The following is a 111518-nucleotide window of genomic DNA, read 5'->3' as shown; positions in this document are numbered from 1 at the left end:
GCATTACAAGGGTTTTCGCCGCGCAACAACTCGCTATTGTCGGCCCGGCGCCACGCCAGCCCGCGCGCAGGACCGATAAGGAGCCGCCATGTCCCCCGCCCCCACCCAACCGGATTTCGACGAGCTGATCGAGCGGCGCGGCACGGTCTGCAACAAGTGGGACGACATGGGCAAGGTGTTCGGGCTGACCGCGCCCGACGCGCTGGCGATGTGGGTGGCGGACATGGATTTCCGCGCCCCCGCCCCGGTGCGCGCCGCGCTCGAGCAGATCGTGGCGTCGGGCGTCTATGGCTACCCGGGCGAGAACCGCGCCTATCTCGACGCGATCCGCTGGTGGATGGAGACGCGGCACGGCTGGGCGGTCGCGCCCGAGGCGATCCTGTCGGTGCACGGGCTGGTCAACGGCACGGCGCTCGCGGTCGATGCTTATACCGCGCCGGGGGATGCGGTGGTGCTGATGACGCCGGTCTATCACGCCTTCGCGCGGGTGGTGAAAGCCGCCGGGCGCCGCGTGACCGAGCTGCCGCTGGCGCAGGTGGACGGGCAGTACGCGCTCGACTGGGCCGGGTGGGAGGGGCGGCTCACCGGGGCCGAGCGGATGCTGATCCTGTGCTCGCCGCACAACCCCGGCGGGCGGGTCTGGTCGGCGGACGAGCTGCGCGAGATCGCCGCCTTCTGCCGCGCGCGTGACCTGATCCTCGTCTCGGACGAGATCCACCATGACCTCGTGCTGCCGGGCAGCCCGCGCCACACGGTGACGGCGCTGGCCGCGCCCGAGATCGCCGACCGGCTGGTGACGCTGACCGCCGCGACCAAGGGCTTCAACCTCGCCGGCGCGCATCTGGGCAATGCGATCATCCCCGATGCGGGGCTCAGGGCGCGCTATGCGGCGCGGATGGGGGCGCTGGGGATCTCGCCGGGGCTGTTCGGGCCGCCGATGGTGGCGGCGGCCTATTCGCCCGAGGGGGCGGCGTGGATCGACGCGCTGGTGGCCTATCTGGCCGAGAACGCGCGGGTGTTCGACGCGGGCATCGCCGCGATTCCCGGCGCGCGGTCGATGAAGCTGCAGGCGACGTATCTGTCGTGGGTGGATTTCTCGGGCACCGGGATCGACGCCGAGGGGCTGCGCGCCCGGGTCGAGGGCGGGGCGCGGATCGCCGCCAACCACGGCGAGAGCTTCGGGACCGGGGGCGCGCAGCACCTGCGGTTCAACATCGCCACGCCCCGGGCGCGGGTGGCCGAGGCGGTGGCGCGGCTGCAGCAGGCCTTCGCCGACCTGCAATGAGGCTGCTCGCGCTGCTGCTGTTCCTCGCCGCCGGGTTGGTGGCCTGGGGCGCGTGGGGTCCGGGGTGGCGCCTGCCGCTGCCGCTGCCCCCGACGCTGCCGGTGCCGGTGCCGCCGCCCACGGTCCCGGTGCCGCCGCTGCCGAAGCCGCCGCGGATCGAATTGCCCCAACCCGCGCCGCACATCACCAGCCCCGTCGAGCGCATCCTGATCGAGAAATCCGCCCGCCGGATGACGATCTTCCAGGCGGACGGCAACCCGCGGGTGATGCGCATCGCGCTGGGCTTCGCGCCCGAGGGCGACAAGGCCCGGCAGGGCGACGGCAAGACCCCCGAGGGGGTGTTCCGCATCGACCGGCTGAACCCCAAGAGCCAGTTCCACCTGTCGCTCGGCCTCGACTATCCCCGCCCCGCCGACCGGGCGCGGGCGCGGGCGGCGGGCGTGAACCCCGGCGGCGACATCATGATCCACGGTCAGCCGAACCAGGTCCCCGAGGGCTATCGCGTCAAGGGCGACTGGACGGCGGGTTGCATCGCCGTGACCAACCCCGAGGTCGCCGAGATCTTCGCCCACACGAAGATCGGCACCGAGGTCGAGATCCGCCCCTGAGCGGGCGCCGGGCGGCACGGCCTATGGGTATTTCGGCCAGAAAGAAGCCGGTCGCGCGCTGAAGCCTCAAGCGGCTTCTTTCTGGTGAAAATACCCGCCCGGCTGCCTCCCCTCACGTCCCGCGGGGCTTGGCGCGCAGGGTGGGATAGGCGGCGGTGGGGTCTTCGGGCCAGGGGTGGCGGGGGTAGCGGCCGCGCATCTCCTTCCTGACCTCGGCGTATCCGCCGGCCCAGAAGCCGGGCAGGTCGGTCGTCACCGCGATGGGCTTGGCGCCCGGCGACATGAGCTCGATCCTGAGCGGGCGGCGGCCGGCGGTGGGGTGGCGGGTGACCCCGAACAGCTCTTGCAGGCGGGCCGAGATGGTCGGCGTCTCGGCGTCGTAGTCGATGGGGATGCGGCGCCCGAGCGGGGTGGTGAAGGCGGCAGGCGCCGCCTCGTCCAGCCGGCGCTGGCCGTCCCAGCCGATCCGCGCCTTGAGCGGCTCGGTCAGGTCGAGCGCGCGCAGCGCCGCCGCCGTCCTCGCCCCGCCGAGATGGGGAAGAAGCCAGTCGGGGTCGGCGAGCAGGGCGGAGTCGCTGACGTCAGGCATCCCCTCGACCAGCGCGATCCGCGCCCGCAGCCGCGCCGCCGCCGGGGTCCACGGCAGGCCGAGGTCGCGCAGCCCGTCCAGCGCCGCCCGCGCCACCGCGCGCGGGTCGGGGTCGTCGAGCGGCGCGTCCGACAGCACCAGCGCCCCCAGCCGATCCTGCCGCCGGGCGAGCACCCGACCCTCGCGCCGCGACCAGGCGACGTGCGCGACCGTCTCGATCCGGTCGCCCATGAGCGCGCGCAGCCCGTCCTCGTCGAAGGCCGCGCCGACCCGCACCCGCGCCTCGCGCGCGTCACCGTCGAGGTCGGTCGCCACGATCAGCCGCTCGGCGCCCAGCGGGTCGCCCTCGGCCAGCACCGCGCCCTTGCCACCCGACAGGACGAAGCGCGGCGCCTCGCCCTTGCGGCGCAGGCCGATGCGGTCGGGATAGGCGAGCGCGGCCATCGCGCCTGGCGACATCGGCGGACCGTCCGGGACCATCCGGCGGAGGCGCCGGCCCTCAAGGCGGATGCGCTCGACCGTGGCGCGGTCGGCGGGCCACGGGTGGCGGTCGGCGTAGCCGCGCGGGTCGGCCAGCGCCGCCAGCCGCAGCCCCAGGTCGGCGGGCGCGCCGCGCAGCGGGTCGCGCTCGGCCAGCAGCGCCGCGAGGGGCGCCGCCCCCCGCCCCGCGGTCAGCAGCATATGCGCCAGCCGCGGGTGCAGCGGCAGCGCCGCCATCGCCCGCCCGTGCGCGGTGATCCGACCGGCGGCGTCGAGCGCGCCGAGGCCTGCGAGCAGCGCCCGCGCCTCGGCCAGCCCGGCCTCGGGCGGAGGGGTCAGGAAGGCAAGGCCCTCGCCCCCACCCCAGACGGCGAGTTCCAGCGCCAGCCCGGCGAGGTCGGCGGTCAGCATCTCGGGCGGGGCGAAGCCGGGCAGCGCGCCCTCTTCCGCCCGCGCCCACATCCGGTAGCAGACGCCCGGCGCCACACGGCCCGCCCGGCCGCGGCGCTGGTCGGCCTCGGCGCGGCTGACGCGCTCGGTCACGAGGCGAGACATCCCCGAGCCGGGATCGAAGCGCGCCCGCCGCGCCCGACCGGCGTCCACCACCACGGTCACGCCGGGGATGGTCAGCGAGGTCTCGGCGATCGCCGTCGCCAGCACGATCCGCCGCCGCGCGCCCGGCGCGGCCAGCGCCGCCCGCTGCGCCTCGGCCGGCAGCGCGCCGTAGAGCGGCAGCACCTCGGCACTCGTGTCGAGCAGGGCGGTCACGCGCCGGATCTCGCCCTCGCCGGGCAGGAAGGCGAGGATGGTGCCGCTGTCGGTCTCGGCTTCGGCCTGGGCGATGAGCCGCGCGGCCTCGGGGACCAGCCGGGCGCCCGCGGGCAGGGGGCGGGGCAGCCAGCGCGTCTCGACCGGGAAGGCCTGCCCGTCCGAGCGCACCACCGGCGCGTCGTCCAGCAGCGCCGCCACCGGCTCGGCCGCCAGCGTCGCCGACATGACCAGCAGCGCGAGGTTGGGGCGCAGCGCGCCCCGCGCCTCCCACACGAGGGCGAGGCCGAGGTCGGCGTTGAGGCTGCGCTCGTGGAACTCGTCAAAGATCACCGCGCCGATGCCGTCGAGCGACGGGTCGGACTGGATCATGCGGGTGAGGATGCCCTCGGTCACGACCTCGATGCGGGCGCCCGGCACCGCCTCGCCGCGGATGCGGTAGCCGACGCGGGCGCCCACCGCCTCGCCCAGCGTGGTGGCCATGCGCTCGGCGCTCGCGCGGGCGGCAAGGCGGCGGGGTTCGAGCATGACGATCCGGCCGGGGATCAGGTCCATGAGCGCGAGCGGCACGCGGGTCGTCTTGCCCGCGCCCGGCGGGGCGACGAGGACCGCGCGGCCGTGGTCCGCCAGCGCGGCGCGCAAGGCCGGCAGGGCGTCGTCGATGGGCAGGGGTTCGGGCATCGCACCAGCGCGTCGGGGACAGGGGACCGGCGCCGGTGATGGCGCGAAAATGTGGCAATGTCACCCGCCCGGCGGCCGTCGTGTCGCATATGTCGAATATGTCTTGACGGTGCGGCCCCCGCCCCGCCAGAACCCTGCAAAACGAGGCGGTTGCAGGCGCGACGGGGGGCAGGAATGGTGTTTCGGGTGATCTCGCTGACGGGCGGCAACGACACGCTGGCGGTGGGACCGGCCACCTCGGGGGTGATCCATGCGCTCGGCGGCGACGACCGCCTGACGCTGCACGGCCGCAGCGCGGCCACGCTGCAGCTGGTGATGGACCAGCCCGGCGGGATGCCCACGCTGCCCCGGTGGGAGCCGCTGCCCGGCCACACCCTGTCCGCCGGGCTGACCCAGGTCTGGGGCGGGGCCGGGGCGGACGTCCTGACCCTCACCGGGCGCGGGATCGAGGCGACGGTCGCCGACGACGCCACGGGCGACCGGATCAACGCGCGCTGGCTGACGCAGGGGGTGCTGCTGGTCGGCCGTCAGGACCTGGTCGTCGGGCCGAACGATGCGACCGCCCAGATCGTGGTGCTGGGCGTCGGGCCCACCGACGGGTTCGAGTTCCAGGGCGGGATCGCCAACGACGTGGTGCGGGTCGAGCATCGCACGCAGGTCTTCGGCTGGAACGGCGACGACGTGCTGGCGGTCGGCGACCGGTCGCTGGTGAACGGCGGCAACGGCGACGACCGCCTGTTCGCCGGGGCCACGAGCCGCGCGGTCGGCGGGGCGGGCAACGACCGGATCACCGGCACCGGCGTCGGGGTCACGGCCCTTGGCGGGGCGGGGGATGACACCATCGGCTCGACCCTGCGGATCGTCGCGGCGGGGGGCGCGGGGCGCGACACGCTGCACTCGGCGGCCGCGGGCTCGGTCCTCGACGGGGGTGACGGCGACGACCTGCTGCGCGGCACCTATCTGCGCGAGAATGCCCTGTCGGGCGCCGACCGGTTCGAACTGCATTACTCGGGGCACCGGACGGTGCTGAAGGGCGGGGCGGGCAACGACACGATCCGCATGGACGCCGACGACAGCGCCTGGGGCGGCACCGGGGCCGACCGGTTCATCGCCTTCGAGCGGGCCGGCGACGCGGCCACGATCGGCGATTTCGCGGCGGGCGCCGACACGCTGCTGCTGAAGCTGCCCGAGGACGAGGCCGCCGCCGATTTCCGCGACCTGACGGTGGAGGAGCGGAACGGCCACACCATCCTGCGGCTGGACGGGCAGGTGGTGATGCGACTTCTCGGCGCGACCGATCTTGCGGTGCGGCTGCAGCACGAGGACGGCGACTCGGTGCGCTATACCGACCTCGACGGCACGCCGGTGACGGGCGGGCAGGGGGACGTCACCATCGACGTGTTCGAGACGATCTGACCCGACGCGCCGCCCCGGATGGCGGGCCCGAGTGAACCCGCCCCGGCCTCTGGTCGTTCGACCCCCGCGACCCTATCTGTAAGGCCGCGCAAGGGATTGGGTTTCGCATGGGTCTGTCAGACACGCTGCTCAGGGGCATCGGCCTCGGCGATCCGGTGCTCAGGATCGGCGTCACCGGGCTGAGCCGGGCGGGCAAGACGGTGTTCATCACCTCGCTGGTGGCGAACCTGCTGGACCGGGGGCGGATGCCCGCGCTGCGCGCCGCCGCGGACGGCTCGATCCGGGCTGCGTGGTTGCAGCCGCAGCCCGACGACACCGTGCCGCGCTTCGAGTTCGAGCGGCACCTGTCGGCGCTGACCGGCCCCGACCCGCACTGGCCCGAGGGCACCCGCCACGTCAGCGAGCTGCGCCTGTCGCTGAGGGTCCAGCCGCGCGGGCTGCTGGGCGGGTTCCGGCGCGAGCAGACCCTGCATCTCGACATCGTGGATTATCCCGGCGAGTGGCTTCTGGACCTGCGGCTGATGGAGCGCAGCTTCGCCGAATGGTCGGCCGAGGTGCTGGACCGGATGCCGGGGCGGCCGGGGGCCGAGGCCTATCTCGCCGCGCTCGAGGGCATCGACCCGGCCGCGCGGTTCGACGAGCCGACCGCGCAGCGGCTGGCCGCGGCCTATACGGCGCATCTGGCGGCGGCGCGGGCAGCCGGCTTCTCGGACTGCACGCCGGGGCGGTTCCTGCTGCCGGGCGAGATGGAGGGCTCGCCCGCGCTGACCTTCGCGCCGCTGCCGCCGGTCGAGGGCCGCTCGCCCCTCGCGCGCGAGTTCGAGCGGCGGTTCGACGCCTACAAGAAAAGCGTGGTGCGGCCGTTCTTCCGCGACCACTTCGCCCGCATCGACCGGCAGGTGGTGCTGGTCGACGTGCTGGGCGCGGTCCACGCCGGGCCGCGCGCGGTCGAGGACATGCGCCGGGCGATGGCCGACATCCTGTCGGCCTTCCGGCCCGGTCGGGCGGGCTGGCTGGCGCAGCTGCTGGGGACGCGGCGGGTCGAGCGCATTCTCTTCGCCGCGACCAAGGCCGACCACCTGCACCACACCCAGCACGCCCGGCTGACGGCGATCCTGACCGCGATGCTGCGCGAGGCGCGCGACCGGGCCGACTTCCAGGGCGCGCGCACCGAGGCGCTGGCCATCGCCGCGCTCAGGACCACGACCGAAGAGACGATCCGCCAGGACGGGACCGAGCTGCCCGCCGTGCGCGGGACGCTGATGGACGGGCGCGAGGCGGCCTTCTATCCCGGCGAGTTGCCCGACAACCCCGCGGCGCTCTTGGCCCCCGCGGCCGAGGGCGCGGCGCGGTGGCTCGACGGCGACTATGCGGCGATGGACTTCGCCCCGGCTCCGAACACGATGCGCCCGGGCGACGGGCCGCCGCACATCCGCATGGACCGCGCGGCCGAGTTCCTGATCGGGGACCGGATATGAGCGGGTGCGGCCCGCGGGGCGTCCTTCCGGCCCAGAACCCCTTTCGACCGCAGGTGACGCGCCGTGGCTGACAGTCCGAAACCTCCGCGCCGCGGCCCGGTGCTCGTGGAATACGGCCCCGCCGCCACCCCGGCCGAGCCGGTGGCGCCCGACGCCGCGCCGCGCGCGGCGGCCCCGCAGCCCGAGCCGGCCCGCCGTCCCGAGGGCCGTCCCGAGGGCAGCCCCGAGGCCCGGCCCCGCCCCGAGGCCCCGCGCAGCGACGGGCGCGAGGCGCGGGCGCCGCGGGGCGGGACGCGCCCGCCCTCGCCCGCCGATGCGGCGCCGATCGACGACGGGCTGCCGCAGGCCCTGCCCCGCCCGCGGACGATGGAGATGGTGACGCGGATCGCCGGCGCCCGGCCGTCGCGGGTCACCCGCTTCTTCATCAACTCGGGCGTGGCGCTTCTGACCTTCATCCTGTCGATGGCGGCGCTGCGGTTCTTCGACAACCTCATGGCCACCTATCCGCTGCTCGGATGGGTGGGGATCGCGCTCTTCGCGCTGTTCACGGTCGCCGCGCTGGCGATGGCGGTGCGGGAATGCGCGGCCTGGGCGCGGTTCGGAAAGATCGACGAGATCCACCGCGCGTCGGGGGCGGCGCTTGCCAAGGGCGACCTGACCGCGGCGCGGGCGGTGGTGGACCAGCTCGACACGCTCTATGCCCGCCGGCCCGAGATGGCCTGGGGGCGCCAGAGCCTCGCCGAGCGGCGGGGCGATGCGTTCGACGCCCACACCCTGCTGTCGCTGGCCGAGGCCGAGCTGCTCGCCCCCCTCGACCAGCAGGCCCGGCGCGAGATCGAGGCGGCCTCGCGCACCGTGGCGGCGGCGACGGCGCTGATTCCGCTGGCGCTCGCCGATGTGCTCGCGGCGCTGGCGGCGAACCTGCGGATGATCCGGCGGATGGCCGAGATCTACGGCGGGCGCGCAGGCGCGGTCGGCGGCTGGCGGCTGGCGCGGACGGTGATCACCCATCTCGTCGCCACCGGCGCGGTGGCGGCGGGCGACGACCTGATCCACACGGTGGCAGGCGGCGGCGTGCTCGCCAAGGTCAGCCGGCGCTTCGGCGAGGGGGTGGTGAACGGGGCGCTGACCGCCCGCGTCGGCATCGCCGCGATGGAGGTCTGCCGGCCGCTGCCCTTCATCCAGGCGCGCCGGCCCTCGGTCGGGAACCTCGTCGGGCGCGGGTTGAAGGGGCTGTTCGGCAATGACTGAGGCCGCGCCCGCGGCCCGGTCGCGCCGGGGGATCTGAACCGGAACGACGCCGTGGCGCGCGGCGCCCGGTTCGGATGCCGGGGGCTTCCGCCGGGCGCAGCAAGGGACTAGCGTGGCGCGCATGAGATGGAACCTGCCCAACCTGCTGACGCTGATGCGTCTGGTCGCCGCCCCCGGCGTGCCGCTGATGTTCCTGTATTTCAGCCGGCCCTTCGCGGATTTTGCGGCGCTCACGCTCTTCGTGCTGGCGGCGGTGACGGACTGGATCGACGGGCACCTCGCCCGGCAGTGGCAGCAGGAAAGCCGCTTCGGCGCGGCGATGGACCCGATCGCCGACAAGGCGATGGTGGTGATCGCGCTGGTGGTGATCACCGGCTATTCGGGCATGAACCCGTGGCTGATCCTGCCTGCCGCGGTGATCCTGTTCCGCGAGGTCTTCGTCTCGGGCCTGCGCGAGTTCCTGGGCGCCGACGCCGGCAAGCTGAAGGTCACGAAGCTCGCCAAGTGGAAGACCACGGCGCAGATGGTGGCAATCGCGATGATGTTCCTCGGCACCGGGCTCGACTATTACGAAAAGGGCCATGCCCCGCTGGTGGGTGAGGGGCGGCTGCCCTGGTCGGACGACTGGTCGGACCTCGCCACCCAGGCCGGGCTGCTGCTCATGTGGGTCGCGGCGCTGCTGACCGCGATCACCGGCTGGGATTATTTCCAGAAGGCGCGGCCGTGGCTCAGGGACGTGCGATGACCACGCTCGACGTCCTCTATTTCGCCTGGCTGCGCGAGCGGATCGGCGCGCCGCGCGAGCGGGTGGAGACCGCCGCCGCGACGGTCGGCGACCTCGCCGCCGAGCTGGCGGCGCGGGACGACCGCCATGCCGCGGCGCTCTCGGACCTGCGGGCGGTGCGGGTGGCGGTGGACCAGCAGCTCGCCGCGATGGACACGCCGCTGGCAGGCGCGCGCGAGGTGGCGTTCTTCCCGCCCATGACCGGGGGCTGAGCCATGCGCGTCCTCGTCCAGCCCGAGCCGTTCGACGCCGCCGCGCTGCTCGACGGATTCGGGGCGGGCGCGGGGGCGGTCGTGACCTTCACCGGGCTGGTGCGGGGGGACGGCGGGCTCACGGCGCTGGACATCGAGCATTACCCGGGGATGACCGAGCGGGCCCTGCGCGACCATGCGCAGGCGGCGGTGGAGCGCTTTGGGCTGACCGACGTGCTGGTGGTGCACCGCTACGGGCACCTGCAGGTGGGGGCGCCGATCATGATGGTGGCGACCGCCGCCCCACACCGCCGCGCGGCCTTCGATGCGGCGGATTTCCTGATGGACTGGCTCAAGTCCCGCGCGCCGTTCTGGAAGCGCGAGATCACCGCCGCGGGCCCCGGCGACTGGGTCGCCGCCGCGGACCATGACGAGGCGGCGCTGGACCGCTGGCGCTGACGCCTCAGCCCGGCGGGCGCAGGCCCAGCGCGCGGCCGAGGCGCGAGTGCGCCAGCTCGCCGATCAGGCCGCGCCGGAACAAGAGCACGCAGACCATGAACACCACCCCGGTGATGATCGTCACCGGGAAGTCCGTGGTCGCCAGCCGCTGCTGCAGCGCGATCACGATCCCCGCCCCGACGATGGGCCCGAGCATCGTGCCGATGCCGCCGATCAGCGTCATCAGGATTACCTCGCCCGACATCTGCCAGGCCACGTCGGTCAGCGTGGCGAACTGAAGCACCAGCGCCTTGAGCCCGCCGGCGAGCCCCGCCAGCGCCGCCGACATGACGAACGCCCCCAGCTTGTAGTGCGCCACCGAGTAGCCGAGCGAGATCGCCCGCTGCTCGTTCTCGCGGATGGCCTTGAGGATCATCCCGAAGGGCGAGTGCACGAAGCGCCAGATGATCACGAGGCCGAGCAGGAACACCACGAGGACGAAGAAATACATCGTCAGCGGCTGGTTGAGGTCGATCATCCCGAACAGATGCCCGCGCGGGACGGACTGGATGCCGTCCTCGCCATGGGTGAAGGGCATCTGCAGGCAGGCGAAGAAGAACATCTGCGCCAGCGCGAGGGTGATCATGGCGAAGTAGATACCCTGCCGGCGGATGGCGATGGCGCCCATCAGCAGCCCCAGCCCCGCGGCGCCGGCGACGCCCAGCAGCAGCGCGAACTCGGGCGGCCAGCCCCAGACCTTGGCGGCGTGGGCGGTGAAATAGGCCGCCCCGCCGAAGAAGGCGGCGTGGCCGAAGGACAGAAGCCCGGTGTAGCCGAGCAGCAGGTTGAACGCCGCGGCGAAGAGGCCGAAGCACAGCAGCGTCATCAGGAACACGGGATAGACGAAGAACGGCGCGGCGATCAGCAGCGCCAGCCCGATGATCAGCAGCAGCGCCTGGGTGCCGGCGCCCATCTCGCGGGCGGGCGCCTCGGTGGCGGGGATGTCGGAGCCTCGGGCCATCTCAGGCCTCCTTGCCGAAGAGGCCCGCGGGCCGAAGGATCAGGACGATCGCCATGATGACGAAGATCACGATGTTGGACGCCTCGGGGTAGAAGACCTTGGTCAGCCCCTCGGCGATGCCGAGCAGATAGCCGGTGAGGATGGCGCCCATGATCGAGCCCATGCCGCCGACCACGACGACCGCGAAGACGACGATGATGATGTTCGACCCCATCAGCGGCGAGACCTGATAGATCGGCGCGGCGAGCACGCCCGCCAGCGCCGCGAGCCCCGCGCCCAGCGCATAGGTCAGGGTCAGCAGCATCGGCACGTTGATCCCGAAGGACTGGACCAGCACCGGGTTCTCGGTCGCCGCCCGCAGCGTCGCGCCGAGGCGCGTCTTTTCGATCAGCGCCCAGACCGCAAGGCAGGCGATGAGCGAGGCGACGATCACCCAGCCGCGGTAAATCGGCAGCACCATGAACCCGAGGTTGACCGCGCCGGTCAGCGCCGGCGGCGCCGAATAGGGCTGCCCCGAGGCGCCGAAGTAGTAGCGCATCGTCCCCTCGAGCGCGAGCGCGAGGCCGAAGGTGAAGAGCAGCCCGTAGAGCGGGTCGAGGCTGTAGAGCCGCGAGAGCATGGTGCGTTCCAGAAGCGCGCCGAAGCCGCCGACGACCAGCGGCGCCACCACCAGCGCCGCCCAGTAGGGGATGCCGAGCCACTTGAGCCCCAGCAGCGCCACGAAGGCGCCGAGCATGTACTGCGCGCCGTGGGCGAAGTTGATGACCCGCAAGAGGCCGAAGATCACCGCGAGGCCGAGCGAGAGCAGCGCGTAGAACGAGCCGTTGATCAGCCCGACGAGAAGCTGCCCGAGGAACGCCTGGATGGGGATTCCGAAGATCATCGTCATGTCACACCCCCAGCGTTTCGTGCAGGCTATCCATGCGGGCGTCGAGTTCGCCGACCGGGAAGCCGTGGGTGATCACCCCGTGGTCCATGACGTAGAACCGGTCCGCGACGCGCGAGGCGAAGCGGAAGTTCTGCTCGACCAGCACGACGGTCATGCCGCGCTTCTTCAGTTCGCGCAGCACCGCGCCGATGGCGTCGATGATGACCGGGGCCAGCCCCTCGGTCGGCTCGTCGAGCAACAGGCAGCGCGCCCCGGTGCGCAGGATGCGCGCCATGGCGAGCATCTGCTGCTCGCCCCCCGAGAGCTTGGTGCCGGGCGAGTTGCGCCGTTCGCGCAGGTTCGGGAACAGCGCGTAGATCTCGTTCAGCGTCATGCCGCCGGGGGCCACGACCGGGGGCAGCATCAGGTTCTCGTCCACCGAGAGGGTGGCGAAGATGCCGCGTTCTTCGGGGACGAAGCCCAGCCCGGCGCGGGCGACGCGGTGCAGCGGCATCGCCAGCAGGTCCTGCCCGGCGAAGGTGGCGCGGCCGGTGCGCTTCTTCACGATCCCCATGATCGCGCGCAGCGTCGTGGTCTTGCCCATGCCGTTGCGGCCGAGGATGCAGACCGTCTCGCCCTCGTTCACGGTCAGGTCCACGCCGTGCAGGATGTGGCTTTCGCCGTACCAGGCGTTCAGCCTCTCGACCTCGAGCAGCGCGCTCATGCTTCGGACCCCATGTAGGCGGTGCGGACGCGGGGATCGGCGGCGACGGCGGCATAGTCGCCCTCGGCCAGGATCTCGCCGCGTTGCAGGACGGTGACGTGGTCGCAGATGTCCTCGACCACCTTGAGGTTGTGTTCGACCATCAGCACGGCGCGCGACCGGGCGACCTCGCGGATGATCGCGGCGACGGTGGCCACGTCCTCGTGCCCCATGCCGGCCATCGGCTCGTCGAGCAGCAGCACCTCGGGGTCGAGGGCGAGCGTCGTGGCGATCTCGAGCACGCGCTTGCGGCCGTAGCTCAGGTCCGCGGCGCGGACGTCGCGCCAGGGGGTCAGGCCCAGCTCGTCGATCAGCACCTCGGCGCGGCCGTTCAGCACGTCGAGCGCGGCGAGCGGGCGCCAGAACTGGGTGTGCAGCTCGGCCGGGCGTTGCAGCGCCACGCGGACGTTTTCCAGCACCGTCAGGTGCGGGAACACCGCCGAGATCTGGAACGACCGCACCAGCCCCATCCGCGCCACCGCGTCGGGGCGCATCCGGGTGATGTCGGTCCCCATCAGCGTGATCGTCCCGCGGGTGGGTTGCAGGAACTTGGTCAGCAGGTTGAAGACGGTGGTCTTGCCCGCCCCGTTCGGCCCGATCAGGGCATGGATGCGGGCGTGCTCGACGTCGAGGTTCACGTCGTTGACGGCGGTGAAGCCCGCGAAGTCCTTGCCCAGACCGCGGGCGGACAGGACCACCCGCGGCTCGGCATGTTCGGCCAGTGCAACACTCATGCGCGTCACTTCACCAGCGGGCAGCCGGATTCGGCCGCCGGCAGATAGGCGACGTCCCCCGGCGTGGTCGAGATGATCTTGGCCAGATCCCATTCGCCGGTGCTTTCGGCGGGGGTCTTGACCTGCATCAGATAGACGTCCGACACCATCCGGCCGTTGGCCTGCACCTTGCCGTTCTCGGCAAAGGCGTCCTGCACCGGCATCTCGTGCAGCTTGGCGGCCACCGCCTCGGTCTCGTCGGTGCCGGCGGCCTCGACCGCCTTGAGATACTGGCGCGCGGCCGAATAGGTCGCGGCCTGCACCATCGAGGGCTTGGCGCCGGTGCGGGCCTCGTATTTCGCCGCGAACTCGCGGCTCGCGTCGTTGCGGTCCCAATAGTAGCTCTCGGTGAAATAGAGCCCCTGCGCCGCCTCGAGCCCGAGCCCGTGCACGTCGGTGATCATCAGCAGAAGACCGGCGAGGTTCTGGCCGCCGGCGGTGATCCCGAACTCTGCCGCCTGCTTGATCTGGTTCTGGGTGTCCATACCGGCGCTGGCGAGGCCCACGACCTTGGCCCCCGACGCCTGCGCCTGCAGCAGGAAGGCCGAGTAGTCCGTGGCCCCGATCGGGAAGCGCACGGTGCCCAGCACCTTGCCGCCCTTGGCATCGACCGTCTTGGTGGTGTTTTCCTCCAGCGAATAGCCGAAGGCGTAGTCGGCGGTCAGGAAGAACCAGCTGTCGCCGCCCGCCTCGACCAGCGCCCCGCCGGTCGAGACGGCGAGCGCGTGGGTGTCATAGGCCCAGTGGAAGCCGTAGGGCGAACACGCCTTGCCGGTCAGCTCGGTCGTGCCGCCGCCGGTGATCATGGTGATCTTCTTCTTCTCGACGCTGATCGCCTGCACCGCGAGCGCCACCGAGCTGGTGGTCAGGTCCATGATCGCGTCGACCTGGTCGCGGTCATACCACTGGCGGGCGATGTTCGACCCGATGTCGGCCTTGTTCTGGTGGTCGGCGCCGACGACCTCGATCGGCGTGTCGCCGATCTTGCCGCCGAACTCCTCGGCGGCCATCTTCGCGGCCTCGAGCGAGCCGGTGCCGCCCAGCGCGGAATAGACGCCGGTCTGGTCGTTCAGCACCCCGATCTTGATCTTGCCGTCGCTCATCTCGGCGTGCGCGGGCAGGGCCAGCAGCGCGGCCGTGGCGGCGGTCATCATCAGGCAGGCGGTGTTCGGAAAACGGGTCATGGCGCATCCTCCCCAGGTGCGGCGGTCATGTCGGGACGGTGGGCGAAGGCGCGCGGACGCGCCCCCGCCGCAAGGGCCGTGTGCGGCGCCTTACTTGACCAGCGGGCAGCCCGACTTGGCCGGGTCAAGGAACGCCTGGTCGCCCGGGATCGTGGCGAGGACCGTGTAGTAGTCCCACGGCTCCTTCACCTCGTCGGGCTTCTTGACCTGCATCAGGTAGACGTCGTGGATCATCCGCCCGTTCGCCGCGACCTTGCCCTCGGGGGCAAAGGCGTCGCTGACCGGCAGCTCGTGCAGCTTGGCCGCCACCGCGTCGGCGTCATCCGAGCCCGCGGCCTCGATGGCCTTGAGGTAGCTGCGCACGGCCGAATAGACGCCGGCCTGGTTCATGTTCGGCATCTTGCCGGTCCGCTCCATGAACTTGCGGCCGAACTCGCGGCTGGCGTCGTCGCGGTTCCAGTAGAAGCCCTCGGTCAGGGTCAGCCCCTGCGCGGCCTCAAGCCCGAGGCCGTGGACCTCGGCGATGGTCAGCAGCAGCGCGGCGAGCTGCTGGCCGCCCTGGGTGATGCCGAACTCGGCGGCCTGCTTGATGGCGTTCTGGGTGTCGAGCCCGGCGTTGGCGAGACCGATGACCTTGGCCCCCGACGATTGAGCCTGCAGCAGGAAGGACGAGAAATCCGTGGTGCCGAGCGGGTGGCGCACCGAACCCGTGACCGTGCCGCCCTTTTCCTTGACGATCGCCGCGGTGTTGTCCTCGAGCGAGTAGCCGAAGGCATAGTCGGCGGTCAGGAAATACCAGCTGTCGCCGCCGTGATCGACCATCGCCCCGCCGGTCCCGACGGCGAGCGCGTGGGTGTCATAGGCCCAGTGGAACCCGTAGGGGGTGCAGGCCTTGCCGGTCAGGTCGGTGGTCGCCGCGCCGGTGTTGATGGTGATGCGCTTCTTTTCCGCCGAGAGCGCCTGCACGGCGAGGCCGACCGAGGACGAGGTCAGCTCCATGATCGAATCGACCTGCTCGGTGTCGTACCACTGGCGGGCGATGTTGCTGGCAATGTCGGCCTTGTTCTGGTGGTCGGCCGAGACGACCTCGATCGGCGCGTCCAGGACCTTGCCGCCGAATTCCTCGACCGCCATCTTCGCCGCCTCGACCGACCCGAGCCCGCCGAAATCGGCGTAGACGCCGGACTGGTCGTTGAGGATCCCGATCTTCACCTTGCCGTCCGAGATCTCGGCCACGGCGGGTGCGGCGATCAGCGCCACGGCGGCGGCCGCTGCGGCATAGGTCTTGCTCATGTCTGTCTCTCTCCCTGTCGATCCGACGCGCATTGGCGGCGCGCCCGTGGCCGCGTGGCCACTTTCTCCCACCCGCACCGTGGCGAAAGTGACGCGACGTTGCAACCCGTGTTGCGCGCGGCGCGGGGCGGTGAATGGCGGCGAGAATCGCGCTCCCGGCAGGGGTGCGGGGGATGGCGGGCGACCGGGGCGCCGGGCGTGCGGCACCGGGTCGCGGGGGCGTTCGGCACCGCCCGTCGCGGGTGGCGATTGTTGCGAGGGCGCGGGCGGCGTGGCACGGATCGGGCATGACGCTGACCGCCCGCATCGTCGCGCTGGTTCTGGCCGTGCAGCTCGCGCTGACCGGGGCCGCCGCCGTGGCGCTGGCGCTGGGGGCCCGCGCCTCGGTCGCAGCCGAGGTCGCGGCGTCGAGCCATTCGGCCCGCAGCCTCGTCCTCGCCGCGCTCGCCACGCTCAGCGGCACGGTGCCGGGCGAGCGCCTGCCCGCCGCGCTGGCCGAGCGGCTGGTCGAGCCGCGGCACGCCCGCATCACCGTCTATGAGGGGCTGAGCGGGCGCAGCCTGTCGCCCGGAACGGCGACGCCGCGCCCCGACCTGCCGCCGCGCTGGTTCGTGCGGCTGCTCTCGCCGCCCGGGCAGGCGACCGAGTTGCCCATCGTGCAGGACCGGCTGCGCCACGGGATGGTGATGATCGCCCCCGACCCCACGGTCGGGCTCGCGGCGCTGTGGCGCGACGCCCGGACGCTGGCGCTGCTGACCGCCGTCGCGGCGCTGGCGCAGGTGCTGGCGACGGCGATGATCCTGCGCGCGGGGCTCGCGCCGCTGGCGCGGCTGCGCGAGGTGGTGAACCGGCTCGGCCGCGGCGATCTGGCGGCGCGGGCGGGGGCGGTGACGACGCCCGACCTCGCCCCGCTGGCCGCCGACGTGGACCGGCTGGGCGCCGCGCTGGGGGCGGCCGAGGCCGAGCGCGCCCGCCTCTCCCGGCAGGTGGTCGGCCGCGGCGACCAGGAGCGCAAGGCGATCGCCCGCGACCTGCACGACGAATACGGGCCCTGCCTCTTCGCGCTGAGGGTCGAGGCGCAGGCGATCCGCGACCGCGCCACCGACCCGGCGCTGCGCGAGCACGTCGACAACATCCTGTCCATCGCCGCCGAGATCCGCCGGGTGAACACCGCGCTGCTCGCCGGCCTCCGCCCCATGGCGCTGGGGCAGCTGCCCTTCGCGGCCGTGCTGGCCGACCTGATGGCCGAGGCGCGGGCGCGTGATGCGGGGGTCGCGTGGGCCATCGACCTGCCCGACACCCTGCCCGAGCCGGACGAGGCGACCGCGCTGACCATCTATCGCATCCTGCAGGAGGCAAGCACCAACAGCCTGCGCCATGCCGGCGCCACCCGCATCGCGGCCAGCGTTCGCCACGCGCCCGGCCGGGGCTGGACGGTGCGGCTGTCGGACGACGGCCGCGGCCGCGGCGGGGCGACGGACGGCAACGGCATCAGCGGGATGCGCGAGCGCGTGGCGCTGCTCGGCGGCAGTTTTGACGTGCAGGACGGGCCGCGAGGTGTCACAGTCACCGCGACCCTGCCCGAGGCCGCCGCATGACCCTGCCCCGCCCGCGTTCCGGCCGTGCCGCGCCCCTGTCCGGGCCGTTCACCGCGCCCGGAACGCGGGCGGTCCGGTCGCTGCGCCCGCCCGATCCGGCCCGGCCCGCCCCGTGCCGTCGGCCGCCCTTCGGCCCGGCACCGATCCGTCCGCCCCTGCACCCAGTTGCCTGAGCCCCGATGACCGATGCAGACCGCGCCCCGACGGCGCCCGACCCCTCCCCCGACCCCGCGGCCCCGCGCGTCGCGCTCGTGGTCGACGACCATCCGATCACCCATCTCGGCTGCGGGCGGCTGCTCGCAGAGCTGGGCTATGGCCGCGTCCTCAAGGCCATGACCGGGGCCGAGGCGCTGGCTGCGCTCGAGGCCGAGCAACCCGCGGTCGTGGTGCTCGACATCGCCCTGCCCGACGCGCCGGGACTGACGCTGATCGCCCCGATCCGCGAGCGCGCGCCCGAGGCGATGGTGCTGGTCTTCTCGATGAACGATCAGCCCGGCTTCGCCGCCCGCGCGCTGGCCGAGGGGGCGCAGGGGTTCCTGTCCAAGAACGCCGCGCCCGAAGAGTTCGCCACCGCGATCCGCGCGCTCGAGGCCGGGGAATATTACCTCTCGCCCGCCGTGGCGCTGGCGCTGGCGACGCGGCAGGCGGGCGCCGGGCGGCGGGCCGAGCTGACCGAGCGCGAAGAGCAAGTGCTGGCGCTGATCGGCGCCGGCCGGTCCCTGCAGCAGATCGCCGACGAGATCGGGATCAGCTACAAGACCGTGGCCAACACGTCCTCGACGCTCAAGCGCAAGCTGAACGTGACCGGGATGCCGGGGCTGGTGCGCGAGGCGCTCGAGCGCGAGGGGCTGGGCTAGCGGTCCGTTGGATCACTCCAACGTAAGTCAGGCTATGGAACCGGGGTCCACTGCACGTCGTCGATCCGCGCCGCCCCGGTCGCCAGCATCACCAGCCGGTCGAAGCCCAGCGCGATGCCGCTCGCGTCCGGCATCTGCGCCAGGGCGGCGAGGAAATCCTCGTCCAGCGGGTAGCGCTCGCCATAGACGCGGGCGCGCTCGTCCATCTCGGCGGTGAAGCGGCGGCGCTGCTCGGCGGGGTCGGTCAGCTCGCCGAAGCCGTTGGCGAGCTCGACCCCGCAGGCGTAAAGCTCGAACCGCTCGGCCACGCGCGGGTCGTCGGCGGCGCGGCGGGCGAGCGCCGCCTCGGGGGCCGGGTAGCGGTCGAGGATCGTGGCGCGGCCGTGGCCGAGATGCGGCTCGACGCGCGCCACGAGGATGCGCGACAGGATGTCGGACCAGCCGTCGTCGGCGGCCACCCGCAGCCCCGCCGCCTCGGCCTGCGCGGCCAGCCCGTCGCGGTCGGTGGAGCCGTCGGCGCGGATCGTGGCGAGCAGGTCGATGCCGGCGTGGCGGGCGAAGGCATCCGCGACCGACAGCCGCTCGGGCGTGGCGAAGGGGTCGCATTCCACATGGCGGAACCTGAGCCGCGCCACCCCCGCCGCCTCGGCGGCCAGCCGCAAGAGCGCGGCGCAGTCGTCCATGAGCGCCGTGTAGTCCTCGCCCGCGCGGTACCATTCGAGCATGGTGAACTCGGGCGAATGCAGCGCCCCGCGCTCGCGGTTGCGCCAGACATGGGCAAAGGCCGCGATGCGGGTCTCGCCCGCGGCGAGCAGCTTCTTCAGCGCGAACTCGGGCGAGGTGTGCAGATACATTGTCCGGGGGGTGCCGTCGTTGCCGATCGCCTCGGTGGCGAAGCCGTGCAGATGCGCCTCGTTCCCCGGCGAGCGCGCGAGCGCGGCGGGATCGACCTCGGTGAAGTCCTGCGCCGCCAGCCAGCCGCGGATCGCGGCTTGGATGCGGTTGCGCGCCACCAGCAGCGGGCGGCGGTCGGCGTGGCGGGTGGCGTCCCACCACGGGGTGTCGGGGGTCGTCTGGGCGGGCAACGGGCGGCCTCTGGCGATTTGGCGCGGGATAAGCTAGAGAGCGCGGCGATATTTCCCGCATCCCCCGAACGCAAGAAAGATCGTCCGTGAAAGTCATCGCCTCCTCGCTGCGCAAGGGCAACGTCGTCGAACTGGACGGCAAGCTCTATGTCGTGCTGACCGCCCAGAACTTCCACCCCGGCAAGGGCACGCCCGTGACGCAGGTGGACATGCGCCGCATCGCCGACGGGGTGAAGGTCTCCGAGCGCTGGCGCACCACCGAGCAGGTCGAGCGCGCCCACGTGGACGAGCGCGGCTATGACTTTCTCTACGAGGACGGCGAGGGGTTCCACTTCATGGAGCCCGAGACCTACGAGCAGGTCGTGGCCCCCGCCGACATGGTCGGCGAGCAGAAGGCCTATCTGCAGGAAGGGATGCGGGTGTTCCTGCAGGTCTATGACGGCGCCCCCATCGCCATGGAGCTGCCGCAGAAGATCACCGTCGAGGTCACCGAGACCGAGCCGGTGGTGAAGGGGCAGACGGCGTCCTCGTCCTACAAGCCCGCGACCTGCGACAACGGGCTGCGGGTGATGGTGCCGCCGCATATCGGCGTGGGCACCCGGATCGTGATCAACACCGAAGACAACTCGTACGTCGAGCGCGCCAAGGACTGATTGGCGAACCCTGCTGGGAAAAAAGGGGGGGCTTTGCCCCCCGCGCGCGGGGCGCGCTCCCCCCAGGATATTTGGGTCCAGCCCGAGGCGGTCAGACGACGGTGATGCCGGTGCCGTCCTCGACCCGGCCGACGATGGCGGCGAGCGGGTAGCCTGCGGCATGGATGCCGGCGAGGGTGGCCTCGGCGGCGTCAGAGGCGACGGCGACCAGCAGTCCGCCCGAGGTCTGCGGGTCGGTCAGCAGGTGGCGCTGCCAGTCGGGCAGGCCCTCGGGCAGCGTGACCTCGGCGCCGTAGGCGGCCCAGTTCCGATGCGAGGCGCCGGTGACGAAGCCCGCCTCGGCCAGCTCCTCGGCGCGGGTGAGGACGGGCAGGCGGGCGCGCTCGATCACCACGCGGGCGTTCGAGCCGCGCGCGACCTCGAGCCCGTGGCCGAGGATGCCGAAGCCGGTCACGTCGGTGATGGCGTGGACGGCCGGGTCGTCGGCGAGATCGGCGCCGACCTTGTTCAGCAGCGTGGTCGAGGCGATCATCTCGGCAATCCCGGCCTCGTCCAGCGCGGATTTCTTGATTGCCGCCGAGTAGATGCCGACCCCCAGCCCCTTGGTCAGGATCAGCACGTCGCCGGGCTTGGCGTCGGCGTTGCGGCGCAGCCGTGCAGGGTGGACGAGGCCGATCACGGCGAGGCCGTAGATCGGCTCGGGCGAGTCGATGGAGTGGCCGCCGGCGACCGGGATGCCGGCCTCGGCGCAGATCGCGCGGCCGCCCTCGAGGATCTCGCGGATCATGGCGGCGGGCAGCTTGTCGATGGGCATCCCGAGGATCGCCAGCGCCATGATCGGCCGCCCGCCCATGGCGTAGATGTCCGAGATGGCGTTGGTCGCGGCGATGCGGCCGAAGGCGTGCGGGTCATCCACCATCGGCATGAAGAAATCCGTGGTGGCGATCACCGCGAGGTCGTCCGACACCTGCCACACCGCCGCGTCGTCCGCCGTTTCGGTCCCGACCAGAAGCTGCGGGAAGGCCTGCGCCGCCGCCTGGCCCGCCAGCAGTTCGCGCAGCACCGCGGGCGCCAGCTTGCAGCCGCAGCCGCCCCCGTGGGACAGTTGCGACAGGCGGATCGGGTCGGTGGTCATGGCGGTCCCCTTGGCTTGCATGGGCTTGGGCGTGGGCGTGGCACGGGGGTAGCACCCCGCCCGGCGAAGCGGAAGCGTGTCGCCCCGCCACGGCTGGTGACGGGCGGTGACGGGCGGTGACAGCGCCCCCGCCGCCCTGCTAGGCAGGGGCGGAGGAGCAACCGGACGGGGCGCGGGGCGTGGAGGCGAGCGGCACAGGCATGGTCGGCAGGGGGGCGGCGGGGGCCCCGCGGCTCAACGTGGCGTTCGTGCTCGCCCGGCGCTTCACGCTCGCGGCCTATGCCAATTTCGTCGATGTGCTGCGGCTGGCCGCCGACGAGGGCGACCGCTCGCGGCCGATCCTGTGCCGCTGGGCGGTGCTCGGCACGCCCGGCACCGCGATCCGCGCCAGTTGCGGCACGCGGATCGAGCCGGACACCGCGCCCGAGAACCCCGCGCAGTACGATTACGTCGTGGTGATCGGCGGGCTGATCGGCGCGCCGCAGCCGCTCGACCCCGCGCTCGGCGCCTTCGTGCGGCGGGCGGCGGCGGCGGGGGTGCCGCTGGCCGGGGTGTGCACGGGGGTCTTCATCCTCGCCCGCGCCGGGCTGATGGCGGGCCGGGATGCCTGCGTGAGCTGGTTTCACCACGACGAGTTTCAGGCCGAGTTCGGGGCCGCGGGAGCTGGCCCTGCAGCTGGTCTCGCCGCACCGCGTCCGGTGAGCGACCGGACGCTGGTGGTGGACGGGGACCGGCTGTCGTGCTCGGGCGGGGTCAGCGCGGCGCAGCTGGCCGCGCTGCTCGTCGATCGGCACATCGGCCGGGCCGCGGCGCGCAAGGCGCTGGCCATCATGATGATCGACACGCCCGGCGGACCGGGGGCCCCGGCCTTCGGCGACCAGCCGCAGCCGGGAATGCCGCTCGAGCTGTCCACCGCCGATCCGTTGGTGCGGCGGGCGCTGATGATCCTGCAGCAGCGGCTGGACAGCCCGCCCACGGTGGCGGCGCTGGCGGCGCATCTGGGCGTCGGGCGGCGCCGGCTCGAACGGCATTTCGCCGCCGCGCTGGGGCTGTCGCCCGCGGCGGCGGCGATGCGGCTGCGGCTGGCGCAGGCGCGGATGCTGATCGCGCGCGGCGACGCACCGCTGGCCCGGGTCGCCGACGCCACCGGCTTCTGCGACGCGAGCCACCTGATCCGGGTGTTCCGCGACGCCGAGGGCCAGACCCCCGACCGCTGGCGCCGCCAGCCCCGTGCCGAGGTGCCCCGATGACCGACCGCGATCCCTCCCCGCCCGGCCACCACGGCGCGCGGCTGTCGTTCCAGGGCCGGATGGCCTATGGCGACTACCTCTCGCTCGACCCGATCCTGTCGGCGCAGCACCCGCTGTCGGGCGCCCACGACGAGATGCTGTTCATCATCCAGCACCAGACCAGCGAGCTGTGGATGAAGCTCGCCCTGCACGAGCTGGGTGCCGCGCGCGAGGCGATCGCGGCCGGGCGGCTGCACGAAAGCTTCAAGATGCTGGCCCGCGTGGCCCGGATCATGGAGCAGCTCAATTCGGCCTGGGACGTGCTCAGGACCATGACCCCCAGCGAATACCAGCAGTTCCGGCCGATGCTGGGGGAAAGCTCGGGCTTCCAGAGCTGGCAGTACCGGATGATCGAGTTCGTCGCCGGCAACCGCAACCCGGCGCTGATCGGCCCGCACGCGCACCGGCCCGAGCTGGCGGCAGCGCTGCGCGACGAGCTGGCGCGGCCCTCGCTTTATGCCGTCGTGCTGGGCTGGCTGGCCGAGGCCGGGTTCGACGTGGCCCCGGCCGCGGATGTGGCGGCCCCCACCCGTCCCGACCCGGCCGCCCGCGCCGCCTGGGGGGCGGTCTACGCCGACCCGCAGCGGTACTGGAGCCTCTACGAGCTGGCCGAGAAGCTGGTCGATTTCGAGGACTACTTCCGCCGCTGGCGCTTCAACCACCTGACCACGGTCGAGCGGATCATCGGCTTCAAGCGCGGCACCGGGGGGACGGCGGGGGTGGATTACCTGCGCCGGATGCTGGACGTGGTGCTGTTTCCCGACCTGTGGGACCTGCGCAGCGCGCTGTGATCACATCCCTCGCGCAAGGGGCCTCGATGCTTGACGCAAGGCCCCCGCCGGCCGCATCATGGGCGGACCTATCTTGGTGGACAGGCAAAAAGGAGGATCGGATGAACATCGACCTCTCACGCCGCAGCTTTCTGAGGCTGGCGGGTGCGGGTGTCGCGGCAACGTCGCTGGGGGCGATGGGGTTCGGAACGGCCGAGGCGGCTGAGTTGGCGCATGTGCGCGACTTCAAGCTGGCGGCGATGACCGAAACCCGCAACACCTGCCCCTACTGCTCGGTGGCCTGCGGCATCATCGTCTATGCCGCCCCCGGCGAGGACGGCAAGCGCCGCGTCATGCACATCGAGGGTGACGCCGACCACCCGGTCAACCGCGGAACGCTGTGCCCCAAGGGTGCGGCGCTCAAGGACTTCGTCAACGCCGAGACCCGGCTGACGCAGCCGATGATCCGCAAGCCCGGCGCCACCGCGTTCGAGCCGATCTCGTGGGACGACGCGCTCGACCGCATCGCCCGCGCGATGAAGGACGACCGCGACGCCAACCTGCTGCAGACCAACGAGGCGGGCGTGCCCGTCAACCGCTGGACGACGACGGGTTTCCTCGCGGCCTCGGCCACCACCAACGAAACCGCCTGGCTGACCTACAAGGTCGTCCGGTCGATGGGAATTGTAGGCTTCGACAATCAGGCGCGCGTCTGACACGGCCCCACGGTGTCCAGTTTGGGCCCGACATTTGGCCGTGGAGCGATGACGAACTCCTGGACCGACATCAAGAACACCGACCTGGTGATCGTGATGGGCGGCAACGCCGCCGAAGCCCACCCCTGCGGGTTCAAGTGGGTCACTGAAGCCAAGCACCATCGCGGTGCCAAGCTGATCGTCGTGGACCCGAGGTTCACGCGGACGGCGGCCGTCAGCGACTATTACGCGCCGATCCGGCCGGGGACCGACATCGCCTTCCTGATGGGGCTGATCCGCTGGATGATCGCCAACGACAAGGTCCAGTGGGACTATGTCCGGGCGTTCACCAACGCGGCCTTCATCGTCAAGGACGAGTTCGGCTGGCAGGATGGCCTGTTCACGGGCTACGACGAGCAGAAGCGCGACTACGACAAGTCGAGCTGGGATTACGTCGTGGGCGACGACGGCTTTGCCGTCACCGATCCCACGCTGCAGAACCCGCGCTGCGTCTGGAACCTGCTCAAGGCCCATGTCGAGGTCTACACCCCCGAGATGGTCGAGCGGATCTGCGGCACCCCGCAGGACCGTTTCCTGAAGATTGCCGAGATGATCGGGGAATGCTCGTCTCCCACCAGGACGATGACCTCGATGTACGCGCTGGGCTGGACGCAGCACTCGAAGGGCGCCCAGAACATCCGCGGCATGGCGATGTTGCAGCTGATCCTCGGCAACATCGGCGTGCCCGGCGGCGGCATGAACGCGCTGCGCGGACACTCGAACATCCAGGGGCTGACCGACCTCGGGCTGATGTCGAACCTGATCCCGGGCTACCTGAACATCCCGACCGAGAAGGAGCCCGACTGGGCCACCTATCTCAAGTCGCGGGCGTTCAAGCCGTTGCAGCCGGGCCAGACCAGCTATTGGCAGAACTATCCCAAGTTCATGGTTTCGTTCATGAAATCCATGTGGGGTGACGCGGCGACCGTGGACAACGACTGGGCCTTCCACTACCTGCCCAAGCTCGACGTCCCGGCCTACGACATGCTGCGGATGTTCGAGCTGATGGACCAGGGCCGGGTCAACATCTACTTCTGCCAGGGGTTCAACCCGCTGATGGCGCTGTCCAACCGCGGCAAGAACACCAACGCCTTGAGCAAGCTCAAGATGCTGGTCGTGATGGACCCGCTCGAGACCGAGACCGCGCGGTTCTGGGAAAACCACGGCGCCTACAACGACGTGGACAGCGCCGCGATCCAGACCGAGGTGATCCAGCTGCCGACCTCGTGCTTTGCCGAGGACGAGGGCGCGCTGGTGAACTCGGGCCGCTGGCTGCAGTGGCACTGGGCGGCGGCGGACATGCCGGGCGATGCGCGGCTGGACACCTGGATCATGGCGCAGATCCACCTGCGGGTGAAGGCGCTCTATCAGGCCGAGGGCGGGGTCTTCCCCGACCCGATCCTGAACCTGACCTGGGACTATGCCGACCAGAACGAGCCGAAGCCCGACGAGCTCGCCCGCGAGCTGAACGGCCGCGCGCTCGGCGACGTGACCGACCCCAAGGACGCGACCAAGGTGCTGACCGCGGCCGGCAAGCAGGTGAAAAGCTTCGCCGAACTGCGCGACGACGGGTCCACCGCCTGCGGCTGCTGGATCTATTCCGGCTGCTTCAACGAGGACGGCAACAACATGGCCCGCCGCGACAACGCCGACCCCTCGGGGATGGGCGTGCACGCGAAATGGGCGTGGAGCTGGCCGGTCAACCGCCGGACGCTCTACAACCGCGCCTCGGCGGACCTCAACGGCCAGCCGTGGGACCCGACCCGGCCCATCATCCAGTGGACCGGCGAGAAATGGGAAGGCAACGACGTCCCCGACATCGCCCCCACGGCGAAGCCGGGCGAGGTCATGCCGTTCATCATGAACCCCGAAGGGGTGTCGCGGCTCTTCAGCCGCGGGATGATGCGCGACGGGCCCTTCCCGACCCACATGGAGCCGTTCGAGAGCCCGGTCCAGAACGTGTTCAACGCCCGGATGCGCGGCAACCCGGTGGCCCGGGTGTTCGCCTCGGACGTGGCGCATCTGGGCAACTCGGCCGAGTTCCCGTTCGTCGCCACCAGCTACCGGCTGACCGAGCATTTCCACTACTGGACCAAGCACAACAAGGTGAATGCCGCGTTGCAGCCCGAGTTCTTCGTGGAGATCAGCGAGCAGCTGGCCGCCGAGAAGGGCATCGAGAAGGGCGGCTGGGTGCGGGTGTGGTCCAAGCGGGGCGAGGTCCGCGCCAAGGCCCTCGTCACCAAGCGGATCAAGCCGCTGATCTGTGACGGCAAGCCCGTCCATGTCGTCGGCATCCCGCTGCACTGGGGCTTCGTCGGCGCGGCGAAGAAGGGCTGGGGGCCGAACAGCCTGACGCCCTTCGTCGGCGACGCCAACATCGAGACGCCGGAATACAAGGCGTTCCTCGTCAACATCGAACCCAGCGTGGGGGAGGCCGTGTCATGACCACTCCGACCGACACCACGATGACTACCACTCCGGCGACGGCAACCGGGGCGGCACCCGGGGCGGAACCCGTGACGGCTCCTGCCGCCACGGCCGCCCCGGCGGCGGCGGCACCTGCGGCACCTGCGGCGGCGGCCCCCTCGGGCAACGCCACCACGGGGCCAGCGGTCACGACCGCGACGACCCCGATCCCGACCCACAACTCGCCCCCCAACATGGCGATGATGAACCCGCCGGTGCAGCCGGGCACCGCGGTGCTGGGCCAGGCGGCGGTGGTGCGGTCCTCGGCCGGCGGGCCGGTGGCCGAGAACCCGACGCCGCTCGACGCGGTGGCAAAGCTCATCGACATCTCGAAGTGCATCGGCTGCAAGGCCTGCCAGTCGGCCTGCGCCGAGTGGAACGACACGCACCCCGAGATCGGCGTGAACGTGGGGGTCTATGAGAACCCCCACGACCTCACCGCCGAGATGTGGACGCTGATGCGCTTTGCGGAATACGACAACCCGGACACCGGCAACTTCGAGTGGCTGATCCGCAAGGACGGCTGCATGCACTGCGAAGACCCGGGCTGCCTCAAGGCGTGCCCGGCGCCGGGCGCGATCGTCAAGTATTCCAACGGGATCGTCGACTTCATCAGCGACAACTGCATCGGCTGCGGCTACTGCATCTCGGGCTGTCCGTTCGACATCCCGCGGCTCAACGCCAACCATGTGGTCAAGAAGTGCACCCTCTGCTCGGACCGGGTGGCGGTGGGGCAAGGTCCGGCCTGCGCCAAGGCCTGCCCGACGCAGGCGATCACCTTCGGCGCGAAGGAGGACATGAAGACCCTCGCCGCCGAGCGGATCAAGGATCTGCGCGGGCGCGGCTATGCCGATGCGGGGCTCTATGACCCGCAGGGCGTGGGCGGGACGCACGTGATGTATGTCCTGCAGCACGCCGACCGGCCGCATATCTACAACGACCTGCCGGACGATCCGTCGATCTCGGGCGTGGTCTCGACGTGGAAGGGCAACGCCAAGCCCGTGGGTCTGGCGGCGGTCGGCCTGGCCGCCGTGGGTGCTGCGGCGATGGCAGTGTTCCACCGCGGCAACCGCGTCACGGTCGAGGATGAGCGCGAGGCCCAGCAGATGGTGCGCGAAGAGATCGGGACGGCGCCCGCGCCGACCGTGGACGACAGGGGTCAGGTGTGATGGCAGGACGCGAGTTTTCGGAATCCACCGACAAGATCCTGAGCCTGCGCCCGGTCGAGGTCCGCCGCTACGTGACCTTCACCCGGATCAACCACTGGTTCACGGCGATCTGCTTCATCTTGCTGATGCTGTCGGGCTTTGCGCTGTTCAGCCCGGCGCTCTACGGGCTGACCGGGCTCTTCGGCGGCGGGCAGACGACGCGCTGGCTGCATCCCTTCATCGGGATCGCGCTGTCGGTCAGCTTCCTCGGGATGTTCGTGCAGCTCGTGCACCTGAACATCCTGCGGCGCGAGGACCTCGTCTGGACCTCGCAGATCGGCGACGTGATCGCGGGGCACGAAGAGCGCCTGCCGGAACTCGGCAAGTACAACTTCGGGCAGAAGACCGTGTTCTGGGGGATGTTCTGGCTGATCCTCGCGCTGCTGATCTCGGGGATCATGATGTGGGTGCAGTACTTCCCCACCCTCGTCTCGATCGAGACGCGGCGGATCGCCATCCTCGTCCATTCGATCTCGGCGGTGCTGATCGTGCTGGTGTTCATCCTGCACGTCTTTGCCGCGGTGTGGACGCAGGGCACGATCCGCGCGATGACCCGCGGCACCGTCACCGGCGGCTGGTCGTGGCGCCATCACCGCAAATGGCTGCGGGAACTGGCTAGACGCCAGACCTCGAAACCGGCAGAGTAACCCTTCGCCCGTGGCCGGTCCGGCCCGACGGAGGAACGATGACCGATCCGATCCAGCCCAGACCCGACATGATCGGCGGCGTCCCGACGCCGCCGCTTGCCATTCTGCCGAAGCTGCCCGCGCTCTTCACCCGCCGCGCCGAGCGGCTGGCGTTTCTGGCCGAAGGCTCCAACCTCGGGCCGTATCTCAGCTTCCTTGCCGCGCTGGCGCAGGTGCAGGCGCGGCTCGCCGAGGCGCTGCCGCCGCTTCCCCCGCTCGACCCCGACCGCGTGGCGCAGGCCCGCGCGGCCCGGATGCCACCCGTCGATCGGCAGGCCGAGTCCGATGACGAGGCCCTCGGCGGCACGCTCGACGCGCTGATCGCGGCGGCGCGCGAGATCGAGATGCCGGCGCCCGCGCGGCTGGCGCTCGACGCGCTGGCCGCCGCCGAGCCCGAGGACCGCGCCTGGCTGATCGGCAACGTGATGGCCGACGACATCCCCGCCGACAGCGCCGCCCCGCATCTCTTCGTCGCGGCGGCGGTGCAGACCCACCTCGCCCGCCGTGCGGCCGGGCTGGACGCCGCGGCGCTGGTGCCGATCCGCACGGGCGTCTGCCCGGTCTGCGGCGGGCGGGCCTGCGCCTCGGTCGTGACCGGAATCATGGGCGCCGAGGGCGCGCGCTACGCCGCCTGCGCCGGCTGCCAGACGCTGTGGAACGAGGTGCGGGTCAAGTGCCTGTGCTGCGGCGAGAACGGCAAGATCGGCTTCCAGGCGGTCAGCGACGGCTCGGGCACCGCCGATGCCGACGGGACCGGCGCGCAGATCAAGGCCGAGACCTGCGGCGACTGCGGCCAGTGGGTCAAGCAGATGGCGCAGAACCGCAACCCCTCGCTCGACCCGGTGGCCGACGACGTGGCCTCGCTGGGCCTCGACGCGCTGATGCGCGACAGCGAATGGCGGCGCGGCGGCTTCAACCCCTTCCTCATCGGATACTGACCCGGTGGAGGCGTTCCGCGCCCTGCCCTCGGTGGACCGGCTGCTCGGCGCCCCCGCCGGCGCGGCGCTGGTCGCCGCCCACGGCCGCCAGGCCGCGACCGAGGCGCTGCGCGTGGCGCTGGACGCCGCCCGCGCGGCCGTGCGGGCGGGCGGCGCGGCTCCCGACGCCGAGGCGATCACGGCCGAGGCCCGCGCCGCGCTCGATGCCGCCGCGCGCACCGCGCTGCGCCCGGTGCTGAACCTGACCGGCACGGTACTGCACACCAATCTGGGCCGGGCGCTGCTGGCCGAGGCCGCCGTCGCCGCCGCGACCGACGCCATGCGCGCGCCGCTGGCGCTGGAATACGACCTCACCACCGGCGCCCGCGGCGAGCGCGACGACCACATCGCGCCGCTGATCTGCGCCCTGACCGGGGCCGAGGCCGCCACGGTCGTCAACAACAACGCCGCCGCGGTGCTCATCGCCCTCAACACCCTGGCCGAGGGGCGCGCGGCCATCGTTTCGCGCGGGGAGCTGGTCGAGATCGGCGGCGCCTTCCGCATCCCCGACATCATGGCGCGCGCGGGCGTGCGACTGGTCGAGGTCGGCACCACCAACCGCACCCACCCCCGCGACTACCGCGCCGCCGTGGGGGCGGACACCGCGCTGATGCTCAAGGTCCATCCGTCGAACTACCGCATCGAGGGTTTCACCCGCAGCGTCGCCGCCCCCGAACTCGCCGCCATCGCCGCCGAGGCGGGGGTGCCGCTGATGAACGACCTCGGCTCGGGGACGCTGGTCGACATGACCCGCTGGGGCCTGCCCGCCGAGCCCACGGTGCGGGCGGCGGTGGCCGAAGGGGCGGACCTCGTGACCTTCTCGGGTGACAAGCTTCTGGGCGGCCCGCAGGCCGGGTTCATCGTCGGGCGCGCCGACCTGATCGCGCGGATCAACCGCAATCCGCTCAAGCGCGCCCTGCGGCTGGACAAGATCCGCCTCGCGGCGATCGAGGCGACGCTGCGCCTCTATCTCGACCCCGACCGGCTGGCCGAACGCCTGCCGACCCTGCGGCTGCTCACCCGGCGTGAGGCCGAGATCCGCGCCCAGGCCGAGCGGCTGGCACCCGCAGTGGCGCGGCTGCTGCCCGGCCACGTGGTCACGGTCGAACCCTGCGCGAGCCAGATCGGCTCGGGCGCCCTGCCGGTCGAGACCCTGCCCTCGGCGGCGCTGGCGATCCGGGCCGAGGACGGCGCCGGCGACGCGCCCGAGCGGCTGGCCGCACGACTGCGCGCCGGGGACCGCCCGGTGATCGGGCGCATCCGCGAGGGCGCGCTGATCCTCGACCTGCGCTGCCTTTCGGATGACGGCGCGCTGCTGGCCGCGCTGGCATGATCGTCGGGACGGCCGGGCATATCGACCACGGCAAGACGGCGCTGGTCCGCGCGCTGACCGGCGTCGACGCCGACCGGCTGGCCGAGGAAAAATCGCGCGGCATCACCATCGAGCTGGGGTTTGCCTATGCCGACCTCGGCGGCGGCGGGATCACCGGCTTCGTCGACGTGCCGGGGCACGAGCGGCTGGTCCACACCATGCTCGCCGGGGCGGGGGGCATCGACCTCGCGTTGCTGGTGGTGGCGGCCGACGACGGGGTGATGCCGCAGACACGCGAGCATCTGGCGATCCTCGATCTTCTGGGCGTGCACCGCGGCATCGTGGCGCTGAGCAAGGCCGACCTTGCCGATGCCGACCGGCGGGCGGCGGTGACGGACGAGATCGCGGCGCTGCTCGCCGGCACGGGGTTGGCGGGCGCGCCGGTGATCCCGGTCTCGGCGGTCACGGGCGAGGGGGTGGCGGCGCTGACGGCGGCGCTCGCCGCGGCCGAGGCCGCCACCACGGCGCGCCGCACCGACGCGCGGTTCCGGCTGAGCGTGGACCGCAGCTTCACGCTCAAGGGCACCGGGACGGTGGTCACGGGGACGGTCGCCGCGGGGCGGGTGGCGGTGGGGGATACGGTGGTGCTCTCGCCCTCGGGGCGGGCAGCGCGGGTGCGGGGCATCCACGCCCAGAACCGCCCGGCGGCCGAGGGGCGCGCGGGCCAGCGCTGCGCGCTGAACCTCGCGGGCGACGGCGTCGCCCCCGACGCCATCCCGCGCGGCGAGGTGGTGGGCGACCCGGCCCTGCACGCGCCGACGGACCGCATCGACGCGCGGCTGCGGGTGCTGGGGTCCGAGCCGAAGCCGGTGGGCACGTGGTTCCCGGCCCGCCTGCACGCCGACGCGGTCGAGGTCGGCGCGCGGGTGGTGCCGCTGGGCGATCCGCTGAACCCCGGCGCGGCGGGGCTGGTGCAGCTCGTGCTCGACCGCCCCATCGCGGCGGTGGTGGGCGAGGCTTACGTGCTGCGCGACGTCTCGGCCCGGCGGACCATCGGCGGGGGGCAGTTCCTCGACCTGCGCGCCCCCGCCCGGCGGCGGCGGACGCCCGAGCGCCGCGCGCTGCTTGAGGCCGCGGCGCACCCCGACCCCGCCGCGGCGCTGGCGGGGATGCTGGCGGTGGCGCCCCATGTGGTCGATCTGGACGCCTTCATCCGCGACCGCGGGCTGGGAGAGGCCGCCGCCGCGCAGCTGGCCCAAGGCGTGGCCGTGCTGGACGGCCCGCCGCGGCTGGCATTGGCTCCGGCCACGCTGGCGCAGCTCTCCGAAGCGGCCGAGACGGCGCTGGCCGCGTTCCACGACGAGACGCCCGAGATGCAGGGCCTCGGGCGCGAGCGGCTGCGGCTGGCGCTGACCCCGCGGCTGCCGAAGCCGGGCTTCGCGGCCTTCATCGCCGGGCGCATCGCGGCGGGCGCGATGGTGGCCGAGGGCAGCTTTCTGCGCCTGCCCGGCCATGTCGCGCGGATGTCGCCCGAGGACGAGGCGCTGCTGGCCCGCGCCCTGCCCGAACTGGGCGGCGAGGCCCGCTTCCGCCCCCCGCGGGTGCGCGACATGGCCACGGCGTGGGACGTGCCCGAGGCCGACCTGCGCCGCGCCCTCAAGTCGGCCGCGCGGCAGGGGCGGGTGGACCAGATCCGCCACGACCATTTCTTCCTGCGCACCACCACTGCCGAGATGGTGGCGATCATCGCCGAGGTTCAGGCCGCCGCGCCCGACGGCTGGGTCACGGCGGCCGCGTTCCGCGACCGGGTCCAGAACGGGCGCAAGGTGGCCATCGAGATCCTCGACTTCTATGATCGGCAGGGCGTCACCTTGCGCCGCGGCGATTTGCGGCGCATCAATCCCCATCGCGCCGACCTGTTCGGCTAGGCCCCGCGCGGGCCGCGACTGGAGGAGAATCGTCCCCGGTGGGGCGGCCGGACTTCAAATCCGGTTGGGGCAGCGCGCCTGTCCCGGGTGGGTTCGACTCCCATTCTCCTCCGCCAGCCCCCCTTCCCCGAAACGACGACGCCCCGCCGGTGAGGGCGGGGCGCTGGAGGGTCCTGCGGGCGGCTCAGCCGTTCAGGTCGAGCCCGCGGGCGGTGGGCGGCTGCCAGGTCTTGGACTCGGGCACGGCGCCCGCGGTGTTCGTCCCGATCTGCGAGCCGCCGGTGCCGCCGGTCCAGCCGGTCGAGCCGGCGTTGCCCGGGGCGGTGCCGTCGGCGGCGCCCTGCGCGGGCGCGGTCGCCGCGGTCGCCACGCCCGAGGCGGCGGCGCCGGCGGTCGCGTCCTGCTGCTCGGCCCCGGCGGTCGCCTGATCCGACGGCGGCTGGATGGCCGCCGCGGCGGACGAGCCGGCGGCGACCTGCTGGCCGTCGGGCGTGGTCACGGCGGGGGTGTCAGGCGCGACGCCCGCGGGCGCGGTGGCCGTGGCGGTTGCGGTGCCGTCGGTGGCCGAAGCCTGCGGGCCGGGCTGTTCCGAGGCCGTCGCCGCGGCAGGCTGGGCCGCGTCGGGGACCGGGGCGGCCAGCGCCTCTTGCGTGGTGGCGGGGGTCGGGGTCTGGACGGGCTCGGTCGGGACGCCCTCGGCAGTCATGCCGGGGGCGGTCGCACCGGTCACCTCGGGCGGCGGTGCGACGGAGCCTGCGCCCGCGTCGGCCTGCGCCGCGGCCACCGCCGGCGGCGGGGCAAGGTCGGCGTTCAGGCTATCCGAGGCGGCCGGAGCCGGGGTCTCGGCCGCGGCCACGGGCGCCACAGGCGCAGGCGCCGGGGCGGTCGCCGTCACGGCAGGGGGTTTCGGGATCTCCTGCGTCGCCGTGACCGCCGGGGGCGGGGCGAGGTCCGCGGGCGGCGCGGTGATCGGCACGCTGTAGGTCGAGACGCTCTGCGCCAGCGCCGGCGCCCCGGCCAGCAGCAGGGCGAGCAGCGGATAGGTCAGTCTGGTCATCGCACGCTCCCTCGTCGGCGGCGCCGCGGCGGGCGCCCCTCGTCCCACGTTATCCTGCGCCGCCCGGCGCGTCACCTGTTCATCCGCGCGCCGCGTCGGCGGTCACTGCGGCGGCAGGCCCGCGGCCAGTGCCCGGCCCAGCGCGAACAGCCGCTGTTCCAGGATCACCGGCGTCTCGCAGACATAGGTCAGGCTCTGCTGGCGGTCGGTGAACACCCGCTGGTCCCAGTCGAGCGCCTTCTCCTCGGCGTCGATGGCGTCGAAATCGGGCTTGTCCGCGGCCTCGAGCGTGGCCATCCGCGCGCGGCGCGCCTGCACCTGCGCGGCCAGCGCCACCTGCTTGTGGCCATAGCGCGAGATGCCGTCCATCAGCAGGCTGCGCTGCCGGTCGATGCGCTCGAACAGCGCCTGCATCAGCGCGGTGCGCGCCGCGGGGTCGCGGCCCTCGGCGAAGGCGGCAATCTCGGCCTCGGCGTCCACGACGGGCAGGCGGCGCTGCGCGAGCCGGTCGGCCAGCGCGGCGATTTCGGTTGAGGCGGCCAGCGCCGCGGTCCCCGCGTCGGGCTGCGGCCCGGTCCAGACCTGCCCCAGCGACAGATGCGGCTGGCGCGGCTGGATGCAGGGCCAGTCGGGCGTCGCCTGCGCGGCCATCGCCGCAACGGGCGCCAACGCCACGAGAGCCGCCATGAAACTGCGTCGCATCATCCCCCTCCCTTCCGGCGGGGGCCGGGGCCGCGGGCCGGGTCGTACATCGCCACCGCGCCCAGAAAGAACACCGCAAGGCAGCCCGCCACGACCCCAAGGGACAGCCAGTTGACCTCAAGGTAAAGCGCAAACCGGATCAGCTCCACCGCATGGGTGAAGGGGTTGATGGCGCAGATGTCGTGCAGCAGCGTCGAGGATTCGCGCATCCGCCACAGCGGGTAAAGCGCGGTCGAAGCGAAGAACATCGGGAAGATGACGAAGTTCATCACCCCGGCGAAGTTCTCGAGCTGGCGGATGGCTGACGAGAGGAACAGCCCCAGCGCCCCGAGCATCAGCCCCGACAGCACCAGCGCCGGCAGCACGGCCAGATAGCCGAGGACCGGCGGGCGCACGTCCCAGAGCCAGGCGATGGCGAGGAAGGCGTAGACCTGCAGGATCGAGACCATCACCCCCGCCACGAGCTTGGACCCCAGCAGGAACCAGCGCGGCCAGGGGCTGACCAGCAGGGTCCGCATCGCCCCGGTCTCGCGGTCGTAGACCATCGAGAGCGACGACTGCATCCCGTTGAAGAGCTGGATCATCGCGCAGAGGCCGGGGGTGACGTAGACCTCGTAGAGGACATAGGTCTGGTAGGGCGGGGTGATCGACAGCCCGAGGACCGAGCGGAAGCCGGCGGCGAAGATGAAGAGCCAGACCAGCGGCCGGACCAGCGCCGCGAGGAACCGGCCGCGCTGGTTGACGAAGCGCAGCGCCTCGCGCCGGGCGATGCCGAGAAAGACGGTGGCCGTGCCGCTCATGACACGCCCCCGGCCGCGACGCCTGTCAGCGTCAGGAAGGCGCGGGTCAGGTCGCCATCCGGCGCGGCCTCGGCGGCGGTGCCGTCGAAGAGCACCCGGCCCCGGTGCAGGATCACCAGCCGGTCGGCGGGCGCGATCTCGTCCAGGATATGCGTGGCCCAGAGCGCCGAGACCCCGCGCTCGGCGATCAGCCGGCGGGTCAGCGCCAGCACCTCGGCCCGGGACTTGACATCGAGACCCACGGTCGGCTCGTCCAGCAGCAGAAGCTCGGGGCGGTGCATCAGCGCGCGGGCGAGCTCGGCCCGGCGCACCTGCCCGCCCGAGAGCGCGTTCACGCGGTCGTCGACGCGGCCGGCGAGATCGACCTGCGCCAGCACCTCGCCCAGCCGCGCCCGCGCCGCCGCGCGGCCGATTCCGTGCAGGGCGGCGTGATACATCAGGTTCTGCCGCACCGTCAGGTCGGCGTCGAGCGCGCGGCTCTGGAACACCACCCCCAGCCGCGCCAGCGCCGCCCCGGGGTTGCGGCGCAGGTCATGGCCCGCGACCCGGATCGTGCCGCTGCGGTTGGCGTAAAGCCGGGTGACGAGGTTGAAGAGCGTGGTCTTGCCCGCCCCGTTCACCCCCAGAAGCGCCGTCATCCCGCCCCGCGGCACGGTCAGGGACACGTCGTCCAGCGCCGTGACCGCGCCGAAGGCGTGGCTGACGCCGGTGACCTGAAGGGCCGGGGGGGCGGTCTGCGGCATCAGCGGATGGTGAACACGGCCTGCTGGCTTTCGCCGCGCGCGCCGGGGACCGACAGGACATAGCGCCCCGGCACGATCGCCACGAAGGTCAGCCGCGCGGTGCCGGCCGCGTCGAACTCGAGCGAGTGGACCCCCATCGGGCGGACCTCGATGTCGTTGACCACGACCTCGTCCACCCACACGGCGCGGAAGAAATCCCCGCCCGAGAGCGCCAGCTCCTGACTGCCGTCGGCGGTGATCTCGATCCGGTAATAGCCGCCGGATTGCAGGGTGTATTCGCCCTGCGCCAGCGGCTTCCCGGCGGCGAGCGTGAGGGGCGGCAGGTCCTCGCGGTTGGCGCGCGACAGGATGCTCGAGGGGCCGTAGTCGTGGTGCTGCGGGGCCGCCGCCGCTGGCGCGGGCGCAGCGGGCGCGGCGTCGTCGTCATCCTCGGCGTCATCGGCCGGCGCCGGGGTGGTTGCCGGCGCGGTCGCCGCCGGTTGGCCTTCCGGGGCGGTCGTCTGCGCGGCCGCGGGGGTCAGGAGCACCGCGGCGAGAAGGGCGGCGAGGGTGAGGCGGGTCATCGGCTGGTCCTTTCCGGGGGTCATTCGGGCGCCACGACGACGCCCCAGGGCTGCTGGCCGACCTGGATCGACTTCAACGCCCTGCCCGAGGCCACGTCGATCACCGTCACGTCGTTCGAGTTGCCGTTGGTGGTGTAAAGCCGGCTCTGGTCCGCGTTGAAGGCCAGCTGCCAGACCCGCTGGCCGACGAGGATGTAGTCGGTGACCTCAAGGCTTTCGCCGTCGATCACCGCCACGCGGTTGGCGGGGCCGAGCGCCACGAACACCTTGCTGCCGTCGCGGGTGGCGCGGATGCCGACCGGCTGGATCGCCTCAGGCAGGACGCCGGGGATCTGGAACCCGATGGTCTTGACCACGGTCTGCGTCGCCGGGTCGATCACGCTGACCGTGCCGCCGATCTCGGCCGAGACGAACAGCGTCTTGCCGTCGGCGGTGAACTCGGCAAACCGCGGGCGCTGGTCCACCAGCACGTTGGCGGTGATCTGGTAGGTCTCGGTGTCGATGAAATGCGCCATGTTGGTGGTTTCCGAGGTGTTGATGACGGTCTTGCCGTCCGGGCTGACGCCCATCCCCTCGGGTTCCACGCCGACCGGGATCTCGGCCAGCATCTGATGCGTCTTGGTTTCCACCACGGTCACGAGGTTGTCGTCCTCGTTGGCGATGTACAGCCGCCCGCCGTCCGGGCTGAGCACGAACAGCTCGGGGTCGGGGCCGCTGGGCAGGGTGTGGGTCTCCTGCATCGTCTGGGGGTCGAAGACCCGCACGAGGTCGTCGTCCGAGGCACAGACGTAAAGCTCGCGCCCGTCGGGCGAGAGGGTGATGCCGCGCGGGCGGTTGCCGACCGGATAGTGGCCCACGACCTCGAGCGTCTCGTCGTCCAGCACGGTGACGTCGTTGCCCTTTTCGTTGGTCACATAGACCCGGGCGGCCAGCGCCGGGTTGGCCGTGGCGAGCAGGATCAGCGTCAGGGCGATGCGCATGGCGGACCTCAGAACTTGCATTGGGTTTCGGGGCGGTCGATGCCCAGCGTGTCGAGCGCGGTGACCTGGTGCAGATAGGCGTCCTGCGGGCTGACGCTGGCCATCAACAGGCCGGTGGTCAGCAGGATCGGCTGGCGCAGCTGGTGGTCCCAGTCGCGCACGGTCAGCTTCTGCCCCTTGAAGCCCGCGACCTGAAACTCGGGCGAGAGGATGAAGGCCTTGAGCGCGGCGGGATCGGTGGTGCGCGCCCGCGTCGCCGCCTCGCCCACCATGCGGACGGCGAGCCAGGCCTGGTAATCCTCCTCGCGCATCGGGCGGTGGGCCAGCGCCTCGAAGCGGTTCTGGAACTGGGTCGCGCCCCATGCCTCCATCGCCGGGTGCCAGCTGCGCGGGACGAGACCGGCCGAGCCCGCCACGGGGCGCGCGTCCCAGGTCTGATAGGGCAGGTAGCCTGCAAAGATCCCGGCCGCGTCGGCGGCGATCAGAATGTCGTGGTCGGGCGCGCGCTGGGTGAAGACCGGCATCTGCGCCTGCACCTGCACGTGGCCCGAGTCGGTGCGGCGGGCGCCGCCGGTGTCCTGGAACACCCGTTCCTCGACGATCTTCGCGCCGAACTTGGTCGCGGCGCGGGTCCAGGCGGCGGCCAGCGCGGTATCCTCGGGGTGGCTGCCGGCGACGAGGAACCAGCGTGGCCAGCGCTTCCACATCAGGAACTGCGCCAGCGCGTCGGTCAGCATCGCGTCCGAGGGCGCGACATGGATCACGTTGGCGCGGCAGTCGGCCCCGCGCAGCGCGTCGCCGCGGGCGCGGGCGTTCAGGATCAGCGCCCGGTCCCCGGCGTGGTCGGCCAGCGCCAGCGTGGTCGCGTCGTCGGCGAGCGTCACCACGAACTGCACCCCCGCCCCGATCAGCGCATCCAGCTCGGCCGCGGCGGTTTCGGGCGTGGCGGTCGCCTCGGTGGTGTCGAAATCCTGGCCCATGAAGCGGCCGGTGGTGTCGTTGTCCTCGGTCCCGAGCCGCGCGCCGACGAGCCCGAGGTCGGCGGGCGGCAGCTCGAGCCGCGAGATCGGCGGCAGCCCGGCGCGGTCCACGCGCAGGACGCCGATGCGGATGACCTGCGGGGCGGGCGTCTGGGCCGCGACGGAGGGGGGTGCTGTGGTCTGGGGCGCGGCGGTCTGGGCGGTCGGCGCCGGCGTCTGGGCCAGCGCGGGCGCGGCGCCGAGCGCGGCCGCGAGGGCCGCGATCCGCCAGATGCTGCGATGCTGCGCCGGTGCCATGACGCCCCTCCCCCACCACTCCGGCGCGTGGCGCCGGGCTTCCCCGTGGCAGTCTTGGCGGCGCGCGCCGCCGGTGCAACCCGGCAATCGTTCCGAGGCCGATTGCCGCCTTTCCCTGCGACGTTCGGCTGATGGACGCCGCCTTGGCCGGCGCTACCATGCGCCCCATGACCACCCCTGCCCGCCCTGCGTCCATCCTGCCCGCCGCCGCCCTCGCGGCCCTGCTGGCGCTGCCGGCGGCCGCCGCGACGCCGGTCACGGGGCCGCCCCCCGCGCCGGGCAGCGCGGTGTGGTTCGGGCTGCACTTCATCGACACCTCGACCGAGGGCGCGATCAACGGCGTGCGCGCCGACGAAACCGCGCGGGTCGAGATGGCCGAGGATTTCATCGCCGCCGACCTGACCCGCCGCGGCTTCACCCTGACCGAGCCGCCGCCCGAGGCGGTGGCCGCGATCCGCAACCCCGTCCACTCGAACCGCCGCGACACCCGCATCGCCGCCGAGATGCGCGCGCGCTACGCCATCTCGGGCGAGGTGCAGAAGGTCTCGAACCTCATCCTGTCGGTGAACCTGCACGTCCGCGACGCGGTGACCGGCGCGACGGTGCGCGCGGGCGCCGTCGATATCCGCGGCAACACCGACGACAGTTTCCGGCGCGGCTACAGCTACCTGCTGCGCAACCTCATCTTTCGGGAGAAATAGATGCGACCCCTGACGACGAAGGCCGTGACCCTGGCGCTGGCGGCGCTGCTGGCGAGCAGCGGGATGGCGCTGGCGCACGGCCCGGTGCGGCTCAAGCTCGAGCTGGACGAGGTGTTGAACGCCTCGCCTGACGAGGTGTGGGCGGCGATCGGCAAGTTCGACGACATGAGCTGGCACCCCGCCGTCGCGCGGACCGAGATGACCGCCGACAGCCCCGACGCGGTGACGCCCGAAAAATCCACCCGCGTCCTGCACCTCAAGGCCGAGGGCGGCGATCCGACGATCACCGAGACGCTGACCAAGTATCAGCCCGAGAAGCGCTGCTACGGCTATCTGATCAAGGCGGTCGAGGTGACGGTGCTGCCGGTGACGAACTATGCCGCGACGCTGTGCGTCAACGACGAGGGCGGCAAGGCGAAGGTGGTGTGGAAGGGCGGTTTCTACCGCGGCTATCCCAACAACGAGCCGCCGCCCGAGCTGAACGACGAGGCCGCGACCAAGGCCGTGACCGGGGTCTATCAGGCCGGGCTCGACGCGCTGGCCGAGCGGTTCGGCAAGGCCGAGTGAGGCGCGTCGCGGCCGCCCTCCTGCTCGCCGCCGCGCCGGCGGGGGCGGGCGATCTGGCCGTGGTGACCTCGCAGACGGCGCAGGCGGTGAGCCTCGTGGATCTCGACAGCGGGGTGGTGCGGGTCACGGTGCCGGTCGCGGGGGCGCCCGCGCCGGTGGCATATGACCCGGCGGCGGGGCGGGCCTATGTGATCTCCGCCGAGACGGGGGCGCTGACGGTGCTGGGCGCCGACGGCGCGGTGCTGCGCCAGCAGGCGTTGGGCGAGGGCAGCTTCGGCATCGCGCTCGACGCTGCCGCGGGGCGGATGTTCGTGACCGACTGGTACGGCGCGCGGCTGCGCTGCCTGACGCTCGACGGCGCGCCGGTGTGGGCGGCGGCGACCGGCCCTGCGCCCGCCGGGGTGGCGCTGTCGGGGGACGGGCGGGTGGTGGTGACCGCCGACCGCGACGCCGACCGGCTGTCGGCCTTCGACGCCGCGACCGGAGCGCCGCTCTGGCAGGCGCCGACCGGCACCCACCCCTATGCCGTCACCTTCCACGCCGGGCGGTTCTGGACCGCCGATGTCCAGTCCGACAGCGTCACGGTGATCGACGCCGCCACCGGCCGCGTGACCGGCCGGGTCGAGACGGGCAGCCACCCCTATGGCGTGGCCTTCGCCGCCGGCAATGGCTTCGTCACCGACCAATATGCGGCGACGGTGACGGTGTTCGACGCCGAAACCCTCGCCCCCCTCGGCCGGATCGAGGTGGGCGACTACCCCGAGGGGATCGCCGCGCTCAGCGACGGGCGGCGGCTGGCGCTGGCGAACTGGGACGCCGACACGCTGACCGTGATCGACGGCGAGACGCTGACGGTCGAGGCGACCATCGACGTCCCCGCCGGGCCGCGCAGCTTCGGGCTGTTCGTGGGGCCGGCGCCTCAGTCGGCGGGCACGGCTGGCACCAGCGCCCGCCCCTCGGCCGCCCAGGCGTCAGTGCCGCCGGGGAACCAGCCGACCCGGCCATAGCCCAGCGCCACCGCCCGGCGCGCGGCATTCCAGCTCATCCAGCAGTCGGCCTTGCAGAAGAACACCAGCGCCGCGCCGCGGTCGCCGTGGCTCAACCGCTCGAGCGCCGCCACGAAGCCGCGCTCAACCTCGGGGGCGAGCCGGTCGTAGCCGGTGTCGGCCAACCAGACCGCGCCGGGCAGGGTTTCATGGACGGGCGCACGCCACAGCGTCCCCGCGGGCAGTCCCGCGGGGCGGCGGGTGGCGGGCAGCACGTCGATCAACACCGCACCTTGTGCCTGCCAGTCGGCGGTGCCCGCGGCGTCCAGCACCGTGGCGCCGGCCAGCGTGTCGGGGACCGGGGCGCGGTAGGGCTCGCCGCGGTAGCCCTGCGGCTCGGGCACGGCGGGGTCGGCGGCGGCCGCCGCGCCCAGCCCCGCCAGCAGGCAGGCCAGCGCGGCGGCGCGGCGGATCATGGCTTCAGCGCCTTGCCGTAGTCGTCGACCAGCGGCACCCCGGCGTCGCGCAGGATCGCGTCGATCTCGGCCTGGTTGCGGCGGATCAGACTGTTCAGCTCGCGCTTCCAGTCCTGCTCGCTCGGCCGCACGCCAAGGGTGATGCGGTAGAAGAGCCGCGGCCCCCCGTCTTCCTTGAGCAGCGGCACGAACTGCAGGTCGGGGTCGTCCTTGACCAGCGGCCCGGCGAGCGGCCCCCACAGCACGGCCGCGTCGAGCGTCCCGTTGCGCACCCCGTCCAGCATCTCGCCCACCGGGTTCTCGACCCGGCGATCGACGAACAGATCCCAGCCGCGCATGTCCTTGGCGAGCCCGGCGCGCGCCATGTGCGTGGCGGGGGGCGTGCCCGCGACGACGCCGAGGTTGCGGCCCTTGAGCGCCGGGTCGGTCAGATGGTCCACCCCGGCCAGCGGGCCGTCCTTGCGGGTGACGATGCCGTAGACCGAGGTGTAGTAATGGTTGGTGTTCTGCACCAGCTCGTCGCCCTGGGCGTAGCCCATGATGACGTCGCAGTTGCCCTCGCGCAGGGTCTTGCGGACGAAGCCCGTGCCCTGGGGAAACCAGAAATACTCGACCGGCAGGTTCAGCTTTTCCGCGAAGAGCGTGGCGAGCCGGTTCTCGAACCCCGAGCCGTCCTCGGCCGACATCGGCACCGCCGCCGGATCGGCGCAGACCCGGAAGGCGGTGGTCGAGCGCAGCTCGGCCAGCTGCGCCGCGGCCGGGACCGCGCCGAGGCTCAGCGCGGCAAGGGCGAGGGCCGCGAAACCGGCGCGCATCAGCCGCTCATGCAGGAATCTTCCTGCTTGGCGAAGTCGTCGGACTTGTCGGCCCGGTTGGCCGGCCGCCCGCGCGGGATGGCGCCGGTGCCGTGCGCGAGCAGATAGGCGTAGATGTCATCGACATAGCACCAGACGTTGCGGTTGGTCCCGAAGGCCGGCATCACCTGATTGGCCTGCCCGGTGCCGACGTTCTGCTTGCCCGAGGCCACGATCTGCTGGAACTCGTAATAGTCGATCTTGTTCACGACCGAGTCCTTGAGCGCCGGGGCATAGGTCGACCCCTCGCCGTCGGGGCCGTGGCAGACGTGGCACTCGGCGTGGTAGCGGCGGTAGCCCGAGAAGCTGGCGTAGTCGAGCTTGCCGTCCTCGATCTTGAAGGTCGGGATGCCCTCGGCGTTGTACCAGCGGCCGTTTTCCATGTGGTCCGGCGTGATGTCCATGCCGTTGGGCAGGACCGGGCCGGCGGCCGCTGCGGCCGCTGCGCTCGTCGCCGGCGCGGCCGCAGGCGCCGCCGCCGCTGCCGGTGCGCTGTTGCCCGAGGCCGCGGCCGCTGCCCCGGCCCCCGAGGTCGCCGCGGCGGCCCCCGCCCCGGCGGTGGCGGGATCGGGCGCGGCAGTCTGGGCCTCGGCCACGGTGCCCAGCGCCAGCAGGCTGCCAAGCGCCAGGACGGCTGCGGTCCTTGAAACGGTCATCGGCTGTATCTCCTCCAAGCGGTGCGGTCTCCTCCGAACCGAACCGCCCCGAGGTTAGCCTCGGGGCGGATCATCTGTGCAGTCACACTTTGGTGGCACGGGGCGCAAAGGCGCCCCGCCCCCTCAGTTCGAGGGCTTCGCGGCCGGGGTCCCGGCGGGCGCCTCGTTGGGCGAGACGGTGCCGGTCTCGACCGCCGAGCTGCCGCCCTGGCCGGCCGCAGGCGCGGTCGGATCGGCCGCCATGCCGCTCATGCCGCCCATCCCGGACATGCCGTCCATCCCCGACATGCCACCCATGCCGGACATTCCCGACATGCCGTCCATGCCGGACATGCCACTCATGCCGCCCATACCCGACATGCCCGACATTCCGTCCATGCCGGACATTCCGCCCATGCCGCTCATGCCCGACATGCCGTCCATCCCGGACATGCCATCCATGCCCGACATCCCGCTCATGCCATCCATGCCGGACATGCCCGACATGCCGCCCATACCGGACATACCGGACATCCCCGACATGCCGCTCATGCCCGTCTGGGCCGTGCCGCCGCCCGGCAGTTCGAAGACCGTCAGCTGGCCGCCGAGCTCGGTGTAGTCCGAGAGCGCGGCATAGCCGCCGACCGCGCCCAGACCCTCGTTCGGGTTGGTGAGGCCCGCCGCGAGGCCGATGCCGGCCCAGCCGCCGACGCCCGACAGGACGCCGACATACTGCTTGCCGCCATGCTCATAGGTCATCACGTTGCCGATGATCCCCGAGGGCGTCTTGAACTTGTAGAGCTCCTTGCCGGAGGTGGCGTCCACCGCCTTCAGGTAGCCCTCGAGCGTGCCGTAGAACACGACGTCGCCCGCGGTCGCCAGCGCGCCGGACCAGACCGAGAACTTCTCGGGCAGCGACCACTTGATCTCGCCCTTGACGTTGTCCCAGGCGATGAAGTTGCCCATCCCGCCGTGGCTGTTCGGGGCCGGATACATCGACAGCGTGGCGCCCACATAGGGCTGGCCGGCGGTGTAGGCGACGCGGAACGGCTCGTAGTCCATGCAGACGTGGTTGGTCGGCACGTACATCAGGTTGGTCTTGGGGCTGAACGCCGCCGGCTGCTGGTCCTTGGTCCCGAGCGCCGCCGGGCAGATGCCGGTGGTGTTGGTGTCCTCGCCGTTCTGCGCGGTCGAGAACTCGGGCACCACCTGCGGGCGGCCGTACTGGTCGCTCGCCGGGTCCATGACCACCTCGGTCGCCCAGTTCACCGCCGGGTCGTACTTCTCGGCCACCAGCAGCTCGCCCGACTCGCGGTCGAGCGTATAGGCGAAGCCGTTGCGGTCGAAGTGGGTCAGCAGCTTGCGCGGCGCACCGTTGAAGTCCTGGTCGGTCAGGATCATCTCGTTGACGCCGTCGAAGTCCCACTCGTCATGCGGGGTCATCTGATAGACCCACTTGGCCATGCCGGTGTCGGCGTCGCGGGCGAAGATGGTCATCGACCACTTGTTGTCGCCCGGACGCTGGGCCGGGTTCCAGGTCGAGGGGTTGCCGGTGCCGTAGTAGATCAGGTTCAGGTCGGGGTCATACGAGAACCAGCCCCAGATCGAGCCGCCGCCGATCTTCCACTGGTCGCCTTCCCACGACTTGAGCGAGCTGTCGGCGCCGACCGGCTTGCCGAGCGACATGGTCTTTTCGGGGTCCATCAGCATCTCGGCGTCGGGACCCGTCGAATAGGCCTTCCACGCCTCGGTGCCGTCCTTGATGTTCAGCGCGGTCATCCGCCCGCGGACGCCGTATTCGCCGCCCGAGATGCCGACCATCAGCTTGTCCTTGACCGGCATGGTGGTGGCGGTCAGCGTCTCGCCGATGGCGGGGTCGCCGACCTTGTGGGACCACTTCGGCTCACCCGTCTTGGCGTCCAGCGCCACCACGGTGGTGTCGGCCTGCGACAGGAACACCATCCCGTCGGCGTAGCTGAGGCCGCGGTTCACCGTGTCGCAGCACATCACCGCGATCACGTTCGGGTCCTGCTGGGGCTCGTAGCGCCACAGGATCTTGCCGTTGTCGTTGAGGTCGAGCGCGAAGACGTTGTTCGGGAAGGGCGTGTGGACATACATGATGTCCCCGATCACCAGCGGCGAGCCCTCGTGCCCGCGCAGCACCCCGGTCGAGAACGTCCACGCCACCCGCAGGTCGCCGACGTTCGAGGCGTTGATCTGGTCGAGGTTCGAGTAGCGCGTGTTGGCGTAGTCGCCGGTCTGGATCGCCCACTGGGCGGGGTTGGCGGTCGCCTCCTTGACGCTGTCGTTGGCCAGCACGGCCGTGGCCGACAGGGCGAGAACGGCAGCGGTGCCGCTGAGCAGGTATTTCATGGGTGTCCTCCGCGTTGCGAGTGCCCGGCCTGTGGTCGGCGGACGCTCTCCCTGACGTGAGCCTTTGCCCCGCGGGGGCGTGCGTCAACGTCGGGTTGCCGGGTTTCACCGTAAAGTCTGATGAGGAACTTCCGGGAAATGCGGGAACATTCGGCAATCCGAGGGCGGGAGGCCGCGGCGGCGCAACCTCCCGTTGGATTCGGGCGTCAGGCCAGCCGTTCAGCGTGCCACAGGACGTGGTCGCCCATGAAACTCTGCACGAACCAGTAGCTGTGGTCGTAGCCCGGCTGCATGCGGATCATCCCCGGCTGGCGGCGGGCCAGCATCGCCTCCGCCAGCGATTCGGGTTTGAGCAGGTCGAGGAACTGGTCGTCGCTGCCCTGGTCGATCAGGATCTCGCCCGGATAGCCGCGCTCGCGCATGAGCAGCGTCGCGTCGTGCGGCGCCCAGGTGCTGCGGTCCTCGCCCAGATAGGCGGTGAACTGCTTGCGGCCCCAGTCCGATTCGGTCGGATGGGCGATCGGGGCGAAGGCCGAGACGCTGCGGTAGCGGTCGGGGTGGGTCATGGCGATGGTCAGCGCGCCATGGCCGCCCATCGAGTGTCCCGTGATCCCCTGCGCCTCGCGGTCCAGCGGGAAGGCGTCGAAGACCACGCCCGGCAGCTCGTCCACGACATAGTCCCACATCCGGAAGTGCGGCGTCCACGGCGACTGCGTGGCGTTGACGTAGAAGCCCGCGCCCTGCCCGAGGTCGTAGGCCTCGTCGTTGGCCACCCCCTCGCCGCGCGGCGAGGTGTCGGGAAAGATCAGCGCGAGCCCGGTCTCGGCCGCCCATTGCTGGGCGCCGGCCTTGGTCATGGCGTTCTCGTGCGTGCAGGTCAGCCCCGAGAGATACCAGAGCACCGGCACCGGCCCGCCGTCGACGTCGGGGGGCAGATACACGGCAAAGGTCATGTCGGTACCCGTCGCCTCAGAGCGGTGGCGATAGACGCCCTGGGTGCCGCCGAAGCTGCGGTTTTCCGAGATGGTCTCGAGCGGCATGGGGGCCTCCGGGTCGGTGGAATGGATACGGGGATGAAAGGCCGGGCGCGGACCCGAGGCAACCGCAAAGCGCGGAGCCTCAGCCGAAGGGCGGGCGCGGAGGGCGCCGCCGGGCCGGGGTATCTGGGCCAGACAGAAGGGTTGGGCGCGCGCGGACGCTGGGCCGTGCGGGTGTAACGTCAGCCGGGCGCGCGGGTGTGGGGCGGGCGGGCCCGAAGCCCCCCGCCCCGTTCTTGCCGTCAGGCGAGATCGTCCACACTGCGGATGACGCGGCCGAGCAGCCCGTAGTCCAGCGCCTCTTGCGTGTTCAGCCAGAAGTCGCGCTGGGTGTCCTTTTCGATCCGCTCGACGCTCTGCCCGGTGGCGTCGGCGAAGATCTGGTTCAGACGCTCGCGCATCAGCCGGACCTGCTCGGCCTGGATCATCATGTCCGACGAGGTGCCGCCGATCCCGCCCGAGGGCTGGTGGATCAGGAAGCGGGTGTTGGGCAGGCAGAAGCGGTTCTCGCGATCGGCGCCGACGAAGATCAGCGCCCCGGCCGAGGCGACCCAGCCCGAGCCGATGGTCCGCACGGTCGGGCGGATGAACTTGATCACGTCATGGATCATGTCGCCGGATTCGACGTGGCCGCCGGGCGACGAGATCAGCATGTTGATCGGCTTGTCGCTGTCCTCGGCCAGCGCCAGCAGGTGCGAGACGGTGCGCTGCGCCAGCTTGTCGTTGATCGGCCCGGCGACGATCACCGTGCGCGACTTGAAGTAGAGCTTGGCGATCCGGTCACCGGCCGGCATCCCCAGCTCACCCTCACCCTCGTCCTTGTGGCGGCGATCCTCGCGCGGCTCGTCCTCTTCCTCGTCGTCGTCGTCGTTCAGCAGATGGGGCGGAAACGGGCGCAGCATCGGGTCGTCCTTTCACATGGCACGGCGGGGGGCACGGATGCCCCCGCCGCGACCTTACCTAAGCATCCCTGAAGGATCAGTAAATGACGACCGAGCGGATGGATTCGCCGGCGTGCATCAGGTCGAAGCCCTTGTTGATCTCATCCAGCGTCAACGTGTGGGTGATCATGGGGTCGATCTCGATCTTGCCGTCCATGTACCAGTCCACGATCTTCGGCACGTCGGTCCGGCCGCGGGCGCCGCCGAAGGCCGAGCCCTTCCAGACCCGCCCGGTGACGAGCTGGAACGGCCGGGTGGCGATCTCGGCCCCCGCGGGCGCCACGCCGATCACGATCGACTGTCCCCAGCCGCGGTGGCACGCCTCGAGCGCCTGCCGCATCACCGTGACGTTGCCGGTGCAGTCGAAGGTGTAGTCGGCGCCGCCGATCTGGTCGAAGGGCGTCTTGGTGAGGTTCACGATCTCCTGCACCACGTTCTCGACCTCTTTCGGGTTGATGAAGTGGGTCATGCCGAAGCGTTCGGCCATCGGCTTCTTGTCGGGGTTCAGGTCCACGCCGATGATCATGTCGGCGCCGGCGAGCCGCAGGCCCTGGATCACGTTGAGACCGATCCCGCCGAGGCCGAACACCACGGCCTTGGCGCCGATCTCGACCTTGGCGGTGTTGATGACCGCGCCGATCCCGGTCGTCACGCCGCAGCCGATGTAGCAGATCTTATCGAAGGGCGCGTCCTCGCGGACCTTGGCGACCGCGATCTCGGGCAGGACGGTGTAGTTCGAGAAGGTCGAGCAGCCCATGTAGTGGTGGATCGGCGTGCCATCGAGCATCGAGAAGCGCGAGGTCCCGTCCGGCATCAGCCCCTGCCCCTGGGTCGCGCGGATCGCCGTGCAGAGGTTGGTCTTGCCCGAAAGGCAGGACGCGCACTGGCGGCATTCGGGGGTATAGAGCGGGATGACGTGGTCGCCCGGCTTGACGCTGGTGACGCCGGCGCCGACCTCGACCACCACGCCCGCGCCCTCGTGCCCGAGGATCGAGGGGAAGAGCCCCTCGGGGTCGGCGCCCGAGAGGGTGAATTCGTCGGTGTGGCAGATGCCGGTGGCCTTGATCTCGACCATCACCTCGCCGGGCTTGGGGCCGTCGAGATTGACCTCCATGACTTCCAGCGGCTTTCCGGCCTCTAGGGCGACGGCGGCACGGGTTCTCATCTCGGGGCTCCTCGGGTTCGGGTCATCAGGGTCTGGTCGTGGTTCTGGTCATGGCTCGGGGGGCCGGCGCGAACCGGCCCCCGCGGGATGGCTTGGCCGGCGCCGGCTCAGACGTGCAGCGTGCCGAGCTTGCCGGATTTCTTGGCCACATGCGTGGCGATGGCGTCCATCAGCGGCGGCGAGAGCGCGTCATAGGGTTCGAGCCCGATCTCGCGCAACCGGGCGCGCACCGCGTCCATGCGGTCGGGGCTGACCCCCGATTCGATGATCGACGAGACGAAGGCGGCAAAGCCCGGCTCGGACCAGCCGTCCTCGTCCGACAGCTCGGTGTGGACGAAGTCGAGCCCGTAGAACGGGTGCTCGGTGTTCTCGATGCGGCCGTACATGTGCACGCCGCAGCCGGTGCAGGCGTAGCGCTGGATCGGGGCGTCCTTGTTGACGATGGCGAGCTTGTCGCCGTTCTCGAGCACCTCGACCGCGTCGCGGCCGACGACGGCGATCTGGGCGAAGATCGCGCCGTCGGGCTTCCAGCACTTGGTGCAGCCGCAGACGTGGTTGTGCGCGGTCTGGGCGCCGACGCGGACCTTGACCGGGTCGCTGGCGCAGTGGCAGGTCAGCGTCCCGCCGGAAAAGCCCGGCGCCGCGCGCGGGATGCCGTTGTCCACGGCGGGGTGGATGTTCACCATGGTTCGTCCTCCGCTAAACCATATGGCTGCGAGCGTGAGCCAGCGGCCGAGGTCGCGCAAGTCGGCGGAAAGTGGGGGACTTGGGGACGCGCCCAGGGGCCGGGCGGCCGGCGCGGCGCGCGGGGTTTGCAATTCGCTGCGCTGTCGTTATCTCATCTGGTATACAATTTTTGATCGTCACCCTCGTCGGGTCGTTAGGAGCCGCTCGTGTGAACCAACGCCTGACCCGCACCTCCGCCCACACACCGGCCCGCATCGTTCACCTCGGGCTTGGTGCGTTCTTTCGTGCCCACGGCGCGCTGGTGATCGCGCGTGCGGCCGCGGCGGCGGATGAGGACTGGGGGATCACGGGTGTCTCACTGCGCTCACCCGACACCCGGGATCGGCTGAAGCCGCAGGGATGGGCCTACACGGCGCTGGAACTCGGCCCTGACGGCAGCCGGGCCCAGGTCGTCGAGATCCTGCGCGACGTGCTGGTTGCGCCCGAGGCGCCCGCCGCGGTGCTGGAGGCGATGGCCGCGCCAGAGGTTGCGGTCGTCAGCCTGACGGTGACCGAAAAGGGCTATTGCCATGAACCGGCCAACGGGCGGCTGGACCGCAGTCATCCGGACATCCGCCACGACATCGCCCACCCGTTGCCACGTTCGGCGCCGGGGTATCTGGTTCGCGCGCTGGCGCTGCGGCGGGCGCGGGGACTGGGGCCGGTCACGGTCCTCTGCTGCGACAACCTGCCCGAGAACGGGCGGGTGGCGCGCGGTGTGGTGACGGAACTTGCCGCGCTGATCGATCCGGCGCTTGCGGACTGGATCGCCGAGACGGTGGCGTTCCCCTCGAGCATGGTGGACCGGATCGTGCCGGCCACGACGGCGGCCGACATCGCCCGGCTCGAGGCCGCGGCCGGCACTCACGATGCGGCACCGGTCCTGCACGAGCCGTTCTTGCAATGGGTGATCGAGGACCGCTTTGCCGGGCCGCGTCCACGGGTCGAGGCCGCGGGGGCGCAGCTCGTGGCCGACGTCACCCCATTCGAGCACATGAAGCTGCGGATGCTGAACGGCACGCATTCGGCGCTGGCCTATCTGGGCTATCTCTCGGGCCACGAGACGATTTCCGATACGATGGCGGACCCGGTGTTCGCGGCCTTCGTGCAGGGGCTGTGGCGGGACGAGATCATTCCGGTTCTCGACGCCCCGCCGGGCGTCGATCTGGGTGCCTATGCCCAGGCGCTTGCGGCACGCTATGCCAATCCCGCGATCCGCCACCGGACCTGGCAGATCGCCATGGACGGCAGCCAGAAGCTGCCGCAGCGCATCCTCTCGACCATCGCCGAGGCGCGCGCCGCGGGGCACCCCGTGCCGGGGCTGACGCTCGCGGTGGCGGCGTGGCTGCGCTACGTCTCGGGGATGGACGAGACGGGCGGGGCGATCGACGTGCGCGACCCGCTCGCCGCTGAGCTCGCGGCGCTGTGGCGCGACAACGATCCGGCGGCGACGGTGGACGGGCTCCTGCAGCTCGTGCAGGTCGTGCCGCCGGCCTTGGCCGGGGACGCCGGGTTCCGCCGCGACCTCACTGGCGCGCTGACCCGGTTAGTGCAACAGGGGGCGCGCGCGAGCGCCCGGGAGGTGACGCATGGCTGACCAGATCATCCTCAACCCCGCCGACAGCGTGGCGATCCTGACCGCACGGGGAGTGGCGCCGCAGGGGCACAAGGTGGCGCTGCGGGCGATGGCGCCCGGCGAGGCGGTCATCAAGTACGGGCAGGTGATCGGCTACGCGACCGCGCCGATCTCGCCGGGTGAGCACGTCCACACGCACAACATGGTGTTTGGCGAGCATGGCCGCGACTACGCCCCCGGCGCGGGGCTGGCCGCGGCCGAGGCGGCGCGCGACCGCTTTGCCGGACCGCAGGACAGCTTTCTCGGCTATCACCGCCCGGGCGGGCAGGTCGGCACCCGGAACTTCATCGCGCTGGTGGCGACGGTGAATTGTTCCGCCACGGTGATCCGCCGGGCCGCGGAAGAGCTGCGGATCGAGGGCGCGCTCGACGCGTATCCGAACGTGGATGGAGTGGCGGCCTTTGCCCACGGCACGGGTTGCGGGATGGCCGCGACCGGCGAGGGGTTCGGGGCGTTGCAGCGTGTGCTCGCAGGCCACGCCGGGCATCCAAACGTCGCGGCCGCGCTGTTCGTCGGGCTGGGCTGCGAGGTGATGCAGATCGCCCGGATGAAGCAGGAGCTGGGCGAGGCGGCGCGGTTTCACGGGCTGACCATCCAGGAGACCGGCGGCACCCGCGCCACGATCGACGCTATCAAGGCGCGGGTGCGCGAAATGCTGCCCGAGGTGAACCGCGCGACCCGCGCCCCGGCGCCGCTGTCAGCGCTGGCGATCGGCCTGCAATGCGGCGGCTCGGACGGGCTGTCGGGGGTGACTGCCAACCCGGCGCTGGGGGTGGCCTGCGACATGCTTGCCGCGCAGGGCGCCTCGGTCGTGCTGTCGGAGACCTCGGAGATCTATGGCGCCGAGCGGCTGCTGCTCGAGCGGGTGGCGCGGCCGGAACTGGCCGAGCGGCTGCTGGCGCAGATCCGCTGGTGGGAAGATTACTGCGCCAGGAACGGCGGCTCGATGGACAACAATCCCAGTCCGGGGAACAAGGCCGGCGGGCTGACGACGATCCTGGAAAAGTCGCTGGGAGCGGTGGCCAAGGCGGGCAGCTCGCCGCTCAACGACGTGCTGGCCTATGGTGCGCCGATCACCGCGCCGGGGCTGAGCTTCATGGACACGCCCGGGTATGACCCGGTGTCGGTCACGGGGCAGATCGCGGGCGGCGCGCAGCTGATCGTGTTCACCACCGGGCGCGGGTCGGCGTTCGGTTCGAAACCTGCGCCGACGATCAAGCTGGCCACGAACGACCAGCTTTACGCGGCGATGCCGGACGACATGGACCTGAACTGCGGCGACGTGCTGTCGCGGGGAGTCAGCCTCGAGGCGAAGGCGCGCGAGATCGTGGCGCTGATCGTGGCGACGGCCTCGGGTCAGGTCACCAAGAGCGAGGCGCTGGGGCTTGGGGATAACGAGTTCGTGCCCTGGCAGATCGGCGCGGTGATGTAGGCGCGATCAGCCCAGCGCGTCGGTGAGGAAGCGCGGTTTGAGCGCGGCATCCCAGAGCAGCAGGTCGGCGGCGGGCTGGGATTCGAGCGACGGGTCGGTGCCGATGACGCGGGCGGGGTTGGTGATCGCCATGCGCAGGGCGGTTTCCAGGGGCTGGCCGAGGGTGTTGGCGAGACGGGCGACCCCGTCGGCCATCGTCGTGTGGGCGCCGGCGAGGCGGCCTTCGGCGTTGATCAGGCGGCCGTCGGACACGCGGATCGTCTGGCCGTAGAGGGTGAAGTGGTCCGGGCCGCCGACCGTCGGCATGGCGTCCGAGACGATGTGGCAGCGGCCCGCACCGTGAGCGCGCAGGGCGAGGGTCAGCATGGCGTCGCTGACGTGGTGGCCGTCGCAGATCATGCCGATCTCGGCGTCCGAGAGGATCGCTGCGCCGACCATGCCGGGCTCGCGCCCCTGCATCTGCGACATCGCGTTGAAAAGATGAGTGAAATTTCGTGCGCCTGCGGCCAGCGCGGCCTCGGTTTCGGCGGCGGTGGCGTCGCTGTGGCCGAGCGAGACGACCACGCCCGCGGCGGCGAGCCGGGCGATCTGGGCGGGGGCGGCGGCCTCGGGGGCGAGGGTGAGGAGGAGCGGGATGCCGTCGGCGCGCAGCGACTCGGCCAGCGTCAGGGTGCGGTCGTCGAGGGGGCGGATATGCCGCGCGGCGTGGGTGCCGCGGCGGGCGGGGGCGATGTGGGGGCCTTCGAGGTGCAGGCCGAGCAGGCCGGGGGTGCCCCAGGCGGCGCGGATGGCGGCGGCGGCGGCCTCGGCGACCTCGGGGGCGTCGGTGATGAGCGTGGGGAGGAGGCGCGTGGTGCTGAAGCGGCGGTGCGCGGCGAGGATCGCGGCGATGCCCTCGGGCGAGGGATCGGCGTTGAACAGCACCCCGCCGCCGCCGTTCACCTGCAGGTCGATGAGGCCGGGGCTGACGATGCCGGCGATGGGCCGGGCGTCTGCCGGCGGGTCCGGGACGATCTGTGGGGGGTCCGACAGGCGCAGCGCCACGCCGCGGACGAGGCGGTGGCCGTCGAACACCGCCTCGGGTCGGAGGATCGGGTCAGGCATCGGGCCGAGGCCGTCCCCGCGCCGCTCAGCCGGCGCTGGCCGGGGTCGAGGACACGCCGACCTGCGCCGCCCTGAGCAGCCGGTCGTGCAGCATGAAGCCGTTGGACATCACTTGGATGATGTCGCCGGCGCTGGTGTTCGGGACCGGGGCCTCGAACATCGCCTCGTGGCTCTGCGGGTCGAAACGGTCGCCCGGGGCGGGGCTGATTACCCGGATGCCGTGGCGGGAAAAGACGTTCTGCAGCTCGCGCAGAGTCAGCTCGACCCCCTCGATCAGCTGCGGGGCGGCGGCGCGCTCGGCCCCGGCCGCCTCGATCGCGCGGTGCAGGGCGTCATAAACAGGCAGCAGGTCGCGGGCGAGGCGTGAGCCGCCGTAGTTCTCGGCCTCGCGGCGGTCCTTGTCGGCGCGCTTGCGGGCGTTCTCGGCATCCGCCAGCGCCCGCATGAAGCGGTCGCGGTAGTCGTCGCGCTCGGCCGCCAGCGCGGCCATCGGGTCCGCGGCGTCCTGGTCGAGCAGGTCGTCGAGCGCCGTGGGGCGGTCGGCATCCAGCGGAATGTCGGACAGGTCGTTGGGGTTTGGCGTGTCGCTCATCGTCTCATCCTTTCCGGTCGGACAGCACCCGACCGACCAGCTGGGCGGTGTAATCCACGATCGGGACGATGCGCCCGTAATTGAGCCGGGTCGGCCCGATCACGCCCACGGCGCCCACGATCTTTCGGTCAGCGTTCATATAGGAGGAAACGACGAGAGAGGAACCCGAAAGTGAGAAAAGCTGGTTCTCGGAGCCGATGAAGATCCTCACGCCCTCGCCCTCTTCGGCGAGTTCGAGGAAGCGGGCGATGTCGCGCTTGCGCTCGAGGTCGTCGAAGAGGCTGCGGATGCGGTCGAGGTCGGCGGCCTCGTGTTCCAGCAGATGCGCGCGGCCGCGGACGATCAGGCGCGGGTCGGGGGCCTCGGCGTCCCACGAGGCGAGGCCGGCCTCGGCCAACTGCGCAGCGAGGCTGTCGATCTCGCGCCGGCCCTGGGCGATGTGGGTCGCCATGTCGCGGCGCAGCTCGGCGAGCGTGTGGCCCTCGGCGCGGGCCGAGAGGAAGTTGCCGGCCTCGCGCAGCGAGCTGGGGGTCTGGCCGGGGGGCGGGCTGAACAGGCGGTTCTCCACCCGGCCGTCGGCGAAGACGAGGATCACCAGCGCCCGGTCGGGGGCGAGGCTCACGAACTCGATGTGCTTCAGCGGCGCCTCGGCCTGGCGCGGCATGAGCACCACCGAGGCGCCCCGGGTGAGGCGCGAGAGGGCGGTCGAGACGCGGTCGAGCAGCGCGCCCGTGTCGGGGGCGGTGTCGCCGACGATCTCGGCGATCATAGCGCGATCCTCGGGGCGGATCGGCCCGGCCTCCATCAGCCCGTCCACGAAGAGGCGCAGGCCCTGCTGGGTCGGGAAGCGGCCGGCCGAGACGTGGGGGCTTTCGAGCAGGCCCATGTATTCGAGGTCCTGCATCACGTTGCGGATCGTCGCCGCCGACACGGCCATGCCGCGGGTCAGCGTGCGCGAGCCGACCGGCTCTCCGGTCTCGAGGTAGAGTTCGACCACGCGGCGGAAGACCTCGCGCGAGCGGTCGTTCAGGTCGGCGAGCGGACCTGCGGGCGGGCTGGGCGGGTTGGCGGGGTCGGGCATTCGGGTTGCGGTGGCGCGGGCGGGGCCTGTATCTGGACGGGCCGTGACGGGCCGGGCGATGCGGCCCCGGCGAAAAGCGGCGGCAGGTGCCCGGCGCGGACCGGGCCCGACAACCGGGCGGGAAAGGATCACCCCATGCGACCCTCTGGCAGGACGTTAGGCGAATTGCGGCCGATTTCAATCGAAACCGGGGTGATGGCCCATGCAGAAGGCTCGTGCCTGATCCGGGTCGGCAACACCCATGTCCTGTGCTCGGCCTCGGTCGAGGACAAGCCGCCGCCGTTCCTGCGCGGCACCGGGCAGGGTTGGGTCACGGCGGAATACGGGATGCTGCCGCGCGCGACGCACACCCGCAACCGGCGCGAGGCGGCGGCGGGGAAGCAGTCTGGAAGAACGCAAGAGATTCAACGGCTTGTCGGCCGCGCGCTGCGGGCGGGCGTGGACCGGCCGGCGCTGGGAGAGCGGCAGATCGTCATCGACTGCGACGTGATCCAGGCGGACGGTGGCACCCGCTGCGCGGCGATCACCGGGGGGTGGGTGGCGCTGCGGCTGGCGGTGAACCGGATGCTGGCGGCGCGGGTGCTGACCAGCGACCCGATCCTCGATCACGTCGCGGCGGTGAGCTGCGGCATCTATGCCGGGCAGCCGGTGCTGGATCTCGACTATGCCGAGGACAGCGAGGCCGGGACGGACGGGAACTTCGTCATGACCGGCGCGGGTCGGTTGATCGAGGTGCAGATGTCGGCCGAGGGCGCCGCGTTCTCGCGCGCGCAGATGGTCGAGCTGCTGGATCTGGCCGAGCAGGGCGTGGCCGGGCTGGTCGCGGCGCAGAAGGCGGCGATCGGGGCGGCGGCATGAGCGCGTGGGCCGGGCGGACGCTGCTGATCGCCACGCACAATGCCGGCAAGCTTGAGGAGATGCGGGCGTTGTTCGCGCCGCTGGGGATCACCGTGACGGGCGCGGCCGAGCACGGGCTTCCCGAGCCGGCCGAGACCGAGGAGAGTTTTGTCGGCAATGCCCGGATCAAGGCCCGCGCGGCGATGGAGGCGACGGGGTTGCCGGTTCTGGCGGACGACAGCGGGATCACCGTGGACGGGCTGGACGGGGCGCCTGGTGTGCACACCGCGGACTGGGCCGAGACCGGCGCCGGACGGGACTTCATGCAGGCGATGCGGCGGACGTGGGAGGCGCTCGAGGCGCGGGGCGTCCCTGAGCCGCGGCGGGCGCAGTTCCGGGCGACGCTGGTGCTGCTGACGCCGGAGGGCGAGGAGCAGGTGTTCGAGGGCGTGGCGCCGGGGCGGCTCGTCTGGCCGCCGCGGGGGGCGCTCGGGCACGGGTATGACCCGATGTTCATCCCCGACGGGCATGACCGGACCTATGCCGAGATGGATTTCGCCGAGAAGAATGCCATCAGCCACCGGGCCCGCGCCTTTGCGGCGCTGGAGGCGGCGCTTGCGTAGGATCTCGGGCGGGTCGCCGTTCGAGGCGGAGCTGGGCTACAGCCGGGCGGTGGTGAAGGGGTCGTGGTGTTTCGTCTCGGGCACCACGGGCTATGATTACGCGGCGATGGCGATGCCCGAGGCGGCGGCGGATCAGGCGGAGAATGCCTTTTCCACCATCGCGGCGGTGCTGGCCGATGCCGGGTTCGGAATGGGCGACGTGGTGCGGGTGCAGTACACGATCACCGACGCCGCGCTTGTCGGGGAGATCGCGCCGGTTCTGGCGCGCTGGCTGGGCGAGGTGCGACCGGCGGCGAAGATGGTGGTGGCCGGCCTGATCCGGCCCGAGATGAAGGTCGAGATCGAAGTGACGGCGTTGCGGGAATGAGCGAGGACTGGCGGAACGGCGGGTTCGGGCTGTACGTCCACTGGCCCTTCTGCGCCTCGAAATGCCCGTATTGCGACTTCAACAGCCATGTCGCGGTGACCATCGACCAGGGGCGGTGGCTGGCGGCCTATGTGGCCGAGATCGCCCGGGCTGCGGCAGAGACCCCGGGTCGGGTGCTGGGCAGCCTGTTCTTCGGCGGCGGCACGCCCTCGCTGATGGCGCCGGAGGTGGTGGCGGGGGTGATCCACGCCGCACGGGCGGCGTGGCCGCTGGCCAACGACATCGAGATCACCCTCGAGGCCAACCCCGGCAGTGTCGAGCGGGGGCGGTTCCAGGCCTATGCCGACGCCGGGGTGAACCGGCTGTCGATGGGGGTGCAGGCGCTCGACGACGCCGATCTGCGCCGGCTGGGGCGGATGCACACCGTCGCCGAGGCGCGGGCGGCGTTCGACGTCGCGCGGGGATGCTTCGGCCGGGTGAGTTTCGATCTGATTTATGCCCGGCAGGACCAGTCGCGCGAGGCCTGGCGACGGGAGTTGCGCGAGGCGCTGTCGATGGCCGTGGATCACCTGTCGCTTTACCAGCTGACCGTCGAGGACGGGACAGTGTTCGGGGCGCGGGCCGCGGCCGGGAAGCTGCGCGGTCTGCCGGACGATGATCTTGCCGCTGATATGTATCTGGAAACGCAGGATATTTGTGCCGCGCACGGGATGCCGGCGTATGAGGTCTCGAACCATGCGGCGCCGGGATCCGAGAGCCGGCACAACCTCGTCTATTGGCGACAGGGGGATTGGGTCGGGATCGGGCCGGGCGCGCACGGGCGGGTGACGCTCGACGGTCAGCGGTGGGCGACCGAAGCGCCGCGGGCGCCGGGCGCGTGGTTGGCTGCTGTCGATGCCGGGTCCGGCGAGGCGCCGCGGGTGGTGGTGCCGCGGGACGAGCAGGCCACGGAGTATCTGCTCATGTCGTTGCGGCTGGCCGAGGGAATGGGCTTGGGACGCTATGCGCGGCTGGCCGGCCGGGAGCTGGATGCGCGGGCCGTCGAGGAGCTGCGCGGCATGGGGTTCGTCGAGACCGACGCGGACCGGCTGCGGGTCACGGCCGCGGGGCGGCCGGTGCTCAATGCGATCCTGCGGGCGCTGGCCTGAGGCGCTGGCTCAGTCGCCGGCGCTGAGGAGCTGGCAGAGACGGTCGAGCTGGTCGAGGTCGCGGTAGGTGACGGTCAGGCGCCCGCCGTCTTGGCCGACGTGTTCGATCCGGACACGCATCCCGAGTTGCGCACCGAGATCCGATTCGATGGCGCGGGTGTCAGCGTCTTTTTCGGCGCGGGGCTTTTCGGCGGGGGTCTCGCGCTTTTGCGTCGCCTGACGGGCCAGCGCTTCGGTTTCGCGCACCGACAGGCCGCGCTCGATGACCCGGCGGGCCAGCCCGACCGGGTCGGGCGTCGTGATCAGGGCGCGGGCGTGGCCTGCGCTCAGCTTGCCGTCGCGGACGAAGGTCTGGACCTGCTCGGGCAGGTTCAGGAGGCGCAGCAGGTTGGAAATGTGGCTGCGGCTCTTGTCGAGCGCCTCGGCCAGCTTGTCCTGGGTGTGGCCGAAGCGGTCCATGAGCTGGCGGAACGAGGCGGCTTCCTCAATGGCGTTGAGGTCGGCGCGCTGGATGTTCTCGATCAGTGCGACCTCGAGCACCTCGGTGTCGTCCAGTTCGCGGATAATCGCTGGAAGTTCATGGAGTTGCGCGATCTGGGCCGCGCGCCAGCGGCGTTCGCCGGCGACGATCTGGTAGAGGCCCGGCTCGGTCGGGTGCGGACGGACGATCAGCGGCTGCAGCACGCCGCGGTTCTTGAGCGAGGCCGCGAGTTCGGCGAGCGCGTCGGGGTCGAAGACGCGGCGTGGCTGGTCGGGGTTGGGCGTGATCTGTTCGACCGGAATCGCACGGGTCGGCTGCGGGCTGCTACCCGGGGTCAGGTCGACGTCGGCCATCAGGGCGGACAGGCCGCGGCCAAGGCTGGCTTTGCGGGGGCGGGCGTCAGCCATGGGCGGGCTCCGTTCTGCGGCGGTCGGCGGCGGCGGTGATCTCGCGCGCGAGGGCGCGATAGGCGGCGCTGCCCTTGGACGCGGGGTCGTAGTGGATGACCGGCAGCGCGTGCGAGGGCGATTCGGAGACGCGCACGTTGCGGGGGACGACGGTGTCGAAGACCAGCGGGCCGAGGGTTTCGCGGGCGTCGGCCTCGACCTGTTGGGAGAGGTTGTTACGCGAGTCCGACATGGTGAGCAGCACGCCCTCGATCCGTAGTCGCGGGTTGGCGCTGCTGCGGACCTGGCGGACGGTGAGCATCAGCTGCGAGAGGCCTTCGAGGGCGTAGAACTCGGCCTGCAGGGGGACGACGAGGCTGTCGGCGGCGACCATCGCGTTGAGGGTGAGGAGGCCGAGCGCGGGCGGACAGTCGATGAGGATCGTGCCTTCGGCATCGGTCAGCGCGTCGGCAAGCAACTGCACCCGGCGGGCGCGGTCGGCAATGTCGAGTTCGGCCGATGCGAGATCGGCGGTCGCCGGGATGACGCTGAGGCCGGGGTGGGCCGTCGGGCGGATGCAGTCTGTCAGGCGGGCGTCGCCAATCAGCAGGTCGTAGCTGCTCGGTTGCCGCTGGTGGGCGGGGATGCCGAGGCCTGTCGAGGCATTCCCTTGTGGGTCGAGGTCAAGGATAGTGACGCTGCGCCCCAGTTCGGCCAGCGCCGCGCCGAGGTTGATGGCCGTCGTGGTCTTGCCGACCCCGCCCTTCTGGTTGGCGATGGCGATGATCTGACGGTCGGTCACGCGGAAAGCCTGTCGAGCTGCAGGATTGCGGCCTCGGCGTCGGTCACGCTCGGGTGTGCGGTGACGCGGTAGTTAGGGAGTGGGCCCGCAGCCTCGAGTTCCGCCTGCCAGTTCCGCCCCTTCATCAGCCAACCCGTCCCGCCCAGTGCCAGATGCCGATCAAGATATGGCACGAGGCGGCTCAAGGGGGCAAGCGCACGGGCGCTAAGGTGGCGGGCATTGGCCGGGGCGAGGGTTTCGATGCGCGCCGCGACGGCCTCGCACTGGGAGAGATCGAGGGTGCGGATGGCGGATTGCAGGAAGGCGACCTTGCGACGGTCGGATTCGACCAGACGGGTCAGGCGGTCGGGATGGCAGATTGCAACCACGAGGCCGGGCAGACCGCCGCCGCTGCCGATGTCCAGCCAGTCGCCGTCGGCAGGAGCAAGGTCCGCCAATTGGGCGCTATCAGCGAGGTGGCGTTCCTCAAGGTCAGCAAGTGTTGCTGGTGCGACGAGGTTGATTGCCGGGTTCCATTTTCGGAGCAGGGCTGCGTAGGTGGCCAGTCGTGCTTCACGTGAAGCACTCATGCCGCCGACCGGCCAGCACGAATATGGGCGAGGATGAGCGTCAGCGCCGCGGGGGTGATCCCCTCGATGGCGCCCGCCGCCGCCACGGTGGCCGGACGGCGAGCGGTCAGTTTGGACTTCAATTCGTTGGACAGACCGGGCATCACGGTGAAGTCGAGCCAGTCGGGGATCGCGATGGCCTCCAGACGACGAAGGGCGTCCGCGTCGCGGTCCTGGCGTTCGGCAAACTGAGCGTAGAGCGCGTCGGCTCGGACCATTCCCAGCGTGGTTGGGTCGGCAGGGGCGTCGTCTGGCAGCGCCGCAAGGACGATCGAGGGATCGAGGTCGGATTGCGACAGCAGCGTGAACAACGTGCGGCGCTGACCATCCTGCCGGGCCAGGATACCCCTCGCCGCAAGCTCGGTCGGCGTCAGCGAGATGCTTTCGGTCAGCGAGCGGAGGCTCTGATAGCGGCGCAACCTGTGGGTGAAGGCCGCGCGGCGGTCATCCGCGACGAGACCGGTTTCGATCCCCGCCGGGGTGAATCGGCGATCGGCGTTGTCGCTGCGTAGCGACAGGCGGAACTCGGCCCGCGAGGTAAACATCCGGTAGGGCTCGGTGACGCCCCGGGTCGTCAGATCGTCGATCATCACGCCGATGTAGCTGTTGGCGCGACTGAACGGTACCGGGGTTCGGCCCGTGATCGCACAGGCTGCGTGCATCCCTGCGACCAGCCCTTGGGCCGCTGCCTCTTCGTAACCGGTGGTACCGTTGATCTGTCCCGCCAGGTACAGACCCCGCACAGCCCGCAGTTCGAGCGTGGGCTTGAGCGCGCGGGGGTCGATATAGTCATACTCGACGGCATAGCCGGGCTGCACGATCTCGGCAGCCTCCAGGCCGCGGATCGACCTCACGTAGGCAAGCTGCACGTCCTCGGGCAGTGAGGTCGAGATGCCGTTCGGATAGACTAACGGACTGTCGTGCCCTTCCGGCTCAAGGAAGATCTGGTGAGAGCCCTTGTCGGCAAAGCGCACGACCTTGTCCTCGATCGACGGGCAGTAGCGCGGCCCGATCCCGTCGATGCGGCCGCCGTACATCGCCGACCGCCCGAGGTTGTCGCGGATAATCTGGTGGGTGGCTTCGTTCGTGTGGGTGATCGCGCAGGACACCTGCGGGGCAACTGGGGCCTCGCTAAGGAACGAAAGCATCGCGGGATCGTCGTCACCAGGCTGCTGGTCAAGCTCGTCCCAGGCGATGCTGTTGCGGGCCAGACGGGGCGGCGTCCCCGTCTTCAGCCGCCCCAGCGGCAGGCCGAGGGTCAGCAGCGCGCCGCCAAGCCCCTGCGCGGCCTGCCCGCCCCAACGACCCGCGGGGCGCGACACGTCACCCACGTGGATGATGCCGTTCAGGAAAGTTCCGGCAGTCACGATGACCGCTTTCGCAGTGATTTCCGTCCCGTCTGCCAGGACCAGGCCTTCGACACCATCGCCGCCAATCTGCAACCCGGAGACTTCCCCGAGGACAAGTTCAATGCCCTCATAGCTGGCCAGCGCCTCGCTGGCGGCGGCGCGGTACAGGCCCCTGTCGGCTTGCGCCCGAGGCCCCTGAACCGCCGGGCCCTTGCGCCGGTTGAGCAAGCGGAACTGGATCCCCGCGGCATCGGCCAGCCGCCCCATCAGCCCATCCAGCGCGTCAATCTCACGCACCAGATGGCCCTTCCCCAAGCCGCCAATCGCGGGGTTGCACGACATCGTCCCTGCATCGTCGACCCGCATAGTTACCAGCGCGACGGACACCCCGAGGCGGGCCGCAGCAGCAGCGGCCTCCAATCCGGCGTGGCCGGCCCCGATCACGGCGACATCGAAATGCTTCACGTGAAACCCCTACTTGCCGATGCAGAACGACGAGAACACCTCGTCCAGATAATCATCCGGCGCCACCCGTCCAACCACCTCGGCCAGCCGCGCTGACACATTGCGGACCACCTCGGCGAGGATTTCCGGCGGCATGGTGTGATCCGTCAAGCCAAGCGCCCCATGAGCGTCGCGCAAGGCCTCAGCCTGCCGATGCCGGCTGACCAAACCGGCCCCGGCAACCCGCCCCTTCAGCTCGTCGGCCACGCGCGCCAACAGCGCATCGACCCCCGCGCCCGTCACGGCCGAAATATCGCCCGCGCCAAGATCGGCCTTCGACCGAACGACGATATCACCGGGCACGCGCAGCTGCTCGTCCGTCAAACTCTCGTCCTGCAGGATCACCCGCAGGTCCGCCCCAGCCGCCCGGTCGCGCGCCCGCGCGACCCCCATCCGCTCGACCTTGTCCTCCGCCTCGCGCAGTCCGGCCGTGTCGAGGAACGTCACCGCCAGCCCGCCCAACTCGGTCCGCAGCTCAAGCACGTCGCGCGTCGTCCCCGCCTCGTCGCTGACCAGCGCCACCTCGCGCCCCGCAATGCGGTTCATCAACGACGACTTCCCCGCATTCGGTGGACCGATGATCGCCACCTCGAACCCGGCCCGGATCCGCTCCGCTGCCGGCACCCCGAGGATCTGCCGCCCGATCTGGGCCCGCACCTCCGCAAGAAGCTCGAAGACCTCCGGCGGCACGTCCTCCGGCACCTCTTCATCGGCAAAGTCGAGGCTCGCCTCGATCAGCGCCCCTGCCCGGATCAGCTTTTCGCGCAGCGCAGCGGTCCACGCCGCCAACTCGCCGGACACCACCCGCATCGCTTGGACTCGCTGCGCTTCGGTTTCGGCCGCGAGCAAGTCTGAGAGCGCCTCGACGCCACTCAACGCCATGGTTCCGTTGAGAAAACTCCGCCGTGTGAACTCGCCCGGTTCGGCAAGCCGGGCGCCCCGCGCACTCAGCGCGGCTTGCAACCGCCGCACGATGACCGGCGCCCCATGCACCTGGAACTCGACGATCTCGTCGCCAGTGAAACTCTTCCCGGCGTCGAACCGCAGCACCAACGCCTCGTCGATCAGCCCCTCGTCCCGCACCGCGCGGCGATAGGTTACCCGCGCACGCGGAAGCGGCCCCGCCAGCGCTTCGCCGATCTCACGCGCCCGCGGTCCGCTCAGGCGGACGATCGAGACCCCGCCCCGACCCGGAGGCGTCGCTTCGGCGTAGATCGTCTCCATCCCATGCTCAGGCGTTCATCGACTCGAAGAAGTCGGAATTGGTCTTGGTCTGCTTCAGCTTCGAGATCAGGAACTCGATCGCGTCCGTGGTCCCCATCGGGTTCAGAATGCGGCGCAGCAGATAGGTCTTCTGCAGGTCCTTCTGGTCGACCAGCAGCTCCTCTTTCCGCGTCCCGGACTTGAGGATGTCCATGGCCGGGAAGACGCGCTTGTCGGCCACCTTGCGGTCCAGCACGATCTCGCTGTTGCCGGTGCCCTTGAACTCCTCGAAGATCACCTCGTCCATGCGCGAGCCGGTGTCGATCAGCGCGGTCGCGATGATGGTCAGCGACCCGCCCTCCTCAATGTTCCGCGCCGCGCCGAAGAACCGCTTCGGCCGCTGCAACGCATTCGCATCCACGCCCCCGGTCAGCACCTTACCCGACGACGGCACGACCGTGTTGAACGCCCGCCCCAGACGGGTGATCGAATCCAGCAGGATCACGACGTCGCGCTTGTGCTCGACCAGCCGCTTGGCCTTCTCGATCACCATCTCGCTCACCGCGACGTGCCGCGTCGCCGGCTCGTCGAAGGTCGAGGAGATCACCTCGCCCTTCACGGACCGCTGCATATCCGTCACCTCTTCGGGCCGCTCGTCGATCAGCAAGACGATGAGATAACATTCCGGGTGATTGCGCTCGATGGAATGGGCAATGTTCTGCAACAGCACCGTCTTGCCGGTCCGCGGCGGCGCGACGATCAGCGAGCGCTGCCCCTTCCCGATCGGCGCCACCAGATCGATGATCCGCGCCGAGCGGTCCTTGACCGTCGGATCGTCCAGCTCCATCTTCAGCCGCTCGTTAGGATAGAGCGGCGTCAGGTTGTCGAACGCCACCTTGTGGCGCGCCTTCTCCGGGTCCTCGAAGTTGATCTTCTCCACCCGCGTCAGCGCGAAATACCGCTCGTTCTCGCCCGGCGCCCGGATGACGCCTTCCACCGTGTCACCGGTTCGCAGGCTGTACTGCCGGATCATGTCCGGGCTCACGTAGATATCGTCCGGCCCCGGCAGATAGTTGGCCTCGGGCGAGCGCAAGAAGCCGAAGCCGTCCTGCACGACCTCGAGCACCCCGTCCCCGCCGATGTCAAACCCTTCCTCGGCATGCTCCTTCAGCAGCGAGAACATCATCTCGCCCTTGCGCATGGTCGAGGCGTTCTCGATCTCCCACTCCTCCGCCATCGACAGCAGGTCGGCGGGGCTCTTGGCCTTGAGATCGGCCAGGTTGAGACGTTCGTCGCTCATCGGTTCACCATGCGGGCAGCCGAACGCCCGGCAGGACGCAGCGACTGGGACTCGGGGTCAGGAGGATGCGGGCCGGACGGCGCGCCGGCGGCACATAGCCGAAACCCGGCCCTGAGTCAAACCGCGGCACCGCTCAGAACTTGACGATCACCGACAGCACGATGACGACCATCAGCAGGGTCGGGACCTCGTTCATCATCCGGTACTGCCGCCCGGTCAGGCCCTGCCCGGCGGCCAGTCGGCGCCGCTGGATCATCAGCCAGTGATGAAACAGCGTCATGGCGATGACGCTCGCCCCCTTGGTCCACGGCCACACCATCGACCAGTCCACGATCCCCGGCGTGAAGACCAGCGCCAGACCGGCGATCCAGGTGGCGATCGACGCCGGCCCCATGATCACCCGCAACAGCTTGAACTCCATGACCGCAAAGCTCTCGTCAGGCTCGACCCCCGCCCCGCGCCCGCGCTCGGCGTGATAGACGTAGAGCCGCGGCAGGTAGAACAGCCCCGCCATCCACGAGATCACGGCCATCACGTGGAACGACTTGATCCACGGATAAAGGGTCGCCAGCCAGTCAGAGATCATGGTGCCGCCAGGTTCAAGGACGGCCCTGCTATCTCAAAAGAAAAGAGAAGAAGAAAGGATGATGATTCAGTAGGGCCTGCGGATATGCGCGTTCCGGCACCACGCTTGCTCTTTTCCACAGGTTCGACGACGCGGAAAAACCTTCGGATAATTCTGAACAAGTTTGAAAACTTTTATTTCAGATCAAATATTTGTTCCCACTCGCGCCCCTGTGGATAGCTCCGATGTCCACAGCCGGTGGGAAATAGCGCTCCCGGTTTTGCACGTGTGGAAAACGGCGCGATCCAGCGCCCCGATCCGCGCCCGTCCGGCCGTCTGCCTCGCAACCTTCCGATTTCTCCGCACGCGACCCCACGTCGGACCCCGCAGCTATCCCCAGAGTCCTCCACATGCTTTCCACTCACGGTCGCCGGGGGTAAGGATTGGACCCAGCCTGACCGCCGAGGACCGATGAGCGCCGCACCGGATGCCAGCCCCCGCGACCCTGCACCGCCGCAGACCCCCGCAGCGACGATCCCCCTGGCGGGGGTGATCGGCTGGCCGGTCGCCCACTCCCGCTCGCCGCGGCTGCACGCTCATTGGCTGCGCCGCTACGGGATCGCGGGCCACTACGTCCCCCTCGCCGTCGCGCCTGAACATCTGGGCCAGGTGCTGCACGCCCTGCCGCGCGCCGGCTTCGTCGGCTGCAACGTCACCATCCCGCACAAGGAAGCCGCCCTCGCGCTCGCCGACATCGTCACCGACCGCGCCTCGCTGATCGGGGCGGCGAACACGCTGATCTTCCGCCCCGATGGGCGCATCCACGCCGACAACACCGATGGCTACGGCTTCATCGCCAACCTCCAGCAGCACGCCCCGGACTGGAGCGCGAGCGCCGGGCCGGCCGCGGTGATCGGCGCCGGCGGCGCCGCGCGGGCCGTGGTGGCGGCGCTGCTGGAATGCGGGGTGCCAGAATTGCGCATCGCCAACCGCACCCGCATCCGCGCCGACCAGATCCGGGCCGAGTTCGGCGCCCGCGTCGTCGTCTACGACTGGGCGCAGACCGGCAACATGCTCGAAGGCGCGGCCACGGTCGTCAACTCGACCTCGATGGGGATGGAGGGCACCCAGCCCCTGCGTCTGCCGCTCGACGCCCTTTCGCCGGACGCGCTGGTGACCGACCTCGTCTACACGCCGCTCGACACCCATTTCCTGCGCGCCGCCCGCGCCCGCGGCTGCCGCACCGTGGACGGGCTGGGGATGCTGCTGCACCAGGCCGCGCCGGGGTTCGAGCGCTGGTTCGGCGTCAAGCCCGAGGTCGACGAGGCCCTGCGCGAGGCGGTGCTCGGATGACCTATCTTCTCGGATTGACTGGCGGAATCGGGATGGGCAAGACCACCACGGCGGCGATGTTCGCAGCCCGCGGCGTGCCCGTGTGGGACGCCGACGCGGCCGTGCACCGGCTCTATCAGCCGGGCGGCGCGGCCGTCGCCCCGGTCGCCGCGCGCTTCCCCGCCGCGCTGGACGAAACCGGCATCGACCGCGGCGCGCTCAAGACCATCCTCGCCGCCGAGCCCCACCGGCTGGCCGAGCTCGAGGTCATCGTCCACCCGCTCGTCGCCGCCGATCGCAGCAGCTTCATCGACAGCCATGCCGCCGCGCCCGTGGTCCTCCTCGACATCCCCCTGCTGTTCGAGACGGGGGCCGAGGCGTGGCTGGACGGCGTCGTCGTCGCGTCGGCCCCGCCCGAGGTGCAGCGCGCCCGGGTGCTCGCCCGGCCGGGCATGACCGACACGACGCTCGGGCTGATCCTCTCGCGGCAGATGCCGGACGCCGAGAAACGCGCCCGCGCCGACTGGATCGTCCCGACCGAGACCCTGGACGAGGCCGAGGCCGCCGTCGCCGCCATTCTGCACGACATCGCCAGCGGGGCGGCCCATGCGTGAGATCGTCCTCGACACCGAAACCACCGGCTTCGACCCCGACACCGGCGACCGCATCGTCGAGATCGGCGCCATCGAGCTGATGAACTACCTGCCGACCGGGCGGCATTTCCACGTCTACATCAACCCCGAGCGCGACATGCCGGCCGAGGCGCTGGCCGTGCACGGGCTGACCTCGGCCTTCCTCTCCGACAAGCCGCGCTTCGCCGAGATCGTGGCCGATTTCGTCGAGTTCGTGGGCGACGCCCGGCTGATCATCCACAACGCCCCCTTTGACATGAAATTCCTCAACTGGGAGCTGCGGCGCGCCGGCCGCCCCACACTGCCGATGAGCCGTGCGCTCGACACGGTGGCGATGGCGCGCGAGAAGTTTCCGGGCGCGCCGGTGTCGCTCGACGCGCTCTGCCGGCGCTGGGGGATCGACAACTCGGGCCGCACGCTGCACGGCGCATTGCTCGACAGCGAGCTGCTGGCCGAGGTCTATCTCGAGCTGATAGGCGGCCGCCAGCCGGACCTCGTTCTCGTCGCCAGCCCCGGGCAGCGCACCGAGGCACAGCAGCAGGTCTCGACCGGTCCCCGCGCCCCGCGCCCGGTTCCGCTCGCGCCGCGCCTCACTGCGGCCGAGATCACCGCCCACGCCGCCTTCGTCGCCCGGATGGGCGAAAAGGCGCTGTGGCACCGCTATCTGCCGGCAGGAGGCGCGCCATGATCCGTTCCGCGTTCCGCTGGCTCGTCGACTACATGCACGACAGCTGGCATTTCATCACCGCGCTGTTCGAGCGGATGGACAAGATCCACATGGGCCTGATCGCCGCGGGCGTGGCCTTCTATGCGATGTTCGCGGTGTTCCCCGGCATGGCAGCGCTGATCGCGCTGTGGGGGCTGTGGTTCGACCCGGCGATCATCCAGGACTACGACCGCTACGTCGACGACTTCATCCCCGGCGGTGCGGCCGAGATCCTGCATTCGCAGATCGACGCGCTGACCTCGGGCGGGCGCACCCAGCTCGGCTGGGCCTCGGCGATCTCGTTCGTGGTGGCGACCATCGCCGCGCGGGCCGGGGTCGATGCGCTGGTCCGCGGGCTGAACGCGGCCTACGGGGTGCGGTCCCACTCGACCCTGACCGGGTTCGTGCTGGCCTATGTGCTGACGCTTGCCATCGTGGGCGTGGTGCTGATGGGGCTTGCCACCATCGTCATCGTCCCGCTGGCGTTCAACTTCCTCGACTACGGCCCGCTGCGCAGCTGGCTGGTCAGTTCGGTCCCGTGGGTGGCGATGTTCGCCATCGTGATGATCGGAATCGGCATCCTCTATCGCTACGGGCCGAACGTCAAAACCCCGCGCACGCCGATCTTCACCTGGGGGTCGCTGTTCGCGGCCCTGGCCTGGGGCGCGGCGTCCGTGGGGTTCTCGGCCTATCTCGCCAGCTTCAACAGCTACAACCGTATCTATGGCTCGATCGGAGCGGTGGTGGCGCTGCTGATGTGGTTCTATCTCGCCGGGTTCTCGGTGATGCTCGGCGCGCTGATCAACGTCGAGCTGGACCGCCACCGCCGCTTCGTCCAGGCCCGCAAGGCCCGCGCGCTGGCCCGCGAGATGGCGCAAGAGCGGGCGGCAGCCGCCAAGGCCGCGTCCGAGCCGGCGGGCTGACCCTCAGCCCGCCGCCGCCAGCACCGCGCGCAGGTCCCAATCGGCCGCGGCCAGCGTCTCGCGCATGAGCGGCGGGCCCGCCAGCAGCTTGCGCGCCGCCATGTGGCGGCCGGCCTGGTTCACCGTCTCGACCGCGATCAGCCGGCCGGCGCGGAACACCAGCACCGTGTCCACCGCGCCCGCGGCATCGTGCAGCGCGTGGGTGTCGTCCCAGCCCTCGGAGAGCCCGGCGATCTGCAGCTTCAGCGGCCCCTGGTCGGACCAGAACCACGGCAGCGCGGCATAGGGCGGCTGGTCCTGCCCGGCGATGCTGCGGGCGACGTGGCGGGCGTGGTCGGCAGCCGCCTGCACCGACTCGAGCCGCGTCGCGCGCCCGTCGAGCGGGAAGCTGGCGCAGTCCCCGATGGCGAAGATGCGCGGATCGGCGGTCCGCAGGTGCCCGTCCACGACGATGCCGTTGGCGACCGCCAGCCCCGCCTCGGCGGCGAGTTCCACGTTCGGCCGCACCCCGGTGGCGAGCAGCACCAGGTCGGCCGGCAGCGTGGTGCCGTCGGTCAGCACCACGCCCTCGGCCACAGCCGTCCCGGCCACGCCCGCGCCGAGCGTCGAAAGCCGCACGTCGACCCCCGCGCCGCGGTGGAAGTCGAGGAACCGCGCCGAGGTCGGCGGGGTCACGGCGCGGGCCATGAGCCGGTCGGCGGCCTCGAGCACCGTCACCGCGACCCCGGCCGCCGCGGCGACGGCCGCGAACTCGAGCCCGATGAACCCGCCCCCGATCACCACCGCGCCCCGCGCCCGCCCCATCGCGTCGCGCAGCCGCGCGGCGTCGGCGAGCCCGCGCAGCCCGTGCACTCCGGGCAGGTCGAGCCCCGGCAGCGGCGGCACCGCGTTGCGGGCGCCGGTGGCGAGGATCAGGTGGTCGAAACCGACCCGCGCCCCGCCCGCCAGCACGACCTCGCCCGCCGCCCGGTCGATGGCAGCGACGATGGTGGCGGGGCGATAGTCGATGTCGGATTGGGCAAAGAAGCTCTCGGGCTTGAGGGCGAGGCGGCTGGCGTCGCCGTCCTTCATGTAGGCCTTGCTGAGCGGCGGGCGCTGGTAGGGCAGGCCCGGCTCGTCGCCGATGAGCGTGATCGGCCCGGCGAACCCCTCGGCCCTGAGCGAGGCCGCCGCCTGCAGCCCGCCCTGACCGGCCCCGACGATGACCACCCGTTCCGCCATGCCCCCGGCCCTTTCTGCTGCGCGCTGCCGCGCCAGACCCTGCCGCGCAGGGCGGGGCGGCGCAAGGGCAGCGCGGTCAGAGCAGCCAGCCCCCGGCCCGCATCGCCGCCAGCATCCGCTCGCCCGCGTCAGGCGCCTGGGCGTCGATGCTGTGGCGCTTGAGGAACCACCAGAGATAGGGGGCGAAATCCGGCGCCGCGGCCGCGGCTGCGGCCAGCGCCGCCTCGGCCCCCAGTTCGGCCACGTTGAGCCCGACGTGGTGGAAGTCGATCTGGGCAAAGAGCACCGCGGGCTTGCCAAGGATCAGCCCGTCGAACGCCACGGCGCTGTTCTGGGTCGCCACGAACCGGCACGTGCGCAGCAGCGCCGGCGTGTCGCCGCCGATCGTCAGCCGGGGGTAGCGCGCCGCCAGCGCCGCCAGCGCGGCGTGGTCCTCGGCATCGTAGCGTTCGCGGGGGTGCAGCGTGGCGGTGACGGGCTCGCCCGTGGCGCAGACCGCGGCGAGCATCTCGACCGGGCTCATCGACTGGAACGAGCGGTGCCGGCGCAGATGGCCCTGCAGCGGCACAAGGATCGGCCCGTCCCGGGTCGGCGGCGGACCGGGCAGCACCCGCGCCCGCAGCCGGCGCACGAAGGCCGCGGCGACCTCACCATCCACCTCGGCCGGATCGAAGGTGGCGCGGGCGACGGCAAAGCGCCAGCGCTCGGCCACCGGCTCGATCCGCCAGAACGGGTAGTGATAGGCCCGCCGCAGGGTCAGGGTGCGCGGATGCAGCGGACGTTTCATGTGAAGCAACGCAAAGTCTCCCGCGGGCGGCGGCACCTGCTGGGCGGCCGGCCCCGCCCGCTCGAACGCCACCCGCCAGCCGCGCGACTCGACCGCCGCCTGCAGCACCGCCATCGCCGGGAACGTCCCGGCCCGGGCGGTGCGCAGCATCGAGCCGTGCAGATAGACGCGCAGGGTGGGCATGGATCGGCCGTCACGAGGGGTGGCTGGGCGCCGCCACCCTAGGCCCCACCGCGCCACTGCGGAAGCGCGCGTTGCGCCGGCGCGCCCGCGCCCCTATCTGACCCCGCAGAACGAACGGAGGCGCAGGCATGAGCGACGACAGGTTTCCCGGCTGGCACGGCACGACGATCCTCGCGGTCCGCCGGGCCGGGCAGGTGGTGGTCGCCGGCGACGGGCAGGTCAGCGTCGGGCAGACGGTGATGAAGGGCACGGCGCGCAAGGTCCGCCGCCTCTCGCCGGGCGGGCGCGACGTGGTGGTGGGCTTCGCCGGTTCGACCGCCGACGCCTTCACCCTGCTCGAGCGGCTGGAAAAAAAGCTCGAGGCCGCGCCGGGCCAGTTGCAGCGCGCCTGCGTCGAGCTCGCCAAGGACTGGCGCACCGACAAATACCTGCGCAACCTCGAGGCGATGCTGATCGTCACCGACGGCGCCCAGCTTTACGTCGTGACCGGCGCGGGCGACGTGCTGGAACCCGAGCATGACGTGGCCGCCATCGGCTCGGGCGGGAACTTCGCGCTCGCCGCGGCGCGGGGGCTGATGGAGACCGACCTCGACGCCGAGACCATCGCCCGCCGCGCCATGGCGATCGCGGCCGAAATCTGCGTCTATACCAACGGCAACCTGACCGTCGAGACGATCGCTGCCTGAGCCCGCATCCCCCGCTTCCCGGCCGCGCCGGAAGCCGCTAGCCTGAGCGCCATGACCGACTGGACCGACCTGCGCGCCCGCATCCGCGCCCTCACCGAAGGCGAGACCGACGAGGTCGCGCTGATGGCCACCGTCGCGGGCGAGCTGCACCACGCCGACGACCGCTTCGACTGGACCGGCTTCTACCGCGTCACCGCCCCCGGGGTGCTGAAGGTCGGCCCTTACCAGGGCGGGCACGGCTGCCTGACGATCCCGTTCGAGCGCGGCGTGTGCGGCGCCGCCGCCCGGACCGGCAAGACCCAGCTCGTGCCCGATGTCGAGGCCTTCCCCGGCCACATCGCCTGTTCGAGCTCGACCCGGTCCGAGATCGTCGTGCCGGTGTTCGGGCGGGCCGGGCGGCTGATCGGGGTGCTCGACATCGACAGCGACCGCCCCGATGCGTTCACACCCGCCGACCAGGCGGCGCTTGAAGGGATGATGCAGGATGTCTTTGGCACGCTCTGAGGCAAGCTCTGACCCCGACGCCCGGCGCACCGCGCGCTGTCTCTGCGGCGCGATCCGCGTCACCATCCGCGGGCCGCTGCCCGATGTGGCGGCGTGTCACTGCGGCCAGTGCCGGCGCTGGTCGGGCCATGTCTGGGCCGCCGTCCCGGTCCCCGACGACCGGCTGACCATCGAGGGGGCCGAGCACATCCGCTGGTACCGCTCGTCCGACAAGGCCGAGCGCGGCTTCTGCACCACCTGCGGATCGTCGATGTTCTGGCGCGCCATCGGCCGCGGCGACACCGACGTCGCGCTGGGCTGCATCGACGCGCCGACCGGCCTGCGGCTGGAACGCCACATCTGGGTCGGCGACAAGGGCGATTACTACGACATCGCCGACGGCCTGCCACAGGACGCGCAGCAATGACCCTGCGCGGCGGATGCCTGTGCGGCGCGGTCCGCTTCGAACTCGACGGCCCGGCCGAGGGCATCGTCGCCTGCCATTGCAGCCAGTGCCGGCGCTGGTCGGGCCATGTCTGGGCGGGGCTGAACGCGGGCCATGTCGAGATCGAGGGCCCGGTGACGTGGTACCGCTCGTCCGAAACGGGCGAACGGGGGTTCTGCCCTACCTGCGGGTCGTCGCTGTTCTGGCGCACCGTCGCGACCGGGGACACCGAGATTTCCGCCGGGACGCTGGACCCGCCCACGGGGATGCGGCTGCTGCGGCATGTCTGGGTGGGCGACAAGGGCGACTATTACGACATCGCCGACGGCCTGCCGCAATTCCCGCGCGGGTCGACCGGATGATCTGGGACACGCTCGCCAATATCCCGCTGGCGCAGTTGCTGGGCTTTGTCGCCGGCGGGCTGGTGCTGAACTTTGCCCCCGGGCAGGACGTGTTCTTCGCCACCGCCTGCGGGCTGCAGGGGGGACCTCGGGCGGGCGCCCTGGCCGGGCTGGGGGTCGGCAAGGGGGTGGTGGTCCATGTGCTGCTGGCCACCGCCGGGCTGGGGGCGGTGATCGCCGCGCATCCGGCCGCGCTGACCGCGATCAAGTGGATCGGCGCGGGCTACCTGCTGTGGCTGGCCTGGAAAAGCTGGCACGCCGCGCCGCAGGGCGCGGCCCGCGGCGCGGTGCGGCCGTGGAACGTGATCCGGCGCGGGGCGCTGTCGAACCTTCTCAACCCCAAGCCGGTGCTGTTCCTGCTGGCCTTCCTGCCGCAGTTCACCCGCCCCGACTACGGCCCGATCTGGCACCAGCTGCTGGCGCTGGGCCTGATCTTCGCCTTCACCGGCACGTTGGTGACGATGGGCTACGGGCTCGTCGCCGGATGGCTCGGGGCGCGGCTCGGGGCGCATCTGGGGGTGCTGAACCGCATCGCCGCGGTGATGTTCGCCGGCCTCGCCCTGCGGCTGGTCGCGCGGTGAGCTTCGTCTATCGCCCGACCGAGGCCCAGCCGCGGCTGATCCACGACGACGACCAGATCCTCGTGGTGGACAAGCCCGAGGGGCTGCTGTCGGTCCCCGGCCGGGGCGAGGATCGCGCCGACTGCCTGATCGCCCGCCTGCGCGTGGCGTTTCCCACCGTGCTGTTGGTGCACCGGCTGGACCTCGACACCTCGGGGGTGATGGTCTTCGCCCTCACCCCCCACGCCCAGCGCCACCTGTCGCGCCAGTTCGAGACGCGGGGGGTCCGTAAGTCCTACGTCGCCCGCGTCTGGGGCCGGGTTGAGGGGCGCACGGGCACCGTGGAGCAGCCGCTGATGGTGGACTGGCCGAACCGCCCGCGGCAGATGATCCACCCCGAGGGCCGCCCGGCGCAGACCGACTGGCGGGTGATCCGCGCGGGCGACGACGAGACGCGGGTGCGCCTCACCCCCCTGACCGGGCGCAGCCACCAGTTGCGGGTGCACATGGCCCATGTCGGCCACCCGATCCTGGGCGACCCGCTCTATGCCACCGGCGCCGCGTCCGAGTTTCCCCGCCTGATGCTGCACGCCGAGACGCTGCGCCTGCGCCACCCGGATTCGAACGTCACCATGACCTTCTCGGCCGACGTCCCCTTCTGATCCCCGCTGACGCGGATGCAGCCAAACCCCCGCCCCGCGCGTTGAGCCCCAAAAAACGGGAGGTCACCCATGCGCATCCGCACCCTCGCCATCGGCCTTGCCGCCCTCGCCGCGGCCGCCGCGTGCTCGCGCGCGGTGATGACCCGCGTCCCCGCCGGCATCGAGCCGGTGACCGGCTTCGAGGCCCAGCGTTACATGGGCCGCTGGCACGAGATCGCCCGCCTCGACCACCGCTTCGAGCGCGGCATGACCGACGTGACCGCAGACTACACCCTGAACCCCAACGGCTCGGTCCGCGTGCTGAACCGCGGCCGCAAGGACGGCGAGTGGCGCTCGATCGAGGGCACCGCCCGCTTCCTCGGCGCCCCCGACGTGGCGAGCCTCGGCGTCACCTTCTTCCCCGGCTTCCCCGGCGGCTACCACGTCTTTGCTTTGGACGAGGCGTACCGCTGGGCAATGATCTCGGGCCCGAACCGCGGCTATCTGTGGATCCTCGCCCGCGAGCCGCGGATGGACCAGGCGACCTACGACCGGCTGGTCGGGCTGGCGCGGGAGAAGGGGTTCGATGTGGACGGGTTGATCGAGCTGAGCAAGTCCAGGTGATGAAAGGAAAAAACTGGCTTGACTCCCGGAATCTTATGTGTTGGCGGCCCCCGAATCTTAAGTTATAGTAGCGGGAAGGAGCGTTTCAGTGAGCCATCAATCAACCCCCGCCGAACCATTGTTCACCTTTCCAATCCGCAACGGAATGCGGAAATTGAAAGAGCTGATTATATATATTGCCAACGTCTCCAAAGACGACCCTAATTTTGGAGCGATCAAATTAAACAAAATACTTTATTATTCTGACTTTCGTGCTTACGCAAGGACAGGTAGCCCGATTACGGGCGTGAGATACTTCAAACTCCCGCGAGGTCCGGCGCCACGGGCTATGAGCCCGGTGCAACATGAGTTGATCGAAGAGCGCTCCGTTAACCTCGAAACGGTTCCGATTGGGCCATTTGTGCAGAAGCGCATCGTAGCATGCCGCGATCCTGATCTATCATTATTTACGGATGACGAACTCGCTTTAGTAAATGAAGTTATATCCGAGCTTAGCGGGCTGTCTGCTACGGCCATAAGCGAGGCTTCGCACGATATAAGGTGGCGAGCGCTCCAGATGTACGACGACATGCCGTATCAATTTGCTTCTCTTTCCAATGCGCCGTTGACCCAAAGAGACCGTCAACGTACTGAAGAGCTTAAACGCAAGTACGGCTGGTAGTTTCTTGTGGTGCATATTTTGGATTGGAATATACGAGAGTCTGAAAGCTATCGTATGTCAGTGTACGATTGCGGCGATTCAACCGTCGTATCAAATGGCATATTTCCAATTCGATTTGCTTTAAAACGCAATCCGTTTGCATTCAGGAAGACAGGCGCACGTGATACCGAGGGGTTGGAAATTTGGCTAGCGCAAACTAGCATAGACATCAGCAGTGCGGAAATAATAATGTCTTATAGCGTTCGCTATACCATAAACAGTAAACAGAAAATTGTTGTCTTGCTGCACGTCGAAGTTACTCAGCCAGAACAAATGCGATGGGATGATGACAACTTGCCGTTTTAATAATCGTGCTTCATAACTAGTCGGCCATTACGCGCCCCTCACACCCGCCCCTGATAATTCGCCTTCGGCCCCATGAACCACCAGGCGATCAGCCCGATCACCGGCAGGAAGGCGATCACCAGCGTCCAGATGATCTTCGACGACCGCTCGGCGTTCGAGTTGATCACCGAGGCGATCGCCCAGATGTCGAGCGCGAACAGGATGATCCCGCCGATGCCGCTGAAAATGTTCATCATCCTGCCTCCGCTTCGATCCGCGCCCACGCCGCGGGTCCGACCGCACAACGGCCCCCGCGGCGTGCGGTTCCGTCGCCGCTAGAGCACGTAGCGCGACAGGTCCGCCGAGCGCGCGAGGTCGCCGAGCTGCGCCTCGACATAGGCCGCGTCCACCGTCACCCGCTGTCCGCCCGCGTCGGGGGCGGCGAAGGACAGCTCTTCGAACACCCGCTCCATCACCGTGTAGAGCCGCCGGGCGCCGATGTTCTCGACGCTGACGTTGACCTCGGCGGCGATGCGGGCGAGCGCCGCGATCCCGTCGTCGGTAAAGGCGACCTCGACCCCATCGGTCCCCATCAGCGCGGCATATTGCCGGGTCAGGGCGTTGTCCGTCTCGGTCAGGATGCGGACGAAATCCGCCTCGGTCAGGGCCCGCAGCTCGACCCGGATCGGCAGCCGGCCCTGCAACTCGGGCAAGAGATCCGAGGGTTTCGCCACGTGGAACGCCCCCGAGGCGATGAACAGGATGTGGTCGGTGCGGACCGGGCCGTACTTCGTGGACACGGTTGTGCCCTCGATCAGCGGCAGCAGGTCGCGCTGAACCCCCTCGCGGCTGATCTCGCCGCCGCGGGTGTCGGCGCGGGTGGCAACCTTGTCGATCTCGTCGATGAACACGATCCCCGACTGCTCGACCGCCTCGAGCGCCGCGGTCTTGACCCGCTCGTCGTCGATCAGCTTGTCGGCCTCTTCCGCGATCAGCAGGTCGTAGGACTGCGCGACGGTCACCTTGCGGCGGGTCTTGCGGCCGCCGAACGCTTTCATCAGCGCGCCGAGGTCCATCATCTGGCCCATGCCCGGCTGGCCCGGAATCTCCATCCCAAGCGGGTTCGAGGTGTCGGTCAGCTCAAGCTCGATCACCGTGTCGTCCAGCTCGCCCGCCTTGAGCTTGCGGCGGAACATCTCGCGGGTCTGCTCGCGCGCCTGATCGCCCGCCAGCGCGGCGATCACCCGGTCCTCGGCGCTCGCGCGGGCCCGGGCGGTCACGTCGTCGCGCATCCGCGCCCGCGTCTCGACCATCGCGGCGTCGGCGAGGTCGCGGATGATCTGCTCGACGTCGCGGCCGACATAGCCGACCTCGGTGAACTTGGTCGCCTCGACCTTGACGAAGGGCGCACCGGCGAGCTTGGCCAGCCGCCGGCTGATCTCGGTCTTGCCGACGCCGGTGGGGCCGATCATCAGGATGTTCTTGGGATGCACCTCGGCCTTGAGCTCGGGGGCAAGCTGCTGACGCCGCCAGCGGTTGCGCATCGCCACGGCGACGGCGCGCTTGGCGTCGGCCTGGCCGATGATGAAGCGGTCCAGTTCCGCCACGATCTGGCGGGGGGTGAGGTCGGTCATGGCATCCTCGTTCTGCTTGCGGGCTGACTTAGGCGGGCGGCCGGGCGGTTTCAAATGTCCGTCCCCCCGCTATTCCCGGCCACCCCCGCGGAGAGTGCGGCGGCTGGACGGGCGGCGCCGGTCAGGCTAGGTCACGCGCGACGCCATAGCCGGAGCCCGCCATGACCGACCGCACCCCCCTCAAGCGCGCGCTGATCTCGGTCTCGGACAAGACCGGGCTCGAGGATTTCGCCCGGGCGCTGGCCGCCCGCGGGGTCGAGCTGCTCTCGACCGGCGGCACGGCGAGCGCGCTGCGCGCCGCGGGGCTGACGGTGCGCGACGTGGCCGAGGTCACGGGTTTCCCCGAGATGATGGACGGCCGCGTCAAGACGCTGCACCCGGCGGTGCACGGCGGGCTGCTGGCCCTGCGCGACAACCCCGAGCACGTCGCGGCGATGGACGCGCACGGGATCGCACCGATCGACCTGCTGGTAGTGAACCTCTACCCGTTCGAGGCGACGGTCGCCCGCGGCGCCGACTATGCCGAGGCGGTCGAGAACATCGACATCGGCGGCCCGGCGATGATCCGCGCCGCGGCCAAGAACCACGGCTTCGTCGCCACCGTGGTGGATGTCCAGGATTACGACGCCGTGCTGGCCGAGCTCGATGCGAACGACGGCGCGACGACCCTCGCCTTCCGCCAGCGCTTGGCGCAGGCGGCCTATGCCCGCACCGCGGCCTATGACGCGGCGGTGTCGGCGTGGATGGCGGGTGCCATCGGTCAGGACGCCCCGCGCCGCCGCGCCTTTGCCGGGACGCTGGCGCAGACGCTGCGCTATGGCGAGAACCCGCACCAGACGGCGGCCTTCTATACCGACGGGACGGGGCGCCCCGGTGTCGCCACCGCCCGCCAGTGGCAGGGCAAGGAGCTGTCCTACAACAATATCAACGACACCGACGCCGCGTTCGAGCTGGTGGCCGAGTTCGACCCGGCCACCCCCGCGGTGGCGATCATCAAGCACGCCAACCCCTGCGGCGTGGCGCTGGGCACGAGCTTCGCCGAGGCCTACGGCCGCGCCTTCGACTGCGACCGCACCTCGGCCTTCGGCGGGATCATCGCGCTGAACGGCACGCTGGACGAGGCGACGGCCCGTGCCATCACCGAGATCTTCACCGAGGTGGTAATCGCCCCCGACGCGACCGAGGCCGCCCGCGCCGTCTTTGCCGCCAAGAAGAACCTGCGCCTGCTGACGACCGGCGGGCTGCCAGACCCGCGCGCGGGGGGCGAGACGGTCCGCCAGGTCGCCGGCGGCTTCCTGGTCCAGGGCCGCGACAACGGCCATGTTTCGCGCGAGGCGCTGAAGGTCGTGACCCAGCGCCAGCCCTCGGCCGCGGAACTCGACGACCTGATGTTCGCCTGGACGGTCGCCAAGCACGTCAAGTCGAACGCCATCGTCTATGCGAAGGACCGCACCACCGTGGGCATCGGCGCCGGGCAGATGAGCCGGGTCGACAGCACCCGCATCGGCCGCCGCAAGTCCGAGGACATGGCCGAGGCGCTGGGCCTCGCGCAGCCGCTGACCGAGGGCGCGGCGGTCGCCTCGGACGCGTTCTTCCCCTTCCCCGACGGGATCGAGGCGCTCGCCGCCGCCGGCGCCCGCGCGGTGATCCAGCCCGGCGGGTCGATGCGCGACGCCGAGGTGATCGCGGCCGCCGACCGGCTCGGCCTGGCGATGGTTTTCACCGGGCAGCGGCATTTCCGGCACTGATGAGCGACACGCCCACCCCTCCGGCGGCTGCGGGCGAGCCCGCGAAGAAGCCCGCCCGGCGCCGGTTGCCGGCCGCCGACGGCACCGCGCCGAAGAAGCGCCGGGTGCTCAAGGCCGAACCGCCGCCCCTGCCGCCGCGCAAGCTGTGGTGGGCGCTGGGCGTGACGCTCGGGGTGCTGGCGCTGGACCAGCTCAGTAAGTGGATCGTCGTGCAGGCCCTGAACCTCAAGGAGGTGCAGGCGATCGACGTGATCGACCCGTGGCTGAACCTCAGGATGGCGTGGAACCAGGGGGTCAACTTCGGCCTCTTCGGGACCGACGCCGAGTTCATGCGCTGGGTGCTGATCGGCGTGGCGCTGGCGATCTGCGTCGGCGTCGCGGTGTGGCTGGTGCGGCTGCGGCCCGGGACGCTCGCGCAGGTCGCGGCGGGGCTGCTGGTCGGCGGCGCGCTGGGCAACGTCATCGACCGCGTGGCCTATGGCGCGGTGGCGGATTTCCTGAACATGAGCCTGCCCGGCTGGCGAAACCCCTACAGCTTCAACGTGGCCGACATCGCCATCTTCGCCGGCGCACTGGGGCTGATCGTCCAGCCGGGCCCGAAACCCGCGCCGCCGCCCGCCCCCGCCCCGCGCCCGCGGCGCCGGTCCGGCAGCGGCGACTGACTGCGGCGGGGACGCCACCCCCTGCCGCCGATTCCTGCTCACGCGCCCTTGGCACCGCCACAAGACCCGTGACGGACCGCCCCGGACGCGCTAGAAGGCCGGAAACGGGACAGGACGTGAGATCATGCGGGCCGCTTTGCTGACCATCTGCGCGCTGGCGCTCGCCGGTTGCTCGAACGAGGGCAAGCTGATGACGCTCGCCAGCGACGACGGCCCCGAAGAATTCGCCATCGTCCCGACCCGCCCGCTCGAACTGCCGCCGGACCTCGCGCAGCTGCCGGCGCCGACGCCGGGCGGCGCGAACATCACCGACCCGCACCCCGAGGCTGACGCCGTCGCCGCCCTCGGTGGCAACCCGGGCCAGCTCGCCGCGCAGGGCGTGGGGGCCGGGGACGGCGCGCTGCTTGCCCATGCCGCCCGCGCCGGGGTCACGCCCGGCATCCGCCAGGTCACCGCCGCCGAGGATGCGCAATACCGCGCCCGCCACGGCCGCCGCCTGCTCGAGATCGTGGCCCGCACCAACGTCTATTACCGCGCCTACCGGCCGCAGACGCTCGACAGCTGGGCCGAGCTGGAACGCTGGCGCCGCACCGGCGTCCAGACCCCCAGCGCCCCGCCGCGCTGAGCGGGCTGCGGGCGTCCGGGGGCGCACGGGCCGCCGCAACCGGGCGGCCCCTCAAGCGGCAGTGATCGGGCGACGGGTTGTGCGCCTCGCCGGCTGCGGTCATCCTCTGGCCTTCCCGATGATGACCTGAAGGGGTCGCCCATGCGCCGCACGCTCCTCGCCGTCCTGCTTGCCTCTGCCTCGCCCGCGCTGGCCGAGATGCCGCCGGGCGTGAGCCACTTCACCCTGCCCAACGGGATGGAGGCGGTGGTGATCGAGGATCACCGCGCCCCGGTCGTGGTGCAGATGGTCTGGTACCGGATCGGCTCGGCCGACGAGACGCCGGGCAAGTCGGGGATCGCCCATTACCTCGAGCACCTGATGTTCAAGGGCACCGACAAGCTGGCGGCGGGCGAGCTGTCGAAGACCGTGACCGCCAACGGCGGCATGGACAACGCCTTCACCTCGTACGACTTCACCACCTATTTCCAGCGCATCGCCGCCGACCGCCTCGACCTCGTGATGGGGATGGAAGCGGACCGCATGGCCAACCTCAGGATCGGCGAGGACGACTGGCAGGCCGAGCGGCAGGTCGTGCTCGAGGAACGCGCGCAGCGCACCGACAGCGACCCCCGCGCGCTCTTTGCCGAGGAACGCGCGGCGGTGCAGTACTACAACCAACCCTATGGCCGCCCGGTGATCGGCTGGCGGCAAGAGATGGAGGGGTTGACCCGCGACGACGCGCTGGCATGGTACGGCGCCCATTACGCGCCGAACGCGGCGGTGCTGGTCGTGGCGGGCGACGTGACCGCGGACGAGGTCCGCAGCCTCGCCGAAAAGCACTATGGCCCGATCCCGGCCCGGCCGGGCGCCGAACGCACCGCCCGCCCGCAAGAGCCGGTGCAGCGGGCGTCGCGGGTGATCGAGATGGCCGACCCGCGGGTGCCGCAGCCCACGATCTCGCGCAGCGTGATCGTGCCCGAGCGCAATGCCGGCGACCAGAAGCAGGCGGCGGCGTTGGCGGTCCTGGCCGAACTGCTCGGCGGCTCGCCGCAGACCTCGGTGCTGGGGCGCAAGCTGGTGATGACCGGCAAGGCGCTGTGGGCGGGGGCGAGCTACGACGGGCTGACCGTCGATCCGACGACCTTCGCGGTGACGATGGTCTATCCGCCACAGCCCGACACTCAGGCCGCCAAGGCGGCGGCCGAGGCGGCGCTGGACGCGTCCCTCGACGAATTTCTGGCGGAGGGGCCGGACCCGGCGCAACTCGACCGGGTCAAGACGCAGCTGCGCGCCGCCCGCATCTACGAGCGCGATTCGGCTCACGGCCGCGCGTATGACTACGGGCAGGGGCTGGCGATCGGGCTGACGGTCGAGGACGTGAACGACTGGCCGGACCTGCTCGCCGCGGTCACGGTCGAGGACGTGAAGGCCGCCGCCCGCCTCGCGCTGCGCCGCGAAGGCGCGGTGACGGCGCATCTGCTGCCTGCGCCGGCGGGCGAGGGGGCTGTGCCGGGCGCGCAGGCCGAGGCGGGGGCGCCGGAGACGCCGGCTGCCGACGTCCCGGCTGGGGCTGCCGCGCCGGACGCCCCCGTGGCCGACGCGCCAGCCACGGAGGAGACCACCCCAGCGCCCGCCACCGACACCGCGGAAACCGCCGCGCCCAGCCCTGCCGACACCCCGCACCCGACCGCGACCCCCGGCGCCCCGCCACCCCCGCCTGACGGGACCGCCGCCCCGGACGGCGCCGCCCCCGAAACCCCTGCCGCCGAGGTGCAGCAATGATCCGCGCGCTCGTCACCGCCGCCGCCCTCACGCTTCTCGCCGTGCTGCCGGCGCGGGCCATCGACATCCAGCAGGTGACCTCGCCCGGCGGGGTCGGGGCCTGGCTGGTCGAGGATCACTCGATCCCCTTCGTGGCCGTCAACATCGCCTTCCGCGGCGGTGCCTCGGTCGATCCCGAGGGCAAGCGCGGCGCCGTCAACCTGATGACCGGCCTGCTCGAGGAAGGCGCGGCCGACCGCGACGCGACCCAGTGGGCCGAGGCGATGGAGGCGCTCGGCGCCAGCGCGAGCTTCAACGTCGGCGACGACGCGCTGACCGTGAGCCTGCGGGCCCTGACCGAGAACCGCGACGCCGCCGCCGACCTCGTGCGCGATGCGCTGAGCGTGCCGCGCTTCGACACCGACGCGGTCGAGCGGGTGCGCGCGCAGGTCCAGTCGATCATCCGCGCCGAGGCGAGCGAGCCGAACGCCATCGCCGCCAAGGCCATGGCCGCCCGCCTCTGGGGCAGCCACCCCTACGGCAGCTCGCTCAACGGGACCGAGGACAGCGTCGCCGCGCTGACCGTGGAGGACCTGCGCGCCGCCAAGGACCGGGTGCTGGCGCGTGACCGCGTCATCGTCTCGGCCGCCGGCGACATCGACGCGGCCGCGCTGGGCGCGCTGGTCGACCGCATCCTCGGCGACCTGCCCGCCACGGCGTCCGTGCCGCTGCCGCCCGCGGCCACGCCGCAGTTCGACGGCCAGACCACGGTGATCGACTGGGACAGCCCGCAGACCGTGGTGGCCTTTGCCCAGCCCGGCCTGCCGATGAGCGACAAGGACTACTTCGCGGCCTTCGTGCTCGACCACATCCTCGGCGGCGGCGGGTTCTCGTCGCGGCTGATGGACGAGATCCGCGAAAAGCGCGGGCTGACCTACGGCGTCGGCACCGGTCTCGCCAACCAGGTGCTCGGCGAAAGCTGGCAGGGCGGCATGGCCACCGCCAACGCCCGGACGGGCGAGGCCGTGGCGCTGGTGCGCGAGGTCTGGGGCAAGATCCGCGAGGGCGTGACCGATCGCGAGGTCGCCGACGCCAAGACCTACCTGACCGGCGAATACCCGCTGCGCTTCGACGGGAACGGCAAGATCGCCGGGATCCTGACCGGGATGCAGCTCATGGGGATGCCGCGCGACTACGTGAACACCCGCAACCCGCAGATCGAGGCGGTCACGGTCGACGACGTGAACCGCGTGGCCCAACGCCTGCTCGACCCCGCGCGCCTCAGCTTCGTGCTGGTCGGACGGCCCGAAGGGCTCTGACGCGCCAGCACAACGAAAACGGCCGCCGTCCCCCAGGGGCGGCGGCCGTATCGTTGGCGATGGACGCCGGTCAGCGGACCTGAACGGCCCCGGTGCCACCCAGCGCCGCACCCGCGACGGCGCCGACAGGACCGGCCACGACCGCGCCGGTCGCAGCGCCGGTGGTGGCGCGGGTGCCCGCATCGGGGCCGCAGGCGGCCAGGGCGAGGGTGGCGGTGGCCAGCGCGGCGAGGGTCAGGGTTTTCATGGCGTTCATCCTTGTTGGGTGCATGAGTGTGGTCTGATGAGACCTAAAGCCGCGCCGCGCGCGCCGGGTTCCCCGACCGGCCGTCGGCTCAGGAATCGCTTTCGCGGACGGCGCGATTCTTGCTATATCTGGGGTCATGACGCGCCATGACCCCAACATCCGCCCGGTCATCCGCCAACTGGATGAGGCCGCCGCCAACCGCATCGCGGCCGGCGAGGTGGTCGAGCGTCCCGCCTCGGCGGTCAAGGAGCTGGTCGAGAACGCCCTCGACGCCGGGGCCCGGCGCATCGACGTGACCATCGCCGGGGGCGGCAAGCGGCTGATCCGGGTCGCCGACGACGGCTGCGGCATGACCGCCGCCGACCTGCCGCTGGCGCTGTCGCGGCACGCCACCTCGAAGATCGACGGCTCGGACCTGCTCAACATCCGCAGCTTCGGCTTCCGCGGCGAGGCGCTGCCGAGCCTCGGCGCGGTCGGCCGCCTCACCCTCACCAGCCGCGCCGCGGGGTCCGAGGCCGCCCGCATCGAGGTCGCCGCCGGCCGCGTCAGTGAGGTCCGCCCCGCCGCCGGCAACCGCGGCACGGTGGTCGAGCTGCACGATCTCTTCTTCGCCACCCCCGCGCGGCTCAAGTTCCTGCGCGGCGACCGGGCCGAGACCCAGGCCATCGCCGAAGTCATCCGCCGGCTGGCCATGGCCGAGCCCGGCGTGGGCTTCACCCTGACCGACGCCGACGCCGACCGGGTGCTGTTCCGCGCCGACCCCGAGACGGGCGAGGCAGCGCTGTCCACCCGCATCGGCCGGGTCATGGGGCGCGAGTTCGTCGAGAACGCGGTGACGCTCGACGCCGAGCGCGACGGGCTGCGGCTCACGGGCCTCGCCGCGCTGCCAACCTATTCGCGCGGCGCGGCGGTGGCCCAGCATCTCTACGTCAACGGCCGCCCGGTGCGCGACAAGCTGCTGACCGGGGCGCTCAGGGCAGGGTATTTCGACGTGCTCGCCGCGGGCCGCCACCCGGCGGCGGTGCTGTATCTGAGCTGCGACCCCGAGGGGGTGGACGTGAACGTGCACCCGGCCAAGGCCGAGGTGCGCTTCCGCACGCCCGAGGCCGCGCGCGGGCTGGTCGTCTCGGCGCTCAGGCACGCGATGGCGGGGGCGGGGCACCGCGCCGCCTCGACCGGCGGGACCGCCGTGCTCGGCGCCTTCCGCCCCGAGACGCCGCTGCGCCCCGCGGCGCTGGCCGCGGGCTGGGCCGCGCAGGCCCCGCTGGGGGCTGCCCCCGGCCTGTCCGAAGCGGCGCCCGGCTTCGCCCCGGCCGCGGCCCGGATCGAGCCCGACACGACCGAAGCCATACCCGACAGCCCAGGCGAGAACCCGCTCGGCGCGGCCCGGGCACATCTGCACGAGAACTGGATCATCGCCCAGACCGCGGACGGCATCGTGATCGTGGACCAGCACGCCGCCCACGAGCGGCTCGTCTACGAACGCCTCAAGGCCCAGGCCGAGGCCGCGCAGGCCGCGGGCGCGCCGGTGCCGGGGCAGGCGCTGCTGATCCCGGAGATCGTCGATCTGGGCGACGCGGCCCAACGCGTGCTGGAGGCGGCGGACGCTCTGTCCCGCCTCGGGCTGGTCATCGAACCCTTCGGCCCCGGCTGCGTCGCGGTGCGCGAGGTGCCCGCGGCCCTCGGCCGGATCGACGCCGCAGCGCTGATGCGCGACATCGCCGACGACCTCGCCGACACGGGCGCAAGCGACCGGGTGCAGGCGCGGCTCGACGCGGTGCTCTCGTCGATGGCCTGCCACGGCTCGGTGCGTTCGGGCCGGCGGATGAGCGGGGAGGAGATGAACGCGCTTCTGCGCGAGATGGAGCGGACGCCCCGCTCGGGCCAGTGCAACCACGGCCGCCCGACGTGGGTCGAGCTGAAGCTCACCGACATCGAGCGGCTGTTCGGGCGCTAGCAGGGGCTTCGCCCCTCGCGCCTGCGGCGCTCACCCCAGGATATTTGCACAAGGAAGAACCGCAGCCGCGCGCGGATTGACGGGCGGCGGGGTTCGGGCGACAAGCGGGGTACCCTCCGGGGCCGCAGAGAGGATTGCCGCGCCATGCTTGAGATCAGCGCCGACAAGATCGCCTTCGTCGTCATCCGGGCGCGTGACTACGATCAGGGGCTCGACGGGCGCGGCGGGCGCAACGCCTATGAGCTGCGCGACTTCATTGCCGACCTGAACGACGACGAGCAGGCGGCGCTGACGGCGGTGATGTGGATCGGCCGTGGCACCTTCGATGCCGACGACCTGTCCGAGGCAGTGGCGACGGCCAAGGCCGAAAAGACCACGCCCACCGAGGATTACCTGATGGGCGAGCCGCAGCTCGCTGACCACCTCGAGGCGGGGATGGAGGCGCTGGGCCTCTCGCCCGGCGACGAGGCCGACAACCTGCTCAAGGGCTGACGCGCCCGCGACCCTGCGCCCCCTCGGGCTGGACCCAAATATCCTCAGGGGGTGAGGCCGCGGCACGCGGCCGAGGGGGCGCGAGCGCCCCCTGCCTTACTCCTTCGACACCCGGATCACCGCGCCGTTGTCGGCATCCGTCACCAGCATCAGCGCTCCGTCCGGGGCCACGGCGAGGTCACGGACCCGGCCGATGCCGTTGAGATAGCGCGCCTCGCCCGACACCTTGCCGCCGTCGAGCGTCAGCCGCACGACCCCGCCGCCGGCCTGCAGCGCCCCGATCAGCGCGCTGCCCTTCCAGTCCGGGAACATGGCGCCGTCGTAGAACGCCATCCCCGAGGGGGCGATCACCGGGTCCCAGTAATAGACCGGCTGCTCCATCCCCTCCTGCGCGGTCTTGCCCGCGTTGATGTCGGCGCCGCTGTAGGCCACGCCGTAGGTGATGACCGGCCAGCCGTAGTTCTTGCCCGCCTCGACGTGGTTCAGCTCGTCGCCGCCCTTCGGCCCGTGCTCGACGGTCCAGAGCTGGCCCTGCTTGTCGAATGCCGCCGCCTGCACGTTGCGGAAGCCCTTGGCGTGGGTCTCGGGCAGGCCGATCCCGGCCCCCATCGGCGCGCCGGTGAGCGGGTCGATGCGGACGATCTTGCCCAGGTGGTTGTCGTCGGCCTGCGCGCTGTCGCGGATCGGCACGTCCGAGCGCTCGCCCAGCGTCACGATCAGCCCGCCCTGTCCGTCGAGCAGCAGGCGACTGCCGAAGTGCTTGTCGCCGTCATAGACGGGGGTCTGGCGGAACAGCTCCTTGACCTCTTCAAGGCTGCGGCCGTCCGCCGAGAGCTTCGCGGTGGCGACGGCGGTCTGGTTGCCGCCCTCGGCCGGCGCGGCATAGCTGATCCACAGCCGCCGGTCGCTGGCGAAATCCGGCCCGACCATCACGTCGAGCAGCCCGCCCTGGCCCTTGGCGTCGATCTCGGGCAGGCCCTCGATCGGTTCGGACAGCGTGCCATCGGCGCCGACCATCCGCAGCCGGCCCGGCCGCTCGGTCACCAGCCACGCCCCGTCGGGCAGAAGCGCCAGCGCCCAGGGGTGCGAGAGCCCGTCCACCACCGTCTCTGTCTTGAGCGCGACCGTGTCGGCGATCGCCGGGGCGCGGGTCTGGCCCTCGAAGGCCGGTTGCTGATCCGGCGCATTCGGCGGGGCGGCGTTGAAATCCTGCGCGAGCGCCGCCCCGGCCATCAGGCCGAGCGCGGCGGCGGTCGTGAGGAACGAGGGGGCAAAGCGGGCCATGCAAAATCTCCTGAACAATTCACTCAGGCAACGTCAGCAGGCCGGGTGCGTTCCCCCCCTCGGTCTCACGCGCGGATCACGGTTTTGACAGGTGGTCCACCTTGGCCATGTGGTCGGCGATCTCGCCCACCTCGACCAGCCAGCCGGCGATCGCCTCGGGTGCCGAGGGCGCCGCGTGGACGCCGGGGGCGAAGTCGCCGCGCAGCACCGCCTCGACCGCCAGCGCCACGGGGATCGAGACGAGCTGCGCCATTGCGGTCCCGCGGTCGTTGCCCTGCGCGTCCAGCACCCACTCGCGGTCATAGACCCGCGCCCCGCCGCGCTCGGCCGCCAGCCGGACGAACAACACCACGCGGTCCGGCTCGCCCTCGGCATAGGCGTGGGCGTCCCAGAACCCCTCGGCCATCTCGCGCAGCCGCACGTCGCCCTCGGGGCCGGTCAGCCCCTCGACCTCAGCGAAGACCTCGGACCACGCCTCGGACCAGCCCTTGAGGCGGATGGTGCCGCGGACGAAATCCTTGAGCGTCCATTCGCGGTCGAACCCGTAGGGGTCGATGAAGGCGGTCGAGTCGCGGTTGGGATAGACCTCGAACCGCTCGGGCACGGGCAGCGGCGCATCATAGGGGTCGATGGCGTGCCAGGGGCGATCCACCACCCGCTCGGCCCCGTCGCGGATCGACTTCGACGGCGAGCGCAGCGCCCGCAGCACGCCCAGCGGCGACCACGAGAACTTGTAGCGGAACGGGTTGGGATGGCGGGGGATGCCGCCGCAGTAGCTGGTAAAGCTCACCGCGTCGCCCTTTTGCGCGACCTGCCGGTAATCCGCGACCAGCTCGTGCGCCATCAGGTGGTCGATGCCGGGGTCGAGCCCGACCTCGTTGACCAGCGCCACGCCCGCATCCTCGGCCGCCGCCTCGAGCGCCGCCATCTCGGGCGAGATGTAGGACGAGCTGACGAAATGCGCCCGCTTCTCGACGCAGATCCGCGCCAGCGCCGGGTGCTGGTCGGCCGGCAGCATCGAGACGACCACGTCGCCCGCTGCCAGCGCCTCGGTCAGCGCCTGCGGCTCATAGGCGCGGATGTCCTGCGCCAGATCGCCCACCGCGGCGCGGGCCTTGTCCACCGTGCGGTTCCAGACCACGACCGGCGTCTTGCCCGTGAGCAGGCGGCGCAGGCCGGGGATCGCCGAAAGCCCGGTGCCAACCCAGTGAATCGTCATGCCGAAAGCCCTTTCAGATGGGTGTCATAGATCGTCGCCGCCCGGCCCCAGGGGCCCGCGTCGATGGCGTCGAGCTGGCGCAGCACCGGCAGAAGCTGGGCCGCGTAATCCTGGCTCGATTCGCGCGGCAGCATCGAGGGCAGGTTGTCGATCGCCGTCACGTCGAGCGGCGGCCGATCGGCCACCCGCAGCGCGGGGGCGGCCCAGTCGGTGGTGCGGTCATAGACCTTGATCGGGGAAAACTCGCTCGTCGGGTCGCAGGCGATGTCGCCGATCACCGTCAGCGCGCGGCCGGGGTTCACGGCGCTTTCCGGCACGAACACCGGGCAGCCGGGCTGCGCGAGGATGCAGTTGAGGAACACCTCGTGCAGCAGGATCTCGGGGAAGGGGCCGCCGTGGGCGGTCTCGGCCATGTCCCACTTGGTCACCCGCACCCCCATCTCGGCGCAGAGGTCGGCGGCGCCGGTGCCGACCCGGCCCTTGGCGCCGATGACGATGGCGCGCGGCCGCACCCGGCCGGTGCCGTCCAGTTCGGCCCGCAGGCTCGCGGCGAGCGCTTCCTTGTTGGGGAACGGGTGGACGGGGCCGCAGATGCCGCCATGCGCCTGCGCCGCCCAGCATTTCAGCGCCACCGCCGCCCCCGCGTAGCCCGCCCAGTAGCCGAAGGCCGCGAGCCGCCGCCCGTCGTCGTCGAGCAGATATTCGAGGTCATAGAGCCGCCCGCCGCCCGCGCGGAACCGCTTGAGCAGCTCCTGCCCCGCCGGCTGGCCCTTGAAGGCGTGGCCGAACATGATGTGGCGGTGGGTGAGCGGGGTGCCGTCCTCGGGCAGCTCCTTGAGGCCGAAGACGATGGCGTCGGCGGGCGCCTCGACCCACGATCCCTCGGGGGCGATGGTGGCGCCGGCGCGGCGGTACTCTTCTGTCGGCAGGATGCGGCGGGGGCTGTCCTCGACCGTCACGGCAAAGCCGCGGCGGATGAGGTCGCGCACCCCCTCGGGGGTGATGCCGACGCGGTCCTCGTTGGGGCGGCTTTCGGCCCGGACCCACAGATGTGTCATGCTGAACTCTCCCGATGCTGGCGGGCTGGCGGTTGCCAGTTTGCGGTTGCCAGTTGGCTGTTGGCCGAGGCTTACGGAAAGGCGACGCGCCCGTCCAGCGAGGGGGCGCCCTGCGCGGCCCCGCCCGCCGGGGGCCGCCGGGCGCCGAGGAACGGCCCGTCGCCGGCCGCGTCGATGCGGGCGATGGCGGCGGCGATGTCCTCGACGATCACCGCCATGGCCGAGGCGGTGGCGTGGACCATCCGCCCGGCGTCCAGCGCCATCGCCACATGGCCCGGCCAGAACAGCAGGTCGCCGCGGCGGATGTCCTCGACCTCGGGGAAGGCCGCGCGCTGCAGGTCGCTGTCGCCCGGACAGGCGATCCCCGCCGCCCACAGCGCCGCCTGCGCGAGCCCCGAACAGTCGATCCCGCCGCGCGAGTTGCCGCCCCACAGATAGGGGGTGCCGACGAGGCTCAGCGCCACCGCCGCCGGGTCGTCGGCGGGGGTGTCGGTCAGATGCTGGACCGGGACGAACCCGCCGGTGACAAGCTCAGCAAACCCGCCCGCGATCCCCGCCACCGCCAGCCGCGCGCCGAGCGTCAGGCTGGCGCTCTCACGCTCTTTCATCGTGGCCTTGGGGTAGATGTGGGTGGCGGGCGCGGCGACCCGGTGGGTGATCGCGGGCCGCTCGGCCGTCAGCGCGGCCATGCCGATCCAGCCGCAATAGCCGTCCGCCGCAGCCTGCACGAAGGCGCGGTCGTGGCGGCGCTCGATCACCGTCACGTCGGCGCCGAAGACGAGCTGGCGGTCGCGGCGGCCGTTCGGCTCGCGGTCCAGATCGACCAGCGGCACCGCGACGCGCATCGCCGTGCCCTCGGTCAGCGTGGGCCGCTCGATCCCGGCGCCGGCCAGCGCCACGCGGTCGGTGGCCGGGGTCAGGCGCGGGTCCATCAGCGCGCCCCCGTCGCGCGGTCGGTCAGCGCGGGCAGCGCGTTGAGGATCGCCCGCATCCCCTGACCGACGCCGCCCTTCGGCCGTCCGGGCGCGGCGGCGGGCTGCCAGCCGTAGATGTCGAAATGGGCGTAGGTGCCCGCGCCTTCCGTGAAGCGCCGCAGGAACAGCGCCGCGGTGATCGCCCCCGCGAACCCGCCCGAGGGCGCGTTGTCGAGGTCGGCGATGGCAGGCTCGATCATCGCCTCGTAGGGTTCCCAGAAGGGCAGGCGCCAGATCGGGTCGGCGTGATCGCGCCCGGAGCCGTGCAGCGCCTCGGCCGCGGCCTCGTCGTCGCAGAAGAACGGCGGCAGGTCCGGCCCCAGCGCCACCCGCGCGGCGCCGGTCAGCGTCGCCATGGAAATCAGCACCGCCGGCGCCTCTTCGGCCGCCAGCGCCAGCGCGTCGGCGAGGACCAGCCGCCCCTCGGCGTCGGTGTTGTTGACCTCGACCGTCAGCCCCTTGCGGCTGGTCAGCACGTCGCCGGGCCGGAAGCTGTCGGACCCGACGCTGTTCTCGACCGCCGGGATCAGCACCCGCAGCCCGCCCGCGCGGCCCATCCGCGCCAGCGTCTCGGCGAGGCCGAGCACGTTCGCCGCCCCGCCCATGTCCTTCTTCATCAGCAGCATCGACGACGACGGCTTGATGTCGAGCCCGCCGGTGTCGAAGCACACCCCCTTGCCGACCAGTGTGACCGCAGGCCCCGCGCCCGGAAAGCGCAGGTCGATCAGCCGCGGCGCGCGCCCCGGCCCGGCGGCGCGGCCCACGGCATGAATCATCGGATAGCCCTCGGCCAGCGCCGCGCCCGAGATCACCTCGACCGCCGCGCCGTGCCGGTCGGCGAGCGCGCGGGCGGCGGCCTCGAGCTCAGCCGGCCCCATGTCGGCGGCCGGCGTGTTGATGAGGTCGCGGGCCAGATACTCGCCCGCCGCCATCGCCAGCACCGCCTGACGGTCGACGCCCTCGGGGCAGACCAGCCGCGCCTTGGGCGGCTCGGCGGTCTTGTAGCGGGCGAAGCGATACTGCGCGAAGAGCCAGCCGAGCGCCCCGTGGGTCAGGTCGTAGGACTCGGGCGCGCCCGCGATCCGCCACGCCCCGGCGGGCAGCGCCTCGGCGGCGCGGGCGAGCGTGAAGCGCTCGCGCGCCGGGCGGTCGGCGGGGGTGGCGGGCTTGCCGATGCCGAACAGCGCGCCCCCCACCCCGTCCGGGGCGGGCAGCAGGCAGAGCTGCCCCGGCCTGGCGGCGAACCCGCTGGCCGCGGCAAAGCCGGTCTCGACCCCCTCGGGCCAGAGCGGGCCATCGTCGCCCTGCGGCACCAGCCACAGCGGGCGGGCCTCGGCGTCGGGGGCGGCAAACTCGGGTTCGGGCGAAGCGATGGTCATCAGGCGTTTCCCTCGGGGTGGGCGCAGACGCGCAGGGGACACGCGGCCCCGGCGCACAGCGCACGACATATTCACTTTCCCCCCGGTTTCCGCTAAGCGCGGCCGGCTGAAAGCGAAAGGATTCCCCAGATGGGTTACAAGGTCGTCGTCGCGGGCGCCACGGGGAACGTGGGCCGCGAAATGCTGAACATCCTGGCCGAGCGCCAGTTTCCCGCCGATGAGGTCGTGGCGCTGGCCTCGCGCCGCAGCCTCGGCACCGAGGTCAGCTATGGCGACAAGACCCTGAAGACCAAGGACATCGAGGGCTTCGACTTCACCGGCTGCGACATCGCGCTGTTCGCCATCGGGTCCGAGCCGACCAAGAAATACGCCCCCATCGCGGCGTCGCAGGGGTGCGTCGTGATCGACAACTCGTCGCTCTACCGCTACGACCCCGACGTGCCGCTGATCGTCCCCGAGGTGAACCCGGACGCGGTCGAGGGCTACGGCAAGAAGAACATCATCGCTAACCCCAACTGCTCGACCGCGCAGATGGTGGTGGCGCTGAAGCCCCTGCACGACCGGGCGCGGATCAAGCGCGTCGTCGTCTCGACCTACCAGTCCGTCTCGGGCGCCGGGAAAGAGGGGATGGACGAGCTGTGGGAACAGACCAAGGCGGTCTACAACCCGACCTCGGACGTGCCGCCGAAGAAGTTCCAGAAGCAGATCGCGTTCAACGTGATCCCGCAGATCGACGTGTTCCTCGAGGGTGGCGACACCAAGGAGGAATGGAAGATGACGGCCGAGACCAAGAAGATCATGGACCCGCGCATCAAGGTCACGGCGACCTGCGTGCGGGTGCCGGTGTTCGTCGGCCATTCCGAGGCGGTCAACGTCGAGTTCGAGGATTTCCTCGACGAGGACGAGGCCCGCGACATCCTGCGCGAGGCGCCGGGCGTCATGGTGATCGACAAGCGCGAGCCGGGTGGCTACGTCACCCCGATCGAGTGCGTGGGCGACTATGCCACCTTCGTCAGCCGCATCCGCCAGGACCCGACGGTCGAGAACGGGCTGAACCTGTGGGTGGTCAGCGACAACCTGCGCAAGGGCGCGGCGCTGAACGCGGTGCAGATCGCCGAGCTGCTGGGCAACCGGGTGCTGAAAAAGGGCTGAGGCGGATCGGCCCGCGCCGCCCGCATCGGCGGCCCCCCGCCTGACCCATCGCAGACGTGAGGGCGCCCCGGACGGGCGCCCTCTTGCGTTGTGGCGGGAACGGTCGGACCCTGTGGGCCGACCCGTCCCCGCGCGAGAGGATCGCCCCGATGCCGCTCTCCCCCACCTCGCCGGCGCTGCGCCGGATCCTGGCCGCCGCGCTGGTCCCGGCCTGCGCCGCCCTGCCGCTCGCGGCCCAGACCGCCGCCCCGGCCCCGACGGCGCTGCCCGCCCCGATCCCCGCCGCGGCCATCCCGCCGGTCCCCGTCACGCCCGCCGCCGAGCCGATCCGCGCCAGCGCCCCGGTGCGCGAGGTCACGCTCTACCCCGACGGCGCCACGGTCACCCGCAGCCTGCACCTCGACGCCGCCCCGGGCGTGCGCGAGCTGATCGTCACCGACCTGCCGCCCGGCATCGACGCCACCACGCTGCGCGTCGCGGCCACCGGCGCCACGGTGGGCTCGGTCGCGCTGCAATCCGACCGCGCCCTGCCCGGCGATCTGGCCGAGACCGACGCCGTCCGCGCCGCCCGCGCCGAGGTCCAGCGGCTCGAGGCCGCGCTGCGCGACCGCGACGCCGCCACCGCCGCGATCCGCGCCCGCGCGCAGGCGGCCGAGGATACCGTCGCCTTCCTCCGCGCGCTCGGCCAGTCCGACAACGCAACCTCGGGCGACGTGAACGCGCTGGCCGACACCGTGGCCGCCCGGCTCGTCGCCGCCCGGCGCGAGATGGTCGCCGCCGAAACCGAGGCCGCCGCCGCCGAAGTCGGCCGCGACGAGGACGTGAAGGCGCTCGACCGCGCCCGCGCCGCGCTCGCGGCGCTCGAGACGCCCGAGACCCCGCCCGTGGCGCTGATCGTCCAGCTCGACCTGCACGGCCCCGCCGACCTGACGATCACCGACCAGACCGGCGCGGCCAGCTGGTCCCCGGTCTATGACCTGCGGCTGGCGCGGACCGGCGGGACGGCGGGAACGATCACGCTCGACCGCGGGCTGATGGTCTCGCAATCGACGGGCGAGGACTGGACGGGGGTGGCGCTGACGCTCTCCACCGCCCGCCCCGCGGGGCAGGTGCAGGCGACCCCGGTGGACCCGTGGTTCCCGCGGGTCGAGGATGGCGCGGTGAGCGCCGTCCCGATGCAGGATGCCATGCCGAGCTACGCCCCCGCCGCGCCGATGCCCGAGATGGCGGTGCGCAGCCTGGGCAAGGGCGCCGCGGTCGGCAACGCGGCGCTGGACCGGATCGGCGCGACGGTCGTCTATCGCTACCCCACGCCGGTCACGATCCGCACCGGCGCCGACGCGGTGCGGCTGGGGATGGACGCGCAGGCGATCCCGGTCGAGGTCGCGGCCGAAGCCGTGCCGCTCTACGATGACAGCGCCTATCTGCGGGCCGAGGGCAAGAACCCGCTGCCCGAGCTGATCCTGCCGGGCGCCGCGACGCTTTACGCCGACGGCGCGCGGGTGGGCGACACGGCGCTGCCGCTGATCGCCGCGGGCGACGACATCCGGCTGGGCTTCGGCCCCATCGACGGCCTCAGGGTCGAGCGGCGGGTGCCCGAGCAGTCCGAGGGCACCCGCGGCCTGATCCGCAGCGCTAACCTGCGCGAGGAGACCGCGACCCTCAGGATCGAGAACCTGACCGGCGAGGCATGGCCGCTGCGGGTGGTGGACCGGGTGCCGGTCAGCACCCAGGACGACCTCAGGGTCGAATGGCAGGCGAACCCGGCCCCCGACGAGACCGACCCCGAGGGGCAGCGCGGGGTGCTCGTCTGGCACACCGACGTCGCCCCGCACGCGGTGCGCGAGATCACCCTGACCACGACGATGCGCTGGCCCGAGGGTCAGGTGCTCGTCGAATAGCGCCCTTTCAGCGACCCGATAGCGCCCCTCACCGGGCAGGTTTCCGCCCTCGCCGCCCGGCGCGCGGGCCGGAACCTGCCGATCCGGGCCGCGCCCGTCTCGACACCTGAATGTGAGCGAACGGGTCAGGCCCGGCCGCGTTCATCCGCGCAGACCCGGCGATCACGCCCGGCGCGCCGCAAGGTGATGCCGGGTTGATCGCGCCGGCGTCTAGACTGTCCCGCGCCGATCATGGCGCTACCCCTGCGGAGTTCGAGCAGAATGGCTTACAACGGTCTCATCGGAACCGGCACCTCGCGGACCGGATCGATCTCGTACAATGGCGACTACGACACCTTCAACACGACCTTCATCGCCGGGCTGACCTATTCGGTCGCGGCCAAGGGCGCCTCGAGCGGCAGCGGCTCGCTCGTCGACCCGAACATCTCGCTCTACTCGGGCAGCACCCGGCTGATGTACAACGACGACATCAACCCGCCGAACGACTCGACCCCCGGCACCAACCGCGACGGCCAGATCACCTTCAAGATCGCCGCGGGCGGGACCGGCACCTATACGCTGGGCGTGGGCGAGACCGGCAACAACGCGATCGGCAGCTACACCCTGACCGTGTCGGCCGGCTATGCCTCCAACGCGAACGACAGCGTGACCGGGACCTCGGCCAATGACGCCATCCACGGCATGGCGGGCGACGACGTGATCTACGGTCTGGGCGGCAACGACAACCTGATCGGCGGCGCCGGCAACGACACTCTGCTGGGCGGTGATCTGGGCGACGTGCTGCAGGGGCAGGCGGGCGCCGACGCGCTGCGCGGGCAGGCCGGCAACGATATCCTGTTCGGCGGGCTGGGGGCGGACAACCTCTACGGCGGGACCGGGGCCGACACCTTCCGGTTCCTGTCGCACGCCGAATCGAACAACACCAACGGCGTGGACGTGATCGCCGGCGCCGATGGCGCTATCGCGTTCGAGGGCGTGGGCGTGACCGGCGGCGACGTGCTCGACCTGCGCGGCATCGACGCGAACCTGACGCTCGCCGGCGACCAGGCCTTCGTGTGGAGCGCGTCGCGCGCCGCCGGGACCATCGCGCTGAGCGAGGTCAACGGCAACACGGTCATCAACGGCCACGTCAACAACGACGGGGTGGCCGACTTCACCCTCGTCATCGCCGACGGCGCGATCACCGCCAATCAGTACAGCGGGGACGAGTTCCTGCTCTGAGCCGCTCTGAGACCGAAAGACCAGCGGGGCCGCCTCATCCGGGGCGGCCCCCGTTCATTCCGCCGGCGCCGCGGGCGGCGCGGCGGCCGGCGCGTCCGGGTTCCGCAGCGGCCGGTTGCCGCTGAAGCGCCGCACCGCGACATAGAACCCCGGCACGAGGAACACGCCGAGGAACGTCGCCGCCATCATCCCGCCCATCACCCCGATCCCGATCGAGTTCTGCGCCACCGCACCCGCGCCGCTCGCCACGGCCAGCGGCGTCACCCCGAGGATGAAGGCGAACGAGGTCATCAGGATCGGCCGCAGCCGCAGCCGCGCCGCCTCGACCGCCGCTTGCGCGGTGCTGCGGCCCGCGAACTCGAGCTCGCGGGCGAACTCGACGATCAGGATGGCGTTCTTGGCCGCAAGCCCGATGGTCGTCAGGATGCCGACCTTGAAATAGACGTCGTTCGACTGTCCGAACAGCAGCGCCGCCGCGACCGCGCCCAGCACGCCGACCGGCACCGCCAGCATCACCGAGAACGGCACCGTCCAGCTTTCGTACAGCGCCGCCAGCGACAGGAACACCACCAGCGCCGACAGCGCATAGAGATAGGGCGCCTGATTGCCCGACTGCCGCTCCTGATAGCTGAGGCCGGTCCAGGCCACGCCCCAGCCGCCGGGCAGCTCGGCCACCAGCTCCTCCATCGCCTCCATCGCCTGCCCCGAGGTCCAGCCCGCGCCCTCGCTGCCCGAGACCGAGATCGCGTCCGAGCCCTCGAACCGCGCCAGCCGCGGTGCCACCGGCACCCAGCGCGTGGACATGAAGGCGCTGAAGGGCACCATCTCGCCCTGCGCATTGCGCGCGTACCAGCTTTCCAGATCGTCGGGCTGCATCCGGAACGGCGCGCCGCCCTGCACGATCACCGGGCGCAGCGTGGCGCCCATGGCGAAGTCGTTGACCTCGCGCCCGGCGAAGATCGTCGAGAGCATCCCGTTCACGTCCGAGAGGCTCAGCCCCAGCGCCTCGGCCCGCTGCGCGTCGATGTCGAGCCGCAGCGCCGCGTCGTCCTGATCGCCCTGACCCTGCACGTTGCTCAGCCGCGGGTCGGTCGCGGCGCGGGTCTCGAGCGTCTGGACCGCGGTGCGCAGCGCGTCCGTGCCCTGCGCCGACTGGTCGATCAGATACATCTGGAACCCGGCCTGGTTGCCCAACCCCTGGATCGGCGGGGGCTGCATGAACATCACCCGCCCGGCGCGATGCCCGCCGAAGCGGGCGTTGGCGCGCCGCACCACGGCCGCGGCCGACTGGTCCGGGTCGCCGCGCTCGGCAAAGTCGCGCAGCTTGACGAACAGCATCGCCCGCCCCTGGCCGCTGCCCGAGAACCCGAACCCCAGCGCCCCGAAGGTCGATTCGACCGCCGGCTCCTCGGTCAGCAGGTAGTGCTCGATCTCCTCCACCACGGCGAGGGTCTGCTGCGCCGTGGTGCCCTCGGACAGGTTCACCTGCGCCATCATCACGCCCTGGTCCTCGGTCGGCAGGAAGGTCGAGTTCATCCGCGTGAACAGCGCCCACACCCCCGCGCTGAGCAGCGCCAGCACCACGAGGACCAGCACCGGATGCCGCACGATCCGCGCCACCGCAGCGGCATAGCCGTCGGTCAGTCGGTCGAACCCGTGGTTGAACCAGCGCGCCGGGGCGAAGCCCTTGCCCTCGCGGTGCGGCCGCAGCAGCGAGGCGGTCTGCGACGGCGTCAGGATCAGCGCCGCGGCCAGCGACAGCGCCATGGCGGTGATGATCGTGACCGAGAACTGCCGGTAGACCACCCCGGTCGAGCCGGCCATGAACGCCATCGGCAGGAACACCGCCGACAGCACCACGGCGATGCCGATCAGCGCCCCGGTGATCTGCCGCATCCCGATCTCGGTCGCCCGCACCGGGTCGAGCCCGTCCTCGCGCATGATCCGCTCGACGTTCTCGACCACCACGATGGCGTCGTCGACCAGAAGGCCGATGGCCAGCACCATGGCGAACATCGTCAGCGTGTTGATCGAATACCCCAGCGCATAGAGCACCCCGAAGGTGCCGAGCAGCACCACCGGCACCACCACCACCGGGATGATCGTCGCCCGCCAGCTCTGCAGGAAGATCAGGATCACCCCGATCACCAGCACCACCGCCTCGATCAGCGTGTGATAGACCTTGTTGATGGATTCCTCGACGAAGGGCGAGGTGTCATAGGCCACCCGCACCTCGACCCCCTCGGGCAGCGCCGATTGCAGCCCGTCCAGCACCGCCCGCACGCCCGACGCGGTGTCCACCGCATTGGCCCCGGTCTCGAGGTTGACGCCGAACCCCGAGGCGTTCTGCCCCGAGAACCGGCTGTTCGAGCCATAGCTCTGCTGGCCGATCTCGATCTCGGCCACGTCGCCCAGCCAGACCGAGGCGCCGTCCGCGCCGGTCCGCAGCAGGATGCGCTGGAAATCCTCGACGCTGGTGAGCTGGCTCTGGGCGGTGATCGTGGCGGTGAACTGCTGGCCCGGCACCACCGGTTGGGTGCCGAGCGCGCCGACTGAGACGGTGGCGTTCTGCGCCGCCACCGCCGCGGTGATGTCCGAGGGCGTCAACTGGAACTGCGCCAGCCTGAGCGGGTCGAGCCAGATCCGCATCGCGTAGCCCGAGCCGAAGACGTTGATCCCGCCCACGCCCGGCACGCGCTTGACCGGCCCCTCGACCACCTCTTCCAGCAGGTTGCCGAGTTCGAGCGTCGAATAGCGCCCGTCGGTCGAGACGAGCGCGCCGACCAGCAGGATCGACGAGGACGAGCGGGTGACCGAGACCCCGGCGGTCTGCACCGCCGAGGGCAGCCGCGCCTCGACGCTGCGGACCCGCGACTGGACGTCGTTCAGCGCGTCGGTCGGATCGACGCTGTCATCGAAGGTCAGCGTGATCGACGCCCGCCCCTGCGACGAGGTGGATTCGAAATACAAGAGCCCGTCGAGCCCGGTCAGCGTGTCCTCGATGGGCGTGGTGACCGAGTTCTGCACCGCCTCGGCGGTGGCGCCGCTGTAGCTGGCCGAGATGCGGACGGTGGCCGGTGCGATGTCGGGATATTGCGAGACGGGCAGTTGCAGCACCGCCCAGATCCCGGCGAGCATGGTGACGATCGCCAGCACCCAGGCGAAGACCGGGCGATGGATGAAGAACTGCGCCATCAGTTGGTCGCCGTGGCGGGCGGGCGCGCGGTCGGGCGGGCGGCGGCGCTGCCCGCGGGGGCGGATTGTGCCGCGGGGGCCGCGGGGGCAGGCTGGTCTGCGGTTGCTGGGGCCGGCGCGGCGTCAGCCGCCGTGGCGGCCGGTTGTTCTGGCGCACCTGCCGGGGCCGCTGCGGCGTCAGTCCCCGCCGCTGCGGCCGCCGGTTGTTCCGGGGCGCCGGCCGCCGCCGGCGCAGCTTCCGTTCCCGCTTGAGGCGTCGCCGCGTCCGGTGCGCCCGCCGCAGCCGGGGCGCCGGTCCCCGTCCCCGCCTCCGGCGTCGCCGCAGCGCCCTCGGCGGCGGCATCGCGCACCACCCCTTCGGCGTCGATCACCACCGGCACGGTCGTCACCTCGACCCCGGCCCTGAGGTTCGTCAGCCCGTCCAGCACCAGCGCGTCGCCCGCGGCCACGCCCTCGGTCACGATCCAGGCGTTCTCGTGCGTGCCGACCTCGGTCAGCGTCACCTCGACCGTGCGCCCGTCGCGCACGAGGAACGCCGTCAGCGCCCCGCTGGCCGAGCGGCGCGTGGCGCGCTGGGGAACCAGCACGCCGTCGACCGTGCCGATGGTCAGCCGCACCCGGACGAACTGCCCGGGCAGGATCAGCCGGTCGGGGTTGGGGAACTGCAACCGGAACGGCACCGTGCCGGTGGTCGCCGACACGGTCGTGCCCGGCGTCACCATCTCGCCCGCGCCCTCGTAGACCTGCCCGGTCTCGAGGATGAGTTGCGCTTCGATCCCCTCGGGGCGGTCGAGCGTGCCCTCGCTGCGCCGCGCGTTGTGGCGCAGGAACCGGGCGCGGCTTTCCGAGACGTCGACGTAGATCGGGTCGAGCTGCGTGACCGTGGTCAGCGCGTCGCTCTGGCTGGCCGTCACGAGATCGCCGACCGAGACGGTGGCGAGATCGGCCACCCCGTCGATCGGGCTGTGGATGTCCGAGCGGTCCACCGCGAGCTGCGCCATGTCGCGCTCGGCCTCGGCCGCCGAAAGGCTCGCGCGGGCGTTGGCCAGCGCCACCTGCGCGGTCTCGAGCTCGGCGCGGCTGACCCCGGTGCCCTGCAGGCGGTCATAGCGCCCGACCGTCGCCTGCGCGCCTTCCACGGCGGCGCGGGCGCTGGTCACCGCGGCCTCGGCGGCCGACAGGGTGGCGGCGCGCTGGTCGTCGTCCAGCCGGAACAGCACCTGCCCGGTGGTGACGGATTCGCCGGGGCGATAGGCGATCTCGGTGATCTCGCCGCCGACCTGCGGGCGGATGGCGGTCTGGTGAAAGGCTACCGCGCGGCCCGGCAGCTCGATCCGCACCGGGACCGTGCTGCGGGACAGGGTGGTGACGCCCACCTGCCGCGGCGCCCCGCCGGGTCCACCGGGCCCACCCGGACCGCCGGGCGCCCCCTGCGCCACGGCCGGGCCGGGCAGGACGAGCGGCGAGAGGCTGGCCAGACCGCCGAGAAACGCGGCAGCCAGCAGAAGGGCGGGGGTCGAGCGGAGGGGGGCGCGCATGGCCGCAGGATTGCAGCCGGGACGCCCGGCGACAAGGGCCAGACTGCGCCGCAGGACGGCCTTGTGATCGGCGCGGCCGTTCGGCACGGGCGGACGAGCAGTGCCGAGGACGTCCGGTCAGACCGGCGGCAACGTCCCCTCGGCGATCCGCCGGGCCAGCAGCGCCGCGCCGCGCACGCCGCTGGCATCCCCGAACCGCGCCAGCCGCAGCTGCGGCTGCGGCACCCCGGGCATCAGCCGCGCGGGCAGGGCGGCGGTCAGGCGCGAGACGACGCCGGGGATCTGCGAGACGCCGCCGCCCAGCACCACCACGTCCGGGTCGATGGTCATCTGCAACACCTCGAGCGCCTCGGCCGCGAGGTCGGCCCAGACCGCCATCACCCGCGCGGCCCCGGCATCGCCCGCGGTCAGGCGGGCCGCGATCTCGGGCGCGGGCAGCGCCCCCATCCCCAGATGCGCGGCCAGCCGCGTCAGGCCGGGACCGGCGACGTAGCTCTCGATGCAACCCACGCGCCCGCAGCCGCAGTCGAAAAGCCCCAGCCCGTGCCGGGCGAGCGCCCGCCCTGGCATCCCGCTGTGCCCCAGTTCCACCGCGATCCCGCCGAAGCGCGGGGCCGGGGCGCCATCGACGCAATACCCCGCCGCGACGCCGGTGCCGAGGATCAGCCCGACCGCGGCGGCGGCGCCCTCGGCCGCGCCGCCGTTCGCCTCGGAAAAGGCGAGCGCCATCGAATCGTTCATCACCGGCAGCGGCCGCCCCACCGCTTGCGTCAGCCGCGCCGCCATCGGCTGCCCCGAGATCGGCAGGTTCGCGGTCTGCGCCAGCCCGGTTTCGGGCTTGACCAGCCCGGTCATGGCGATCCCCACCGGCAGGTCGGCCCCCGCCTGCGCGCGCAGCCACGCGACCTGCCCGGCCAGCGCGGCGAAGAAGCTGTCGGCGCTGTCGCGGGGCGTCGGCACCCGGCGGCTGTCGCGCAGCCCCATCCCCTCGTCGAAGAGCCGCGCCTCGATCTTGGTCCCGCCGATGTCGAGCCCGCCGCTGATCATCCCGCTTCCCCCGCCCGTTGCCGCCCCCGTCCTCTATCCCGCCGCCCGGCGCTTGCCAAATCCCGCCCGGCGCCCGAGTGAAGGCCGAACGAAGGGGGGCGCGCATGGCCGTCGAGATCGAGATCGTGGTGGACGACCCCGCGGGGCTGGACGCCGCCGCCGCCGCGGGCGTGGACACCATCGAGCTCTGCGGCGGGCTGGCGCTCGGCGCGCTGACGCCCTCGGCCGGGCTGATGGCGCGGGCAGCGCGCTGCGGGGTGCGGGTGGCGGCGATGATCCGCCCCCGGCCCGGCGACTTCCGCTATGGCGCGGCCGAGCTGGCGGTGATGCGCGACGACATCCGCGCCGCCCGCCAGGCCGGGCTCTGGGGCGTGGCGCTGGGGGTGACGGACGCGGACGGGCGGCTTGACCGCGCGGCGCTCGGCCCCCTGATCGCGGCGGCCGGGGGGATGGCGGTGACGATCCACCGCGCCTTCGACGTGACCCCCGACCCGCGCGCGGCGCTCGAGGACTGCGTGGTGCTGGGCGTGGCGCGGATCATGACCGCCGGCCACGCGCCGACCGCGGCCGAGGGCACCGCCGGGCTGCGCGCGTTGGTGGACGCGGCGCGGGGGCGGGTGGCGATCATGGCCGGGGGCGGGGTCAGCGCCGGCAATGCCGCGGCGCTGATGGCCGCGGGGGTGAACGCGCTCCACGCCTCATGCAGCGCGATGCGGCCGGTTGCCCGCCCGCTCGGCGCGCTGCGGATCGCGCCCGAGCGGATGGCCACCGACCCCGCGGCGATCCGGGCGCTCATCGAGGCGGTGCGCGGGGCCGAGCGCGCAGGGGACCAGCCGCCCCGCTGACCCGGCCCGCAGAGGCACCCGCGCCCGCCGCATGAAAAAGGCCCCGGCGAACCGGGGCCTTTGTCGTTTCAGCTCAGGGGCGGGTCACTCCGCGTCGGCGGACTCGCGCTTCGGCTCAGAGATCTCCTCGCCGGTCTCCTGATCGACCATCTTCATGCCCAGGCGGACCTTACCGCGATCGTCGAAGCCCAGCAGCTTCACCTTCACCTCCTGCCCTTCCTTGAGCAGTTCGTTCGGGTGGTTCAGCCGCTTGCCGGCGATCTGGCTGACGTGCACCAGCCCGTCGCGCTTGCCGAAGAAGTTCACGAAGGCGCCGAAATCGACCAGCTTGACGACCTTGCCGGTGTAGATCTTGCCCTCTTCCGGCTCGGCCACGATCGAGTGGATCATCTCGTAGGCCTTCTTGATCGAATCGGCGTTGGCCGAGGCGATCTTGATCGTGCCGTCGTCGTTGATGTCGACCTTGGCGCCCGAGGTCTCGACGATCTCGCGGATCACCTTGCCGCCCGAGCCGATCACTTCGCGGATCTTGTCGGTCGGGATGGTCATCGTCTCGATGCGCGGGGCATGGGCCGAGAACTCGCGGCGGCCTTCGGACAGCGCCTTGGCCATCTCGCCCAGGATGTGCATCCGCCCATCCTTGGCCTGCGCCAGCGCCTTTTCCATGATCTCGGGCGTGATGCCCTGGACCTTGATGTCCATCTGCAGCGAGGTGATGCCCTTCTCGGTGCCGGCCACCTTGAAGTCCATGTCGCCGAGGTGGTCCTCGTCGCCCAGGATGTCGGTCAGCACCGCCCAGTTGGCCTCATCCTCGAGGATCAGGCCCATCGCCACGCCCGCGACCGGCGCCTTCAGCGGCACGCCCGCGTCCATCATGGCGAGGCTCGAGCCGCAGACCGTCGCCATCGACGACGAGCCGTTCGACTCGGTGATCTCGCTCACCAGGCGGATGGTGTAGGGGAAGTCGGTCGCCGTCGGCAGCACCGCCTGCAGCGCCCGCCAGGCCAGCTTGCCGTGGCCGATCTCGCGCCGGCCGGGGCTGCCCACGCGGCCCACCTCGCCCACCGAATAGGGCGGGAAGTTGTAGTGCAGCAGGAAGTTCGAGCGGAAGTTGCCGTGCAGCGCGTCGATGATCTGCTCATCGTCGCCGGTGCCCAGCGTAGTCACGCACAGCGCCTGCGTCTCGCCACGGGTGAACAGCGCCGAGCCGTGGGTGCGCGGCAGGATGCCGACCTCGGTGTCGATCGGGCGCACGGTCTTGGTGTCGCGCCCGTCGATGCGGGTGCCGCCGCGGATGATGTCGCCGCGCAGGATGCCCGATTCGAGCTTCTTCATCGCCGACCCGAGGTTCGGGTTCGCCAGCTCGTCCTCGGTCAGCCCCTCGCGGACCTTGACCTGCGCCGCCTCGATGGCGTCGCGGCGCTCGCCCTTGTCCTTGATGGCATAGGCGGCGCGCATGTCCGTCTCGCCCAGCGACTTCACGCGGGCATAGAGCTCGGAATAATCCGGCGACTGGAAGTCGAAGGGCTCTTTCGCGGCGGCCTCGGCCAGCTCGACGATCAGGTCGATGACCGGCTGCATCTGCTCATGGCCGAACTTGACGGCGCCGAGCATCTCTTCCTCGGTCAGCTCATAGGCCTCGGATTCGACCATCATCACCGCGTCGCGGGTGCCGGCCACGACGAGGTCGAGGCGCTGGTCGGGGTTGCCCTTGAGGTTGTCCATGTCCTGAACCTCGGGGTTCAGCACGTATTCGCCGTTCGAGAAGCCGACGCGCGCAGCGCCGATCGGGCCCATGAACGGCACGCCCGAGATGGTCAGCGCCGCCGAGGCCGCGATCATCGCCACGATGTCGGGGTCGTTCACGAGGTCATGGCTCAGCACGGTGCACATGACGAGCACTTCGTTCTTGAAGCCCTTGGCAAAGAGCGGCCGCACCGGGCGGTCGATCAGCCGCGAGGTCAGCGTTTCCTTTTCGGTCGGCCGCGCCTCGCGCTTGAAGAAGCCGCCCGGGATCTTGCCGGCGGCATAGTATTTTTCCTGGTAGTGCACGGTCAGCGGGAAGAAATCCTGCCCCGGCTTGGGTTCGCGGGCGTAGGTCACGTTGGCCATGACGCTGGTCTCGCCCAGCGTGGCGATCACCGAGCCGTCCGCCTGGCGGGCAACCTTGCCCGTTTCCAGCGTCAGGGTTTCCTGACCCCACTGGATGGATTTCCGAATTTCATCAAACATCTGGTTTCCTCGAAGGCGGACCGCCCCTGCGGTCGCCCGTGTCTATGGCGGCCCCATTGCCGCCGCCCCCCATCCTTTGCACGAGGCCGGGGGCCGGCCTCACGTCACAGATTGCGGGGGCATACAGGAAAATGGCCGGCGGGGGAAGGGAGCGGTTGGGTTAACCCCCTTTGCACCCCCGCCCGCAGCGGCGAGGGCGGCAGCCGCAGCGCCCGCAACCCGGCCTGATCGAGGGGGCGCGGGGGCGAAATCCCACGGGTTCACCCGGACGTTCACCTGCCCCGGCGCGCCCGGCTCGCGGTCGTAGTCGGACCGAGAAGGTCGATCGCGCCGTGCCGGACGCCGTTCCATGTCGCCTCGGTCTGCAACCTGTTGGGGCCGCCTCACCCCACCTGGCGCCCCGCCGCCCAGACGCCGCGCACCCGCGGGGTGGTCTCGAGCCCCGCGACCCGGACGAGGTCCGCGCGCAGCCCCTCTGCCAGCGCCCCGCGGTCGGTCAGCCCCGTCGCCCGCGCAGGCGTCGCCGTCACCGTGGCGAAGGCCCGCGGCACGTCCCCCCAGAGTTGCGCGAGCCGCGCCGCCCCGAGGATCAGGCTGCCCGGCACATAATCCGAGGACAGGATGTCCAGCAGCCCCTCGCCCGCCAGCGCCTCGGCCGCGACATTGCCCGAATGGCTGCCGCCCCGGATCAGGTTCGGCCCGCCGAGGATGGTCAGGATGCCGTGGTCGCGGCAGGCCTGCGCCGCCTCGCGCGTGGTGGGGAACTCGGCGAGGCGGACGCCCAGCGCCGCGCTGTCGGCGACCTGCCCGGCGGTGGTGTCGTCGTGGCTGGCCAGCACCGCGCCTAGCGCGCCTGCCGCCGCCACCGCGGCGCGCAGGTTTTCGTCCCCGTGCCGGGCGCTGATCGCGCCCAGCCGCTCGACCAGCGCCGCGAAGGCCGCGTCGCTCAGGCCGTTCCGGCCCTGCTCGTATTCCTTCAGCTTGCCGATGTCGCGGAACTGCCGCTGCCCTGGCGTGTGGTCCATCAGGCTGACCAGCCGCACCCCGTCGCCGGGGCCGAAGGCCGCCAGCTCCTCGACCAGCGTTTCCGAGCACATCTCGGCCCGCAGGTGCAGGGCGTGGCTGATCCGCGTCGCGCCCGCCAGCGCCGCGATCTCGCGCGAGAGCGCCCGCGCATAGGGCCCCGAGGGGGTGCCCGGCTTGCCGATCGAGCCGACCCTGAGCGCGTCGAAGACGGTGGTGATCCCGACGCTCGCCAGCTCTCCGTCATGGGCGAGGAAGGCCGCGGCGTGCGGCCAGTCCACGCCGGGGCGCGGCTGGATGTGACGCTCGAGGTTGTCGGTGTGCAGCTCGACCAGCCCGGGCGAAAGGTCGTCGCCCGCGCAATCAATGGCGCCCGCCGGCACCCGGTCCCCCTCGATGATCCGCGCGATCCGGCCGCCGTCGATCTCGACCGCGCCGCGCATCACGCGGTCGGGCAGGATCAGCCGGGCGTTGGCAAGAAGGGTCATGGCCACTCCACAGGACGCGACACCCGACTGCGGGCCGCACGCGAGTTTGTCAACGCCGCCGCCCAGACGCGACCTGACGCGGCGACGGCGAAAATCCCGTCCCCTCTCGGGCTGGACCCAAATATCCCGGGGCCCGGGGCAGAGCCCCGGCCGGCGCCGCCTGGCCGCGACCCCGGGACAGCAAAACGCCCCGACCTCGCGGCGGGGCGTTCCTCAGTCGCAGTCGCAGGCGCAGGGCCTCAGCGGCGCAGGCCCAGGCGGCCGATCAGCGCGGTGTAGCGCGCCTCGTCCTTCTTCTTCAGATAGTCCAGCAGCTTGCGGCGCTGGGCCACCAGCTTCAGAAGGCCACGCCGCGAGTGGTTGTCCTTCTTGTGGGTCTTGAAATGCTCGGTCAGCGTCGCGATGCGCGAGCTGAGGATGGCCACCTGCACTTCGGGCGAGCCGGTGTCGCCGGATTTGGTGGCATATTCGCCCATGACGCGGGCCTTGTCCTCGACGGTGATCGACATCGGGGTCTCCTGTTGACGAAAGATGAATGGCACAGCCCGGGATGTCGTCCAGCGCTGGCCCGTGGAGGGTTGGCCGCGATGCGCCGATCGCGGATCGCGCGGCTATAGGGCAGCCGGCCCGCAAAGGAAAGCCGATTCGCGCCCGTCCGCCCTTCCCGCGCCCGGCGTCCGTCTGGCCCGCGTGCCCGCCGACGGCCGGGCCGGGCGCCCCGCCGGGGCCGCGCTCACGCCGCCCGGACTCCGATCATCCCGGCCTCGAGCCCGCGGCCGTCCAGCACCATCGCGACCGGCTCGCCGTTCAGCAGCACCAGCGCCGTGCCGTCATCCTGCGGCTCGACCGTCACCTGCGCGTCGGCCAGCCGGTCCTGCGGCACCACCAGCTCGATCCGGTCCTCGTCGGCACGGAAATCGGCGAGCGTCGCCGGCCCGCTGCCCACCGCATCGCCGGGCAGGGTGAACCGGTCCGCCCCCGCCCCGCCCTCGAGCCAGTCGTCGGCGTGGCCGGTCAGCGTGTCGTCGCCCTCGCCACCGTGCAGCCAGTCGCGCACCCCGTCGGCCTCGCCCGCGTCGAGCACGTCGTCGCCCGCATCCCCCGACAGGTCGTCCGCCCCCGCGCCCGCGTGCAGCGTATCGTCCCCGGCGTTCCCGGACAGCCAGTCGTCCCCGACCCCGCCCTCGGCCCGGTCGTCGCCGTCGCCGCCCAGCAGCGTATCGTCGCCGGTCCCGCCCTGCAGCCAGTCGTCGCCGCCGTCGCCGGCCAGCAGGTCGTCGCCGTGCCCGCCGCGCAGCGTGTCGTCGCCGAACTGGCCGAGGCTGTAGTCGCCGTAGATCACGTCGTCGCCCGCCCCGCCGGCGATCAGGTCGTCGCCCGCCCCGGCGCGGATGTCGTCGTCGCCGCCGCGCCCGTCCAGCCGCTCGTCGGCGTCGGTCCCGGCCAGCCAGTCGCTGTCGTCGCTGCCGAGGATCGGCGCCTCGGGCCCGTCCGGCGCCTCGCCGGGGACTTCGCCGGCCCCGCCATCCGGGTCGGGGTCGCTGCCGTCGGCCCCGCCATCGCCCCCGCCCTCGGCAGCGCCGGGGTCGGTCGCCTCGCCCGTCTCGTGATCGGCGTCGTCGTCGGCCTCGTCCCCGGCGGCGTGGTCGAACGTCAGGGCCAGCAGCATCAGGCCCGCGCACCCCATCAACAGCAGCATCGTGAACACCCCGAGTCGCGGCCGGAAACGGACGGCCCTTGCCGCCGTTATAGCCGCCCCGCCGCCCGACGCCGAGCCAAAGGTTAGAAAAGCGTTAACATCCGGCCCGACCCCCCGGCCGCCGCCTCAACCCTGAGGCAACCGTCGCAGCCAGACGTAATAGGCCCCGCCGCCGCCGTGCCGGTCATGGGCGGGCACCACCTGCATCACCGCGCCGGCCATCGGCGCCATCCCCAGCCAGTGCGGCACCTCGTGGCGCAGCGCGCCCGAGCGGGTCGGCAGCGGCCCCAGGTCGCCGCGCCCCTTGCCGGTGATCACCAGCACCAGCCGCAGCCCGGCCGAGCGCGCCGACAGGATGAACCCGGCCAGCTCGCCCTTGGCGGCGGCCAGCGTCAGCCCGTGCAGGTCCAGCCGCGCCTGCGGCTTCAGCTTGCCGCGCACGAGGTCGCGGTGCGTCCGCGCATCCATCCGCAACGGCTCGGCGCGCAAACGCTCACCCGGCGAGGTCGCCGCCGCCGCCGCCGAAGGCTTCGCCGCCCGCGCCACCGGCGCGAGCGCCCCGACCCGGAACCCCGCCGGCACCGGCGCCCGCGTCACCGCCGGCGGAGGCGCGAGGCGCGGCGCCACCGGCACCGGCGCCGGCACACCGTCGACCGGCGCGCCGAACGGCTCGGCCCGCTGGCGCAGCTTGTCGCGCGCGGCGCGTTCCATCGGGGTGACACTGGCGGCGACCTGACGCCACAGGGCGGCGTCCTCGTCCGACAAACCGCCGCCGGACCGGCTTCCGCGCCGCCGCGCCACGGCTCAGGCCGTGGCGACGAGCTGCCAGTTGGGGTCGTCCTGCCCCATCCGGCGGGCAAAGGTCCACACGTCGCGCTGCTTGCGCGCCGCCTTGGGGTCGCCGTCCACGACGTTGCCCTCGGCATCGCGGTGGGCGGCGATCAGTTCGCCCACGAAGCGCACCGAGACCTCGCCCACCCGGCTCTGCGGATCGAACACGGCCCCGTCGAGCGCGGTCTCGCGGGTGCCCAGATACTGCACCTCGGTCACGATCCCGCGGGCCTTGCGGTCGGCGATCACCGCCTCGAAGGCCTCAGCCACCTGCGGGGCGAGGAAGGCCCGCACCTCGGTCAGGTCGCCCCGCTCGAAGGCGGTGAGGATCATCTCATAGGCCTGCCGCGCGCCCGACAGGAAAGGCCCGACCGCGAACCCCGGCTCGGCCCGCTGCATCTCGGTCAGCGCGGCGGCGGCGGGGCTGCCCGGCTCGGCATGATCCAGCACGTCGCCCGCCTCGGGCTCGACCGGGACCGGCCCGGCGCGGCGCGGCAGCGCCTGCGGCTGGGCGGCCTCGCGCGGCGGCTCGAACCCGTCGCGGGTGCCCAGCACGTTGCGCAGCCGCATGATCAGGAAGACGGCGATGGCCCCGAGCACGAGGATCTGGATCAGCGAGTTCGACATGGGCGGCCTTCGGACTGGGTGGGCATTGGTGGCGCGGGGACGTCAGACTATGTAGGGACGAGCGGTGCGCGAGTCCAGTTGCGCGCCCGATGCGCCAAGGTTTCCGAGGGTTTCGCCGATGTGGCTTCTGCTTGCCTTTCTCGTCCTGCCGATCGTCGAGATCGCGCTGTTCATCCAGATGGGCGGGCTGATCGGCCTGTGGCCCACGATCGGGCTGGTGGTGCTGTCGGCGGTCGCGGGCAGCTGGCTGATGCGCCAGCAGGGGGCGGCGGCGCTGGCCGACCTGCAACGCGCCTTCCGCGACCTGCGCGACCCGACCGCGCCCTTGGCGCACGGGGCGCTGATCCTGCTGGCAGGGGCGCTGATGGTGACGCCGGGGTTCGTGACCGACCTCATGGGCATCGCGCTGCTGATCCCGGCGGTGCGGGGCTGGGTCATCGGCCGGCTGGGGCGGCGCATCCGGGTCGCCGGGGCGGGCTTCGGCTACGGCGGCGCGGGTCCGGCGGCCGACTGGCATCGCGCCGGGCCGCCGGGCGGCGCACCCCGCGGCCCCTATAGCGGCACGGTGATCGACGCCGACTACGTGGTGATCGACGACGACGCCGCGCCGCCGCCCCCGCGCCCCTCGGGCCGCACGCAACCGCCCTCGGGGTGGACGCGGCATTGAGCGGCGCGGGCGCGGGTGCTAACACCCGGCGCGACTGTCCCGCACGCCCGGCAGGGCCCGCCCCTGCCCAGGATGGCCCCCGCCCGGGAAGGCCCCAACTCGCAGCAAGGATCGACCGATGACCGACGAAACCGCCAACGGCGCCGCGACCGCCGCCCCCGCCGAGACCGAGGCCCAGCAAGAGCCGCAGGTCCGGCTGAACATCCTCGCCCAGTTCATCCGCGACCTCTCGTTCGAGAACATCGTCGCACAGAAGGGCATCGCCGGCGAGGTCTCGCCCGAGATCCAGGTGCAGGTCAGCCTCGACGCCCGCAAGCGCCAGCCCGACCACCAGTACGAGGTGATCTGCAAGTACCGCGTCACCTCGGTGAACACCAACGACCAGGCCAAGCTGTTCCTGTGCGAGCTGGACTACGCCGGGGTCTTCCACATCGAGGGCGTGCCGGAAGAGCAGATGCACCCGTTCCTGATGATCGAGTGCCCGCGCATCCTGTTCCCCTTCGTGCGCCGCATCCTGTCGGACGTGACCCGCGACGGCGGGTTCCCGCCCTTCAACCTCGACCCGGTCGATTTCGTCGCCCTCTACCGGCAAGAGGCGCAGCGCCGCGCTGCCGCCCAGGCCACCCGCCCCGAGGGCGCGCCGCTGTCCTGAGCGGCGATGGCGCGGCCGTTCGCGGTGCAACCGGCGTTCGCATGAACTGTGCATGAACGTTGCATGAACATCAGGCGAACATCATATGGTCTGTGCAGGGCCGTCCTTCGGCCCTGCGCCCCCACGGGGGAGATTTCATGAGTGCGCCCTCGGGGCCGGCCGGAAAATTGCCGCTGAAACGTCCGCCGAAACGGGCGTGGCAAAGAATGCTGTCGGGACGGCGCCTCGATCTGCTCGATCCGACGCCGGTCGATATCGA

107 protein-coding genes, 1 tRNA gene and 1 pseudogene (1 of these 109 running past the window's edge) are annotated in these 111518 nt (G+C 71.6%); 56 read left to right on the top strand and 53 right to left on the bottom strand.

Annotation, left to right across the window (positions count from 1 at the left end; all coding sequences use genetic code 11):
- Nucleotides 1-88 precede the first annotated feature (88 nt).
- Complete coding sequence (locus tag HGN31_RS08320; protein WP_168782911.1) at nucleotides 89-1285, top strand: MalY/PatB family protein; 1197 nt, start codon at nucleotides 89-91, stop codon at nucleotides 1283-1285.
- A complete protein-coding gene (locus HGN31_RS08315) occupies nucleotides 1282-1893 on the top strand; it encodes a L,D-transpeptidase family protein (RefSeq protein ID WP_168782910.1) in 612 nt (203 codons plus the stop codon). Before HGN31_RS08320 ends, HGN31_RS08315 begins: the two co-directional genes overlap by 4 nt.
- A 112-nt stretch (nucleotides 1894-2005) precedes the next feature.
- Here HGN31_RS08315 and hrpB read toward each other — a convergent pair whose 3' ends face one another.
- Nucleotides 2006-4411, bottom strand: a complete 2406-nt coding sequence (hrpB, locus tag HGN31_RS08310) for an ATP-dependent helicase HrpB (protein ID WP_168782909.1) — start codon at nucleotides 4409-4411, stop codon at nucleotides 2006-2008.
- Between the two features lie 186 nt (nucleotides 4412-4597).
- Between hrpB and HGN31_RS08305 the strand changes: the two genes are divergently transcribed.
- The 6 genes from HGN31_RS08305 (at nucleotide 4598) to HGN31_RS08280 (ending at nucleotide 9990) form a co-directional block, all read left to right on the top strand.
- Nucleotides 4598-5827: a hypothetical protein gene (locus tag HGN31_RS08305; protein WP_168782908.1), complete on the top strand. Its 1230-nt coding sequence runs from the start codon at nucleotides 4598-4600 to the stop codon at nucleotides 5825-5827.
- A gap of 107 nt (nucleotides 5828-5934) precedes the next feature.
- On the top strand, nucleotides 5935-7305 hold the full coding sequence (locus HGN31_RS08300) for a YcjX family GTP-binding protein (protein WP_168782907.1): 1371 nt from the start codon (nucleotides 5935-5937) through the stop codon (nucleotides 7303-7305).
- Nucleotides 7306-7368: 63 nt separating this feature from the next.
- A complete protein-coding gene (locus HGN31_RS08295) occupies nucleotides 7369-8556 on the top strand; it encodes a YcjF family protein (protein WP_168782906.1) in 1188 nt (395 codons plus the stop codon).
- 121 nt (nucleotides 8557-8677) lie between these two features.
- Entirely contained in the window at nucleotides 8678-9301 is a 624-nt protein-coding gene (gene pgsA, locus HGN31_RS08290) for a CDP-diacylglycerol--glycerol-3-phosphate 3-phosphatidyltransferase (protein WP_168782905.1), read from the top strand.
- The gene (gene moaD / locus HGN31_RS08285; protein ID WP_036702861.1) at nucleotides 9298-9552 is read left to right on the top strand and encodes a molybdopterin converting factor subunit 1; all 255 of its coding nucleotides are present in this window, start codon (nucleotides 9298-9300) and stop codon (nucleotides 9550-9552) included. Before pgsA ends, moaD begins: the two co-directional genes overlap by 4 nt.
- 3 nt (nucleotides 9553-9555) lie before the next feature.
- Nucleotides 9556-9990, top strand: coding sequence for a molybdenum cofactor biosynthesis protein MoaE (locus tag HGN31_RS08280; protein WP_168782904.1), 435 nt, complete (start codon nucleotides 9556-9558; stop codon nucleotides 9988-9990).
- A 4-nt stretch (nucleotides 9991-9994) separates the two neighbouring features.
- Here the strand turns inward: HGN31_RS08280 and HGN31_RS08275 are convergent, their stop codons facing one another.
- The 6 genes from HGN31_RS08275 to HGN31_RS08250 all read right to left on the bottom strand — a co-directional run bounded on the left by HGN31_RS08275 (nucleotide 9995) and on the right by HGN31_RS08250 (nucleotide 15871).
- Entirely contained in the window at nucleotides 9995-10990 is a 996-nt protein-coding gene (locus tag HGN31_RS08275; RefSeq protein ID WP_168782903.1) for a branched-chain amino acid ABC transporter permease, read from the bottom strand.
- Between the two features lies 1 nt (nucleotide 10991).
- Nucleotides 10992-11879 carry a branched-chain amino acid ABC transporter permease gene (locus tag HGN31_RS08270; RefSeq protein ID WP_036702867.1) on the bottom strand — a complete coding sequence of 296 codons (888 nt, stop codon included), beginning with the start codon at nucleotides 11877-11879 and terminating at the stop codon, nucleotides 10992-10994.
- 1 nt (nucleotide 11880) lies between these two features.
- Complete coding sequence (locus tag HGN31_RS08265; RefSeq protein ID WP_036711280.1) at nucleotides 11881-12582, bottom strand: ABC transporter ATP-binding protein; 702 nt, start codon at nucleotides 12580-12582, stop codon at nucleotides 11881-11883.
- Complete coding sequence (locus HGN31_RS08260) at nucleotides 12579-13355, bottom strand: ABC transporter ATP-binding protein (RefSeq protein WP_036702871.1); 777 nt, start codon at nucleotides 13353-13355, stop codon at nucleotides 12579-12581. The genes HGN31_RS08265 and HGN31_RS08260 overlap by 4 nt, the downstream gene beginning before the upstream one ends.
- Nucleotides 13356-13360: 5 nt before the next feature.
- On the bottom strand, nucleotides 13361-14578 hold the full coding sequence (locus HGN31_RS08255) for an ABC transporter substrate-binding protein (protein WP_168782902.1): 1218 nt from the start codon (nucleotides 14576-14578) through the stop codon (nucleotides 13361-13363).
- A gap of 90 nt (nucleotides 14579-14668) precedes the next feature.
- Nucleotides 14669-15871 carry an ABC transporter substrate-binding protein gene (locus HGN31_RS08250; RefSeq protein ID WP_036702873.1) on the bottom strand — a complete coding sequence of 401 codons (1203 nt, stop codon included), beginning with the start codon at nucleotides 15869-15871 and terminating at the stop codon, nucleotides 14669-14671.
- A 287-nt stretch (nucleotides 15872-16158) separates the two neighbouring features.
- On the opposite strand from HGN31_RS08250, the gene HGN31_RS08245 reads away from it, so the two are divergent.
- A complete protein-coding gene (locus HGN31_RS08245; protein ID WP_168782901.1) occupies nucleotides 16159-17469 on the top strand; it encodes a histidine kinase in 1311 nt (436 codons plus the stop codon).
- A 179-nt stretch (nucleotides 17470-17648) separates the two neighbouring features.
- Nucleotides 17649-18326, top strand: a complete 678-nt coding sequence (locus HGN31_RS08240) for a response regulator transcription factor (protein ID WP_168782900.1) — start codon at nucleotides 17649-17651, stop codon at nucleotides 18324-18326.
- 32 nt (nucleotides 18327-18358) lie between these two features.
- On the opposite strand, the gene epmA is transcribed toward HGN31_RS08240, so the two are convergent.
- Nucleotides 18359-19411: an EF-P lysine aminoacylase EpmA gene (gene epmA, locus HGN31_RS08235; RefSeq protein ID WP_168782899.1), complete on the bottom strand. Its 1053-nt coding sequence runs from the start codon at nucleotides 19409-19411 to the stop codon at nucleotides 18359-18361.
- A gap of 86 nt (nucleotides 19412-19497) precedes the next feature.
- Between epmA and efp the strand changes: the two genes are divergently transcribed.
- A complete protein-coding gene (gene efp, locus HGN31_RS08230; RefSeq protein ID WP_036701139.1) occupies nucleotides 19498-20064 on the top strand; it encodes an elongation factor P in 567 nt (188 codons plus the stop codon).
- A 91-nt stretch (nucleotides 20065-20155) separates the two neighbouring features.
- Here efp and selD read toward each other — a convergent pair whose 3' ends face one another.
- Entirely contained in the window at nucleotides 20156-21199 is a 1044-nt protein-coding gene (selD, locus tag HGN31_RS08225) for a selenide, water dikinase SelD (RefSeq protein ID WP_168782898.1), read from the bottom strand.
- Nucleotides 21200-21399: 200 nt separating this feature from the next.
- Between selD and HGN31_RS08220 the strand changes: the two genes are divergently transcribed.
- The 10 genes from HGN31_RS08220 (at nucleotide 21400) to HGN31_RS08180 (ending at nucleotide 32706) form a co-directional block, all read left to right on the top strand.
- Nucleotides 21400-22449 carry a GlxA family transcriptional regulator gene (locus tag HGN31_RS08220; RefSeq protein WP_036732375.1) on the top strand — a complete coding sequence of 350 codons (1050 nt, stop codon included), beginning with the start codon at nucleotides 21400-21402 and terminating at the stop codon, nucleotides 22447-22449.
- A complete protein-coding gene (locus tag HGN31_RS08215) occupies nucleotides 22446-23279 on the top strand; it encodes a tryptophan 2,3-dioxygenase (RefSeq protein WP_168782897.1) in 834 nt (277 codons plus the stop codon). Before HGN31_RS08220 ends, HGN31_RS08215 begins: the two co-directional genes overlap by 4 nt.
- 101 nt (nucleotides 23280-23380) lie before the next feature.
- Nucleotides 23381-23974: a molybdopterin-dependent oxidoreductase gene (locus HGN31_RS16840; RefSeq protein ID WP_081962690.1), complete on the top strand. Its 594-nt coding sequence runs from the start codon at nucleotides 23381-23383 to the stop codon at nucleotides 23972-23974.
- 48 nt (nucleotides 23975-24022) lie between these two features.
- Nucleotides 24023-26458 carry a formate dehydrogenase-N subunit alpha gene (gene fdnG, locus HGN31_RS08210; RefSeq protein ID WP_244960934.1) on the top strand — a complete coding sequence of 812 codons (2436 nt, stop codon included), beginning with the start codon at nucleotides 24023-24025 and terminating at the stop codon, nucleotides 26456-26458.
- Nucleotides 26455-27648, top strand: a complete 1194-nt coding sequence (gene fdxH, locus HGN31_RS08205) for a formate dehydrogenase subunit beta (RefSeq protein ID WP_342355756.1) — start codon at nucleotides 26455-26457, stop codon at nucleotides 27646-27648. Before fdnG ends, fdxH begins: the two co-directional genes overlap by 4 nt.
- Nucleotides 27648-28334 (top strand): formate dehydrogenase subunit gamma, encoded by a 687-nt coding sequence (locus HGN31_RS08200; protein ID WP_052171704.1) that lies wholly within the window; start codon nucleotides 27648-27650, stop codon nucleotides 28332-28334. Before fdxH ends, HGN31_RS08200 begins: the two co-directional genes overlap by 1 nt.
- A gap of 38 nt (nucleotides 28335-28372) precedes the next feature.
- Nucleotides 28373-29311, top strand: coding sequence for a formate dehydrogenase accessory protein FdhE (gene fdhE / locus HGN31_RS08195; protein WP_168782895.1), 939 nt, complete (start codon nucleotides 28373-28375; stop codon nucleotides 29309-29311).
- Between the two features lie 4 nt (nucleotides 29312-29315).
- Nucleotides 29316-30683, top strand: coding sequence for an L-seryl-tRNA(Sec) selenium transferase (gene selA / locus HGN31_RS08190; RefSeq protein WP_168782894.1), 1368 nt, complete (start codon nucleotides 29316-29318; stop codon nucleotides 30681-30683).
- Nucleotides 30680-32590 carry a selenocysteine-specific translation elongation factor gene (gene selB, locus HGN31_RS08185; protein ID WP_168782893.1) on the top strand — a complete coding sequence of 637 codons (1911 nt, stop codon included), beginning with the start codon at nucleotides 30680-30682 and terminating at the stop codon, nucleotides 32588-32590. The genes selA and selB overlap by 4 nt, the downstream gene beginning before the upstream one ends.
- A gap of 20 nt (nucleotides 32591-32610) precedes the next feature.
- Nucleotides 32611-32706 (top strand) — tRNA-Sec (locus tag HGN31_RS08180).
- Between the two features lie 68 nt (nucleotides 32707-32774).
- On the opposite strand, the gene HGN31_RS08175 is transcribed toward HGN31_RS08180, so the two are convergent.
- From HGN31_RS08175 to HGN31_RS08145, 7 genes are all read right to left on the bottom strand, one after another.
- On the bottom strand, nucleotides 32775-33647 hold the full coding sequence (locus HGN31_RS08175) for a hypothetical protein (protein ID WP_168781930.1): 873 nt from the start codon (nucleotides 33645-33647) through the stop codon (nucleotides 32775-32777).
- 102 nt (nucleotides 33648-33749) lie between these two features.
- Nucleotides 33750-34352 carry a hypothetical protein gene (locus HGN31_RS08170; RefSeq protein WP_244960933.1) on the bottom strand — a complete coding sequence of 201 codons (603 nt, stop codon included), beginning with the start codon at nucleotides 34350-34352 and terminating at the stop codon, nucleotides 33750-33752.
- A complete protein-coding gene (locus HGN31_RS08165; RefSeq protein WP_168782892.1) occupies nucleotides 34349-35149 on the bottom strand; it encodes an ABC transporter permease in 801 nt (266 codons plus the stop codon). Before HGN31_RS08165 ends, HGN31_RS08170 begins: the two co-directional genes overlap by 4 nt.
- A complete protein-coding gene (locus HGN31_RS08160; protein WP_168782891.1) occupies nucleotides 35146-35892 on the bottom strand; it encodes an ABC transporter ATP-binding protein in 747 nt (248 codons plus the stop codon). The genes HGN31_RS08165 and HGN31_RS08160 overlap by 4 nt, the downstream gene beginning before the upstream one ends.
- Nucleotides 35892-36455 (bottom strand): cupredoxin domain-containing protein, encoded by a 564-nt coding sequence (locus HGN31_RS08155; RefSeq protein ID WP_168782890.1) that lies wholly within the window; start codon nucleotides 36453-36455, stop codon nucleotides 35892-35894. The genes HGN31_RS08160 and HGN31_RS08155 overlap by 1 nt, the downstream gene beginning before the upstream one ends.
- A gap of 20 nt (nucleotides 36456-36475) precedes the next feature.
- Nucleotides 36476-37435: a YVTN family beta-propeller repeat protein gene (locus tag HGN31_RS08150; protein WP_211096271.1), complete on the bottom strand. Its 960-nt coding sequence runs from the start codon at nucleotides 37433-37435 to the stop codon at nucleotides 36476-36478.
- A gap of 8 nt (nucleotides 37436-37443) precedes the next feature.
- Entirely contained in the window at nucleotides 37444-38712 is a 1269-nt protein-coding gene (locus HGN31_RS08145; protein WP_168782889.1) for an ABC transporter substrate-binding protein, read from the bottom strand.
- Between the two features lie 167 nt (nucleotides 38713-38879).
- Between HGN31_RS08145 and HGN31_RS08140 the strand changes: the two genes are divergently transcribed.
- Genes HGN31_RS08140 through HGN31_RS08130 form a run of 3 tightly spaced genes read left to right on the top strand, consistent with a single transcriptional unit; the run spans nucleotide 38880 to nucleotide 40987 of the window.
- Entirely contained in the window at nucleotides 38880-39413 is a 534-nt protein-coding gene (locus tag HGN31_RS08140; RefSeq protein WP_168782888.1) for a DUF3280 domain-containing protein, read from the top strand.
- Nucleotides 39414-39980 (top strand): SRPBCC family protein, encoded by a 567-nt coding sequence (locus tag HGN31_RS08135; protein WP_168782887.1) that lies wholly within the window; start codon nucleotides 39414-39416, stop codon nucleotides 39978-39980.
- Nucleotides 39977-40987 (top strand): YncE family protein, encoded by a 1011-nt coding sequence (locus tag HGN31_RS08130; RefSeq protein WP_168782886.1) that lies wholly within the window; start codon nucleotides 39977-39979, stop codon nucleotides 40985-40987. Before HGN31_RS08135 ends, HGN31_RS08130 begins: the two co-directional genes overlap by 4 nt.
- Here the strand turns inward: HGN31_RS08130 and HGN31_RS08125 are convergent.
- From HGN31_RS08125 to gfa, 8 genes and pseudogenes are all read right to left on the bottom strand, one after another.
- Nucleotides 40900-41442 (bottom strand): rhodanese-like domain-containing protein, encoded by a 543-nt coding sequence (locus HGN31_RS08125; RefSeq protein ID WP_168782885.1) that lies wholly within the window; start codon nucleotides 41440-41442, stop codon nucleotides 40900-40902. The genes HGN31_RS08130 and HGN31_RS08125 overlap by 88 nt on opposite strands.
- The gene (locus tag HGN31_RS08120; protein ID WP_168782884.1) at nucleotides 41439-42257 is read right to left on the bottom strand and encodes a substrate-binding domain-containing protein; all 819 of its coding nucleotides are present in this window, start codon (nucleotides 42255-42257) and stop codon (nucleotides 41439-41441) included. The genes HGN31_RS08125 and HGN31_RS08120 overlap by 4 nt, the downstream gene beginning before the upstream one ends.
- Nucleotides 42257-42952, bottom strand: a complete 696-nt coding sequence (locus HGN31_RS08115; RefSeq protein ID WP_168782883.1) for a c-type cytochrome, methanol metabolism-related — start codon at nucleotides 42950-42952, stop codon at nucleotides 42257-42259. Before HGN31_RS08115 ends, HGN31_RS08120 begins: the two co-directional genes overlap by 1 nt.
- 555 nt (nucleotides 42953-43507) lie before the next feature.
- A pseudogene (locus HGN31_RS08105) lies at nucleotides 43508-45304 on the bottom strand (methanol/ethanol family PQQ-dependent dehydrogenase); the annotation flags it as partial.
- 206 nt (nucleotides 45305-45510) lie between these two features.
- On the bottom strand, nucleotides 45511-46344 hold the full coding sequence (gene fghA, locus HGN31_RS08100) for an S-formylglutathione hydrolase (RefSeq protein ID WP_168782882.1): 834 nt from the start codon (nucleotides 46342-46344) through the stop codon (nucleotides 45511-45513).
- Between the two features lie 239 nt (nucleotides 46345-46583).
- Nucleotides 46584-47243, bottom strand: a complete 660-nt coding sequence (locus HGN31_RS08095; RefSeq protein ID WP_036701096.1) for an ATP-dependent Clp protease proteolytic subunit — start codon at nucleotides 47241-47243, stop codon at nucleotides 46584-46586.
- 76 nt (nucleotides 47244-47319) lie between these two features.
- Nucleotides 47320-48447 carry an S-(hydroxymethyl)glutathione dehydrogenase/class III alcohol dehydrogenase gene (locus HGN31_RS08090; RefSeq protein ID WP_036701093.1) on the bottom strand — a complete coding sequence of 376 codons (1128 nt, stop codon included), beginning with the start codon at nucleotides 48445-48447 and terminating at the stop codon, nucleotides 47320-47322.
- A gap of 107 nt (nucleotides 48448-48554) precedes the next feature.
- A complete protein-coding gene (gfa, locus tag HGN31_RS08085; RefSeq protein ID WP_036732349.1) occupies nucleotides 48555-49133 on the bottom strand; it encodes an S-(hydroxymethyl)glutathione synthase in 579 nt (192 codons plus the stop codon).
- A 209-nt stretch (nucleotides 49134-49342) separates the two neighbouring features.
- Between gfa and HGN31_RS08080 the strand changes: the two genes are divergently transcribed.
- Both HGN31_RS08080 and HGN31_RS08075 read left to right on the top strand, forming a co-directional pair.
- Complete coding sequence (locus HGN31_RS08080) at nucleotides 49343-50770, top strand: mannitol dehydrogenase family protein (protein WP_244960932.1); 1428 nt, start codon at nucleotides 49343-49345, stop codon at nucleotides 50768-50770.
- A complete protein-coding gene (locus HGN31_RS08075; protein WP_168782881.1) occupies nucleotides 50763-52241 on the top strand; it encodes a UxaA family hydrolase in 1479 nt (492 codons plus the stop codon). The genes HGN31_RS08080 and HGN31_RS08075 overlap by 8 nt, the downstream gene beginning before the upstream one ends.
- A 6-nt stretch (nucleotides 52242-52247) precedes the next feature.
- Here HGN31_RS08075 and HGN31_RS08070 read toward each other — a convergent pair whose 3' ends face one another.
- From HGN31_RS08070 to hrcA, 3 genes are read right to left on the bottom strand one after another with little or no spacing between them, the layout of a single operon-like run.
- Entirely contained in the window at nucleotides 52248-53345 is a 1098-nt protein-coding gene (locus HGN31_RS08070; protein ID WP_168782880.1) for an N-acetylglucosamine-6-phosphate deacetylase, read from the bottom strand.
- Nucleotides 53346-53370: 25 nt separating this feature from the next.
- The gene (locus tag HGN31_RS08065) at nucleotides 53371-53937 is read right to left on the bottom strand and encodes a nucleotide exchange factor GrpE (protein ID WP_036701082.1); all 567 of its coding nucleotides are present in this window, start codon (nucleotides 53935-53937) and stop codon (nucleotides 53371-53373) included.
- Nucleotides 53938-53941: 4 nt separating this feature from the next.
- Nucleotides 53942-55018: a heat-inducible transcriptional repressor HrcA gene (hrcA, locus tag HGN31_RS08060; RefSeq protein WP_052176461.1), complete on the bottom strand. Its 1077-nt coding sequence runs from the start codon at nucleotides 55016-55018 to the stop codon at nucleotides 53942-53944.
- Nucleotides 55019-55153: 135 nt separating this feature from the next.
- Here hrcA and rph point away from each other — a divergent pair, with 135 nt between their 5' ends.
- From rph to hemW, 4 genes are read left to right on the top strand one after another with little or no spacing between them, the layout of a single operon-like run.
- Nucleotides 55154-55876 (top strand): ribonuclease PH, encoded by a 723-nt coding sequence (rph, locus tag HGN31_RS08055; protein WP_036709291.1) that lies wholly within the window; start codon nucleotides 55154-55156, stop codon nucleotides 55874-55876.
- Nucleotides 55873-56478 (top strand): RdgB/HAM1 family non-canonical purine NTP pyrophosphatase, encoded by a 606-nt coding sequence (gene rdgB, locus HGN31_RS08050; RefSeq protein WP_168782879.1) that lies wholly within the window; start codon nucleotides 55873-55875, stop codon nucleotides 56476-56478. The genes rph and rdgB overlap by 4 nt, the downstream gene beginning before the upstream one ends.
- Nucleotides 56471-56845, top strand: coding sequence for a RidA family protein (locus HGN31_RS08045; protein WP_168782878.1), 375 nt, complete (start codon nucleotides 56471-56473; stop codon nucleotides 56843-56845). The genes rdgB and HGN31_RS08045 overlap by 8 nt, the downstream gene beginning before the upstream one ends.
- The gene (gene hemW, locus HGN31_RS08040) at nucleotides 56842-57993 is read left to right on the top strand and encodes a radical SAM family heme chaperone HemW (protein ID WP_168782877.1); all 1152 of its coding nucleotides are present in this window, start codon (nucleotides 56842-56844) and stop codon (nucleotides 57991-57993) included. The genes HGN31_RS08045 and hemW overlap by 4 nt, the downstream gene beginning before the upstream one ends.
- 9 nt (nucleotides 57994-58002) lie before the next feature.
- On the opposite strand, the gene HGN31_RS08035 is transcribed toward hemW, so the two are convergent.
- From HGN31_RS08035 to HGN31_RS08005, 7 genes are all read right to left on the bottom strand, one after another.
- Nucleotides 58003-58881 (bottom strand): ParB/RepB/Spo0J family partition protein, encoded by an 879-nt coding sequence (locus HGN31_RS08035; protein ID WP_168782876.1) that lies wholly within the window; start codon nucleotides 58879-58881, stop codon nucleotides 58003-58005.
- Nucleotides 58874-59662 carry a ParA family protein gene (locus HGN31_RS08030; protein WP_043131416.1) on the bottom strand — a complete coding sequence of 263 codons (789 nt, stop codon included), beginning with the start codon at nucleotides 59660-59662 and terminating at the stop codon, nucleotides 58874-58876. Before HGN31_RS08030 ends, HGN31_RS08035 begins: the two co-directional genes overlap by 8 nt.
- The gene (rsmG, locus tag HGN31_RS08025; protein WP_168782875.1) at nucleotides 59659-60231 is read right to left on the bottom strand and encodes a 16S rRNA (guanine(527)-N(7))-methyltransferase RsmG; all 573 of its coding nucleotides are present in this window, start codon (nucleotides 60229-60231) and stop codon (nucleotides 59659-59661) included. The genes HGN31_RS08030 and rsmG overlap by 4 nt, the downstream gene beginning before the upstream one ends.
- Complete coding sequence (gene mnmG, locus HGN31_RS08020) at nucleotides 60228-62084, bottom strand: tRNA uridine-5-carboxymethylaminomethyl(34) synthesis enzyme MnmG (protein ID WP_168782874.1); 1857 nt, start codon at nucleotides 62082-62084, stop codon at nucleotides 60228-60230. Before mnmG ends, rsmG begins: the two co-directional genes overlap by 4 nt.
- 9 nt (nucleotides 62085-62093) lie before the next feature.
- Complete coding sequence (mnmE, locus tag HGN31_RS08015) at nucleotides 62094-63347, bottom strand: tRNA uridine-5-carboxymethylaminomethyl(34) synthesis GTPase MnmE (protein WP_168782873.1); 1254 nt, start codon at nucleotides 63345-63347, stop codon at nucleotides 62094-62096.
- Nucleotides 63348-63354: 7 nt separating this feature from the next.
- Entirely contained in the window at nucleotides 63355-64626 is a 1272-nt protein-coding gene (gene rho / locus HGN31_RS08010; RefSeq protein WP_168782872.1) for a transcription termination factor Rho, read from the bottom strand.
- 133 nt (nucleotides 64627-64759) lie between these two features.
- Nucleotides 64760-65212, bottom strand: a complete 453-nt coding sequence (locus HGN31_RS08005; protein WP_425325315.1) for a CopD family protein — start codon at nucleotides 65210-65212, stop codon at nucleotides 64760-64762.
- 450 nt (nucleotides 65213-65662) lie between these two features.
- Between HGN31_RS08005 and HGN31_RS08000 the strand changes: the two genes are divergently transcribed.
- The 4 genes from HGN31_RS08000 to HGN31_RS07985 are packed head-to-tail and all read left to right on the top strand — an operon-like array spanning nucleotide 65663 to nucleotide 68784.
- The gene (locus HGN31_RS08000; RefSeq protein WP_168782871.1) at nucleotides 65663-66544 is read left to right on the top strand and encodes a shikimate dehydrogenase; all 882 of its coding nucleotides are present in this window, start codon (nucleotides 65663-65665) and stop codon (nucleotides 66542-66544) included.
- A complete protein-coding gene (gene coaE / locus HGN31_RS07995; protein WP_168782870.1) occupies nucleotides 66541-67137 on the top strand; it encodes a dephospho-CoA kinase in 597 nt (198 codons plus the stop codon). The genes HGN31_RS08000 and coaE overlap by 4 nt, the downstream gene beginning before the upstream one ends.
- Nucleotides 67130-67843: a DNA polymerase III subunit epsilon gene (gene dnaQ / locus HGN31_RS07990; protein ID WP_168782869.1), complete on the top strand. Its 714-nt coding sequence runs from the start codon at nucleotides 67130-67132 to the stop codon at nucleotides 67841-67843. The genes coaE and dnaQ overlap by 8 nt, the downstream gene beginning before the upstream one ends.
- Nucleotides 67840-68784: a YihY/virulence factor BrkB family protein gene (locus tag HGN31_RS07985; protein WP_244960930.1), complete on the top strand. Its 945-nt coding sequence runs from the start codon at nucleotides 67840-67842 to the stop codon at nucleotides 68782-68784. Before dnaQ ends, HGN31_RS07985 begins: the two co-directional genes overlap by 4 nt.
- A 3-nt stretch (nucleotides 68785-68787) precedes the next feature.
- Here the strand turns inward: HGN31_RS07985 and HGN31_RS07980 are convergent, their stop codons facing one another.
- Both HGN31_RS07980 and HGN31_RS07975 read right to left on the bottom strand, forming a co-directional pair.
- Nucleotides 68788-70005 carry an NAD(P)/FAD-dependent oxidoreductase gene (locus HGN31_RS07980; RefSeq protein ID WP_168782868.1) on the bottom strand — a complete coding sequence of 406 codons (1218 nt, stop codon included), beginning with the start codon at nucleotides 70003-70005 and terminating at the stop codon, nucleotides 68788-68790.
- A 76-nt stretch (nucleotides 70006-70081) separates the two neighbouring features.
- Nucleotides 70082-70975 (bottom strand): hypothetical protein, encoded by an 894-nt coding sequence (locus HGN31_RS07975; protein WP_168782867.1) that lies wholly within the window; start codon nucleotides 70973-70975, stop codon nucleotides 70082-70084.
- Nucleotides 70976-71103: 128 nt separating this feature from the next.
- Between HGN31_RS07975 and hslV the strand changes: the two genes are divergently transcribed.
- The 8 genes from hslV to HGN31_RS07935 all read left to right on the top strand — a co-directional run bounded on the left by hslV (nucleotide 71104) and on the right by HGN31_RS07935 (nucleotide 75476).
- Complete coding sequence (gene hslV / locus HGN31_RS07970) at nucleotides 71104-71661, top strand: ATP-dependent protease subunit HslV (protein ID WP_036702597.1); 558 nt, start codon at nucleotides 71104-71106, stop codon at nucleotides 71659-71661.
- A gap of 51 nt (nucleotides 71662-71712) precedes the next feature.
- Entirely contained in the window at nucleotides 71713-72165 is a 453-nt protein-coding gene (locus HGN31_RS07965) for a GAF domain-containing protein (protein ID WP_168782866.1), read from the top strand.
- On the top strand, nucleotides 72152-72571 hold the full coding sequence (locus tag HGN31_RS07960; protein ID WP_244960929.1) for a GFA family protein: 420 nt from the start codon (nucleotides 72152-72154) through the stop codon (nucleotides 72569-72571). Before HGN31_RS07965 ends, HGN31_RS07960 begins: the two co-directional genes overlap by 14 nt.
- Nucleotides 72568-72951 carry a GFA family protein gene (locus HGN31_RS07955; protein WP_168782864.1) on the top strand — a complete coding sequence of 128 codons (384 nt, stop codon included), beginning with the start codon at nucleotides 72568-72570 and terminating at the stop codon, nucleotides 72949-72951. Before HGN31_RS07960 ends, HGN31_RS07955 begins: the two co-directional genes overlap by 4 nt.
- Nucleotides 72948-73571 carry a LysE family translocator gene (locus HGN31_RS07950; RefSeq protein WP_168782863.1) on the top strand — a complete coding sequence of 208 codons (624 nt, stop codon included), beginning with the start codon at nucleotides 72948-72950 and terminating at the stop codon, nucleotides 73569-73571. Before HGN31_RS07955 ends, HGN31_RS07950 begins: the two co-directional genes overlap by 4 nt.
- Complete coding sequence (locus tag HGN31_RS07945; RefSeq protein ID WP_168782862.1) at nucleotides 73568-74212, top strand: RluA family pseudouridine synthase; 645 nt, start codon at nucleotides 73568-73570, stop codon at nucleotides 74210-74212. The genes HGN31_RS07950 and HGN31_RS07945 overlap by 4 nt, the downstream gene beginning before the upstream one ends.
- Before the next feature lie 69 nt (nucleotides 74213-74281).
- A complete protein-coding gene (locus HGN31_RS07940) occupies nucleotides 74282-74815 on the top strand; it encodes a lipocalin family protein (RefSeq protein ID WP_168782861.1) in 534 nt (177 codons plus the stop codon).
- A gap of 88 nt (nucleotides 74816-74903) precedes the next feature.
- Complete coding sequence (locus HGN31_RS07935) at nucleotides 74904-75476, top strand: Panacea domain-containing protein (protein WP_168782860.1); 573 nt, start codon at nucleotides 74904-74906, stop codon at nucleotides 75474-75476.
- Nucleotides 75477-75859: 383 nt separating this feature from the next.
- On the opposite strand, the gene HGN31_RS07930 is transcribed toward HGN31_RS07935, so the two are convergent.
- Nucleotides 75860-76057, bottom strand: a complete 198-nt coding sequence (locus tag HGN31_RS07930) for a PLD nuclease N-terminal domain-containing protein (protein WP_036702591.1) — start codon at nucleotides 76055-76057, stop codon at nucleotides 75860-75862.
- A gap of 78 nt (nucleotides 76058-76135) precedes the next feature.
- Nucleotides 76136-77434 carry an ATP-dependent protease ATPase subunit HslU gene (hslU, locus tag HGN31_RS07925; protein WP_168782859.1) on the bottom strand — a complete coding sequence of 433 codons (1299 nt, stop codon included), beginning with the start codon at nucleotides 77432-77434 and terminating at the stop codon, nucleotides 76136-76138.
- Nucleotides 77435-77595: 161 nt separating this feature from the next.
- Here hslU and purH point away from each other — a divergent pair, with 161 nt between their 5' ends.
- From purH to HGN31_RS07900, 5 genes are all read left to right on the top strand, one after another.
- Nucleotides 77596-79182 (top strand): bifunctional phosphoribosylaminoimidazolecarboxamide formyltransferase/IMP cyclohydrolase, encoded by a 1587-nt coding sequence (gene purH, locus HGN31_RS07920; RefSeq protein WP_168782858.1) that lies wholly within the window; start codon nucleotides 77596-77598, stop codon nucleotides 79180-79182.
- Nucleotides 79183-79325: 143 nt separating this feature from the next.
- Nucleotides 79326-79844 (top strand): signal peptidase II, encoded by a 519-nt coding sequence (gene lspA / locus HGN31_RS07915; protein WP_244961209.1) that lies wholly within the window; start codon nucleotides 79326-79328, stop codon nucleotides 79842-79844.
- A gap of 124 nt (nucleotides 79845-79968) precedes the next feature.
- Nucleotides 79969-80469, top strand: a complete 501-nt coding sequence (locus tag HGN31_RS07910) for a DUF3035 domain-containing protein (protein ID WP_036712932.1) — start codon at nucleotides 79969-79971, stop codon at nucleotides 80467-80469.
- Nucleotides 80470-80610: 141 nt separating this feature from the next.
- Nucleotides 80611-82233: a M16 family metallopeptidase gene (locus HGN31_RS07905; protein WP_168782856.1), complete on the top strand. Its 1623-nt coding sequence runs from the start codon at nucleotides 80611-80613 to the stop codon at nucleotides 82231-82233.
- Nucleotides 82230-83531, top strand: coding sequence for a M16 family metallopeptidase (locus HGN31_RS07900; RefSeq protein WP_168782855.1), 1302 nt, complete (start codon nucleotides 82230-82232; stop codon nucleotides 83529-83531). Before HGN31_RS07905 ends, HGN31_RS07900 begins: the two co-directional genes overlap by 4 nt.
- A gap of 70 nt (nucleotides 83532-83601) precedes the next feature.
- On the opposite strand, the gene HGN31_RS07895 is transcribed toward HGN31_RS07900, so the two are convergent.
- The gene (locus HGN31_RS07895) at nucleotides 83602-83778 is read right to left on the bottom strand and encodes a hypothetical protein (protein ID WP_197055303.1); all 177 of its coding nucleotides are present in this window, start codon (nucleotides 83776-83778) and stop codon (nucleotides 83602-83604) included.
- A gap of 136 nt (nucleotides 83779-83914) precedes the next feature.
- Here HGN31_RS07895 and mutL point away from each other — a divergent pair, with 136 nt between their 5' ends.
- On the top strand, nucleotides 83915-85735 hold the full coding sequence (mutL, locus tag HGN31_RS07890) for a DNA mismatch repair endonuclease MutL (protein WP_168782854.1): 1821 nt from the start codon (nucleotides 83915-83917) through the stop codon (nucleotides 85733-85735).
- A 144-nt stretch (nucleotides 85736-85879) separates the two neighbouring features.
- Nucleotides 85880-86227 carry a DUF3775 domain-containing protein gene (locus HGN31_RS07885; RefSeq protein WP_036703151.1) on the top strand — a complete coding sequence of 116 codons (348 nt, stop codon included), beginning with the start codon at nucleotides 85880-85882 and terminating at the stop codon, nucleotides 86225-86227.
- 96 nt (nucleotides 86228-86323) lie between these two features.
- Here HGN31_RS07885 and HGN31_RS07880 read toward each other — a convergent pair whose 3' ends face one another.
- From HGN31_RS07880 to HGN31_RS07860, 5 genes are all read right to left on the bottom strand, one after another.
- Nucleotides 86324-87511: a PQQ-dependent sugar dehydrogenase gene (locus tag HGN31_RS07880; RefSeq protein ID WP_168782853.1), complete on the bottom strand. Its 1188-nt coding sequence runs from the start codon at nucleotides 87509-87511 to the stop codon at nucleotides 86324-86326.
- A 76-nt stretch (nucleotides 87512-87587) separates the two neighbouring features.
- A complete protein-coding gene (locus tag HGN31_RS07875; protein WP_168782852.1) occupies nucleotides 87588-88730 on the bottom strand; it encodes a saccharopine dehydrogenase C-terminal domain-containing protein in 1143 nt (380 codons plus the stop codon).
- Nucleotides 88727-89788 carry a saccharopine dehydrogenase gene (locus HGN31_RS07870; RefSeq protein WP_036735550.1) on the bottom strand — a complete coding sequence of 354 codons (1062 nt, stop codon included), beginning with the start codon at nucleotides 89786-89788 and terminating at the stop codon, nucleotides 88727-88729. Before HGN31_RS07870 ends, HGN31_RS07875 begins: the two co-directional genes overlap by 4 nt.
- A gap of 71 nt (nucleotides 89789-89859) precedes the next feature.
- Entirely contained in the window at nucleotides 89860-90720 is an 861-nt protein-coding gene (locus HGN31_RS07865; protein WP_168782851.1) for a C40 family peptidase, read from the bottom strand.
- Nucleotides 90720-92141 carry a leucyl aminopeptidase family protein gene (locus tag HGN31_RS07860; protein WP_168782850.1) on the bottom strand — a complete coding sequence of 474 codons (1422 nt, stop codon included), beginning with the start codon at nucleotides 92139-92141 and terminating at the stop codon, nucleotides 90720-90722. Before HGN31_RS07860 ends, HGN31_RS07865 begins: the two co-directional genes overlap by 1 nt.
- 129 nt (nucleotides 92142-92270) lie before the next feature.
- On the opposite strand from HGN31_RS07860, the gene HGN31_RS07855 reads away from it, so the two are divergent.
- The 3 genes from HGN31_RS07855 to HGN31_RS07845 all read left to right on the top strand — a co-directional run bounded on the left by HGN31_RS07855 (nucleotide 92271) and on the right by HGN31_RS07845 (nucleotide 96415).
- On the top strand, nucleotides 92271-93293 hold the full coding sequence (locus HGN31_RS07855; RefSeq protein WP_036703142.1) for an aspartate-semialdehyde dehydrogenase: 1023 nt from the start codon (nucleotides 92271-92273) through the stop codon (nucleotides 93291-93293).
- A 149-nt stretch (nucleotides 93294-93442) separates the two neighbouring features.
- Nucleotides 93443-95194, top strand: a complete 1752-nt coding sequence (locus HGN31_RS07850; RefSeq protein ID WP_168782849.1) for a DUF4139 domain-containing protein — start codon at nucleotides 93443-93445, stop codon at nucleotides 95192-95194.
- A 261-nt stretch (nucleotides 95195-95455) separates the two neighbouring features.
- Entirely contained in the window at nucleotides 95456-96415 is a 960-nt protein-coding gene (locus tag HGN31_RS07845; RefSeq protein ID WP_052176593.1) for a calcium-binding protein, read from the top strand.
- Nucleotides 96416-96469: 54 nt separating this feature from the next.
- Here the strand turns inward: HGN31_RS07845 and HGN31_RS07840 are convergent, their stop codons facing one another.
- From HGN31_RS07840 to HGN31_RS07830, 3 genes are all read right to left on the bottom strand, one after another.
- A complete protein-coding gene (locus HGN31_RS07840) occupies nucleotides 96470-99610 on the bottom strand; it encodes a multidrug efflux RND transporter permease subunit (RefSeq protein WP_168782848.1) in 3141 nt (1046 codons plus the stop codon).
- The gene (locus tag HGN31_RS07835) at nucleotides 99610-101148 is read right to left on the bottom strand and encodes an efflux RND transporter periplasmic adaptor subunit (RefSeq protein WP_168782847.1); all 1539 of its coding nucleotides are present in this window, start codon (nucleotides 101146-101148) and stop codon (nucleotides 99610-99612) included. The genes HGN31_RS07840 and HGN31_RS07835 overlap by 1 nt, the downstream gene beginning before the upstream one ends.
- 117 nt (nucleotides 101149-101265) lie before the next feature.
- Nucleotides 101266-102195 carry an ROK family protein gene (locus HGN31_RS07830; protein WP_168782846.1) on the bottom strand — a complete coding sequence of 310 codons (930 nt, stop codon included), beginning with the start codon at nucleotides 102193-102195 and terminating at the stop codon, nucleotides 101266-101268.
- Nucleotides 102196-102299: 104 nt separating this feature from the next.
- Between HGN31_RS07830 and HGN31_RS07825 the strand changes: the two genes are divergently transcribed.
- Nucleotides 102300-103040 (top strand): copper homeostasis protein CutC, encoded by a 741-nt coding sequence (locus tag HGN31_RS07825; protein ID WP_168782845.1) that lies wholly within the window; start codon nucleotides 102300-102302, stop codon nucleotides 103038-103040.
- 84 nt (nucleotides 103041-103124) lie between these two features.
- Here HGN31_RS07825 and pnp read toward each other — a convergent pair whose 3' ends face one another.
- From pnp to HGN31_RS07795, 6 genes are all read right to left on the bottom strand, one after another.
- Nucleotides 103125-105272, bottom strand: a complete 2148-nt coding sequence (gene pnp / locus HGN31_RS07820; RefSeq protein ID WP_036705200.1) for a polyribonucleotide nucleotidyltransferase — start codon at nucleotides 105270-105272, stop codon at nucleotides 103125-103127.
- Between the two features lie 383 nt (nucleotides 105273-105655).
- Nucleotides 105656-106783: an alpha-D-ribose 1-methylphosphonate 5-triphosphate diphosphatase gene (locus tag HGN31_RS07815; RefSeq protein WP_168782844.1), complete on the bottom strand. Its 1128-nt coding sequence runs from the start codon at nucleotides 106781-106783 to the stop codon at nucleotides 105656-105658.
- Between the two features lie 239 nt (nucleotides 106784-107022).
- Nucleotides 107023-107292 (bottom strand): 30S ribosomal protein S15, encoded by a 270-nt coding sequence (gene rpsO / locus HGN31_RS07810; protein WP_036705206.1) that lies wholly within the window; start codon nucleotides 107290-107292, stop codon nucleotides 107023-107025.
- A gap of 224 nt (nucleotides 107293-107516) precedes the next feature.
- Nucleotides 107517-108482, bottom strand: coding sequence for a calcium-binding protein (locus HGN31_RS07805; RefSeq protein WP_168782843.1), 966 nt, complete (start codon nucleotides 108480-108482; stop codon nucleotides 107517-107519).
- A 126-nt stretch (nucleotides 108483-108608) separates the two neighbouring features.
- Nucleotides 108609-109193 (bottom strand): Smr/MutS family protein, encoded by a 585-nt coding sequence (locus HGN31_RS07800; protein WP_168782842.1) that lies wholly within the window; start codon nucleotides 109191-109193, stop codon nucleotides 108609-108611.
- Between the two features lie 93 nt (nucleotides 109194-109286).
- On the bottom strand, nucleotides 109287-109940 hold the full coding sequence (locus HGN31_RS07795; protein ID WP_168782841.1) for a Tim44/TimA family putative adaptor protein: 654 nt from the start codon (nucleotides 109938-109940) through the stop codon (nucleotides 109287-109289).
- A gap of 118 nt (nucleotides 109941-110058) precedes the next feature.
- On the opposite strand from HGN31_RS07795, the gene HGN31_RS07790 reads away from it, so the two are divergent.
- The 3 genes from HGN31_RS07790 to HGN31_RS07780 all read left to right on the top strand — a co-directional run.
- Nucleotides 110059-110607 (top strand): FxsA family protein, encoded by a 549-nt coding sequence (locus HGN31_RS07790; RefSeq protein WP_168782840.1) that lies wholly within the window; start codon nucleotides 110059-110061, stop codon nucleotides 110605-110607.
- Nucleotides 110608-110725: 118 nt separating this feature from the next.
- Nucleotides 110726-111259, top strand: coding sequence for a protein-export chaperone SecB (gene secB, locus HGN31_RS07785; protein WP_036702211.1), 534 nt, complete (start codon nucleotides 110726-110728; stop codon nucleotides 111257-111259).
- 137 nt (nucleotides 111260-111396) lie between these two features.
- Nucleotides 111397-111518 carry the 5' portion of an HD domain-containing protein gene (locus tag HGN31_RS07780; RefSeq protein ID WP_168782839.1) on the top strand. Its footprint extends 529 nt past the window's final position, so the window shows 122 of its 651 coding nt (coding positions 1-122); the start codon lies at nucleotides 111397-111399; its stop codon lies beyond the right edge, outside the window.

The sequence above is a fragment of the Paracoccus sanguinis genome (assembly GCF_012689545.1).
Classification (GTDB): Bacteria; Pseudomonadota; Alphaproteobacteria; order Rhodobacterales; family Rhodobacteraceae; genus Paracoccus; species Paracoccus panacisoli.
The sequence above is the reverse complement of the archived record's forward strand: the minus strand, read 5'-3'. Positions and strand labels throughout refer to the sequence as shown.

Coding starts and splice junctions, on each gene's coding strand:
- HGN31_RS08320 (WP_168782911.1), top strand. CDS start 89: ATGTCCCCCGCCCCCACCCAACCGGATTTCGACGAGCTGATCGAGCGG.
- HGN31_RS08315 (WP_168782910.1), top strand. CDS start 1,282: ATGAGGCTGCTCGCGCTGCTGCTGTTCCTCGCCGCCGGGTTGGTGGCC.
- hrpB (WP_168782909.1), bottom strand. CDS start 4,411: ATGCCCGAACCCCTGCCCATCGACGACGCCCTGCCGGCCTTGCGCGCC.
- HGN31_RS08300 (WP_168782907.1), top strand. CDS start 5,935: ATGGGTCTGTCAGACACGCTGCTCAGGGGCATCGGCCTCGGCGATCCG.
- pgsA (WP_168782905.1), top strand. CDS start 8,678: ATGAGATGGAACCTGCCCAACCTGCTGACGCTGATGCGTCTGGTCGCC.
- moaD (WP_036702861.1), top strand. CDS start 9,298: ATGACCACGCTCGACGTCCTCTATTTCGCCTGGCTGCGCGAGCGGATC.
- HGN31_RS08280 (WP_168782904.1), top strand. CDS start 9,556: ATGCGCGTCCTCGTCCAGCCCGAGCCGTTCGACGCCGCCGCGCTGCTC.
- HGN31_RS08275 (WP_168782903.1), bottom strand. CDS start 10,990: ATGGCCCGAGGCTCCGACATCCCCGCCACCGAGGCGCCCGCCCGCGAG.
- HGN31_RS08270 (WP_036702867.1), bottom strand. CDS start 11,879: ATGACGATGATCTTCGGAATCCCCATCCAGGCGTTCCTCGGGCAGCTT.
- HGN31_RS08265 (WP_036711280.1), bottom strand. CDS start 12,582: ATGAGCGCGCTGCTCGAGGTCGAGAGGCTGAACGCCTGGTACGGCGAA.
- HGN31_RS08260 (WP_036702871.1), bottom strand. CDS start 13,355: ATGAGTGTTGCACTGGCCGAACATGCCGAGCCGCGGGTGGTCCTGTCC.
- HGN31_RS08255 (WP_168782902.1), bottom strand. CDS start 14,578: ATGACCCGTTTTCCGAACACCGCCTGCCTGATGATGACCGCCGCCACG.
- HGN31_RS08250 (WP_036702873.1), bottom strand. CDS start 15,871: ATGAGCAAGACCTATGCCGCAGCGGCCGCCGCCGTGGCGCTGATCGCC.
- HGN31_RS08245 (WP_168782901.1), top strand. CDS start 16,159: ATGACGCTGACCGCCCGCATCGTCGCGCTGGTTCTGGCCGTGCAGCTC.
- HGN31_RS08240 (WP_168782900.1), top strand. CDS start 17,649: ATGACCGATGCAGACCGCGCCCCGACGGCGCCCGACCCCTCCCCCGAC.
- selD (WP_168782898.1), bottom strand. CDS start 21,199: ATGACCACCGACCCGATCCGCCTGTCGCAACTGTCCCACGGGGGCGGC.
- HGN31_RS08220 (WP_036732375.1), top strand. CDS start 21,400: ATGGTCGGCAGGGGGGCGGCGGGGGCCCCGCGGCTCAACGTGGCGTTC.
- HGN31_RS08215 (WP_168782897.1), top strand. CDS start 22,446: ATGACCGACCGCGATCCCTCCCCGCCCGGCCACCACGGCGCGCGGCTG.
- HGN31_RS16840 (WP_081962690.1), top strand. CDS start 23,381: ATGAACATCGACCTCTCACGCCGCAGCTTTCTGAGGCTGGCGGGTGCG.
- fdnG (WP_244960934.1), top strand. CDS start 24,023: ATGACGAACTCCTGGACCGACATCAAGAACACCGACCTGGTGATCGTG.
- fdxH (WP_342355756.1), top strand. CDS start 26,455: ATGACCACTCCGACCGACACCACGATGACTACCACTCCGGCGACGGCA.
- HGN31_RS08200 (WP_052171704.1), top strand. CDS start 27,648: ATGGCAGGACGCGAGTTTTCGGAATCCACCGACAAGATCCTGAGCCTG.
- fdhE (WP_168782895.1), top strand. CDS start 28,373: ATGACCGATCCGATCCAGCCCAGACCCGACATGATCGGCGGCGTCCCG.
- selB (WP_168782893.1), top strand. CDS start 30,680: ATGATCGTCGGGACGGCCGGGCATATCGACCACGGCAAGACGGCGCTG.
- HGN31_RS08175 (WP_168781930.1), bottom strand. CDS start 33,647: ATGACCAGACTGACCTATCCGCTGCTCGCCCTGCTGCTGGCCGGGGCG.
- HGN31_RS08170 (WP_244960933.1), bottom strand. CDS start 34,352: ATGATGCGACGCAGTTTCATGGCGGCTCTCGTGGCGTTGGCGCCCGTT.
- HGN31_RS08165 (WP_168782892.1), bottom strand. CDS start 35,149: ATGAGCGGCACGGCCACCGTCTTTCTCGGCATCGCCCGGCGCGAGGCG.
- HGN31_RS08160 (WP_168782891.1), bottom strand. CDS start 35,892: ATGCCGCAGACCGCCCCCCCGGCCCTTCAGGTCACCGGCGTCAGCCAC.
- HGN31_RS08155 (WP_168782890.1), bottom strand. CDS start 36,455: ATGACCCGCCTCACCCTCGCCGCCCTTCTCGCCGCGGTGCTCCTGACC.
- HGN31_RS08150 (WP_211096271.1), bottom strand. CDS start 37,435: ATGCGCATCGCCCTGACGCTGATCCTGCTCGCCACGGCCAACCCGGCG.
- HGN31_RS08145 (WP_168782889.1), bottom strand. CDS start 38,712: ATGGCACCGGCGCAGCATCGCAGCATCTGGCGGATCGCGGCCCTCGCG.
- HGN31_RS08140 (WP_168782888.1), top strand. CDS start 38,880: ATGACCACCCCTGCCCGCCCTGCGTCCATCCTGCCCGCCGCCGCCCTC.
- HGN31_RS08135 (WP_168782887.1), top strand. CDS start 39,414: ATGCGACCCCTGACGACGAAGGCCGTGACCCTGGCGCTGGCGGCGCTG.
- HGN31_RS08125 (WP_168782885.1), bottom strand. CDS start 41,442: ATGATCCGCCGCGCCGCCGCGCTGGCCTGCCTGCTGGCGGGGCTGGGC.
- HGN31_RS08120 (WP_168782884.1), bottom strand. CDS start 42,257: ATGCGCGCCGGTTTCGCGGCCCTCGCCCTTGCCGCGCTGAGCCTCGGC.
- HGN31_RS08115 (WP_168782883.1), bottom strand. CDS start 42,952: ATGACCGTTTCAAGGACCGCAGCCGTCCTGGCGCTTGGCAGCCTGCTG.
- fghA (WP_168782882.1), bottom strand. CDS start 46,344: ATGCCGCTCGAGACCATCTCGGAAAACCGCAGCTTCGGCGGCACCCAG.
- HGN31_RS08095 (WP_036701096.1), bottom strand. CDS start 47,243: ATGCTGCGCCCGTTTCCGCCCCATCTGCTGAACGACGACGACGACGAG.
- HGN31_RS08090 (WP_036701093.1), bottom strand. CDS start 48,447: ATGAGAACCCGTGCCGCCGTCGCCCTAGAGGCCGGAAAGCCGCTGGAA.
- gfa (WP_036732349.1), bottom strand. CDS start 49,133: ATGGTGAACATCCACCCCGCCGTGGACAACGGCATCCCGCGCGCGGCG.
- HGN31_RS08075 (WP_168782881.1), top strand. CDS start 50,763: ATGGCTGACCAGATCATCCTCAACCCCGCCGACAGCGTGGCGATCCTG.
- HGN31_RS08070 (WP_168782880.1), bottom strand. CDS start 53,345: ATGCCTGACCCGATCCTCCGACCCGAGGCGGTGTTCGACGGCCACCGC.
- HGN31_RS08065 (WP_036701082.1), bottom strand. CDS start 53,937: ATGAGCGACACGCCAAACCCCAACGACCTGTCCGACATTCCGCTGGAT.
- hrcA (WP_052176461.1), bottom strand. CDS start 55,018: ATGCCCGACCCCGCCAACCCGCCCAGCCCGCCCGCAGGTCCGCTCGCC.
- rph (WP_036709291.1), top strand. CDS start 55,154: ATGCGACCCTCTGGCAGGACGTTAGGCGAATTGCGGCCGATTTCAATC.
- rdgB (WP_168782879.1), top strand. CDS start 55,873: ATGAGCGCGTGGGCCGGGCGGACGCTGCTGATCGCCACGCACAATGCC.
- hemW (WP_168782877.1), top strand. CDS start 56,842: ATGAGCGAGGACTGGCGGAACGGCGGGTTCGGGCTGTACGTCCACTGG.
- HGN31_RS08035 (WP_168782876.1), bottom strand. CDS start 58,881: ATGGCTGACGCCCGCCCCCGCAAAGCCAGCCTTGGCCGCGGCCTGTCC.
- rsmG (WP_168782875.1), bottom strand. CDS start 60,231: ATGAGTGCTTCACGTGAAGCACGACTGGCCACCTACGCAGCCCTGCTC.
- mnmE (WP_168782873.1), bottom strand. CDS start 63,347: ATGGAGACGATCTACGCCGAAGCGACGCCTCCGGGTCGGGGCGGGGTC.
- rho (WP_168782872.1), bottom strand. CDS start 64,626: ATGAGCGACGAACGTCTCAACCTGGCCGATCTCAAGGCCAAGAGCCCC.
- HGN31_RS08005 (WP_425325315.1), bottom strand. CDS start 65,212: ATGATCTCTGACTGGCTGGCGACCCTTTATCCGTGGATCAAGTCGTTC.
- HGN31_RS08000 (WP_168782871.1), top strand. CDS start 65,663: ATGAGCGCCGCACCGGATGCCAGCCCCCGCGACCCTGCACCGCCGCAG.
- coaE (WP_168782870.1), top strand. CDS start 66,541: ATGACCTATCTTCTCGGATTGACTGGCGGAATCGGGATGGGCAAGACC.
- dnaQ (WP_168782869.1), top strand. CDS start 67,130: ATGCGTGAGATCGTCCTCGACACCGAAACCACCGGCTTCGACCCCGAC.
- HGN31_RS07985 (WP_244960930.1), top strand. CDS start 67,840: ATGATCCGTTCCGCGTTCCGCTGGCTCGTCGACTACATGCACGACAGC.
- HGN31_RS07980 (WP_168782868.1), bottom strand. CDS start 70,005: ATGGCGGAACGGGTGGTCATCGTCGGGGCCGGTCAGGGCGGGCTGCAG.
- HGN31_RS07975 (WP_168782867.1), bottom strand. CDS start 70,975: ATGCCCACCCTGCGCGTCTATCTGCACGGCTCGATGCTGCGCACCGCC.
- hslV (WP_036702597.1), top strand. CDS start 71,104: ATGAGCGACGACAGGTTTCCCGGCTGGCACGGCACGACGATCCTCGCG.
- HGN31_RS07965 (WP_168782866.1), top strand. CDS start 71,713: ATGACCGACTGGACCGACCTGCGCGCCCGCATCCGCGCCCTCACCGAA.
- HGN31_RS07955 (WP_168782864.1), top strand. CDS start 72,568: ATGACCCTGCGCGGCGGATGCCTGTGCGGCGCGGTCCGCTTCGAACTC.
- HGN31_RS07950 (WP_168782863.1), top strand. CDS start 72,948: ATGATCTGGGACACGCTCGCCAATATCCCGCTGGCGCAGTTGCTGGGC.
- HGN31_RS07940 (WP_168782861.1), top strand. CDS start 74,282: ATGCGCATCCGCACCCTCGCCATCGGCCTTGCCGCCCTCGCCGCGGCC.
- HGN31_RS07930 (WP_036702591.1), bottom strand. CDS start 76,057: ATGATGAACATTTTCAGCGGCATCGGCGGGATCATCCTGTTCGCGCTC.
- hslU (WP_168782859.1), bottom strand. CDS start 77,434: ATGACCGACCTCACCCCCCGCCAGATCGTGGCGGAACTGGACCGCTTC.
- purH (WP_168782858.1), top strand. CDS start 77,596: ATGACCGACCGCACCCCCCTCAAGCGCGCGCTGATCTCGGTCTCGGAC.
- HGN31_RS07910 (WP_036712932.1), top strand. CDS start 79,969: ATGCGGGCCGCTTTGCTGACCATCTGCGCGCTGGCGCTCGCCGGTTGC.
- HGN31_RS07905 (WP_168782856.1), top strand. CDS start 80,611: ATGCGCCGCACGCTCCTCGCCGTCCTGCTTGCCTCTGCCTCGCCCGCG.
- HGN31_RS07900 (WP_168782855.1), top strand. CDS start 82,230: ATGATCCGCGCGCTCGTCACCGCCGCCGCCCTCACGCTTCTCGCCGTG.
- HGN31_RS07895 (WP_197055303.1), bottom strand. CDS start 83,778: ATGAAAACCCTGACCCTCGCCGCGCTGGCCACCGCCACCCTCGCCCTG.
- mutL (WP_168782854.1), top strand. CDS start 83,915: ATGACGCGCCATGACCCCAACATCCGCCCGGTCATCCGCCAACTGGAT.
- HGN31_RS07885 (WP_036703151.1), top strand. CDS start 85,880: ATGCTTGAGATCAGCGCCGACAAGATCGCCTTCGTCGTCATCCGGGCG.
- HGN31_RS07880 (WP_168782853.1), bottom strand. CDS start 87,511: ATGGCCCGCTTTGCCCCCTCGTTCCTCACGACCGCCGCCGCGCTCGGC.
- HGN31_RS07875 (WP_168782852.1), bottom strand. CDS start 88,730: ATGACGATTCACTGGGTTGGCACCGGGCTTTCGGCGATCCCCGGCCTG.
- HGN31_RS07870 (WP_036735550.1), bottom strand. CDS start 89,788: ATGACACATCTGTGGGTCCGGGCCGAAAGCCGCCCCAACGAGGACCGC.
- HGN31_RS07865 (WP_168782851.1), bottom strand. CDS start 90,720: ATGGACCCGCGCCTGACCCCGGCCACCGACCGCGTGGCGCTGGCCGGC.
- HGN31_RS07860 (WP_168782850.1), bottom strand. CDS start 92,141: ATGACCATCGCTTCGCCCGAACCCGAGTTTGCCGCCCCCGACGCCGAG.
- HGN31_RS07855 (WP_036703142.1), top strand. CDS start 92,271: ATGGGTTACAAGGTCGTCGTCGCGGGCGCCACGGGGAACGTGGGCCGC.
- HGN31_RS07850 (WP_168782849.1), top strand. CDS start 93,443: ATGCCGCTCTCCCCCACCTCGCCGGCGCTGCGCCGGATCCTGGCCGCC.
- HGN31_RS07845 (WP_052176593.1), top strand. CDS start 95,456: ATGGCTTACAACGGTCTCATCGGAACCGGCACCTCGCGGACCGGATCG.
- HGN31_RS07840 (WP_168782848.1), bottom strand. CDS start 99,610: ATGGCGCAGTTCTTCATCCATCGCCCGGTCTTCGCCTGGGTGCTGGCG.
- HGN31_RS07835 (WP_168782847.1), bottom strand. CDS start 101,148: ATGCGCGCCCCCCTCCGCTCGACCCCCGCCCTTCTGCTGGCTGCCGCG.
- HGN31_RS07830 (WP_168782846.1), bottom strand. CDS start 102,195: ATGATCAGCGGCGGGCTCGACATCGGCGGGACCAAGATCGAGGCGCGG.
- HGN31_RS07825 (WP_168782845.1), top strand. CDS start 102,300: ATGGCCGTCGAGATCGAGATCGTGGTGGACGACCCCGCGGGGCTGGAC.
- pnp (WP_036705200.1), bottom strand. CDS start 105,272: ATGTTTGATGAAATTCGGAAATCCATCCAGTGGGGTCAGGAAACCCTG.
- HGN31_RS07815 (WP_168782844.1), bottom strand. CDS start 106,783: ATGACCCTTCTTGCCAACGCCCGGCTGATCCTGCCCGACCGCGTGATG.
- rpsO (WP_036705206.1), bottom strand. CDS start 107,292: ATGTCGATCACCGTCGAGGACAAGGCCCGCGTCATGGGCGAATATGCC.
- HGN31_RS07805 (WP_168782843.1), bottom strand. CDS start 108,482: ATGCTGCTGTTGATGGGGTGCGCGGGCCTGATGCTGCTGGCCCTGACG.
- HGN31_RS07800 (WP_168782842.1), bottom strand. CDS start 109,193: ATGGAACGCGCCGCGCGCGACAAGCTGCGCCAGCGGGCCGAGCCGTTC.
- HGN31_RS07795 (WP_168782841.1), bottom strand. CDS start 109,940: ATGTCGAACTCGCTGATCCAGATCCTCGTGCTCGGGGCCATCGCCGTC.
- HGN31_RS07790 (WP_168782840.1), top strand. CDS start 110,059: ATGTGGCTTCTGCTTGCCTTTCTCGTCCTGCCGATCGTCGAGATCGCG.
- secB (WP_036702211.1), top strand. CDS start 110,726: ATGACCGACGAAACCGCCAACGGCGCCGCGACCGCCGCCCCCGCCGAG.